Raw genomic sequence first — 115343 nt, 5'->3', positions numbered from 1 at the left:
ACGTCGACCGGCAGGCCGAGGTCGGGCTCGGGCACGTCGACCACCGCCAGGCGCACGTAGTACGTGCCGGGCAGCGGGTCGCCGGACCATGGCTCGGCCCATGGGCGGACCCGCCGCAGGGTGCAGCCGATCGCCACGGTGCGCGCCGTGGCGTCGGCGGTCGGCGTCTGCGCGCCGGCCGTGCACGCCTGCCGGCGGCGCAGCCCGTCGAAGACCTCGACCGTCCAGGTCGACCTGCCGCCTCGGTCCTGGGCGAGACTGACCGTCGAGGTGATCTCGTGGATCTCGCCCGCGGCGGCTGGAAACGACCAGTAGAGGTACTCACCGGTCGACGCGCCGACCCGGACGGGCTGGCCGGCGGCGACCGGGGTGGCGCTCAGGAACGAGGTGCCGGCCTTGGTGACGGTGGTGGCACCGGGGGAGGGGGCGGGGGTGGGCGCGGCCAGCGCCGTGGCCGGGGCCAGGGCGACGCCGGCGGCCAGCAGCGCCGCCGCGGTTGCCGAGCGGGTACGCATCCTCAGTTCTCCCTCCACGTGGCCACCCACCAGCGGGTGAGCAGGCCGGTGACGAGCCCGGTGAGCAGACCGGCCAGGGTCAGCAGGAGCAGCAGCACCCAGCCCCGGCCCAGGTCCGGCCCGTCCGGGGCGGGTGACGCGGCGACCACGTCGACAGTCAGCTCGACGGGCATGCCCGGGTCGGCCGCGGTGCCGGTCCGGGGCGAGAACATGTTGCTGACCACGAGGCAGACGGTGGTGACGGCCGGGGCCGCGCTGGCCGCCGGAGTCGGCGCGGAGCCCTCGTCGCGCTCGGCGTCGTCACCGCCCGCGGCGTCGTCGTCGCCGTCCTCGGCGGCCGACCAGCGCAGGCCGGCCGAGACCACGTCGGTACGCCCGCTGCCGGCGTCCACCCCACGGACGAGTTCTCGGCCGTCGGTCGCGGTGGCCCGCAGCAGCACGCCGAAGTCGGGGTTGACCGGCCGGTCGAGCGCCACGCTCACCGAGGCCCGCAACTCCTGCCCCGGCCGGACCGGCACCCGGTACCAGCGGTGCTCGGAGAAGGTCTCCCGATCGGTGTAGACGCCGGGGGCGAGCAGCGGTGCGCCCTGGCAGGCGTCCGTACCGTCGACCTTCGCCGGCGTGGTGGCGTGGGTGTCCCGGGCCCGGTCCACCAGTTGCTTGAGCCGGTCGGTCAGATCCTCGGCGCTCTGCGCGGCCGTGTAGGTCCCGCCGGTGGCGGTGGCGATGCAGAGCAGTTGCCGGCGTACCTTCTCGTCCGGGGCGAGGCCGAGGGTGTCCACCACCAGCGTGGTGCCCTGTGCCGCCAGCTCCCGCGCCACCTGGCACGGATCGGGCGGGGCGCAGGTGTCCTCGCCGTCGGTGATCAGCACGATCCGCCGGGCGGCGGTACCGGCGCCCAGGTCCTTGGCCGCCTCGCGCAGGGCCAGGCCCACCGGGGTGAAGCCGGTCGGACGCAGCGTGGCCACGGCCGCCTTGGCCTGCGCCCGGTCGACCGGGCCGACCGGCACGATCTGCTGGGTGTCCCGGCAGCCCTGCTGCTTGTCCTTGCCCTGGTAGGTGGCGCCGAGCACCCGGATGCCCAGCTGGGTCTCGTCGGGCAGGGCGTCCACCACCTCGCCGAACGCCTGCTGCGCGACCGAGATCCGGCTACGCCCGTCGATGTCGGTGGCCCGCATCGAGCCGCTGACGTCCAGCACCAGCTGGACCCGGGGCGGCTCGGCGGTAGGTTCTGCCCGGTCGTCGGCGAGTGCCGGCACCGGGCCGGCCAGCGTGGTCGCCGCCAGCAGCCCGAGCAGGACGGCTGACGACCATCTCTTGTTGATCACCGAGCGGAGTGTAGCGCTGTCCACTGCGGACAAAGACTCCGGTCGGGGAACGCGTGGACGCCGCCCGGGTCACGCCGTCAGAGCCGGTCGGCGACCTGGCGGGCGACGGCCTCCAGCCCCTGCCGGTTCTCGGCCGGGTCGTTGAGCCGGACCAGCCGGACCGAGACCCACTGGCCGCCTTTGTGGACGTAGACGACCCGGTCCTCGGCGTACGCCTCGTCGCCAACGCCCGGCAGCTCGCGCAGCTCGTGGCCGAGGTTGCGGTTGACGTCGAGGATCTTCTTCGCCCCGGCGCCGACGAACACCTCCACCTGTGCGGTCGGCCCGGACGGCGGCGCAGTGTAGGTGCAGGTCGCTTTGACCTTCCGTGGCTCGTTGAGGGCGGTGCCGGCCAACTGCTCGGCCTCCTGCCGCGAGACCAGGGAGCAGGGGTCGACGGCGGCCGGGACGGCCGACGCGGGTGTGCCGGCGGCCGGCTCACCGCCGTCGGTCGGTGGATCGCTCACGGCGGGCGGACCGGCCTCCGACGGCCCGGCCGAGGTCGGCCCGGTGCTGTCGCCGCCGCATCCGCTGACCGCGAACAGGGTGGCGGCGAGGCAGACCAGGGCCAGTGAACGAACCGATCGCGCGGGATCTGCCAGTGCGGTGCGAGGTCCTGCCATGGCCGGCCCCTTCCTGGGTGGGGTCTGGGCTGGCGACGACTGGCCGCGCCACCCAACTTCGGTAGACGGTAGTCCATTTCCTAGACCAATGTCTAGTGAATATGCTGCCGGTTTGATGGTTGTCCGGCGTACTCACCGGGCGGCGAGCGTGGCGGCGGTGCGTACGAGGTCGGCATCCACCGCGAAGCGGCCGGTCACCAGGGCCGGCGGGTGGGCGTCCGAGGCGGCGGCGATCCGGGCCGGCGCGATCCGGGCGGTGAACGTCCCGGCGTCGGGGTCGAGGTGTACCAGCGCATCGTGGAAGTCCAGCCAACTGCCGACGATCGGGTGCCAGACCTTGTAGACGGTCTCCTTCGCGCTGAAGATCACCGTCGGCCAGAAGATGCCCGGTGGCAGCCGCGCGCACTGCGCCTCCTCCTCCGGCAGGCAGATCAGGCGGCGTACCCCCGCACTGAGTTCCTTGTGCCCCTCGGCGTCCATGCCGACCGACCGAAGCTCGTCGCGGTGGGCGACGGCGGCGGCGCAGTAGTCGCGGGTGTGCGTGATGGTGCCCACCGTGCCCGCCGGCCAGACCGGTGAACGGTCGGCGGCGGCCGGTACGGCGACCGGTGGCAGGCCGAGCGCGGCCATGGCGCGCCGGGCACACACCCGGCCGGCGGTGAAGTCGCGCCGGCGGCTGGCCACCGCGCGCTCCCCGAGGCAGGCGGCCTCCTCGGCGAGCAACTGCCCGGACCAGTCGGCCGGCTCCGCCACGGCCACCGCGACGGCGGGCGGAAGCAGGTCACGCATCTCCGGCTGCCCGGTACTTTCGGTCAGCGGTACCGGTACCGTCGACCGGCGACGATGGATGCCCTGGGTTGATGCAATGCGTACGGCGGGTCGCGGCGGCCATGGTTGGTCAACGTACCGCAATGGCGTAACGCCGCCGTGTCCCCGGACGCGGCAGGTGTGCACGAGCATGTATCGACCGACGGCGGGTGCCCACCCGCCGTCCCGCGTGAGGCGGAAGGGAGCGCGATGACGGGTGTGGCGGATCGCTCAGGTGGCACGGTGGCCGAGGTGGGCGGGATCGCACCACTGACGCAGGCGGGCGAGCACGCCCCGGTGACGCCGGACTGGACGTGTGGCACCTGCGGCGCCGACTGGCCCTGCCAGCCGAAACGCGATCAGCTGTTGACCGAGTACGGCGCGGACCGGGCGATGCTCAGTGTCTACCTGGGCGCCTGCCTCGCCGCCGCCGCCGAGGATCTGCACGCCGGAGGATCGACGTCGTTGCAGGACCGGTTCTTCGGCTGGCTGCCCCGCCGCCGCAGACCGTCCTGATCGCCGGTCGACTTCTCCGGACAGGTCTCGATACAGCGCAGCGTCCGGGTGAAGTCACTCAGCGGTGGCCGCCGGCGAGAATTCCTGCCGAATTCGGTGTCCGTCGGAAATCTGACCCACGCCGCCCCGTTGTGCCTCTGGTCGTGGGTGGTTAAGCTGCTGGTGCGCGCCCCAATCGCCCGCTTCCCCCGTGGCAGGCGATCGGGGCGCGTCCTAATCTGTGACGAAGGGCCCGCACGCCTCGGCGTGCGGGCCCTTCGCCCGTGTCAGATCCAGCGACCGTTCAGCCACATCCGCGCCGACCAGTCCTCGTACGGCAGCGACCCGCCTACGAAGATCGGATAGAAGTACGCGAAACAGAGCACGACGAGCACCACGTACGCGCCGGCTATCACCCCGCCGACCAGCCGCCGGTCACGGCTCGCCTCCTCGTCGGCGCCACCGACCGGTCGACTGCCGCTCGGCCCGGCCGGCGAGGCGATCGCACCCAGCACGTAGACCACGGCGAGCACGAGGAACGGCAGCGCGGGCGCGGCGTAGAAGGAGAACATCGTCCGGCCGTCGAGGGCGAACCAGAACCAGGGCAGCAGCCCCGCCCCCGCGCCGAGCAGGATGGTGCCGGCCCGCCAGTCCCGCCGGGCCAGGCCGAGCCAGACCAGCGCCACCAGCGCGGGCAGGAACGACCACCACAGCAGCGGGGTGCCCAGCAACAGCACCTCTTCGGCACAGCTCGCGGCCCCGCAGGGACCGTCGCCGGTCCAGTGGAACGCCACCGGCCGGCCGAGCAGCAGCCACTGCCACGGCCACGACTGGTACTTGTGGGGATCGTCGAGCTGGCCGTGGAAGCCCAGCGCGGCCTGGTGGTACTGCACCAGGTTCCACAGGGCACCGACCACCGGCGTGTCGCTGAGCCCGGCGTCCGGGTAGCGCTCGGCGACCCGGTAGTAGCCCTCCTGGCTGAGCAGCCAGCCGGACCAGGTCGCGACGTAGGTGACCGCCATCAGCAGGCCGGCGAGCACCATCCACGGCAACCCGTCGAGCAGCGTGCCCCGCCACGGCCGGGGCACCCCCGCCGAGCGGCGGGCGCCGACGTCCCAGAGGAACATCAGCAGCGCGAAGACCGGCACGAAGAACAGCGCGCTCCACTTCACCGCGAAGGCGCAGCCGAGCAGCACCCCGGTCGCCAGTCGCCACCAGGGCCAGTTCCGCCAGCCCGCCGGCGGGCGGCCGGCGCGCCCCCGGGCGGCCGGATCCAACCCGGCCTCCAGCGCCCGGGCCCAGCGTCGGCGGGTCGCGTCCCGGTCGAGCACCAGCGCGCCGAAGGCGGCCAGCACGAAGAAGAGCAGGAAGATGTCGAGCAGCGCGGTGCGGGAGAGCACCAGGTGGAAGCCGTCGACCGCGAGCAGCAGGCCGGCGGCGCAGCCGAGCACCGTGGAGTGGAACATCCGGCGGCCGATGCGGACCAGCAGCAGCACCGACAGGGTGCCGATCAGCGCCGCCGAGAAGCGCCAGCCGAACTCCGGTGCGGTGGTGAACAGCTGCCCGGGCACCGAGATGCCGTGCTCGGCGTCGGAGTAGCCGAAGGCCCATTCGCCGAGGCCGATCAGCCACTTGCCGAGCGGCGGGTGGACCACGTACGACGGGCCGCCGTCCTTGTAGTTCCACTCCACGCCCTTGTCGATCAGGCCCCAGGCGTCCCGGGCGTAGTAGATCTCGTCAAAGATCTTGCCGGGTGGGTGGCTGAGATTGGCGAACCGGAGGACCGCCGCGATCGCCACCACCACCGCCGTGGCCAGCCACGAACGGGCGTCCAGCCCGGCCTCGACCGTGGCCAGCCGGCGGCGGACCGTCGCCGATACACCACCGGCCGCCTGCTCAGTGGAGGTGGCCGTGGTCGCCGCCTGTTCCGACGCCGGCTGATCCGGCTCCGCGCTCTGTGCTGTCGACGCACTCGTCACCCGGCGATCGTAGGCTGCGGAGGGGGTCGGTGGCGCCCATCGTCCCCCAATCCGGTACGACCGTCGATGAAGGAGCGCGTGCCCGTGGGTGAAACGTCCGAAACTGGCCGCCTGGTTCTGCTCGGCGCGCCGCTCGGCAACCCCGCCGACGCCTCCACCCGGCTCCGCGACGTGCTGGCCGCCGCCGACGTGGTCGCCGCCGAGGACACCCGGCGGCTGAGCCGGCTCGCCCGGGATCTCGACGTGACGATCCCCGGCCGGATCGTCTCCTACTTCGAGGGCAACGAGGAACGGCGCACCCCCGAACTGGTCGACGTGCTCGCGGCGGGGTACGTCGTCGCGCTGGTCACCGACGGCGGGATGCCGAGCGTCTCCGACCCCGGCTATCGCCTGGTCCGGGCGGCCCTGGACGCCGGCGTACCGGTCACCGCCGCACCCGGTCCCAGCGCCGTCACCACCGCCCTGGCGCTGTCCGGGCTGCCCTGCGACCGGTTCTGCTTCGAAGGGTTCCTGCCGCGCAGCCCCGGCGCCCGCCGGGCCCGGCTACGGTCGTTGGCCGCCGAGGACCGGACGCTGGTCCTCTTCGAGGCGCCGCACCGGGTCGCCGCCGCGCTGGCCGACCTGGCCGACGCGTTCGGCGCGGACCGGCCCGCCGCGCTCTGCCGCGAGCTGACCAAGACGTACGAAGAGGTGCTACGCCGCCCGCTCGGGGAACTGGCCCGGTGGGCCGCCGAGGGCGACCCGCGCGGTGAGATCACCCTCGTGGTGGCCGGTGCCCCCGCGACGCCCGCGACCCGCCCGGACGATGACGCGCTGCGCACCGCCGTCGCCGAGCGGGAGGCGGCGGGCCGGAGTCGACGGGACGCGATCACCGACGTCGCGACCGCCCACGGGCTGCGCCGGCGCGACGTCTACGCCCTCGTGCACCAGTCGTAGGGCGCGTCCCTGCCGAGGTGCCCGGTAGCCCGCGGCGCTCGGGGCGCCCGCGGGACTCAGTACGCGGCGATCAGGAAGCCGAGGGTGATCAGCAACGGGCTGGCCAGCGAGGCGGCGATCGCCCAACGCCGCTCGCCCTCGTCGGGCAGCCGTGCCGCGCCGGTCCACCGGACGATGCCCGCCGCGCAGCCGAGGACCCCCAGCAGCCCGAGCAGCCACCGCAGGTGGGCACCGAACCCCCGGCCGGCGTACGCGACGGTGCCGTCCGGTCCGGTCACCCGGGCGGGCAGGGCCGAACCGGGTGCGGTCCGGTCACCGGGCACCCCGCTGACCCGTACGCCGTGGGTCCGGAACGTCTCGTCGGTGGCCGTGAAGATGCCCCGGCACCGCTGGGTCAGGCCGTCGCCGGTGCACCCGGTCACGACCACGGCGCCCGTGGTGGCGTGCCCGACCGCGAGCCAGAACGGGCCGGCACTGACCCACGAGAAGAAGGCCGCCGCCAGGCTCAACCCGACCAGCGCGGAGAGCCCCGGCAGCGGATCCGGTGGGTGGATGCTCCGTTCCCGGCGACGGCGCTGCGGCCAGATCCGCCGCCACCACGGGCTGCCGGGTGCCTCCTGCCGCACCGGTGTGCCGTCCCAGTGCACCTCCTCGATCGGCGCCCAGAACGTGTCCTCGTCGGGCGTACCGTCGTCGCGGGACCGGCCCCAGCGGCCCCGGCGTCCGGGCGGCCGGACCGGTACCCGGCGCGGCAGCAGGTCCACCGGCGCGCCGGTGGTCGGCTCCACCTCGACGACGCTCCGCTCCAGCTCGACGGTGGCCGCGTCGGCGCGGTCGGGCGCGGGCGGCGCCGTGCCGTCCGGGGGCGCCGGCGCCGCGCTGTCCGGCGTCGCCGGGGGCACCGTGCGGGGCTGCGGCGCCACCGCCTGGATGCGCGACGCCGGGTCCGGCCGGGTCTCGGTGGGGAGGCCGTCGGAGTGGTCTCGGGCGGCTCGGCTGCCAGTCACGCGCTTCATTGGACACCGGTGAGGGTGGCTGGTCTGGCAGCTCAGACAGCGTGTCGGCGACAAATCGGACTAGCGGTCGACGGTAATCGGACCACCTCGCCGACCGGGGTGCCCTATTGGTTCGCGGTCACCGCGCAGGGGTCACTAGGCTTTCTGCCCATGAGTCACGTTCTCGCGGCAGTGGCCTGGCCGTACGCCAACGGCCCGCGCCACATCGGCCACGTCTCCGGTTTCGGCGTTCCCGCCGACGTCTTCGCCCGGTACATGCGAATGGCCGGCCACGACGTGCTCATGGTCTCGGGCACCGACGAGCACGGCACCCCGATCCAGGTGCAGGCCGACGCCGAGGGACTGAAACCCCGTGAGCTGGCCGACCGGTACAACCGGGTGATCGTGGAGGATCTGCACGGCCTCGGCCTCTCCTACGACCTGTTCACCCGCACCACCACCCGCAACCACTACGCGGTGGTGCAGGAGTTGTTCGAGGGGATGTACCGCAACGGTTACATCGTGCCGAAGACCACGATGGGGGCGATCTCGCCATCGACCGGTCGGACCCTGCCCGACCGGTACATCGAGGGCACCTGCCCGATCTGCGGCTACGACAGCGCCCGCGGTGACCAGTGCGACAACTGCGGCAACCAGCTCGACCCGATCGACCTGATCAACCCCAGGTCGAAGATCAACGGAGAGACGCCGAAGTTCGTCGAGACCGAGCACTTCTTCCTCGACCTGCCGGCCCTGGCCGGCGTGCTGCGGCAGTGGCTGGACACCCGGGAGGGCTGGCGCCCCAACGTGCTGCGGTTCTCGAGGAACCTGCTCGACGACCTCCAGCCCCGGGCCATCACCCGGGACCTGGAGTGGGGCGTGCCGATCCCGCTCGACGGCTGGCGCGACCGCACCGACAAGCGGATCTACGTCTGGTTCGACGCGGTCATCGGCTACCTGTCCGCCTCCATCGAGTGGGCCCGCCGCTCGGGCGACCCCGACGCCTGGCAGAAGTGGTGGTCCGCCGACGGCGCGGGGAAGGACGCCCAGGCCTACTACTTCATGGGCAAGGACAACATCGTCTTCCACTCGGTGATCTGGCCCGCCCTGCTCGCCGGCTACTCCGGCGAGGGCGGCCACGACGGCGAGCCGGGCCGGCTGGGGCGGCTCAACCTGCCCACCGAGGTGGTCTCCAGCGAGTTCCTGACCATGGAGGGACGCAAGTTCTCCTCCTCCCGCCGGGTGGTCATCTACGTCCGGGACTTCCTGGAGCGGTACGACGCGGATGCCCTGCGCTACTTCATCGCGGTGGCCGGTCCGGAGAGCAACGACACCGACTTCACCTGGGCCGAGTTCCTGCGCCGCAACAACGACGAGCTGGTCGCCGGCTGGGGGAACCTGGTCAACCGGTCCGTCTCCATGGCGGCGAAGAACTTCGGCGCGATCCCGCCGGTCGGCCCGGACGGGCTCACCGACGCCGACGAGGCGCTGCTCGCGACCGCGCGGGCGGGCTTCGCCACGGTCGGCGACCTGATCGCCCGACACCGGCAGAAGCAGGCCATCGGTGAGGCGATGAAGGTGGTCGCCGAGGCCAACAGGTACCTCTCCGACCAGGCGCCGTGGAAGCTCAAGGACGAGGCGGACAAGCCCCGGATGGGCACCATCCTGCACGTCGCCCTCCAGGTGGTCAGCGACGCCAACACGCTGCTCACCCCGTTCCTGCCGCACTCCGCCCAGAAAATCCACGAGCTACTCGGCGGCACCGGGGTGCACGCCCCGATGCCGGTCATCGAGGAGGTCGCCGACCTCGACGTCGGGCCCGGGTACCCGGTGCTGACCGGGGACTACACCCAGGGCGCGCGGTGGGAGTCCGTACCACTTCCGACGGGCCGACCGCTCGCGGCGCCCACGCCGGTCTTCCGCAAGCTCGACCCGTCGATCGTCGACGAGGAACTGGCCCGGCTCGCCGGCTGACCGTCGGTCCTCGACGGGCGCGACCCCGGGTAGCGGGGTCGCGCCCGTCGCGCGGTCGCGCCGTCGCGGACCTGCTCAGCCGCCCGCACCGGGCGCCAGCCCAGGCCCGCACCGATCCGGCTCAGGCCCGTACCGATCCGGCTCAGGCCCGCGCCATGGACGGGGAGCCGATGAACTGCATGATCGCCTGGTTGACCTCGTCGGCGTTGGTCCACGGGGTGCCGTGCGGCGCGCCCTTCAGGGTGACCAGCCGGCTGTCGGCGAGCATCGGTTGCAGCCGCTGGCCGGTCTTCGGGTACGGCAGCACATTGTCCTTGTCGCCCTGCACGATCAGCACCGGCACGTCGATCCGCGACACATCGGCCCGGAAGTCGGTGCCCCAGGCGTCCACGCATTCGTGCGTGCCCCTCGCCGAGGCCCGCGCCCCGATGTCGAAGTGCGCCCGGTACGCCTCCTCGCTGACCAGCTTCCCCTTGTTCTCGTCATAGTTGAAGAAGTTGTTGCAGAACTGGGTGAGGAAGGCGAACCGGTCCTGCGTGATCGCCTGCTTGAACCCCTCGAACTGGCTCGCCTCGACCCCCTCCGGGTTGTCCGGCGCCTGCCGCAGGTACGGCGCCAGCGGCGCCAGCAGTACCGCCCGGTCCACCCGGTCCGAGCCGTACGCGCCCAGATAGCGGGTCACCTCGCCGGTGCCCATCGAGTGCCCGACCAGGATCGCGTTACGCAGGTCCAGTTCGGTCATCAACACGTCGAGATCCGCAGCGAAGGTGTCGTAGTCGTACCCGAACGCGGGCTGGGCCGAGTTGCCGAAACCACGCCGGTCGTAGGTGATCACCCGGTATCCGGCATCGATCAGTGGCCCGGAGACCTTCTCCCAGGTCGCCCCGTTGAACGGGAATCCGTGGATCAACACGATCGGTTGACCCGCTCCATGGTCCTCGTAGTACAGGTCGATGGGCGCGGAGTTCTCCGTGCCGACGGTGATGAAGGGCATCTCGTCCTCCTGTCCAGGGTGGGAGACCGAGCCTTCCCCGGCTGGCATCCGTTATTCCTGGGCCGGCTCACCCCCGCTTCTGGGCCGGGTCAGAGGAGATACGGGTGATCCACCACCTGGTCGTCGGTGACCTCACTGCCCGGCGCCCACGCCTCGTAGACGCCCCGTTCGTGGCACTGTGCCCCGGTGATGACGACCGCGTCCGGATCCGGGTGCCGCAACCGCACGCGCAGCCAGCCCGCCTCCTCCCGCAGCACCAGGCACGGCACTCCCCGCCAGGAGGCGAGGCGCAACCGCCGGCTCACCCCGTCGACCGGGTAGCGGGCGGCCCGGGTCAACGCCAGCACCCGGAAGTCGCCGGGCAGGTCGGCCACTGCCTCGTACTCCCCGCCCGCGTACGTGCCCACCAGCCGGGTCGACCGCGGCGCCTCCCCGGTCGGCACGTACTCCTGGTCCGGCGACAGACCCGGCACCGCGGCGAGCAGGTGCCGCCACTGCGGCCCGACCATCCGCAGCCAGCCGCGTTGCTCGGCCTGGTAGGCGTAGAGCACCACCTCCAGACCCTCCGCCGGGTACGCCAGCAGGGTGGCGTTCGCCGGCATCGGCAGGTCGGCGAAGTCCCGGGTGACGAACTCGGGGATCAGGTGGTGGTTGCTCGGCGTGAAACCGGTGCCCAGCACCGCCGGCCCCAACCGGTCCCGGGCGCCCAGCGCGGCCAGCCCCCGGTACGCCGCGCCGGCCGGCACGTCGTAGTCGCCCGGGTCGGCGGCGCGCCAGCGCAGCGCGTACGTCACGTCCACCCCGTCCCGGCCACCCCCGCCGTCGGTACGCAGCACGGTGGTGGTCGCCGGGGTGCGCAGGTGCGCCACGTCGTGTTCCCGGTAGCAGAACCCGTGCGGCAGCCAGCCCCGCACGTACCCGGCGAGCTGCCGGGGGGAGAGGATCTTCATCATCCGCGTGCCACGTCGTACGCCGGCCGAGGCGCGCACCGCGGTGACCAGCGGATCGTCGGCGGCGGCCGGCTGCTGGGCCAGTCGGTGCACCTCCGACCAGCCCCGCTCACGATGCAACGGCACCAGCAACGGTGCCTCCGGATCCTCGACCGGTCCGGTCGCCCCGTGCACGGCGGTGACCTCGGTGACGTGCACGAACCGTCGCCACGGCAGCGCCGAGTTCGGCCGGGGCATCCACTCGAACCCGGCCACCTCGTCGGCGCTGAACAACTCGTACGCCGCGCCCCGGGCGATCTCCTCGGCCGGATAGACCGCGCCGCCGTACGCCACCCGCAGGCCGGTGAGTTCCGGCGCGGTGCCCTCGGCCCGGGGAGTGACGCTCACGCCGCCGGCCCTCCTCGTCCACCGACGGCGCGCGACGCCGGGCCGCTGTGCCGGACGGTCCGCTCGCTCATGTCCACCCGGCGACGGTAGGTGTGCCGGGCGTAGTCGAGGTGAACTGCGGGTGGCGGCCGGGTGGATCAGGTCGGTGTGTGATGCTGTCGACTGATGAGCGAGCCGACCGAGCACCGCAGCCAGCGCGCCCGCCGCGCCGGAGAGTTCCCACCCGCGCCCGAGCCGCTGCCCCGGCCGGTGTTGGACAGTCACACCCACCTCGACATCACGGTCAACGAGGCCGGCGCGCCGGGCGGCAGCGCCGCCGCCGACCCGGTCACGGCGGCCATCGACGTCGCCACGGCGGTGGGGGTGGACCGGCTGGTGCAGGTCGGAGTGGACGTCGAGTCCTCCCGCTGGGGCGCCGAGGTGGCCGGCCGGCACCCGGCGGTGGTGGCCACGGTGGCGCTGCACCCCAACGAGGCCCCCCGGCTGGCCGACCTCGACTCGGCGCTGCGCGACATCGAGGCGCTGGCCGGCCACGACCGGGTCCGTGGCGTCGGCGAGACCGGGATGGACTTCTACCGCACCGGGGACGCGGGCCGCGCCGCGCAGGAGGAGAGCTTCCGCGCGCACATCGCCATCGCCAAGCGGTACGGCAGGACCCTGGTCATCCACGACCGGGACGCGCACGCCGACGTGCTGCGCATCCTGGACGACGAGGGCGCACCGGAGACGGTGGTGCTGCACTGCTTCTCCGGCGACGCCGAGTTCGCCCGGGACTGCGTCCGGCGGGGCTACCTGCTCAGCTTCGCCGGCACCGTCACCTTCGCCAGTGCCGGGGCGCTGCGCGAGGCCGCCGCGCTGACCCCGCTCGACCAGATCCTGGTGGAGACCGACGCGCCGTTCCTCACCCCCGTCCCGCACCGGGGTCGCCCCAACGCCTCGTACCTGATCCCGCTGACCGTCCGGGCCCTGGCCGCCATCACCGGCGCCGACCTCGACGATCTCTGCGCCGCCATCTCCACCACCGGCGAACGCGCCTTCGGCCCCTGGCACTGAGCCAAGCCGCCCGAGCTGTTGGGAGGGGGCCTTCCTACGCACCAGGCGTTGGTAGGAGGCCCCTCCCTGCACCGTAGGGTGTGAGGTTATGGCCGCAGACCTGCTCGGCCCGGCGGAGATCCGGGACCTCGCCGCCCGGCTCGGCGTCGCACCGACCAAGAAACTCGGCCAGAACTTCGTGCACGACCCGAACACCGTCCGCCGGATCGTCACCACCGCCGGGCTGACCCCCGACGATGTGGCGCTGGAGGTCGGCCCCGGCCTCGGTTCGCTCACGCTTGCCCTGCTGCCCGTCGCCGCCCACGTGCACGCCGTCGAGGTCGACTCCACGCTCGCCGGCGCGCTCGCCGACACCGCCGCCCGGCACACCGGCCCGGCCGCCACCCGGCTCACCGTGCATCATGCCGACGCCCTCCGGATCACCGCCGCCGACCTGGCCCACCCCCCACCCACCGCACTGGTGGCGAACCTGCCCTACAACGTCGCCGTGCCCGTGGTGCTGCACCTGCTCGCCGAGCTGCCCAGCCTCCGCCACGGGCTCGTCATGGTGCAGAAGGAGGTCGCCGACCGGCTCGTCGCCGGCCCCGGCTCCAAGGTGTACGGCGTACCGTCGGTCAAGCTCGCCTGGTACGCCCGCGCCCGGGCCGCGGGGAAGGTGCCACCGAACGTGTTCTGGCCGGTACCCAACGTGGACTCGGGTCTGGTCGCCTTCACCCGCCGCGAGCCGCCCCGCACCGACGTACCCCGCGCACAGGTCTTCTCCGTGGTGGACGCCGCCTTCGCGCAGCGTCGCAAGACCCTGCGCGCCGCCCTGGCAGGCTGGGCCGGTGGCGCCGACCGGGCCGCCGCCGCGCTCACCGCCGCCGGGGTCGACCCCGGAGCGCGTGGCGAGGCACTCACCGTCGAGCAGTTCGCCGCCGTCGCCGCGTCGGCCCCGAGCCGTACGCCGGCGGCGCAGTAGGCTGACGCCGATGCCGGTACCGGTCGCCGACACCGCCGAGGAGCTGATCGTGGAGAAGCCGTTCGACATCCGGGTGCGTCCACGGGGCATCACCCCGTGACCGAGGCGTGGCGACCGGAGGAGGACGAGGAACGGCGGGGGGCCAGCGGACCGGTCCGCGTACGGGTACCGGCCAAGGTCAACCTGCATCTGGGGGTCGGCCCGCTGCGCCGGGACGGCTACCACGAGCTGAACACCGTCTACCACGCGATCTCGATCTACGACGAGCTGACCGCGCGGCGCGGTGACACGCTGACCCTCACCATGGAGGGCGAGGGCACCGGCGAACTCGCCCTCGACGACTCGAACCTGATCATGCGGGCGGCGCACGCCCTCGCCGGGTACACGGGTGTGATGCCGCACGCCCGGCTGCACCTGCGCAAGCAGATCCCGCTCGCCGGCGGCCTCGCCGGTGGCAGCGCCGACGCCGCCGCCGCGCTGGTCGCCTGCGACGCGCTCTGGGGCACCGGCCTGTCCCGCGACGAGTTGGCCGGCATCGCCGCCGACCTCGGCTCGGATGTGCCGTTCCTGATCCACGGCGGCACCGCGCTGGGCACCGGCCGGGGCGAGGCGGTCAGCCCGGTCCTGGCCCGCCCCACCTCCTGGCACTGGGTGGTGGCCATCGCCGACGGCGGCCTGTCCACCCCGCAGGCGTACCGGGAACTCGACCGGCTCCGCGACACCGGTGCCGCCGGCTCGCCGCTGGGCAGCACCGACGGGCTGCTCGCCGCGCTCAGGCAGCGCGACCCCCGGGTGCTCGCGCCCGTCCTCGGCAACGACCTCCAGGACGCCGCCCTGGCCATGCGTCCCTCGCTGGCGGCCACCCTGAAGGCCGGTGAGGCGGCCGGGGCGCTGGCCGGTATCGTCTCCGGCTCCGGCCCGACCTGCGTCTTCCTCACCGCCGACGCCGCCGACGCCGAGCGCGTCGCCGCCGACCTGGAGGCCGCCGGCGTGTGCCGCCAGGCCCGCCCCGCCCACGGCCCCGTCCCCGGCGCCCGCATCACCTAACCCACCCCCACCCACCCCCCTGCGGCCCCTGCGTTGATCATGAAGTTAGCGGGCGATTTGATCTCCAAATCACCCGCTAACTTCATGATCGACGGCTTGAGGGGTCAGCGGTGCGGGGTGAGGCGGCGGGTTTCGAGGGCGGCGGCGACGAGGTAGGCACCGCCTCCGGCGATGGCGAGGATCCAGTAGGGGCCGGGCGCGCCGAGGAAGAGCGCGGCGGTGGCGATCAGCGCGAGCCAGCTACCGAGGGTGTAGTGCAGTACGTTGCGGCGGGCGGCGCCCTCGGCGAGGTAGATCAGGCCGACGACGAACGCGGAGCCGGTGGGCCAGAGAATCGCGTGCAGTTCGGGCATGTCGAGGGTGGTCGCCAGGCCGGTGATGGCGAAGAAGAGAGCGGTGAAGCCGGTGACCCAGGCGATGCCGAGGAGCTTGCCGGCGAGAGCCTCGGCTGCGGAGGCGCCCCGTTGGGCACGGGTGGCGGCGAGGGTGGCGGCGACCGAGCCGGTCACGATGCCGGCGGCGAGGAGGGTCATCGGCAGCCAGCCGGGCAGGTTCACCAGGGCCGCGGGACCGCGGGAGACGGCGGCGGCGCCGTGTCCGAGCAGGTACGCGAGGGCGAAGCTGAGATAGGCGACGCGGTTGTCGATCTCGCGGGGGAGGCGACTGCGCGCGGTGTCGACGGCGACGGTCGGGACGATGGTTGCGGTGGACATGGTGAGCCTCCGGTAAGGGTGTGATCTTGGGCGTGCATCGACGGCATGTCGGGCCGGCCCGCGCGGTTCGGTGGCTGCGGGCCTGGCTGCGCGCCGGGTGACACCCGGGAGGTGCCACCCGGCACGGATGGGTCAGGCGGTGACCGGCTGCGTTTCGGGGGTTCCGGACGTCCTTCCCGGTACGCCGCCGAGCAGCGCGGCCGTCTCGCGCAGCGCCTCGTCGATCGGCTGCGGGTGCCGGCCGAAGGTGGCGGTGGCCGCCGTGGAGTCCATGACGAACGGCCGTGCGAACTGGTACGCCGTGGTCTGCAACTCGCGCATCATCGGGGAGAGGAGGCCGGCGGCGCGGAAGATCGGGCCGGGGATGGTGGCGAGCCTCGGCGCGGGCGCCCCGACCGCCCTGGTGAAGCGGGTGGCGAGTTCCCGGACCGTCAGCGGCGGCGCGCTGGGCACGTGCCAGGCCCGGTTCCATGCCCGCTCGTCGGTGGCGGCGGTGACCAGCATCGCCGCCATGTCGTTGATCGAGGTCCAGGTGTGCGGCACGTCGAGCGGGCCGGGGACGAAGGCGCGGCGCCCGGCGAGCAGTGGCTTTCCCATCACGAAGCTGAGGATCGACTGGGCCTGGAGGTAGTCGCTGCCGCGTACCTCGGTGACGGCGCGGATCCGGCCGGCGCGCTGTGCCGCGAGGGCCGCGCGCCACATGTCCGCGCGCATCCTCAGCTTGGGATGGGTGGCGGCGAGCGGGTTCTCCTCGGTCATCGGACCGGCGACCTCGCCGTACCCGTAGAGACAGCCAGCGATCACCAGCGGGGCGCCGGAGCGCTCGGCGGCGGTGAGCAGCGCGGCGGCCATCGGCGGCCAGTCGGTGAGCCAGCGGTGGTAGGCCGGGTTGAGGCAGTTGTAGATCGCGGCGACGCCGTCGGCGAGTTCGCCGAGCCGGGCGGCGTCGGTGGCGTCGGCGGCGACCCGCTGGACCTGCGGGTGGGCCGGACCCCGGCCGGAGCGGCTGACGATCCGGACCTGCTCGCCGCGCTCGGCGAGCTGACGCGCGGTGGTCGAGCCGACCATGCCGGCGCCGACGATCAGATGTACGGCCATGAGAGTCCCCCTTCATTTGCGAGAGCACCGCTCTCGTGTGAGACCTATGCTCACTCATGAAAGCTCCCGTCGTCAAGAGCACCGCTCTCGAATGTGTGCGACACTCTCTGGCATGCCTGCCGCCACGATCCGGGCCAGGGCCCGAGCCGAGATGATCAACGAGATCAAGGCGATCGCCCGCCGCCATCTCGCCGCGGAGGGGGCGAACCTGTCGCTGCGCGCCGTCGCCCGGGACATGGGGATGGTCTCCTCGGCGATCTACCGCTACTTCCCCAGCCGGGACGAGTTGCTCACCGCGCTGATCGTCGACGGCTACCACGCGCTCGGCGCCGCCGCCGAGGCCGGCGACGCCGAGGTCACCCACCGCGCCGACCTGCGCGGCCGGTGGCTCGCCGTCTGCCACGCGGTGCGGCGCTGGGCGCTGGCCCATCCCGCCGAGTACGCCCTGCTCTTCGGCAGCCCGGTGCCCGGCTACGCCGCCCCGCAGGAGACCACCGTGGCGGCCGCCCGGACCCCAGCCACCCTGATCGGGATCCTCGTCGACGGCTTCGCCGCCGGCACCCTGACCGACCCCGGCCCCGGTGAACTGCCCGGCCCGGTCCACGCCGACTTCACCGCCCTCCGCGACGGCCTCTTCGCCGGGCTCCCCGAGACCCTGCTGGCCCGGGGCGCCACCGGCTGGATCCACTGCTTCGGCGCCGTCAGCTTCGAACTCTTCGGCCAGCTCAACGGCGTCATCTCGGCGCGGGAGGAGTACTTCGACCACCAGATGCGCCGGATGACCGACCTGATCGGCCTACCCTCCCACCCCCACCCTTGACCCCCGGCGATCGCGGGCGGGTGGTGGCGCTCCGCGTACCCTGGGAGGCCAGGCGTCCCCAGGTGCCCGCCGGCACCGGGACGCCTTGATCATGGGAGGGTGGGTTCGTGGCCAACATCGTCAACCTGGACCGGGTGTCCAAGGGCTACGGCGCGGCCGGGCCGCTGCTCACCGATGTCTCGCTCGGTCTGGACGACGCCGACCGGATCGGCGTGGTCGGGCTCAACGGCGCCGGCAAGTCCACCCTGCTGCGGCTGCTGACCCGCACCGAGGAGCCCGACGGCGGGCGCGTCACCCACCGCCGTGACCTGCGGGTGCTCTGGCTGCCGCAGCACCTCGCCCTCAGCCCGGACGCCACCGTACGCGACGTGGTCCTCGGCACCGAGTGGCTGGCCGAGGGCATGGGCGCCGAGCACGAGTGGGCCGGCGACGCCGGCGTACGCGCCATCCTCGACGGGCTCGGCATGCCCCACCTCGGCCTCGACGCCCCGGTCGGGCCGATGTCCGGCGGCGAGCGCCGCCGCGTCGCCCTCGCCGCGCTGCTGGTCCGCGACGCCGACCTGCTCATCCTCGACGAGCCCACCAACCACCTCGACGTCGGCGGCGTCGACTGGCTGGCCCGACACCTGCTCGGCCGCAAGGGTGCCCTGGTGGTGGTCACCCACGACCGGTGGTTCCTCGACGCGGTCTGCACCACCACCTGGGAGGTCGCCGACCAGACCGTCCGCGCCTACGAGGGCGGCTACGCCGCCTGGATCCTCGCCCGCGCCGAACGCGAGCGGGTCGCCGCCGCCACCGAGGCCCGCCGGCAGAACCTGCTCCGCAAGGAGATCGCCTGGCTGCGCCGGGGCCCGCCGGCCCGCACGTCGAAGCCGAAGTTCCGCATCGACGCCGCCAACGCGCTCATCGCCGACGTGCCGCCGGCGCGCGACACCACGTCGCTGCAACGGCTGGCCACCGCCCGGCTCGGCAAGCAGGTGTACGACCTGGAGCAGGTCCGGCTGCACGCCGGCCCCAAGACCATCCTCGACGACGTCACCTGGCAGGTCGGCCCCGGCGACCGGATCGCCGTCCTCGGCGCCAACGGCGCCGGCAAGACCACGCTGCTGCGGCTGCTCGCCGGCATCACCCGACCCGACGGCGGGCGCATGGTCACCGGCAGCACCGTACGGCCCGCGTTCCTCTCCCAGGAACTCGCCGAGCTTCCCGGCGACCTGCGGGTCCTCGAGGCCGTCGAGGAGGTCGCCCGCCGGGTACGCCTCGGCGACCGGGAGATCTCCGCCGCCCAGCTCGCCGAGGTGTTCGGCTTCGACGACCGGCGCCTCTGGACCCCGGTCGGTGACCTCTCCGGAGGCGAGCGCCGCCGGTTGCAGATGCTGCGCCTGCTCGCCGGCGAGCCGAACGTGCTGCTGCTCGACGAGCCCACCAACGACCTCGACACCGACACCCTGGCCGCCCTGGAGGACCTGCTCGACTCCTGGCCCGGCACCATCGTGGTGGCCAGCCACGACCGCTACCTGATCGAGCGGGTGACCGACGCGGCGTACGGGCTGTTCGGCGACGGACGGCTCGTGCACCTGCCCGGCGGCGTGGAGGAGTACCTCGCCCGGGCCGGCGACCGCCCGGGAGCGGCCCGGAGCACCGCACCGGACGCCGCACCTGCCACCGCCCCGGCGACCGGCGCCGGGATGAGCGCCGCCGAGGCCCGGCAGGCCCGCAAGGAACTGGCCCGCCTCGAACGGCAGGTCGGCAAGCTGGAGCAGAAGGAAGCGGCACTGCTCGATCAGCTCGCCGCGAACGCCACCGACTACCCCCGGGTCGCCGAGCTGGACGCCCAGCTCACCCAGGTACGCAGCGAGCGGGAAGAGGTCGAGGAGGCCTGGCTGGCCCTGGCCGACGAGATCCCGGCCGGCTGAACCCCGCAGCTGGCGGTAACCCGAAGCCGGCCGAACCCCATGACCGGCGACGCGACGGCCCGCCGGGGGACCCCGTGTGCGGCGTCACACCACCGGATGCGGGAGAATCGCCGGCGACCCCTCACCCAACGGCGTTGGAGACAGAGCCATGGCGCACACCCCCGTCAACCACCCCGCGCGGCCGATCTACCGGGCGATCGGCGGGCTGATCGGTCTGTACCTGGTGGTCTTCGGTGCGCTCGGCTTCATCGCCAGCGCCGGCGACCCCTTCTTCGGCCGGGGCGACACCCACATCCTCGGGCAGGGCACCAACCTGGGCCTCTCGCTGTTCAGCGTCGTGGTCGGCGCGATCGTGCTGGTCGGCACCGCCATCGGCCGCAACCTTGACGTGCTGATCAACCAGTGGTCGGCGTACCTGATCATGGTGGTCAGCCTGGCCGGGCTCGCCTTCATCCGGACCGAGGCCAACGTCTTCAACCTGAGCGTCGCCACGGTCGTCGTCCTCATGCTGCTCAGCCTGGTGCTGCTGATGGCCGGCATGTACGGCAAGGTGGGCACCGACGACGATCACGAGGCGTGGCAGAAGGCTCGGCTCGTCCTCTGAGGTTTTGGGGGTTCGCCTCGACCGGGGCTCGTGGTGGCGTTTGGCCGGCGCGGGCCTCCTCGCTGAGAGACAATTGTCTGGATTGTCCTCGTTGGCGTGGAGGTACCGATGCCGCACTTTCCGGTGAACCACCCCGCGCGACCGTTCTACCGGGCGCTGTCCGCTCTGATCGGGCTCTACATCCTGGTCTTCGGCGTCTGGGGCACCGCCCTCACCTGGGGCGACCCGCTCTTCGGCCGGGGCAGCAACTGGGCTCTCGGGCTCCGCACCAACCTGGCCTTCTCGCTGGCCTCGATCATCTTCGGGGTGGTGCTCCTGATCGGCGCGTCCCGGCGCGACAACCTCGGCCACTACATGAACCTGACCGCCGGGGTCGTCTTCCTGTTCACCAGCCTGCTGATGATGTCGGTGCTCCAGACGGACGCCAACGTCCTGAACTTCTCCATGTCGACCGTGATCGTCTCGATGCTCTTCGGCCTGATCCTGCTCGGCACCGGCTTCTACGACAAGGTGGGAGCGCCCGAGGACGCCGACGCCGAGCGGAACCGCCGGAACCATCCGGTCGCCGAGGCACACCGGCGCCGCTGACCGGTCACCCGACGCGGCCGCGCCGGCTGGTCAGCGCCCGCGTACGGTGATCAGCCCCGGCTGGGCCTCCAGGTGCGACAGTCCGTTCCAGGAGAGGTTCACCAGGTGCGCGGCCACCGTCTCCTTGCGCGGCTTGCGTACCTCCAGCCACCAGCGGCCGGTCAGCGCGACCATGCCCACCAGCGCCTGCGCGTACAACTCGGCGAGCTTCGGGTCGTAACCCCGGCTGGAGAACTCCGCACCGAGGATGTGTTCCACCTGGTGCGCCACGTCGTTCATGACGCTGCTGAAGTTGCCGGTCGCCGAGAGCACCGGCGACTCCCGCACCAGCACCCGGAACCCGCTGGTCTCCTCCTCGATGTAGCCCAGCAGGGCCAACGCGGCCTGCTCCAGCAACTCCCTCGGATGACCCGCGGTCAGTGCCGTGGTGATCCGGTCCAGCAGGGCGCGGACCTCCCGGTCCACCACCACCGCGTAGAGCCCCTCCTTGCCGCCGAAGTGCTCGTAGACCACCGGCTTGGACACCTTCGCGCGGGACGCCACCTCCTCGATGGAGGTGGCGTCGAAGCCGCGCTCGGCGAAGATCTGCCGACCGATCGAGATCAGTTGCTCGCGACGCTGGGCGGCCGACATGCGTACCCGGGGCGTCGGCTTGGGTGACGCGGCGGGAACCGCCCGCCGCCGGCGCTTGCCGCCCTCGTCGCTGGGAGCCTCGGCCATCTCGTCACCTCGCTGGCGCTCGGTGACGCCCTGTCGTGGGATGCTGCCTGCGTTCTGCCCGGTCACCCGAACATACTGCCAGGTAACTTGCTGGCCGGCGGTCCGGTTATCCCTGGGCAGCCGCCCGTTCCGCCGGCTTCGCCAGCTTCGCCGCGATCCGCTCCGGCTTCGGCCAGCGGACATCCCATGCCGCGCCCATCTTCTCGAACACCCAGATCACCCGGGCCGAGATATCGATCTGACCTCGCAGAACGCCGTGCCGCGCGCTCGTCGGGTCGGCGTGGTGCAGGTTGTGCCAGCTCTCCCCGAAGGAGAGCAGCGCCAGCGGCCAGAAGTTGGCCGCCCGGTCGCCGTGGCGCATCATGAACGGCCGCTCGCCGTACACGTGGCACACCGAGTTGATCGACCAGGTGACGTGGTGCAGCAGCGAGATGCGGACCAGACCGGCCCAGAACAGCGCGGTCAGCGCGCCCTGCCAGGACCACGTCAACAGCCAGCCCATCAGCGCCGGGCCCAGCACCGAGACCACCACCAGCACCGGGAACAGCCGGTCCATCCGCCGGATGTCCCGGTCGGCCAGCAGGTCCGGGGCGAAGCGCTCCCGGTTGGACAGTTCCCGGCCGAAGAGCCAGCCGACGTGTGCGTGGAACAGCCCCTTGGTCAGGCCACGCAGGGTGGTGCCGAACCGCCACGGCGAGTGCGGGTCTCCCTCGAGGTCGGAGAAGGCGTGGTGGCGCCGGTGGTCAGCCACCCACTGGATGATCTCGCCCTGCACGGCGAGCGAGCCGGTGGCGGCCATGGCGATGCGTAGCCACCGCTTCGCCTTGAACGAGCCGTGGGTGAAGTAGCGGTGGTAGCCGACCGTGATGCCCAGACCCGACACCACGTACCAGAAGGCGGCGATGCCCACATCGGCCCAGCTGAGCCAGCCACCCCAGGCCACCGGCACGGCGGCGATCAGCGCCGCGAACGGGATCACCACGAAGGACCAGAGGGCGATCAGAATGCCGCGTGACTGGGTGCCCTGGGTGAGCGGTTTGGGGCTGGCCGGGTGAGGGTCGAGAAGGGTGGACATGGCACCTCGCAGCGGGACGGTGGATCGTGAATCTACGCCTACGTCACCGTAACTTACGAGGCTGGTAGATCACATCAGACAGCGACACACACGGATGCCGAACTGTCGCACGCCCGTCCTAACCTGCACCGCATGACCGATGTCGACGCCGCACGGGCGAAGGGCAAGGACGAGCTGCGCGTGGAGGCGGTGGCACTGCGAGCGACGGGCTGTTCAGTGCCTCAGATCGCCCAGCGGCTGGGGGTGAGCCGCTCGACGGCGTACCTATGGGTCCGACACCTTCCGCTCGAACGCGACGAGGAGGAGGAGCGGGAGCGCCGACGGGCCCACTCGAAGACGATGACCGACGCGCAGTGGGGGGAGCACCGCCGCGCCCGGGACGCCGCGCGCGCCGCCACGGTCGAGGCCACCGCAGCCTGGGTGAAGGGCCTGCGCTACCGCGAGCTGGTGTTGGTGGGAGCGGCGCTCTACTGGGCCGAGGGCACCAAGGCCAAGCCCTGGCGACCGCACGACTGCCGGGTCCGGTTCGTGAACAGCGATGCGGCGTTGATCGGCCTGTTCATACGGTTCGTCGAGGCGTTGGGTGAGCGGCGTGAGGCGCTGCGCTACCGGGTCGCGATCCACGAGTCCGCCGATGTCGAGGAGGCGGTCGGTTGGTGGGCGGCTCAGGTCGGCGTGCCTGCCGAGGCGTTCCAGCCCACGACCTTGAAGCGGCATCGCCCCACCACTGTCCGCCTGAACACCGGCGAAACCTATCGGGGCTGCCTGGCGGTGGAGGTGCCTCGATCGCGGCGGCTGTACTGGAAGATCGAGGGGATCATGAAGGGTATGAGCGATGGTGCCGCGACGGCGGGACGCTAAGGTGTAGGGGTCCGGCTAGCTACGAGCTTTGTCCGTTTTAGGCCGTCCCGGGTCGTCTAATGGCAGGACGTCAGGTTTTGGTCCTGATTATAGGGGTTCGAATCCTCTCCCGGGAGCTTCGCTGATTTGCGGCTGATGTCTGGTTAGCATGGCCGCGAGACTGTCCGCGTTCCGACGGGAGCCACCTCGTGTCCGAGCCCCACCCCCGCACCGTCGTCGTGCTTGCCGCCGGTGAGGGCAAGCGGATGAAGTCCTCGCTGCCCAAGGGGTTGCACCCGCTGCTCGGTCGGACGCTGCTCGGGCACGTGCTGGGCGCGGCCGGGCCGCTGGCGGCGGAGCGGACGTTGGTCGTGGTCGGGCACGGCGCGGATCAGGTCCGCGGCCACCTGGCCGAGATCGCTCCGGAGGCCACCGCCGTGCTCCAGGCCGAGCAGCTCGGCACCGGGCACGCCGTCCGGATCGCCCTGGAGGCCGTTCCGGAGGCCACCGGCACCGTGGTGGTGCTCAACGGCGACGTGCCGTTGCTGCGGCCGGAGACGGTCGCGGAGTTGGTGGCGGCGCACGAGAACGAGGGCTCGGCGGCGACCGTGCTCGCCGCCGGGGTGCCGGATCCGACCGGTCTGGGCCGCATCGTGCGGGACGCGGCCGGCCGCCTGGAGCAGATCGTCGAGGAGCGTGACGCCACCGCCGCCCAACTGGCCGTGCGGGAGATCAACGCGGGCATCTACGCGTTCGACGCGACCCGGCTGCGGGACGTGCTCGGCAAGCTGTCGACCGACAACGACCAGGGCGAGGAGTACCTCACCGACGTCTTCAAGATGCTGGTCTCGGCGGGCGAGCCGGTGGGCGTGCACCTGGCGACCGACCACACCGAGACGCTCGGCTGCAACGACCGGGTGGAGCTGGCGGCGCTGCGTCGACTGCTGCGCGACCGGGTCAACGAGCGGTGGATGCGCGCCGGGGTGAGCCTGCTCGACCCGGAGACGACGTGGATCGACGTGACGGTGGCCCTGGACCGGGACGCGGTGGTGGATCAGAACACCCAGCTGCGCGGCGCTTCGGTGGTCGGCGGCGGCGCGGTGATCGGGCCGGACGTGACGCTCGTCGACACGGTGGTCGGGCCCGGCGCGACGGTGCTGCGCAGCCATGCGGTCGGCGCCGAGATCGGCCCGGGCGCGAGCGTCGGGCCGTACGCGTACCTGCGGCCGGCGGCGCGACTGGCCGAGAAGGCGAAGGTCGGCACGTTCGTCGAGGTGAAGAACTCGGAGATCGGCGTCGGCTCGAAGGTGCCGCACCTGACGTACGTGGGTGACGCGACGATCGGCGAGCAGAGCAACATCGGCGCGGCGTCGGTGTTCGTGAACTACGACGGTGTGGAGAAGCACCGTACGGTGATCGGCAGCCACGCCCGGACCGGTGCGGACAACATGTTCGTCGCGCCGGTGGAGGTGGGTGACGGGGCGTACACGGCGGCCGGTTCGGTGATCATCGAGAACGTCCCGGCGGGTGCGATGGGCGTGGCCCGGGCGCGGCAGCGCAACATCGAGGGCTGGGTGCTCAAGCGGCGCGCCGGCACCGCCGCCGCCGAAGCCGCCGAGCGGGCCGGCCGGACCGCCGAGGGTGCGTCGAATTCCCGGCCGACGGCAAGTGAAGGTGAGGCAATCCACGGCACCGCCGAGTCGGTGGGCGGTGCACCCGGGGCGGGAGATACTGCAACCGACTAGTCCCCGGCCCACCACCACCTCAGGCCGGGTACCACCGACCAAAACGGGAGCAGACGGGCCCATGGGCAGCATCGTCGCCGAAAACCGCAAGAGCCTGATGCTCTTTTCCGGACGTGGATTTCCGGAGCTGGCCAAGGAGATCGGCGAGGTGCTCGGCGTCGCGCCGACGCCGGCCGACGCGTACGAGTTCGCCAACGGCGAGATCTTCGTACGGTTCAAGGACTCGGTGCGTGGATCGGACGCCTTCGTGGTGCAGTCGATCACGCACGGGGTGAACACGTGGGTCATGGAAACCCTGATCATGATCGACGCGCTGAAGCGCGGTTCGGCCAAGCGGATCACGGTCGTCCTGCCGTTCTATCCGTACTCCCGCCAGGACAAGAAGCACCGTGGCCGGGAGCCCATCTCGGCGCGGCTGGTCGCCGACCTGTTGAAGACGGCCGGGGCGAACCGGATCCTCACCGTGGACCTGCACACCGCGCAGATCCAGGGTTTCTTCGACGGCCCGGTGGACCACCTCTTCGCGATGGACATCCTGGCCGAGTACGTGGAGCGCCGGTACGCGGGCCGGCCGATGACCGTGGTCGCGCCGGACTCGGGGCGGGTGCGGGTGGCCGAGCGGTGGACCGACCGGCTGGGTGGCTGCCCGCTGGCGTTCATCCACAAGACCCGCGATCCGTTGAAGCCGAACCAGGTGGTGGCGAACCGGGTGGTCGGTGAGGTCGAGGGTCGGGTCTGCCTGATCGTCGACGACATGATCGACACGGGTGGCACGATCTGCCGGGCGGCGGACATCCTCAAGGAGTCGGGGGCGGCGGACGTGATCGTGGCGTCCACCCACGCGCTGCTCTCCGACCCGGCGACGGAGCGGTTGAAGAACAGCCCGATCAGCGAGGTGGTGGTGACCAACACGCTGCCGCTGCCGCCGGAGAAGCAGCTCGACAAGCTCACCGTGCTGTCCATCGCGCCGCTGCTGGCGCGGGCGATCCGTGAGGTGTTCGACGACGGCTCGGTGACCACCCTCTTCGGCGGGTTGAGCTAAGAGCGACCGGCAATAGGACTCTGGCGGGGCACGGGGACCGCCGGAAACGCGGGAAACCGCTCGGGTAGACTGGTGCGGTTGCCACGGCGAGGGTGCCCTGCGGGCCGCTGAGAAGCGCCGCACGGAGGCACCGTGATCGACGCGGTGCTCCGGGCAGTCTTCTGACGCATGCGCCCCTGCGAGCCCCCCGCCCAGCACCGCCAGACGACAAGCTGCCGCAGCGAAGCATCAGGAGTTTCCCCGTGTCCGAGGTAAAGATCAGCGCCGAGCCCCGCACCGAGTTCGGCAAGGGTGGTGCCCGTCGTACCCGCCGGGCCGGCAAGGTGCCCGCCGTGCTGTACGGCCATGGCGAGAAGCCCAAGCACATCGCGCTGCCGGCCCGCGAGTTCGCGGCCGCGATCCGCAAGGGCGGCGCCAACCAGCTCTTCGCCATCGAGGTCAGCGACGGCACCCAGGCGCTGGCGCTGCCGAAGGCGATTCAGCGCGACCCGATCAAGGACACCTTCGAGCACGTCGACCTGCTGCTGGTGCGTCGCGGCGAGAAGGTCACCGTCGAGGTGCCGGTCCAGCTGACCGGTGAGGCCGCGCGGGACACCCTGATCGTGCACGACCACGACACCCTGTCGGTGACCGCCGACGCGACCAAGGTGCCGGATCACCTGGAGGCGTCGATCGAGGGCGCCGAGGCGGGCGTCCAGGTCACCGCCGGTGACGTGGAGCTGCCCTCCGGCGTCGAGCTGGCCGCCGACCCGGAGCTGCCGGTCGCCACGGTCACCGCCGCGCCGACCGCCGAGCAGTTGGAGGCCACCCTGCCCGAGATCGAGGTGGCCACTGAGGAGGCCGAGGCCGAGGTCGGCGAGGTCACCGAGGGCGCCGAAGGTGCCGAGGGCGCCGAGGCACCGGCCGCCGAGGGCGAGGCCGGCACCGAGGGTCGTACCGAGGCCTGATCGCCTCGCGGGTCAGTTTGCGGCAGGCGTCCCCGGTACTACCGGGGGCGCCTGCCGGCGTATCGGAGGACCGGCAGCGCCGGGTGGTGGTCGACCGCCGGCGGAGCGGGAGGGACGGGCGGTGACGGACGAGACCGGGCCGTGGCTGGTGGTCGGCCTGGGCAACCCGGGCCGGGAGTACGCCGGCAACCGGCACAACGTCGGGTTCATGGTCGTCGACCTGCTGGCCGGACGGCTGGGGGGACGGTTCGGCCGGCACAAGCGGGCGGTGGCGGAGGTCGCCGAGGGGCGGCTCGGCCTGGGCGGGCCGAAGGTGGTGCTGGCGAAGCCGCTGACGTACATGAATCTGTCCGGTGGGCCGGTGGCCGGCCTGGCCCAGTTCTACAAGGTGCCGGCGGGCCGCGTGATCGCGGTGCACGACGAGTTGGACGTCGGCTACGGCCAGCTGCGGGCGAAGTGCGGCGGTGGCGAGGGCGGGCACAACGGCCTGCGGTCGATGTCGCGGTCGTTGGGCACGAAGGACTACGTGCGCGTACGGTTCGGCATCGGCCGGCCACCGGGGCGGCAGGACCCGGCGGACTATGTGCTGTCGGATTTCAGCGCGGTGGAGCGCAAGGAGTTGGACTTTCTGGTGGACCGGGCCGCCGACGTGGTGGAATCCGTGGTCACCCGGGGCGTGGAGCCGACGCAGAACCTCTACCACGGCAGTTGAGGGCGGGCTAGCGACAGCCGGGCCGACCGGTGGCCCGGTAGTGTGCGATTCCGGCGGCCGGGGCGGCGGCCGAGCGGCGTACGCGGATCGTGGCGAGGCGACGGGAGCGGAAGCATGGGCGGTCCACCGATGATCGACGGCGCGTTCGCGCGGTGGCTGGCGGATCGCGCGGGTCAGGCGCTGTTGGGGCTGCGGGCGGAGCTGGGTTTCGCCGATGCCGGTGCGTTGAAGTCGGCGGGCGACAAGGTCTCGCACGACCTGATCCGGACCGAGCTGGCGGCGTGGCGCCCGGGTGACGCGGTGTTCTCCGAGGAGGACGAGGGTTCCCGGCTGGCGTGGGCGGCCGAGGTGAACGCGGCCGCCGTTTCCCGGTTGACCGCCGACCGGGTCTGGATCATCGACCCGTTGGACGGTACGCGGGAGTTCAGCGAGGAGGGGCGTACGGACTGGGCGGTGCACGTGGCGCTCTGGGCTCGCGGCGGGGCCACGCCGCATGGTCTGGTCGCCGGTGCGGTGGGGTTGCCGGCCCAGCACCGGGTGCTGGGTACGGATCATCCGCCGGCCTATCCGCCGATGACGCCGGAGGCGGCGACCGTGGGCGGTGCCCGGCGGCTGCGGCTGGCGGCCAGTCGCAGTCGGCCTCCGGTGTTCCTGACCGACCTCGCTGAGGAGGTCGGGGCGCAGTTGGTGCCCATGGGCTCCGCCGGGGCGAAGATCGCCGCGGTGGTGACCGGTGAGGTGGACGCGTACATCCATGCCGGTGGTCAGTACGAGTGGGACTCGGCGGCGCCGGTGGCTGTGGCGACGGCCACCGGTCTGCACGCTTCCCGGATCGACGGTTCTGCGCTGAAATACAACGAGGCGGATCCGCGTCTGCCGGATCTGCTGGTGTGCCGCAAGGATCTCGCCAGCCGGTTACTTGCAGCGTTGCAGCGGCATTGCGGGTAACCTGGCGCTACTTTCTGACATCCCCGACCGGAAAGGTCTGGAAAGCGGATGAGTGAGCGAATCGAGCCTGTGTCATGACCGCGACGGCGGCATACCAGGTCACTCACCTCGACGCGCTGGAGGCGGAGAGCATCTTCGTGATGCGCGAGGTGGTCGCCGAGATGGAGCGGCCGGTGCTGCTCTTCTCCGGCGGCAAGGACTCGATCGTCATGCTCCGGCTGGCGCAGAAGGCGTTCGCGCCGGCGCACATTCCCTTCCCGGTGATGCACGTCGACACCGGCCACAACTTCCCCGAGGTGCTGGATTACCGCGATCGGCGGGTGGCCGAGCTGAGCCTGCAACTGGTCGTGGCCAGCGTGCCGGAGGCACTGGCCAGTGGCCTGGTCCGGGAGTCGGCCGACGGGATGCGCAACCGGATCCAGACGCCGGTGCTGCTGGAGGCGGTGGAGAAGCACCGCTTCAACGCGCTCTTCGGCGGGGCCCGGCGGGACGAGGAGAAGGCCCGGGCCAAGGAACGGGTGTTCAGCTTCCGCGACGAGTTCGGCCAGTGGGATCCGAAGAATCAGCGGCCCGAGTTGTGGGCGCTCTACAACGGCCGGCACCACCCGGGCGAGTCGATCCGGGCCTTCCCGCTCTCCAACTGGACCGAGCTGGACGTGTGGCACTACATCGCCCGGGAGCGGATCGAGTTGCCGTCGATCTACTACGCGCACGAGCGTGAGGTGATCGAGCGCGACGGGATGCTCTACGCGGTCAACGAGTTCCTGCCGGCGCGCTCCGGTGAGGAGCGGTTCAAGGCCCGGGTGCGGTACCGCACGGTGGGCGACGCCTCCTGCACCGCGGCGGTCCGGTCCGACGCGGACACGGTCGAGAAGGTCATCGAGGAGGTCGCCGCGACCCGGATCACCGAGCGCGGGGCGACCCGGGGTGACGACCGGGTCAGCGAGGCCGCGATGGAGGACCGCAAGCGGGAGGGCTACTTCTGATGACCACCGAGACGCTCGCCTCCGGGGACGCGGCGGAGGCGGTCCAGGCCGGGCCGGCGGCGCGGCGGATGGACCTGTTGCGCTTCGCCACCGCCGGGAGTGTGGACGACGGCAAGTCGACCCTGATCGGCCGGCTGCTCTACGACACGAAGTCGCTGTTCACCGACCAGTTGGCCGCGGTGGAGGCGGTCAGCGCGGCTCGGGGCGACGAGTACACCAACCTGGCGCTGCTCACCGACGGTCTGCGGGCCGAGCGGGAGCAGGGCATCACGATCGACGTGGCGTACCGCTACTTCGCCACGCCTCGGCGCAAGTTCATCATCGCCGACACCCCCGGGCACATCCAGTACACCCGGAACATGGTCACCGGCGCATCCACGGCGGACCTGGCGCTGATCCTGGTGGACGCCCGTAAGGGGCTGGTCGAGCAGTCCCGCCGGCACGCCTTCCTCTGCTCGCTACTGCGGGTGCCGCACCTCGTTCTCTGCGTCAACAAGATGGACCTGGTCGACTACTCGCAGGAGGTCTTCGACCGGATCGCCGACGAGTTCACCGCGTTCGCCGCGAAGCTGGACGCCCCGGATCTGACGGTGGTGCCGATCTCCGCGTTGAAGGGCGACAACATCGTCTCCCGTTCGGAGAACATGCCCTGGTACGAAGGGCCGGCGCTGCTGCACCACCTGGAACGGGTGCACATCGCCAGCGACCGGAACCTGGTCGACGTGCGCTTCCCGGTGCAGTACGTGATCCGTCCGCAGTCGAAGGTGGTCACCGACTACCGGGGTTACGCCGGCCAGGTCGCCTCGGGCGTGCTCAAGCCGGGTGACGAGGTGATGGTGCTGCCCTCGGGCTTCACCAGCCGGATCGCCGCGGTGGAGACCGCCGACGGCCCGATCGCGGAGGCGTTCCCGCCGATGTCGGTGACGGTACGCCTGGAAGACGAGATCGACATCTCGCGGGGCGACATGATCTGCCGGCCGAACAACGCGCCGGCGGTCACCCAGGACATCGAGGCGATGGTCTGCTGGATGGACGAGACCCGCCCGTTGCAGGTCGGCGGCAAGTACTCCATCAAGCACACGACCCGGGTGGCGCGGGCGATCGTCCGGGGCCTGCACTACCGCCTCGACATCAACTCGCTGCACCGGGACGAGGGCGTGGGCGAGTTGCGACTCAACGAGATCGGCCGGGTCCGTCTGCGGACCACGATTCCGCTGCTCGCCGACGAGTACCGCCGCAACCGCACCACCGGCGGTTTCGTCATCATCGACGAGACCACCAACCGCACCGTCGGCGCCGGCATGATCGTCGACACCGCCTGACCTCCCCGCGAGGGTGGGCGCGGGGGTCAGTCCAGGCGGGTGGCGCCGGGGGCGGGGGCGACGGTGGTGTGGGTGGGTGCGGTGAAACCGCGTTCGGCGTACGCCGCCTCCACCGCGCCGGCCACCGCGTCGGCCCGGTCCGCCTCGACCAGGGCGAGTACGCAGCCGCCGAAGCCGCCGCCGGTCATCCGCGCGCCGAGTGCACCGGCATCCAGCGCGGCCTCGACGGCGGTGTCCACCTGGGGCACGGTGATGGCGAAGTCGTCGCGCATGGAGGCGTGCGAGGCGGTGAGCAGCGCTCCGATGTGACGGGTGCGCCCGTCGCGGAGCAGCGCGACGGTGTCCAGCACCCGTTGGTCCTCGGTGACCACGTGGCGGACCCGTCGTCGGATCTCGTCGTCGGGCAGCCGGGCCAGCGCGTCGTCGAGGTCGACGGCGGGCACGTCGCGCAGCGCGGGTACGCCGAGCAGGGCCGCGGCCTTCTCGCAGCTGGCGCGGCGGGCCGCGTACTCGCCGTCGGCGTGCCGGTGCGGCGAGCGGCTGTCGATCACCAGTACCGCGAGGCCGGCGACGCCCAGGTCGAACGGGATGTGCTCGACCCGCTCGGTGCGGCAGTCGAGGAAGAGCGCGTGACCGGCGCGGCAGCGGATCGCCGCCGACTGGTCCATGATCCCGGTGGGCGCGCCGACGTAGTGGTTCTCGGCGCGCTGGGCCAGCCGGGGCCGGTGTTCGGCGGGCAGGTCCAGCCCGCCGAGGTCGACCAGTGCGGTGAGCACGGCCGCCTCCAGCGCGGCGGAGGAGGAGAGCCCGGCGCCGAGCGGCACGTCGGAGGCGACGGCCAGCCGTGCGCCGGGCACCCGGTGGCCGGCGGCGCGCAGCGCCCACACCACCCCGGCGACGTACCCGGCCCAGCCGGTGACCCGGCCGGGGGCGGCCACCTCGTCGGCGCCGAAGGCGACCGTCTCGCCGGTCAGTTCGGAGCAGACCGTCCAGGTGCCGTCCGGGTGCGGCGCGGCGGCGGCGACGGTACGCAGCGGGAGCGCGAACGGCAGCACGAACCCGTCGTTGTAGTCGGTGTGCTCGCCGATCAGGTTGACCCGACCGGGAGCCGCCCAGCGGCCGGCCGGCGTGTCGCCGTACGCCCGCTGGAAGCCGGCGGTGGCGCGGGCGGCGACGTCGGGGTGCGCGGTCATCGGCCGTCCAGCACCCGGGTGCGGTAGAAGGCCCAGGCGTCGCTGACCATGTCGTGCAGGGTCGGCTTGCGCGGCTGCCAACCCAGCTCGGCGCGGGCCAGCGCGGAGGAGGCGACCAGCTCGGCCGGGTCGCCCTCGCGGCGGGGAGCCACCTCGACCGGCACCGGACGCCCGGTGACCTCGCGGACCACCTCGACCACCTGGCGGTTGGTGAAGCCGTTGCCGTTGCCGAGGTTGTAGATGCGGTGCTGGCCGGCGGTCGCCGCGTCGAGGGCGAGCAGGTGGGCGCGGGCCAGGTCGGCGACGTGGATGTAGTCGCGGACGCAGGTGCCGTCGGCGGTGGGATAGTCGTCGCCGAAGAGTTGCAGCTTCTCCCGCCGTTCGGCGGCCACCTCCAGCGCGATCGGGATGAGGTGGGTCTCGGGGTCGTGCCGTTCGCCGAGGGCGATGTCGCCGTCGAGGTAGGCGCCGGCGACGTTGAAGTAGCGCAGTGAGACGGCGGCCAGGCCGTGCCCGATCGCCTCGGAGGTGAGCGCCATGTCGACGGCGAGCTTCGTCGCCCCGTACGTGTTGGTGGGTGCCTTGACGGCGGTCTCCGGGATGGGCAGCTCGGTGGGGTTGCCGTAGACGGCGGCGGTGGAGGAGAAGACCAGCCGGGGTACGCCGGCGGCGCGCACCGCGTCGATCAGCGCCAGCGAGCCGACGGTGTTGTTGTGCCAGTACCGCTCGGGGGCGACCATCGACTCGCCGGCGGCGATCAGCGCGGCGAAGTGCAGCACGCCGTCGAAGCCGGCTCGCGCGGTGAGCACCGTGGCCACGTCGTGGAGGCCGGCCTCGACGTGGGTCGCGTCGGGGGCCAGTGCCGCCCGGTGACCGGTGCGCAGGTCGTCCAGGACGACCACCTCGTGCCCGGCGTCGAGCAGCATCCGGGTCACCACGCTGCCGATGAAACCGGCGCCGCCGGTGACGAGCAGTTTCACGTCGATCCTCCCACCTGGCCGGCCCAGGTCGCGGCCCTCGTGGTGGTCACCCTACGGTGGCCGGTTCTGCCCACGCGCTCCGACAGGCGGGATCATTCCATCACGAACACCCACTTATGAACAGAGTCAAACACGGCGGGGCGGGATATCGCTGGCTACCATCACCTGCATGCGGGCCCCGCCTCGGCGCGTACCCCGGCGGCGTGGCCACGATGGGCCCCGCCGCCAACCCGGGCCGCTGGCCCGCGCGGTCGCCCGGATCGTGGTCCGGGCCGCCGACGGCGCCCTGCGGCTCGTCACCGACCTGCTCGGCGCCGGCCCGGCCGCCGGCCGGGAGCGGATCAGCGAGGCGGAGCTGAGGGACCTGGTCGCCGCCAACACCGTCCTCGACCCGGTGGGGCGCCGCATCATCGACGACGTGCTGGTGGCCGGCGCCAGCCTGGTCCGCGAGGTGATGGTGCCCCGTACGGAGGTGGTCTTCCTGTCCGCCGCCCTGGCCATCGCCGAGGCGGAACCGTTGGTCCGGGCCGGTCCGCACACCCGCTATCCGGTGGTCGACGGCACCCACGACGACGTGGTCGGCGTCGTGCACCTGCGCGACCTGCTGCTCGGCCCGGACCGGGCGGCGGGCACCACCGTCGGCCAGCTGGCCCGCGAGGTGAAGCGCCTGCCGGCCAGCAAGCGGGTGCTCGCCGCGCTGACCGAGATGCGGCGGGAGGGGCATCACCTGGCCGTGGTGATCGACGAGTACGGCGGCACCGCCGGCATCGTGACCTGCGAGGACCTCGTCGAGGAGCTGGTCGGGGAGATCCACGACGAGTACGCGGACACACCCGAGCCAGGGTACGGCGGGCTACCGGCCGTGGTGGACGGTCGGCTCAACCTCGCCGACTTCGCCGAACGCACCGGCGTGCCGCTGCCGGCCGGGCCGTACGAGACGGTCGGCGGGTTCGTGATGGCCGCGCTGGGACGGCTGCCCGCGCCGGGCGACGAGATACCGGTGTCCGCCGACCCGTCCGGGCTGCCGGGTGGCGGCTGGCTGCTGCGAGTGCTGACGCTGGAGGGTCGGCGGGTGGCCCGGCTCGCGGTCACCGCCGCCCGCCTGCCCGAACAACGACGCGGGGTGGTCACCGCCGCCGACCGGGCCCGACCCGCCGGCCCGTCATGACGTACGCCATGGGTTGCTGACAGAATTGCCGGCATGTCCGACGTTCCGGTCCGCCCCCGCGTCTTCTCCGGCATCCAGCCGACGGCCGACTCCTTCCACCTCGGCAACTACCTCGGCGCGGTGCGGCACTGGGTGGCGTTGCAGGAGTCGCACGACGCGTTCTACTGCGTGGTCGACCTGCACGCCATCACCGCGGGGCATGATCCGAAGGTGCTGCACCAGCGCTCCCGGGTGGCCGCGGCGCAGCTGCTCGCGGTCGGGCTGGATCCGGAACGCTGCACCCTGTTCGTGCAGTCCCAGGTGCCCGAGCACGCGCAGCTCGCCTGGGTGCTGGGCTGCCTCACCGGCTTCGGCGAGGCCAGCCGGATGACCCAGTTCAAGGACAAGTCGCAGCGGCAGGGCAACGAGCGGGCCAGCGTCGGGCTCTTCACCTACCCGATCCTGCAGGCCGCCGACATCCTGCTCTACCAGGCCAACGCCGTGCCGGTCGGCGAGGACCAGCGCCAGCACCTGGAACTCTCCCGCGATCTGGCGCAGCGGTTCAACTCGCTGTTCGGCACGACCTTCACCGTCCCCGCGCCGCACATCGTCAAGGCCACCGCGAAGATCACCGATCTGCAGGACCCGACCGCCAAGATGTCGAAGTCGTCCTCGTCGCCGGCGGGCATCGTCGATCTGCTCGAAGACCCGGCCCGCTCGGCCAAGAAGATCCGTTCGGCGGTGACCGACACCGGCCGGGAGATCGTCTTCGACGAGCAGACCAAACCCGGGATCTCCAACCTGCTCACCATCTTCTCGGCCCTGAGCGGGCGGGGCATCGACGACCTGGTCGCCGCCTACGACGGCAGGGGCTACGGCGACCTGAAGAAGGACCTCGCCGAGGTGGTCCGGGAGTTCGTCAGCCCGATCCAGCAGCGCACTCGTTCGTACCTCGACGATCCCGCCCAGCTGGACAAGCTCCTCGCCGGTGGTGCGGAGAAGGCCCGCGCGGTGGCGGCGCCGACGCTGCGTGCCGCGTACGAGCGGGTGGGTTTCTTCCCGCCGGTACGCGGCGAGTGACCGTCCGCGCGAGGGCGGCGGTGCGGGCAGGGGTCGATGGCCGGAGGGGTGGCGCGGAGCGTGGAGCAGGGGAACGGAGCGCCGACGACCGATGCCCTCCAGATCGGCATCGCGGTGGACGTCCCGGAGCCGTGGGGCGGCATGCTGACCCGACGCCGGCTGGAGGCCGGTGACCCGAACACGGTGCGGGCGCACGTCACCCTGCTGGGCCCGACCGAGATCCCGGTGGCCGCGCTGCCGGCCGTGGAGCGGCACCTCGCCCGGGTCGCCGCCGCCCACCTGCCGTTCACGCTGCACCTGCGCGGCACCGGCACGTTCCGGCCGGTGACCCAGGTCGTCTTCGTCGCGGTGGCCGCCGGGATCAGCGAGTGTGAGCTGCTGGCCGCCGCGATCAACGCTGCCCCCCAACTCCGTCGGGAACTGCGGTTCCCCTACCACCCCCACGTGACGGTGGCCCAGGACGTCGCACCGGAGGCGCTCGACAAGGCGTACGAGGATCTGGCCGACTTCTCGGCGATCTTCGAGGTGGATCACTTCACCCTCTTCTCGCACAGCGGGCAGACGCGGTGGCAGCCGCGCCGGGACTTCCGGCTGGGCGGCTGATCGCCCGGCCCGCCGGGTAGCCGGGCGCGGCCACGAGGGATCGGCCGGCCGGGTACCCGGGCGCGGCCACAAGGGATCGGCGAGGATGACGACGTGAACCTTCTGGGTCGGGTCGAGGCGGCCATCGACCGCCGGCTGGCCGCCGCGCGTCGTCGTTCCCCGGCCTTCGGTCACCTGTGGCGCGCCGGAGTGCTCTACACCGACCTGCAGGGCGGTCGGCTGGCCGCGGCGATCGCCTACTACGGGTTCTTCGCGGTCTTCGCGCTGGCCCTGGTCGGGTACGCGATCTTCGGCGCGATCCTGGAGGACAACGACGAGGTACGCGCGGGAGCGGAGGAGTTCCTCGGCGAGAACCTGCCGTTCCTCGACCCGGCGCAGGTCGCCGACAGTAGCGGCACCGCCGGTCTGATCGGCCTGCTCATCCTGGTCCTGACCGGGATCGGCTGGGTGGAGGCCATCCGCTCCTCGCAGCGGCTGATCCACGGCCTCGACCAGCACCCCGGCAACCTGCTCGTCCGCCGGCTGGTCGATCTCGGGGTGCTGGTCGTCGTCTTCGTGCTCCTCGGCGTCTCGGTGGCGGCGGTGGACGCGCTGGAGTCGCTGCTGCGGTTCCTGCTGCGCAGCACCGGCTCGTTCGCGCTGACCACGGTCAGTGCCCTGCTCAGCGTGCTGGTCAACGCGGTACTGGCCACGCTGCTGCTGGTCGCGGTGCCCCGGTTGCGGATGAGTCGGGCCCGCCTGCGTCCGGTGGTGCTGCTCGTCGCGGTCGGCATCACCCTGCTCAACACCGTCGGCCGGTTCTGGGTGGGGCGGGTCGAGCACAACCCGGCGTACACGGTGGTGGCCACCGCCGTCGGCCTGCTGGTCTACCTCTACCTGCTCAACCAACTGGTGCTCTTCGGCGCCGCCCTGGCCGCGACCAGCCGGCGGGGGCGGGTGGCGGACCTGGCGGGCGGCGATCGGCCCACCGACCTCGACGTGGAAACCGAGCCCGGCACCCCCGGCGGGGGTGGCTAGGTCGTCACCCCGAGATCCTGGTACGAAACGGCCCCGACGTACCAAGATCTGTTCGGCGGTGCCGAGCGATCGGCGGCGTGGCCACGATCGGATTGGATCGGGAGAACCGCCTCGGGGCGGCTCCGGGCAGCGACGATGATGACCCCGTGGGGGCACTCGTGACCTTGGACCTGCCGGACGACTCGCCGATGCTGGACCTGCCGTGGATCATCACGTTCGGTCCGCTCAGCGACGCCGACGAGTGGGAGCCGGTGGTCTGCGGCCCGTACGAGCGAGCGCACGCGCTGGCACTGGCCGAGGCGGTGGTCGCCGAGGAGCGGCTGATGGCGGTGGTCGAGCCGGTCGTGCCGGCGGTGTCGGTGGAGCAGATCCGTGGCGAGATCGCTGCCGCGCAACTCGCCGCGCAGGACGAGGTGGCCCGGGTGGACCAGGCCGACCTGTACGGCGACTACGAGGACACCATCGACGAGGAGGAACTGGAGGCGGCCGAGCACGACCGCGAGACCGGTCCCCTGCCCGCGCCGGACGTGGCCGAGGTGCGCGCCGGCTTCGCCCGGATCGCGGCCCGGCTGACCCGCTGACCAGCGGGCGCGCGGGGGTCAGGCCGGCGAGTACCCCGTGCGGTCGTCGTGGACACCGGCCGATTCCACGGCGCCGGTGCCCGGAGGATCGCCCCGGGCACCGGTCACCGTCGCACCCCCCACCACAAGGGGTCGCCAAAGGCCCCGGCCGCCGCGCGGAGCCGGAGCCCCAGCCGCCCGGCGGCGCGGAGCACGCCGGACGGCCAGGTTGATGACGGGCTTACCCGTTCAGCACCGCTCGAACCAGACGGCCGCGTCGACCGGGAGCAGGTGCCCGCCGTCCTGCTCGGTGAGCGCCGCGCTGGCCACGAGCGGGGTGCCGTACCCGTCGACGAGGACCGGTGCGTCGCCGGTGTTCACCACGCAGGTCAGCACGGTGTCGCCCGCCTCGCGCTGGAAGGCGAGCACCCCGGGGTCGGTCTCCCGCCAGGTGATGCCGCCGGTGCCGGCCAGCGCCGGGTGTGCGCGGCGGATCCGCAGCGCCGCGCGGTACAGCTCCAGCGTGGAGTCGGGCGCGCCGGTCTGGGCGGCCACCGAGAGGGCACGCCAGGTGGCCGGGGCCGGCAGCCAGCTCAGTTCGCTGCCGGCGGGCCCGAAGCCGTACGGGGCCAGTTCGCCGCTCCACGGGATCGGCACCCGGCAGCCGTCCCGGCTCTCGCCGGTGCGCAGGAAGGCCGGGTCCTGACGCAGCTCGTCGGGCAGGTCGAGCACCTCGGGCAGGCCCAGTTCCTCGCCCTGGTAGAGGTAGGCGCAACCGGGCAGGGCCAGCATCAGCAGTGCGGCGGCGCGGGCCCGGCGCAGCCCGAGCTCGCCGTCGCCGTAGCGGGTGACGTGCCGCTGCCGGTCATGGTTGGAGAGCACCCAGGTGGTCGGGGCGCCGACGATGGTCGACTCGGCCAGCGCGGTGTCGATCACCTTCCGGAACGAGTCCGCCGACCAGGTGGCGTCGAGGAAGTCGAAGCTGAACGCCTGGTGCAGCTCGTCCGGGCCGATGTAGCGGGCCAGCCGCTGCGGGGTCTCGGCCCAGGCCTCGGCCACCGCCATCCGGCCGCCGGGATAGCTGTCCAGGATGGGCCGCCAGGCGCGGTAGATGTCGTGCACCTCGTCCTGGTCGAAGTAGGGCAGCCGGCCCTTGCCGAGCAGCTCCGACTGGCGCCGGCCGGTGGTCATCGAGCTGAAGCCGACGTCCGGCAGCCCGTCGGCCTTGATCATGCCGTGGGCCACGTCGATGCGGAACCCGTCGACGCCACGGTCCAGCCAGAAGCGGAGGATGTCCTCGAACTCGGCGCGTACCCCGGGGTGGCGCCAGTTCAGGTCGGGCTGGGCCGGGTCGAACAGGTGCAGGTACCACTGCCCGTCGGAGACCCGGGTCCAGGCCGGCCCGCCGAAGATGCTCTCCCAGTCGTTGGGCGGCTGCTCGCCGTCCGCGCCCTTGCCGTCGGCGAAGAGGTAGCGCGCCCGCTCGGCGGAGCCGGGGACGGCGGCCAGCGCCGCGGTGAACCAGGGGTGCCGGTCGGAGGTGTGGTTCGGCACGATGTCGACGATGATCCGCAGGCCGAGCGCGTGGGCATCGGTGATCATCGTCTCGAAGTCACCGAGGGTGCCGAACATCGGGTCGACGTCCCGGTAGTCGGCGACGTCGTAGCCGCCGTCGACCATCGGCGAGGCGTAGAACGGGGTGAGCCAGAGCGCGTCGACCCCCAGATCGCGCAGGTAGGGCAGGCGCTCCCGGATACCGCGCAGGTCACCGATGCCGTCGCCGTCGGAGTCGGCGAAGCTGCGGACGTAGACCTGGTAGACGACGGCGGATCGCCACCAGTCGGCGTCGGAGGTCAGCGGCGAGGGGGTGCTGACGGTCATCGGGTGGTTCCCCGTTCTGTGGCGCGGGACGGCGGCACCCGGCGCTGGCGAGGTGGGGGACGCGCGGGTGTCTGAGAAGAATGCCGGGCTGGCGCTGCAAGAGTCAAGCACTTCTTGCGCAAGAACGGTCGGCTGGCGCTCCGGGTGCGTCCGGCGTCACGCCGGGACCGGCAGCGCGGGCGGTGCCGGCCGCTGCCGTCCCGGGCCACCCGCGGTGGGCGCGTCCTGCCGGACCGCCGTGGTCGAGCCGCGTACCACCAGCTCCGGGCGGAACAGGTACTCCGAGTGCGGGGCGCCGTGCCCGTTGATCTCGTCGACCAGGGCCCGGACCGCGGCGACCGCCATCGCGGCCACCGGCTGGCGCATGGTGGTCAGCGGCGGGTCGGTGAAGGCCATCAGGGGCGAGTCGTCGTAGCCGACCACCGAGAGATCCTCCGGGACGGACATGCCGCGCTGCCGGGCGGCCCGGATCGCGCCGAGCGCCATCAGGTCGGAGCCGCAGACGATGCCGGTGGCGCCGCGCTCGATCAGCCGGCCGGCCGCGGCCTCGCCACCCTCCACGCCGAACAGCGACAGCTCGGTCAGCTCGGCCAGTTCGTCGTCGCCGATCCCGGCGAGGCGGTGCATCGCCGACTTGTACCCGCCGACCTTGCGCTGCACCGGCACGAACCGGTCGGGGCCGGTGATCAGGCCGATCCGCCGGTGGCCCAGGGCGACCAGGTGGGCCACGGCCAGCTCCGCGGCCTCCCGGTCGTCGCAGGAGACGAAGGGCGCGGGGACGCCGGGCACGTAACCGTTGATCATGACGATCGGCAGCGGCCGGGCGATCAACGTCCGGTACCGGTCGTGGTCGGCGGCGGTGTCGGCGTGCAGGCCGGAGACGAAGACGATCCCGGAGACCTGCCGGTCCAGCAGCATCTCGACGTACTCGTCCTCGCGTACGCCGCCGGGGGTCTGGGTGCAGAGCACGGGGGTGAACCCGGTGGGGGCCAGCGCCGACTCGATGATCTGGGCGAAGGCGGGAAATATCGGGTTGTCAAGCTCCGGCACCACCAGACCGACCAGCCCGGCGCTGCGCTTGCGCAGCCGGGCGGGGCGCTCGTAACCGAGCACATCGAGGGCGGTCAGGACGGCCTGCCGAGTCTCGGGTGCCACGCCGGGGCGGTCGTTGAGCACCCGCGACACCGTGGCCTCGCTGACTTCGGCCTGCTGGGCGATGTCGGACAGGCGAGCGCGCATGTGCGGCACTGTAGCTCACCGCCAAGTTCTTGCGCATTAGGCAGCAAGAACTTGCAGAATCGAGCAGCCGGCGCCGGGGGGCGTGCCCACACGCGCCGCCCAGGTCGTGGCGGGCCGGGACGGTACGTGTGCCGGTGATGCGCGGAGGGTGACTCGAAGTGGGACTTCGGTCACCCCAGTCGGGGGCGAAATGCCCAGACGGCAACACTTGTCGGTCGGCGGTGTTGCGGATGGGGCACGGTTGTTGCAGGGGTGTTCGCAAGGGGTTTCGAGTCTCGAAAGTTCTTGCTACTGTCCCCGCCGTTACCCGGCAGGCAACTTAGGAGCGAACATGCGTCGCACAGCCAGGGGGATCGCCGTACTCGCCTCCGCCACTCTCGCCCTCTCCGTCGCCGCCTGCGGCGGGGAGGACAAGGCGGCCGAGGGGCAGCCCGCGGTCGATCCCGCATCCCTCACCGCAGAACTGACCTGGTGGGACACCTCGGACCCGAAGAACGAGGGCCCGGCGTTCCAGGAGCTGATCGCCAAGTTCAACCAGACCTACCCGAACGTCAAGATTAACTACCAGTCGGTCCCGTTCGGTGAGGCGCAGAACAAGTTCAAGACCGCCGCACAGGCCAAGACCGGCGCCCCGGACATCCTGCGGGCCGAGGTCGCCTGGGTGCCCGAGTTCGCCTCGCTGGGTTACCTCTACGCGCTGGACGGCTCCGAGCTGCTGGCCGACGAGTCGGACTTCCTGGAGACCCCGCTCGCCTCCAACAAGTACGACGGCAAGACCTACGGCGTGCCGCAGGTCACCGACAGCCTCGCGCTGATGTACAACAAGGAGCTGCTGAGCCAGGCCGGCATCAGCGAGGCCCCGAAGACCTGGGCCGAGCTGAAGACCGCCTCGCAGGCCATCAAGGACAAGACCGGCGCCGAGGGCGTGTACGTCAACCCGGCCGGCTACTTCCTGCTGCCCTTCATGTACGGCGAGGGCGGCGACCTGGTCGACACCGACAGCAAGAAGATCGTGATCAACTCGGCGCAGAACGCGGCCGGTCTGGCGATCGCCAAGGACCTGATCGACAGCGGTGCGGCCGCCAAGCCGTCCGCCAACGACGCCTACGGCACCATGATGACCCTCTTCAAGGAGAAGAAGGTCGCCATGATCATCAACGGTCCGTGGGAGGTCAACAACGTCCAGCAGGCGCCGGGCTTCGGCGGCCTGGAGAACCTGGGCATCGCGCCGGTCCCGGCCGGCTCGGCCCAGGCCGGCGGCCCGGTCGGCGGTCACAACTACGTGATCTGGTCCGGCATGCCGCAGGAGAAGGTCGACGCCGCCGTCGCGTTCGTCAAGTTCATGAGCTCCGCCGAGTCGCAGGCGTTCCTGTCGGAGAAGCTCGGCCTGCTGCCGACCCGCACCTCCGCGTACGCCCTCGACGCGGTCAAGAACAACGCCGTCGTCGCCGCGTTCCAGCCGGTCGTGGAGGCCGGTGTGGGCCGCCCGTGGATCCCCGAGGCCGGCCAGTTCTTCGGCCCGCTCGACCAGATGGCCACCGAGGTCCTGATCCAGAACAAGGACCCGAAGGCCGCGCTGGACACCGTTGCGAAGAAGTACAAGGCCGAGGTCGTTCCCTCCTACGAGAACTGACCTCACCACCGCCGGCTCCGGCCGGTGAACCCTCGGCACCCGGCAGGGTCGCGCGACCGGCACGGTCGCGGGGCCCTGCCGGACCTCTCCTCTGGAGCGCAGCCAATGACCACCGTGACAGCCGATCCGGCGCCGCCGTCGACGCCGCCACCCGGCCGATCCGCTCGTCCGTCCCGGCTGCGTCGCAGCTGGGAGAAGCACTGGTACGCCTGGGCGATGGTGCTGCCCGTCGTCATCGTCCTGGCAGTTCTGATCTTCTACCCGCTGTTCCGCGGGGTCTGGCTCTCCCTCACCAATCTCAACGAGGCCAACCAGGTCGCCGAGATCTGCGTCCGGTCGATCACCGGTAGCGAGGTCTGCACCGACAACCCGAACAGGTGGGAGTTCGTCGGCCTCGACAACTACGTGCGGGTGCTCACCGGCGAGGTCGGCGAGTTCTGGCAGTGGACCGGCACCACACTGATCTGGACGTCCGTCTGCGTGGCCTTCCACTTCGGCCTCGGTCTCGGCCTGGCCACCATGCTGAACCGCCCGATGCGGTTCCGGGGCCTGTACCGGGTGCTGCTCGTGCTGCCCTGGGCGGTGCCGGCCTTCGTCAGCGCCTTCGCCTGGAAGTTCATCTTCAACGAGCGCTTCGGCCTGGCCAACGCGCTGCTCTCCGCCGTGGGTATCGACCCGGTCTCCTGGTTCGCCGACCGCTGGACCTCGCTGCTCACCGCCATCGTCACCAACATCTGGCTCGGCGTGCCGTTCATGATGGTGGCGCTGCTCGGCGGCATGCAGACCATCCCGTCCGAGCTGTACGAGGCGGCCGAGATCGACGGTGCCTCGGCCTGGCAGCGGTTCAGGAACATCACCCTGCCCGGCCTGCGGCCGGTCAGCATGACGGTGATCCTGCTCGGCACCATCTGGACGTTCAACATGTTCCCGATCATCTTCCTGGTGACCGAGGGGCAGCCGGCCGGCCAGAGCGAGATCCTGGTGACCGGTGCCTACCGGGCGGCCTTCGAGGGCATCCGCAACTACTCGCTGGCCTCGACGTACGGCGTACTCATCCTGTCGATCCTGCTGGTGTTCTCGGTGTTCTACCGGCGGGCCCTACGCAAGCAAGGCGAGGTGTGGTGATGAGGCAGGTGAGGCGGCCCGGTCGCAGTGGGCGCAGCCCGGCGAAGTCGTTCCTGCTGCACGGCACGCTGATCCTGGCGTCGCTGATCGCGATCGGTCCGATCGTCTGGGTGCTGCTCTCCTCGCTCAAGCCCGGGTACGCGATCCAGAGCACCGAGCTGACCCTGTTCCGGGACACCACCCTGGCCAACTACAGCTACGTGCTGACCGAGACGAACTTCCCGAGGTGGTTCCTCAACTCGGTGATCGTCGCGGCCTTCACCATGAGCATCGGCATCTTCCTCGCGGCCACCACCGGCTACGCGGTCTCCCGGTTCAACTTCCCCGGGCGACGCCCGCTGATGATGGTCTTCCTGGTGACCCAGATGTTCCCGGTGGCCATCCTGATCGTGCCGATCTACACGATCATGGCCCGGCTGGGCCTGATCAACACGATGCCGGCGCTGATCATCGCGTACCTGACCATCGCGGTGCCCTTCTGCGCCTGGATGTTGAAGGGCTACTTCGACTCCATCCCGACCTCGCTGGACGAGGCGGCGGCGCTGGACGGGTGCGGGCCGTTCGCCACCTTCTGGCGGGTGGTGCTGCCGCTGGCCCGGCCGGCCGTGGCGGTGACCGCCTTCTACACCTTCCTCACCGCGTGGGGCGAGGTGGCGTACGCGTCAGCCTTCATCCAGACCGACAACAGGTTCACCCTGGCGTACGGGCTCCAGCAGTTCGTGCCGCAGTTCAACCCGCAGTGGGAGTACCTGACGGCGGCGGCGGTCCTGGTCACCCTGCCGGCCGGCCTGGTCTTCTTCTTCGCGCAGAAGCACCTGGTCTCCGGGCTGACCGCGGGCGGCACGAAGGGGTGAGCGGGCGCAGCCGCCGGATGGGCGCGCCGGCCGACCGGGGGTGCCCTCTACTACAAACCGTCGTTGGTAGGGCAGGATGGGCCGGGTGGAAGCACTCCGACTCATCCTCCGCTACGTCCACCTGATCGGGTTCGCGCTGCTGCTGGGTGGCGCGATCGCCCAATACATCACCGGCCGGATCCGGATCAACCGGGCCATGCTCTGGGGCTCGGTGATCGGTCTGCTGACCGGCATCGGCCTGAGCGCACCACTGCGGGACGGCGACGAGCCGGCACCCGCGAAGCTTGTGACGAAGCTGGTGCTCGCCCTGCTGATCTTCGTCATGGTCTTCTTCTCCCGGAAGCGGGCCGTGGTCAACCGGGGGCACTTCTTGGCGATCGTGGGATTGGCCCTGGTGAACGCGGCCGTGGCGGTCTTCTGGCGGTGACCACCAGCCCACCCGGGCCACCTCAGGAAAAGGGACTTTCCTGACACGCGTACGCCCGCCTGCCGGCACACTGAGTGATGTGCGCCACCCAAGCATTACGTACGGGTAACAGGCCTCCAACAGTCCTGCACGATTATCGGTCGGCAGGTGGGCGTGGGCGTACGCTCTGCTCCCGTAACGTGGGACGCCGGCGGCACAGCGCAGGCCGGCTCAAGGGCTGCCACCGCGTACCACGCGGTGTGCAATGGGAAGGAGACGTCTTGCGCTCGGTGCGTGGGATGCGGATCGCCTCGATCATCGCGGCGGGTGGGCTCGTACTGAGCGCCGCCGCCTGTGGCGAGGCCCCGGATGACGACAACAATGCCGGTTCCGGCGGCGAGAAGTACACCGCCTGTATGGTCACCGACGTCGGCGGCATCGACGACAAGTCGTTCAACGCCTCGGCCTGGAAGGGCCTGGAGGACGCCAAGGCCGAGAACAGCAACATTGACATCAAGTACGTCGCGTCGAAGGCCGAGGCGGACTACGAGCCGAACCTCACCCAGTACGTCAACCAGGACTGCAACTTCATCCTGGCCGTCGGCGGCCTGATGGGCGACGCGACCCAGAAGATCGCCGAGGCGAACCCGGACCAGCAGTTCGGCATCGTCGACGCGAAGCCGGCCGCGACCAACGTCTACCCGATGCAGTTCGACACCGCCCAGGCCGGCTTCCTCGCGGGTTACGTCGCCGCCGGCATGAGCGAGAGCGGCAAGGTGGGCACCTACGGCGGCCTGAAGATCCCGCCGGTGACCATCTTCATGGACGGCTTCGTCGACGGCGTCGCGTACTACAACGAGGCCAAGAGCGCGAACGTCCAGGCGCTGGGTTGGAACAAGGAGACCCAGAACGGCTCCTTCACCAACGACTTCGTCAAGCAGGACGAGGGCAAGAAGGTCAGCGACGCGCTGGTCGCCCAGGGTGCCGACATCATCATGCCGGTCGCCGGCGGCGCCGGCCTCGGCACCACCGGTGCGGCCAAGGCCTCCGGTGGCCGGTACAACACCATCTGGGTGGACGTCGACGGCTGCGAGAGCACCCCGGACTGCCCGGCGATCATCACCACCGTGGTGAAGAACATCCCGGGCGCGGTCAAGGAGGCCGTGCTCAAGGCCGCCAACGGCGAGCAGCTCGAAGCCGACCCGGGCTTCGTCGGCACGCTGGCCAACGACGGCGTCTCGCTCGCCCCGTACCACGACTTCGACAGCAAGGTTCCGGCCGAGCTGAAGGCCGAGGTCGACAAGCTGAAGGCGGACATCGCCGCCGGCACCGTCACGGTCACCTCGGCCGCCCAGCCGAAGTGACCCTTCGCCGGTCGCCGTCGGTGAGACGATCACCGAGGGCGGCCGGCGAGTCACGCCACACCTGATCCGGCCGCTCCGGCCGCGGGGGAGAGCCCGCGCCGGAGCGGCCGATCCGCGCCACCGGTCCGGCCGACGCCGTGCCCCGCTCGCCGGCAGCTACGCTGCACCATCGCTTCGCACTCCAGGAGGTTGCGCTGAGACTCGAACTGCGCGGCATCACCAAACGGTTCGGTGATCTGGTCGCCAACGACCACATCGACCTGACGGTGGAGCCTGGAGAGATCCACGCCCTGCTTGGCGAGAACGGTGCCGGCAAGTCGACCCTGATGAACGTGCTGTACGGGCTCTACCAGCCCGACGAGGGCGAGATCCTGGTCGACGGGAAGCCGCTGAAGCTGCGCGGCCCCGCCGACGCGATCGCGGCCGGCATCGGCATGGTGCACCAGCACTTCATGCTCGTGCCGGTCTTCAGCGTCACCGAAAACATCATGCTCGGCGCCGAGCAGGTGCGCGGCGGCATCGCCGGATTCCTCGACCGGCGCCGCGCCCGGCGCGAGGTCGCCGAGGTCTCCCAGCGGTACAACCTCCGGGTCGACCCGGACGCGGTGATCGAGGACCTGCCGGTCGGTGTCCAGCAGCGGGTGGAGATCGTCAAGGCGCTCACCCGCGACGTCGACCTGCTCATCCTGGACGAGCCCACCGCCGTGCTCACCCCGCAGGAGACCGAGGAACTGCTCGCCGTGATGCGGTCGCTCAAGGCCGCCGGCAAGTCGATCGTCTTCATCACCCACAAGCTGGGCGAGGTCAAGGCGATCGCCGACCGGATCACCGTGATCCGGCGCGGCAGGACCGTGGGCGCCGCATCGCCCGAGGCCAGCCGCGACGAACTGGCCGCGCTGATGGTCGGCCGCACCGTCCGGCTCACCGTGGACAAGGCGCCGGCCACGCCGAGCGAGCCCGTCCTGGAGGTCACCGACCTGGTGGTCGACGACGACCGGCAGATCCGCGCCGTGGACGGCGTCGACCTGACCGTACGCGCGGGTGAAGTGCTCGGCGTCGCGGGCGTGCAGGGCAACGGCCAGACCGAACTGATCGAGGCGATCATGGGGCTGCGCCCGGTGCTCGCCGGCACGGTCACCATCGCCGGCCAGCGGGTCGAGGGCTGGTCGACCAAGCGGGTGCTCCGGGCGGGCGTCGGCTACGTGCCGGAGGACCGCAGCGTCGACGGCCTGGTCAAGGAGTTCTCCGTCGCGGAGAACCTGGTGCTGGACATGTACGACCGGCCACCGTTCGGTCGGGGTCTGTCGCTGCGACCCGACGAGATCACCAGGTCGGCGCGGGAGCGGATCGAGCAGTTCGACGTCCGCACCTCCTCGGCGCAGGCGCCGGTCGGCACCCTCTCCGGCGGCAACCAGCAGAAGGTGATCGTGGCCCGGGAACTGTCCCGGCCGCTGAAGCTCTTCATCGCCGCCCAACCCACCCGGGGCGTGGACGTCGGCTCGATCGAGTTCATCCACAGCCGGGTCATCCGGGAGCGCGACATCGGCACCGCCGTACTGGTGGTCTCCAGCGAACTCGACGAGGTGATCGGGCTGGCCGACCGGATCGCGGTGATGTACCGGGGACGGATCATCGGCGTGGTGGGCCCGGACACCCCCCGCGAGGAGATCGGGCTGCTGATGGCGGGCATCACCCCGGACGTGATGGATGGCTCCCCGGACGGTAGCGAGGACGAGAAGGCATGACCGACAACCCCCAGCCGAGTTCCCCGGACAAGGAACCGGCGAGTGAGGAGCAGGCCGCCCGGACCGCGCTCGGCAACACCGAACGCGCCGAGCCGGCCAGCGCGTCCGGCCCGTCGGCCACGCCCGGCGGGCCGGAGCAACGTCCCACTCTGGGGCGGCTCTTCCTGGAGAACCTCTGGGCCGCCAACACGTTCACGGTGACCCTGCTCTCGCTGGTGCTGGCGATGATCGTCGGTGCCGTCCTGATGATCGTCTCCGACCCGGACGTGCTGGCCACCTACTCCTACATTACGGCCCGCCCGTCGGACGCGGTCAACGCCAGTTGGACGCTGGTCAGCGAGGCGTACGCGAACCTGTTCAAGGGTTCCGTCTTCGACCCGGCCGCGACCACCGTCAACGCGGCGCTCAGCCCGATCTCGGAGACCCTCACCTACACCGCGCCGCTGGTCTTCACCGGCCTGTCCGTGGCGCTGGCCTTCCGGGGCGGCCTGTTCAACATCGGCGCGCAGGGGCAGGCGACGATGGGCGTCATCCTGGCCGCCCTGGCCGGCTTCCTGCTGCCTCTGCCGCCCGGGCTGCACCTGCTGGTCGCGATCCTGGCCGGCGCGCTCGGCGGTGCCATCTGGGGCTTCATCCCGGGCATCCTGAAGGCGCGGACCGGCGCGCACGAGGTGATCAACACGATCATGCTCAACTATGTCGCGGTCTACTTCCTGACCTGGCTGATCGTGCAGAACGGCGTGCGGGACCCGAACCGCACCGACGCCATCAGCCGGCCGGTGGACGCCTCCGCCCAGTTGCCGCGGCTGTTCGGCGACGGGCTGCGGGCCCACGCCGGCATCATCCTGGCCGTACTGGCCACCTGGGCGGTCGCCTGGCTGCTCAACCGCTCCACGCTCGGCTTCGAGCTGCGGGCGGTGGGCGCCAACCCGGACGCCTCCCGCACCGCCGGCATCAGCGTCACCCGGACGTACGTGCTGATCATGGTCTTCGCCGGGGCGCTGGCCGGGCTCGGCGGTTCGCAGATGGTGCTCGGCACCACCGCCGCCGCACTGACCCCGTTGGTGGTGGCGCAGATCGGCTTCGACGGCATCCTCGTCGCCCTGCTGGGCCGGGTGAAACCGTGGGGCGTGGCGTCCGCCGCGCTGCTCTTCGGGGCGCTGCAGGCCGGCGGCAACCGGATGCAGTCGTACTCGGGGATCTCGCTGGAGCTGGTCACCGTGCTCCAGGCGCTGATCGTCATCTTCATCGCCGCGCCGGCCCTGGTGAAGGCGATCTTCCAGCTCCGGGCCGCGCGGGCCGCCCGGCTGCAGACGAGCCTCGCGAAGGGCTGGTGAGGCATGTCCACCATGGCTGTTCCCGACGTCGCGGTCGCGCCGGTCGACGAGGGCTTCTGGACCCGTACCCGCAAGGTCGGCCTGGTGCTGCTGGCCCTCGGCCTGCTGGCCACGGTGCTGTTCGGCGCGCTCGCCACCGGCGAGCAGGCCCGCTTCACGCTCAGCGAGGACGCCGCCGGTGCCGCGCTGGAGGTCAACGGCACGGTCGGGGCGATCGTCTTCGGTTTGGTCACGGTCGCCGCCGGCGCGGCGATGCTCGCCGGCCTGCCGAAGCGCTGGTTCATCCCGGTGCTCGCCGTCGGCCTGGTCGCCTTCGTGCTGTCCTTCCTCTGCTGGCAGGTCTCCGCCGCGCCGACCGGGCAGAACTTCATGCCGCTGGTCAACATCGTGCGGGGCACCTTCCTGCTCGCCCTGCCGCTGATCTTCGGCTCGCTGGCCGGGGTGCTCTGCGAGCGTTCCGGCGTGGTCAACGTCGCCATCGAGGGGCAGTTGCTGATGGGCGCCTTCAGCGGCGCGCTGTTCGGCAGCATCTCCGGCAGCGTCTGGGTGGGTCTGATCGCCGCCGCGATCGGCGGGTCGTTCATCTCGCTGCTGCTGGCCGTGTTCAGCATCCGCTACCTGGTCGACCAGGTGGTCATGGGCATCGTGCTCAACCTGCTGGCAGTCGGCATCACCGGCTTCCTCTACGAGCGGTTGATGCAGACCGACGCCGCGCGCTACAACAGCGCCCCGCGCTTCAGCAACTGGGAGATCCCGCTGCTGTCGGACATCCCGGTGCTCGGGCCGGCGCTGTTCCGGGGCAACATCTTCCTCTATCTCGCCCTGCTGCTGGTGCTCGTGATCCACATCGCGCTGTTCCGCACCCGCTGGGGCCTGCGGACCCGCTCGGTCGGTGAGCACCCGACGGCGGCGGACACCCTGGGCGTGAAGGTGCTCGGGCTGCGCTACCGCAACGTGATCCTGGCGGGTGCGGTCGCCGGCATCGGCGGTGCGTCGTACACGCTGGCGCTCTTCTCGTTCACCAAGAACATGATCGGTGGCAAGGGCTTCATCGCCCTGGCCGCCCTGATCTTCGGCCGGTGGAGCCCGACCGGGGCGCTGCTCGCCGCGCTCTTCTTCGGCTTCGCCGACCAGCTGGCCACCTACCTGGGCGCGATCAACAGCGTGATTCCCGGCCAGTTCCTCGCCATGCTGCCGTATCTGGCGACGATCCTGGCGGTGGCCGGGTTGGTCGGTCGGGTCCGGGCGCCGGCCGCCGACGGCAAGCCGTACATCAAGGGCTGACCGCTACGGTGACAAATCTCCCGGCCGTTGTTCATGATCCACGCAACTTCCCTGATACTGCTGCCTCGGCCGGAGTTGGCGATTTAACGCTTCGTGCGTCTGCGTCGCTTGATGATCGTTTTGTGGCGTGGGGTTGGTTGCTGGTTGCGGCTGCCTCTTGGTCGTCCTGGTCCTGGTCGGGAGGGTTTCGGCGGCTTGGCTGGTGTGGGTAGGTGTGGGTGCAGGCTGCGGAAACCTCGTCGGACCCGGTAGGGAGTCAGGGTGGTGGTGGTCAGGGGTCGTTCCCAGGGCAGGCGTTGGTCGGTGATCAGGGTTCGGGCGAGGCGGAGTTGGGTGTGTGCCGCCGCGACGATCCAGGTCCACAGGTCTGCTTGGCTGGGATGACGCACTGCTGGGGTGGTCCAGGCGAGGTGTTGTTTGATGAACCGGTTGGTGTGTTCGATGGCGAATCGGCGTAGGTAGGCCCGCCAGATCAGGTCAAGATCGATCGGGTCGGGGCCGGCGGTCCACAGCCACAGGGTTTGTGGGGTGCTGGCCTCGACGGTTCGGGGCAGGCTGATCCGTACGACGGTGCCGCGGATGATCGGGGCGGCCAGACCCTTGGTGTTCTTCGCTGCCCACCGGCGTCGGGGGCCGGGTTTGGGGTGCAGCCCGGTCCATGCTTGGACGTGGATCGGGCCGTGGGTGTCATCGACGGTGTGCATCTCGTGGGTGGGGTCCGGCCAGGTCGTGGGGTCAGCGCAGGCGAATCGATCGCCATGCTGTTTGGGTCGGCCGGGACTGCCGGGGGTCTTGGCCGGCGGGTCGGCGTAGAAGACCCGGTCCCGGCGGATGCGTCCGATGATCCGGGCAGGGGCGTGGGGATCGGACGCCACCCGAGCTGTCGCGGTGATCGGGCAGTAACCGGCGTCCAGGCAGAACACCGGCACCACACCCGGCCGCCGGCGGGCCAAGCCCCGCACCACAGCGCTCATCTGGCCACACGCCACCTCGGTGGCGTTGTCCTCAGGGTCCACCCGCACGACATCGACCGGCGCCGTCCAGGAATCCGGCGTCGCGGACACCTGACAAACCCACTGATACGCCCACCCCGGCACCACCCGCCCCCGCCGATCGCCACCCGGATCAGGCACCCGACACATCCCCCGCCGCGGCGAACACCCCGCCTCCGGACGCGGCCACGCCGTCACATCCACCGCGAACACCGGCCACCACCCCGGCAGAGCACCGATCAGCAGATCACGCACCGCCGCGACGTCCACCCGCCCCCTCGACAACGACGCGTACACACTGCCCCACCCCCGACGCAGCGCCGGCTCCAACGTCAGATACGGCAACGACGCCAACGAACCCGGCGTGGTCAACACCGCATCCGTCACCTCGAACAACGTGTCCGCCCACCGCGTCAAACACTGATACCAACCCTGACGGAACTCCACCAACCGGTGACGCTCACCCCCGGTTGCTTCCCCACCCACACCCGCATGACCCACAATGACAGCCACGGCCACCGCCCCACATCGAAGATCTTGGTCGATCCCGATGATCAGGCGGTGGCCGCCCCACGTCACGCCAACACACCGAACGAACCACACGCCACCTCCACCACCCCCAACCCACGAGTTAAATCCTCAGCCGGAGTTGAGGCAGCAACATCCCTGAAACTGTGCGGATCTTGGGCGCGGCTGCCGTGGGTGGCGCCGCGTCGAAGCTGGTCAGCGGGCATGCGGCACAATGTCGGGATGAGTGAGATCGACTGGGAGCGGCTGCGGACCGCCGCGATCGAGGTGATGCGGCACGCGTACGTGCCGTACTCGAAGTTCCCGGTGGGGGCGGCGGCGCTCGTCGACGACGGCCGGATCGTGGTCGGCTGCAACGTCGAGAACGCCGCGTACGGCGTGGTGCTCTGCGCCGAGTGCGGGGTCGTCTCCTCGCTGCACGCCACCGGCGGGGGCCGGATCGTCGCGCTGTCCTGCGTCGACGCCACCGGCGAGCCGCTGATGCCGTGCGGACGCTGCCGGCAACTGCTCTGGGAGCAGGGCGGGCCGGAATGCCTGGTCGAGTCCAAGGGCGACCCACTGCGGATGGCCGAGCTGCTGCCGCACGCCTTCGACGTGGCCGACATCGAGGCGGTCACCGGCGAGCGGCCGGTGCCGGTGGTGCCGGACCGGCTGGCCGCCTGGCGCGGCCGGGGCAGCGTCTTCGTGCACCCCGACCTGTCGGCCGGACAGCAGGTCTGGACGGCCTACTGGGAGCGGTCCGCCGGGGACGACGCCGACGCCGAGACCGGCGTGCTGGAGGAGGGGCCGAGCTGGGACGACCCGGCCGAGGCGATCACCTGGGGGTTGGCGCGTACGCCCCGGGTGGTGGTGGTCGACGCGTCCGGCACGATCTTCTGGGCGGGGGAGGGCGAGCCGCCGCAGGAGATCCCGGTTCGTTGGTCTTGATCTTTGCTTTAGTTGCGCTTGAGGTCGGGGCCGACCGTGCCCGGCTCCGGGCGGTCAGGCTTGATCCCTCCGCCGGGCACGGTCGGCCCCGACCCGTCGTGGTCATGGACCGTGCGTCCGTTACGGAAGGGCCGTCAATCAGCGACTGCGGTCGTCGGTGCGTGAGTGCGGTCGGGGTGGGTCTCGTGCAGGCGCGGATATCGATGGGAAACAGGGATGAGTGGGTTTGCTGCTGTTGACGTGATCCGGGTCAAGCGGGACGGGGGGGTGTTGTCGGACGCGCAGATCGACTGGGTGGTCGACGCGTACACCCGGGGGGTGGTGGCCGATGAGCAGATGTCGGCGCTGGCCATGGCGATCCTGCTCAACGGGATGACCGGCCCGGAGATCGCCCGCTGGACGGCCGCGATGATCGCCAGTGGCGAGCGACTCGACCTGTCGTCGGTGGCCCGGCCGACCGCCGACAAGCATTCCACCGGCGGGGTCGGTGACAAGATCACCTTGCCGCTCACCCCGCTGGTGGCGGCCTGCGGGGCGGCGGTACCGCAGCTGTCCGGGCGCGGGCTCGGGCACACCGGCGGCACGCTGGACAAGCTGGAGTCGATCCCGGGCTGGCGGGCGGCGCTGAGCAACGAGGAGTTCACCGCCCAGCTGCGCGACGTCGGCGCGGTGATCTGCGCCGCCGGGTCCGGGCTGGCCCCGGCCGACCGCAAGCTGTACGCGCTGCGCGACGTGACCGGCACCGTCGAGGCCATCCCGCTGATCGCCAGCTCGATCATGAGCAAGAAGATCGCCGAGGGGACCGGCGCGCTGGTGCTGGACGTGAAGGTCGGCTCCGGTGCGTTCATGAAGTCGGTCGACGACGCCCGGGACCTGGCCCGGACCATGGTGGAGCTGGGCCGTGCGCACGGCGTGCGGACCGTCGCCCTGCTCACCGACATGTCCACCCCGCTCGGGCGGGCCATCGGCAACGGGATCGAGGTCACCGAGTCCGTCGAGGTGCTCGCCGGCGGCGGCCCCGCCGATGTGGTGGAGCTGACCCTGGCGCTGGCCCGGGAGATGCTGGACGCGGCCGGGCTGCCCGACGCCGACCCCGCCGCCGCGCTGCACGACGGGCGCGCGATGGACGTCTGGCGGTCGATGATCCGGGCCCAGGGTGGCGACCCGGACGCGCCGATGCCCGAGGCGGTCGAGGTCGAGGTCGTCCGCGCCGACACGGACGGTTACGTCGCGGCGGTCGACGCGTACGCCATGGGGGTGGCCGCGTGGCGACTCGGCGCGGGCCGCGCCCGCAAGGAGGACCCGGTCAGCGTGCCGGCGGGGGTGCTGCTGCACAAGCGCCCCGGCGACCCGGTGCGGGCCGGGGAGCCCCTCTACGAACTACGGGCCGAGCAGGCGGAGCGGATCCCGGCGGCGCTGGCGGAGGCCGCGCGGGCGGTGACCGTGGCCGCGCGACCACCCGCACCGACGCCGCTGGTGATCGAACGCGTCGAGTGACGAAACTATGGCCCGATCCCATGGTGTCGGAGCGTAAGGGCCGCTATTCTCGCAGGCCAGGGGGGACGGTCGGCGCCTTGACGCCGTGAGCAGACAGGGATGTTGCCGTGATCGTGCCTGCCCCTGACCCCCGTGAGGTGCGTGAGGCGAGCCTGGAGGAGCTGTCCCGGCTGCGGCTGCCGCTCCCGCCGCCGCAGTTCCCGCTGGTCTGGGAGCCGGGCGACGACATCGAGCTGCGACCGACCGCGGAGATCGAGGCGCGGATCGCGGTGTTGCACCTGATCCTGGCCCGCTGTTTCGGCATGCCGCCCCAGGCCGCGATGAGCTGGCTGCTCGCCTCGCATCTGGTGGAGATGGTCACCCCTCCGGAGTTCCAGTTCGTCACCGGGGCCAAGGGCGACCACCGCTCCTTCGTCCTGCACCATGACGCGTTGTTCTCGCTGGCCTGGGTGCTCGGCCTGACCAAGCAGCTCGACCCCACCATGCCGACCGATGACCGGCTGGTGGAGCGGCTGCCGAACATCGCCGAGGGGGAGACCTTCCGGCGGTGGCGCTCCCGGATCCTCGCCGCGCCGCAGCACCCGGCCGACGCGGCCGCCCTGCTCGACCTGCACTACTGCCTGGACTGGGCGTACCTGGAGGTGAGCCGGGCCGGGCGGACGCTGCCGGGTCTGGTGGACGCCAACGCCATCGGTCAGCGGCGGTGGGCGCTGGAATGGGCGGTGATCCTGCGCGGGCCGTACCACGACGAGCCCCCCGGCTGGGAAGAGGTCGACCTCTCCACGTAGGGCCCGTGTCCGAAGCCCCTGGCCGTCAGCGTGGCCGGTGGACGCCGAGCCGGACGGCCACGGTCACCCGGACCGGCTCGCCGAGGGCGGTGATCCGCGCGGCCAACCCCGCCGGGTCGGTGTGCCAGGCGCTGGGGCCCATGCCCACCAGCGTGCTCACCTCCGGGCCGGTCAGGCTCAGCTGCCGCCGGTGCACGGCGGCCGACTCCTCGGTGAAGTGCCCGCCGAGGCTGGCCGCGACCCGTTCGGCCTTGGCCGGGTCGACCCGCAGCAGGCCGAGCGAGTCGACGAGTTCGGTGAGGTGGTCGGCGTCGGGGGTCACCACCAGCAGCCGCCCCGCCGGGTCGAGCACCCGGTGGAACTCGGCGCCGTTGCGGGGTGCGAAGACGTTCAGCAGCACCGCCGTGGCGGCGTCCGCCAGCGGCAGCCGCCGCCAGGTGTCGGCCAGCGCGGCGGTGACGCGGGGGTGTGCCCGCGCGGCCCGGCGCAGCGCCGGCTTGGACACGTCCAGGGCGAGGCCGGCCGCCTGCGGCAGCGCCGCCAGCACCGCCGCCAGGTGCCGGCCGGTGCCCGCCCCGGCGTCGACGACCAGCGGGTACGCGCCGTCGCCGGCCGGGGGAACGACGGGGCGGGCGGCCTCCGCGAGGGCGGCGGAGATGACGTCGTAGTGCCCGGCGGCCAGGAAGTCCGCCCGGGCGGCGACCATCTCGGCGGTGTCGCCGCCGTGCGGGGCGCGGCCGGCGAGCAGGTTCACGTAGCCCTGCCGGGCGATGTCGAAGCTGTGCCCGCGGGGGCAGCGCAACGCCCGGGAGGCGCCGGTGACGGCCTCGGCGAGCGGCTCACCGCAGACGGGGCAGCGCAGCCGGTCGACGACGCGAGGATCCAGCCCGCCTGCCGATCGCGTCACGCATCGAGTTTAGTGCCGGTGACCGGCCGGGTCACCGGCCGGCGGCCCACCAGCGCGGACTAGGGTCTGTGCATGAGCGAGCGCAGCGAGCGAATCATCAGGCTCAGTGCGAAGGTGCCTCATGCCGGCACGCGGCGAAGCGCAGTGCCGGCATGAGCGAGCGAACCACCGGGCTCAGTGCGAACATTCGCTACGAGGACATCGTCAGGGCGCCGAAGGCCCTGCTGCACGACCATCTGGACGGCGGCCTGCGGCCCGCGACGATCGTGGATCTGGCCGCGCAGGTCGGCCACGAACTGCCCGCCACCGACCCGGCCGAGCTGGGGCGCTGGTTCGTGGCGGCGGCGAACTCGGGCTCGTTGGAGCGCTATCTGGAGACCTTCGCGCACACCGTGGCCGTGATGCAGACCGGTCCCGCGCTGCGCCGGGTGGCGCGGGAGTGCGCCCTCGACCTGGCCGCCGACGGGGTGGTCTACGCCGAGGTGCGGTTCGCGCCGGAGCAGCACCTGGAGCGGGATCTGACCCTCGACGAGGTGGTCGAGGCGGTGCTGGCCGGCTTCGTCGAGGGCAGCGCGCTGGCCGCCGAGGCCGGTACGCCGATCCGGGTCGGCACCCTGCTCACCGCGATGCGGCACGCCGCCCGCTCGCAGGAGATCGCCGAGCTGGCCGTCCGACACCGCGACCACGGCGTGGTCGGCTTCGACATCGCCGGCGCGGAGGCGGGCTTCCCGCCCACCCGTCACCTGGACGCCTTCGAATATCTCCAGCGGGAGAACTTCCACTTCACCATCCACGCCGGTGAGGCGTTCGGGTTGCCCTCCATCTGGCAGGCGATCCAGTGGTGCGGGGCGGATCGTCTCGGCCATGGCGTCCGCATCGTCGACGACATCACTCCCGGCCCCGAGCCGAGGCTCGGCCGGCTGGCGGCGTACGTGCGGGACAAGCGGATCCCGCTGGAGCTGTGCCCGTCGTCGAACGTGCAGACCGGCGCCGCGCCGTCGATCGCGGCACACCCGATCGGGCTCCTGCGGGACCTGCGGTTCCGGGTCACCGTCAACACCGACAACCGGTTGATGAGTGGTACGTCGATGTCCCGGGAGATGGCGCTGCTGGTCGACGCGTTCGGCTACGGCTGGCGCGAACTCCAGTGGCTCACGATCAACGCGATGAAGTCCGCCTTCATCCCGTTCGACGAGCGGCTGCGGATCATCGACGAGGTGATCAAGCCGGCGTACGCGAAGCTGCTGGCCTGATCGGGCGGGCGCTCCACCGGCTCAGCGCTCCACCGGCGCGCGGTCGGCGGCGAGCAGGCCGGCCACCCGGCGCAGGACGTCCCGGCCGCGGGCGGCCTCCGCGCCGAGCCCGGTCTGCCGGCGCAGCACCGCCGGCTCGGCGCGCAGCAGCGCCACGCCCCGCAGCAGCAGCACGTGTGGGCCCTTGCGTTGCTCGGTGAGGTCCCGGGCCAGCCGGCGGAGGAAGGTGGCGCTGCGCGGCCGGCGCAGGGCGTACGCCCCGGCGAGCAGGCCGCGTCGCCGGCACTCCCCGACGATCTCGGCGGCGAATATCCCTTCGGCCACGAAAAGTGGCGAACTGGCCAGCTCGAAGCTCCGAGTGGCCACCCGCCGGTCCTCGTTGATCGCATAGACCGGAACGTCTGCCCGGCCGTGCCGGGCCAGCTCGCCGATGACCTCGACGGCCGCCTCGGCGTCCCACGAGGCGGGCGACTCCCAATCGATCTGACCGTTCCGTCGCGGTAACGTTGGGTCATCGCCGTCCTTGTAGAAATGGTCCAAACAGAGCACTGGCAGCCCTGTTTGCTGCGCTATATACGATTTTCCGGAGCCGGACGGGCCCGCCAGCAGGACGACATGGTGCGGATTCTTCATTACTTTAAGTGACTCCGGACAGACGGACCGCGATCAAATTGCATCAACATCTCATCACACCTCCGGCTGCGGCCAACCTGGGCTTTCTCTTTCCGGAGCGGCGTGATGGAATCTCGGATGGTCCGACCCGCCGGGTCGGCTGCTGGGCGTTGTCCGGGGGGCAACGCGGACGCTGCAATCACGAGGGCGGTGACGTGAGCAAACGGCCGAAGACGGCAGGTTCCCTCCTGTCGCGTCTACGCCGGCCGGCAGGTCGGCTCCGCGACATGCCGATCTGGTCCAAGCTCGGTCTCATCATGATCGTGCCGACCATCGCCACGGTCGTCGTGGGCACAAGCGGTCTGGTCGACCACTTGGGCGCCTTGAACGACGCCAACCGGGCCGGCGACCTCGCCGAGCTGATCGGCCACTCCGGCGAGCTGGTGGACGGTCTACAGGACGAGCGGACCGCCGCCGTGCTTCTGCTCAGCGTGGAGCCGCAGCAGGCGGGTCAGGCCGAGTCGGAGGCGAAGAAGAAGGCAACCGCGGTCTACAGCGACACCTCGTCGCGCGTGGACGAGGCCAAGGGCCCCTACTCGCGGCAGCGGGCCGACCTCGCCGACCTGCCCGTCAGCCTGCAGGGGCTGCTCGCCCAGATCGACGAGCGCCTCGGTGACCTGCCGGGCGCCCGCAGTCAGGTGCTCAACGGCAAGTTCCGGGTCACCGACGCCCTCCAGTCCTACGACGAGCTGATCAACCAGCTGCTCACCGTCCGGGATTCGGCCAGCCAGCTGGCCGGTGACAACGACCTGAGCGACCGGATGCGGGCCGCCGCCGCCGTGGCCCGGGAGAAGGAGTGGCTCTCCATCCGCCGGGTGGTGGTGCACCGTGCGCTGGACGCGGGCGGCATGAGCGCGACCCTGCGGACGGACTACATCTCCAGCGAGACCGGACAGCTGCAGGCGCAGCAGAGCTTCAGCGCGGTCGCCACCGAGGAGGAGGAGGAGTTCCACGCCCAGACCATCGGCGGCGGCGACCGCCGGCAGGCGACGATCTACATCAGCCAGGTCAACGCGGACAACTCCCAGAACCTCGCCGGCGTCTCCTTCACCCCGGAGCAGTGGGACGCTGCGCTGGTCGCCAACGGCAAGCTGATCCGCTCGGTCGAGCAGAAGTTCGACTCCGACGTGGTGACCCAGGCCGGCGAACTCCGCTCCGACGTGCAGCGCCAGGTGTTCCTGGAGACCGGCCTGCTGCTCACGATGCTGCTGCTGGCGATCTTCCTGGCGTTCCTGGTGGCCCGCTCGATGGCCCGTTCGCTGCGTGAGCTTCGCCAGGGCGCGCTCTCCATCGCCCAGTACGGGCTGCCCCAGGCAGTGGCCCGGCTGCGCGACCCGCAGGTCACCGGGCAGCTCTCCCCGGTGCAGCTGGCCAACCAGATCGCCGAGCCGCTGCCGGTGCGGAGCAAGGACGAGTTCGGCCAGGTGACCGAGGCGTTCAACGCGGTCCACCTGGAAGCGGTCCGTACCGCCGCCGAGCAGGCCGCGCTGCGGGCGTCCGTCGCGACGATGTTCGTCAATCTGGCCCGCCGGTCCCAGATCCTGGTCGACCGGCTGATCGGCCACCTCGACCGGCTGGAGCGCGGCGAGGAGGACCCGGACCGGCTGGCCGAGCTGTTCCAGCTGGACCACCTGGCCACCCGGATGCGCCGCAACGACGAGAACCTCCTGGTCCTCGCCGGTGCCGACTCGACCCGTGTGCAGCGGGAGCCGGCCGCGCTGATCGACGTGCTGCGCGCCGCGCAGTCCGAGGTCGAGCACTACACCCGGATCGAGTTCGGGGTGATCGACCGGGACATCGAGGTCGCCGCGCACGCCGTCAACGACCTGGTCCACCTCGTCGCCGAGCTGTTCGACAACGCCACCGCGTTCTCGCCACCGGACTCGCAGGTGCTGGTCGAGGCCCGCCGGGTCGGCGACCGTGCCTCGCTGTACGTGGAGGACCGGGGCATCGGCATCAGCGGCGAGCAGCTGGCCGACCTCAACGAGCGGCTGGCCACGCCGCCGCAGGTGGACGTGGCCGTCTCCCGGATGATGGGCCTGGTCGTGGTCGCCCGCCTGGCGTCCCGGCACGGCGTCAAGGTCGAGCTGCGTCCCGGCAGCGACCGCGGCACCGTCGCCGACTGCACGCTGCCGCCCACCGTGCTGGTGCCCCGGGCACTGTCCGGTCGAGGGCTGCCGGCCGCCGCGCTGCCCGCCGCTGCCGGTCCCCCGTCCGGGCCGAACCCGGCGTTCGGCGCGCTGCCCGCGCTCGGCAACGGTGCGTCCGCACCATCGGCCCCGGCCACGCGTCCGCCCGGTGGCTCGGGCAACCAGGTGACCCTCGGCGGCCGCCCCTTCGACCCGGCCAGCCGCAACGGCTCCGGCACGCCGGCCACCGTGGGGAGTGCGGGCAACCTGCCCGCCTGGTCGGACCTCACCGGTGCCAGCGGCACCACGGGGGGCAACAACTTCCCTCCGCGTACGTCGAACGGCCACTCGGTCGACCCGCTGCCACAGCGCCGGTCCACCGACGAGCCGGGCGTCACCGGCCAGCAGCCGACCATTCCTCGCCAGCTGCCGAGCAGCCCCGAGGCCGGGGCGTACGCTCCGCCGGCGATGCCCCCGGTCTCGTCGCCGCCCGTGTCCGGCACGCCGTACTCCGCCCCGCCGGTGTCGGCGGCGCCGGTCTCCGGTCAGCCCGTGTCGTCCGCTCCGGTCTCCAGTTCGCCGGTGTCGACGCCGCCCGGCAGCCCGCTGCCGCAGCGGCCCGTCTCGGCGGCGCCCGCCCCGGGTGGCGCCCCGATGCCGCCGGCCTGGCCGCCGGTGGCCGGGGAACCGGCCGCCCCGCCCGTGCCCGAGCGGCTGGCCGCCGCGCTGGACATGACCACCGAACTGCCCCGGGTGCAGCGTCAGGCACCGGCCGCGCGGCCGGTCTCGGCGCCCCAGCCGACCGCGCCGACGCCGCCCCAGGCGCAGAACCGGCAGCGGTACGCGGACGAGACGATGGAGCTGCCGATCTTCCGGGAGCTGGAGTCGGCGTGGTTCCGCACCCGCCGGCCGGGTCCGGAGGAGTCGGCGGGCGCTCGGCAGCCGGCCACGGCCGGTGCGGCCACCCAGCAGCTCTCCACGGTCGACGTCGCGGGCCGATCCGTCCAGCAGAACCACACCGGGACGACAGGTAACGTACCGATGGCACAGACTCCGACGGCCGCTGGCGGGAACGGCGCGGCGGCGAGCGGCGGGCCCCGTCCCGGCGCCGCCGAGAGCCGGCTCCCGCACCGCCCGGCACCGCAGGAGAACCGGCCCCCGCACCGTTCGGCGTCGCAGGAGAGCGTCTGGCAGACCGCGGCCGACGACGGCTGGCGGGCTGCCTCCGCGGCCAGCCAGGCGCCGCCCAGCGGCACCACGGAGACCGGGCTGCCGAAGCGTACGCCGATGGCGCAGCTCGTACCGGGAGCGGTGGAGAAGCCGACCACCTCGGTACAGCGTCGTAACCCGGAATCGGTGCGCGGTCTGCTCTCCGCCTACCACCGGGGGGTCCAGCGGGGGCGTAGCCACCCGTCGGACAGCAACCCGACCGGCCCGGAGGGAACCCCGGGCGGGCAGCAATCCTCGCAGTCTGGCTCAGGCCCGATGGCCGGGAGCGGGCAGAAGGAGCAAGAAGGATGACTAGTACGCAGGATCTCGGTTGGCTGCTGGCCAACTTCGCCGATCGGGTGCCCGGTGTCGCGCATGCGGTCGCCGTTTCCGCGGACGGCCTGCTCCTGGCGTCGTCACGAGACCTTCCTCGGGACCGGGCGGACCAGCTGGCGGCGATCGCCTCCGGCCTGGTCAGCCTGACCCAGGGCGCGGCCCGCTGTTTCGAGGGAGGCGCCGTGCTGCAGACCGTGGTCGAGATGGACAATGGCTTCCTGTTCCTGATGTCGATTTCCGACGGCTCGTCGTTCGCGGTGCTTGCCGCCCGCAGTTGCGACGTGGGACAGGTCGGTTACGAGATGGCTCTACTGGTGGACCGGGTGGGCGACGCCCTGACCCCGCAGCCGCGTACGGCCGTGGGGATGATGGGCTGATCGTCTCGCCGGCCGGTGGGGCAGGCGGGGCGACAACATTGCATACAACGGGTAGCACCGGTGCGAGCCGGTGCCGGGTACGAAGGAGGTGAGCGGCGACATGGCCGATCGTGACGAGCCGACCGGCGCGTTGGTCCGTCCATACGCCGTGACCCGAGGTCGTACCCGTCCCCGCCTCGACATCGCCCTGGAGGCGCTGGTCGAGACGACGGTGCGCGGTCGGGCCGCAGCCACTGGCAATGGTGGGCAAGGCCGTGAGCACCAGTACATCGCCGCGCTGTGTGACGGACGCGTGCAGTCGCTCGCCGAGATCGCGGCGCGAATGCAACTTCCGCTCGGCGTGGCCCGGGTGCTCATCGCCGATATGGCGACGGACGGCCTGGTCGCGGTCCACGAGCCGACCATCCTGGACGACTCGGACGACGCGGTGGGCACTGAACTGCTGGAGAGGGTGCTGAGTGGACTTCGCAGGCTCTGACATGTCGCACCGCCCGCCGACCCCGAGCGGGCGCGTGACGTCGGCGAAGATTGTTATCGCCGGTGGATTCGGCGTCGGTAAGACGACGCTGGTCGGCTCGGTCTCGGAGATCACGCCGCTGACCACCGAGGCCATCATGACTTCCGCCGGGGTCGGCGTCGACGACACCCGGCAGGTGCCGGGGAAGACGACGACCACGGTGGCCATGGACTTCGGTCGTATCTCGATCGATCGTGACCTGATCCTGTACCTCTTCGGTACGCCGGGTCAGACCCGTTTCTGGTTCATGTGGGATGAACTGGTGCGGGGGGCGATCGGTGCGGTCGTGCTGGTGGACACCCGTCGACTGGCCGACTGTTTCGCGGCGATCGATTTCTTCGAGCACCGGCGGCTGCCGTACCTGGTGGCCATCAACTGCTTCGACGGTATGCAGTACCACGACCCGCAGGACGTTCGGGATGCGCTTGCCATCTCCAGCGACGTGCCGGTGGTGGCCTGCGACGCCCGGAACCGGGAGTCGACGAAGCACGTACTGATCTCGCTGGTCGAGTACGTGCTCACGATGCGTCGCTCGCGCGCCGTCGCGCCCGCCTGACGATCGGTTCCAGCGCCCGGTGACGGCCCCGCCGCCACCGGGCGCTGTTGGCTGCGTCAGCTCAGCCGGTTCCAGGCGCCGTTGTCGACGCGGTACACGCCCAGGGAGTGGCGCTCCATGCCGCTGTGCCGGATGGGCGTGAACGAGTACATCCCCGCCATCCCGTCGGTGACCTGGTTCTGCAGGTACGCCCGCAGCCGGCCACGGTCCACGCTGTCGGCCAACTGCGCCGCCGTGCTGATGAGCAGCAGGGCGTCCGAGGCGTACGGAGCGAAGCCGCGGTAGGCGCCGTGCTGGCGGATGTACGCCGAGACGAGGTCGCGGTAGGCGCGTCCGGCGGCGCTGCTGTTGGCGACCGTGGAGCCGCCCAGCGACGACGGGTGGACCGCGTAGGAACCCTCGACGGCGGGCAGGTTGTGGCTCTCCAGGGTCTCCTCGGCCACCGCCCCGGCGTCGAAGAACAGCTCGCCGCGGTGTCCGGCCCCGCGTAGCGCCCTCGCGGCGGCACCGGAGCTCGGCGCGGTGGCCCACACCACCACGGCCTCGGCCCGGGCCGCCACGGCCTGTTCAGCGGCGCGGGCCACGCCCTCGTCCGAGGCCGGCAGCCGTACGGTGCGGGCCAGGTCGACCCCGGCGGTGCGCAGCGCGCCCGTCATGGCCCGCACGCCGGAGTCGCCGTGCAGCCCGTTCTCGGCCAGCAGCACCACCCGGCGCAGTCCTTCGGCGTCGATCAGCTGGGCGAGCCGGCGAGCCACGTCGCCGGCCTCCGGGGTGACCTTGTAGATGAAGGCCCGCTGGGCCAGCGGTACGGAGATGGAGTCGCCGAACGCCAGCGACACGAACGGCAGCCGTAGCTTCTGCGCCACCCCGATGACCGACATCGAGGTCTCCGCCAGCGTTGCCCCGAGCAGGGCGTGCACGTCGTCGCGGCGGCCCAGCTCGGTCGCCTGCCGGGCGGCGAGCTGGGGATCGCTGCCGTTGTCCAGCACCTCCAGGCGTACCCTCCGGCGGAGGTTGCCGACCGGCACGCCCTTGTCGTTGAGGGCCGCCGCGCTGATGGCCAGCGCCCGCTCCTGGGCGACACCCAGCGCCGCACCGGGCCCGCTCAGCTCCAACGTGGCGCCGACGACCAGCTCGTGCCCGGGGGTCGGCCGGATCACGGCCTCCTCGCGCCTGCCCTCGCGCCCGCAGGCGCCCAGCAGTAGCGTGCCCGCCGCCGCGGCCAGTACGCCGCGTCGGGTGAGCACGGATGGGCCGGTTACCGGTGTCGCCATGACTCGCCTTCCCGCCCGGCGACCTGCCGCCGGCTGTTCCGCGGGTATGCTCCCGGCCCCGCCGACCCGGCGTCAAATTATCCGGGTGTGGGCAGGAACACGCAGGTGGGAGGCCGTGTGGCAGAGGTCAGGAGCGGAAGCCGGCGGAGCGGTACTCGTACTCCCGGTCGTCGTCGCGGTCACCGGTGTCCCGGCTGAAGTCCCAGCCGCCGGCGGCCTCCCGCCCCGGTCGCCCGCCGACCGCGAACCCGCCGATCTCCTGCCCCCGGCGCCAGCCGCGGAAGTAGCCGGTGGTGTTCTCGGCAAGGCTGGCCGCGTCGCGCACGATCCGCAGCGGACGCTCCTCGCGCAGCGGCGACCCGGGCACCAGGTTGGCCTGCGGCACGCGCTTGGGCAGCCCGGCCGTGGTGTCGGCGCCCACCGCGGGGCGGGCGGCCTGCTCGGCGGCCTGCCACCCGCTGTCGGCGGTGGTCGACCAGTCCAGGTCGGCTTCCTCGCCGTGACCGACGAACCAGGCGGACCTGGCCTGGGCGAAGATCAGCAGATCGCCGTCGCCCTCGTCGGAGACCGGCGGCGGTCGGTGCTCGACCGGGGGCTCCGGTCGGCGCGCCGGTGGGAGGTCCAGGCGCTCGGCCGACCGGTTTCCGCGCTCCGGGCCGGCCCGGTCGACGAGCCGCAGCGGTGGGTTCTCCGGCTGCGCCTCGGCGCCGTTGCGCAACGCCCGGTCGGCCAGTGGCGGCGGCTCGACCAGCCGCAGCACCGGTGGCTCCGGCGGCAGGTCGTCCGCGAGCCACGGCGGGGTCACCCGGCGGTCGGCACCGGGCTCCTGGGGAGCCTCGGGGGCGCTGCGCCGGCCCCGGTCGTCGTACGAGCCGACGACGGGGTTGCGCGCGGACGTGTCGGCCGGGTTCGCCGGGTTGTTGACCAGCGGCCAGTTCGACCGGGAGCCCGGGGGAGGCGTCTCCTGCTCCGGTCGGGGCGTCGGCACCGGAACGCTGAGGTCGGTGGCGCTGAAGCCGCCGCTCGGGGCCGGGGGCGCGCCGTTGGTCTTCGGCCGGGGCGGGATCACGGTGCGCTGGCGCTCGGCCCGCGCACTGTTGATCGCCGCCGTGGTGAGGGTCGGCCGGAACGGCTCACCCGCCTCGGCGGGCGGGATCGCCCCACGCTGTGCCGGCGCGATCGGGGTGATCCCGGGCGGCGGCGGGGGCGGCGCGGAGATCGGCCGGTTGGTCGGCCCGTCGATCCGCGACGGAAGTGGCTCGGCGCGGGCCGGCGACGCCGACCGGGGCGGGCCGGCCACGGCGGCCGGTGCCATCGGCGAGGGCGCGACGGGTGGCGGGGCAACCGGGGAGGGAGCCACCGGCGGTGGCCCGAGTGGGCGCGGCGACGGCGGCGGGGCGTTGCCCGGCATCGGTTCCGGTCGGCTGCGCCGCCCGACGGATGGCTCGGTGCCGCCGGGGCGTACCGCACGCAGGCCGGCACCCGTGCCGGCGACGGCGGCCGACAGCTCGCCGACCTGCTCGCCGCGTCGTGCCGCGGCCCGCCGGCCGGACGCCTGCGTCGGCCCGGCGGTGCGGGCGCGCAGCGCGCCGACCAGGGCGTCGCAGCCGGCGTCGCAGGCCCGGACGGAGGCGACCGCCTGCCGGATGGTCTCGGCGGCGGCGGAGGTGAGGGCACGGTTGACCGTGGCCCGGCGTGGCGTCTCGGTGATGGCGACCCGCAGCGCGGTGACCGCCTCGTCGATCGCCTCCGCGTTGCCCGCACCCTCCGCGGCGAGCTGCGCGGCGACGGCGTCGGCGGTCACCGCCGCGTCACGGCCACGGCCGGCCGCGTCGGTGAGCATGCTCGGCTCGGGCAGGGCGTCCAGCACGGCCAGCGGGATCGACTCGGCGGGATCGGGGTAGGCGCGCAACGCGGCCGGGTAGAGCTCGCGCAGCACCTCACGCAGGGCGACCGCCGCGGAGTGCCGCCCGCTGGCCAGCGCGGCGTGCGCGGCGAGCACCTGCTTGTAGCCGGCGAGGTCGCGGGGGGCCGGCAGGGTCACGGCCGACAGCGCACCCGCCTGCAGGGAACGCGCCAGGCCGATGGCCCGCCGGACGGCCGGCGGTGACTGCATCTCCTCCAGCGAGTCGTCGTCGGCGAACCGCTCGGCGAAGTCGTCGACCGAGTCGTCGTCGGCGATCGCCAGCGGACGGCCGGCGGCGCTCAGCAGCGAGGTGACGGTGTGGTCGTCGCTGTCGGCGGCTATCGCCGCACCGCTCGGCCCGCCTGAGCGCTCCACGAGCAGCGTGACCAGCCGGGCGTAGCCCGCAGGGTCGTCGCCGATCTCGCAGACATGCAGCAGACGGCCTGCGTCGTCGACCACCGCGGACGTCAGCGCCGACCCGGCCGAAACCGGTCGGTCGGCCGGGTCCGCCGAGGCCAGACCGCAGTACACGCGCACGAGCGCCACGGCGTCGTCCTCCTCCCGGGACACAGGGCTTTCTCTGCCAGAGACTGATGCTCCCTGGTACGGGTCAGTCGCGCCAGTCCACGACCGCAGAGATCTTTCCGACAATGGTCCGCCAGCCCAGACTTGCGGTTTGTGCCCCAATTTTTTTCAGCCTACGCCGCCCCATGAAGCCGCCGATTCCGCCGTTGACCGAGGCGCGCAGCGCCTCGTCCAGGTCGTCGAGACTGGAGCCGCTGGAGAGCATGTCCAGCACCGCAGGCAGCTGCAACGCGTACGAGAGGTCGCGGGCGACCTCACCGGCCTCGATGAGCAGTGTCGGATCCCAGGTGTCGTGGCCGCCGCGAAGATTCTCCACGACGAGATCGAGTTCGTAGACGTCCTCGTCCCGGGGCGCGATGTCGGCGGGTTCCACCCGTTCGGACAGTTCATTCCAACTGTCCAGCTGGGACAGATCGTTGGGCGCGCCGGACCGGACGAAACTGACCAGGGATTCGGGCGTCTTGAACAGCAGCAGCCGACCCCGGTGGCTCAGGAAGACGGGCACCTCCTCGTCGCCGTCCTTGTCGTCGGCGGACTCGTCGGCGTCCTTCTCGTCGGCATCGTCGTCGCCGGCGGCGTCGCCGCGCGCGGCGCGCTTCTCCTCGTCGTCGCTCTCGGCGAACTCCCGGGCCAGGTCCTCGTCGAGGATGACGACGTCACCCTCGTCGTCCTCCTCGGTCTCCACGACCTGCCGGCGGGCGAGGAACGGATCATCGGCGTCGCGTTCGGCCACGTCGGTCGGGGTCAGTTCGCTGGCCGGCCGGTACGCCCGCAGGGTGAAGCCGGTGCCGGCCGGCAGGGCGATCTCCACCGGGTCGATCCGCAGCTCATCCCAGAGCGCGCGGTCCGCGTCGGCCGGCGCGACGGCGTCCGGCTCGTCGGCGTCCGGTGCGTCGGCATCCGGCTCGGCGAGGCCGGTCGTGTCATCGAGCTCGGGCTCGTCGGCGTCCGGCCGTTGGGGCGACTGGCGGGCCACGGTGACCTCCGGGTGCGTCGGGCTACCACCCGCCGGCGTTGATGCCGGTGAGTGACTCTGGGCACATACCCTAGTTGGCTGCGCTGGGTAACCGGTGGCCGCACCCCGGTGGCGCCACCACCCGGACAACAAGTAGCGTCTCTACGTATGAACGCCCAGGCGCTGCACGGACACCTCGACGCCCTGCTCCTGGCCGTGCTGGAACGGGGCGCCCAGCACGGCTACGCCATCATCGAGGCACTGCGGGCGCGCAGCGACGGCCGGCTCGATCTGCCCACCGGCACGGTCTACCCGGCGCTGCGGCGACTGGAGCGGGCCGGCCACGTGGCCAGCGCCTGGAGCACCGTCAACGGCCGGGAACGGCGGACGTACGAACTCACCGACGCGGGCCGGCGCGCGCTGGCCGACCAGCGGTCGGGGTGGCGTGAGTTCAGCGCGACGGTCGGGCGCTTCCTGGACCCGGGCGCCACGCCCACGACGGCCGGCTGACCCCTCAGCGGGTCGCCAGCAGCCAGACGCGGGCGGCCCGCCCCACCCAGACGTGGGCGGCGGTGGCGGCGACCATGCCGATGACCATCGGCGGCCAGGTGAGAGCCGCGTCCCAGAGCAGGAACGACCAGGTGAACAGCCCCGCGCCGGCCAGCGCGCCCAGGACGGCGGCACCGGTCAGCGCGGTGCCCACCGTGCGTGCCAGGCCGGTCAACGCGGGGCTGGCCGAGCGCGCGGTGGCCGTCACGAGCAGCAGCCCGGCCAGGCCGAGCAGGAACGCACCGGCCCAGATCCACTCCACCGACTGCGACAACAGCAGGTAGCCGTCCGGCGGTCGGGGACCGGCACTCCACGTCGATCCGCGCCAGGTCAGATCGCCGGCCACGGAGGCGGCCGCGGCGAAGGCGCCCACCCGCAGCGACAGCCCGCGCAGCGCCGCCACCGCCAACTCGGCCTGGTAAGCCGGGGCGAGCTGGTCCGGCGTACCGAACTCGGCGACCGCCTGCCGGGACGCCTCGCGGGCGGGCAGGCCGCTGTCCCGGTACGCCTCGACGGCGTCGAGCAGCCCGTGCCGTGCCTCGGTCATCAGGTCGGCGCGCAGCCGGCGCGGCCCACGGAGCCGACCGGCGAGTTGCCGCAGGTGCTCCTCGACCAACACGTCATCCCCGACCGGCATGCCCCCACCCTGCCATGCGCGGCGGTGCCCCGGCGTCGGGGACATCCCGGAGCCGCCCCCGAGGGGTCAGGGAGACAGGGCGAGGTAGCCGTGCTCGGCGGCCTGCTGCAGCACCCACTGCTCGCGGTACCAGCCCGGCGTCGAGACCAACTCCGTATGCCGGCCGCGCTGGACGACCCGGCCGGCGTCCAGCACCAGGATCTCGTCGAGCGCGGCGAGGCCGCTGAGTCGATGGGTGATCAGCAGTACCGAGTGCCAGGCGGGGGTCGCGGCCAGCGTGGCGGCGAGCACCTCGTCGGCCGCGACCGGGTCGAGACCCTCGGTCGGCTCGTCGAGCACCAGCACCCCGGGCGCGGCGAGCAGGGCGCGGGCGAGCGCGAGCCGCTGCCGCTGACCGCCGGAGAGCTGCCCGCCCTCCTCGCCGACCACCGTGTCCCAGCCGTCCGGCTGGGCCCGGACCCAGTCCGTCAGCCCGGCCGCGGTGGTCGCGGCGGCCAGCGCCCCCTCGTCCGCACCCGGGCGGCCGAGCAGCACATTCTCCCGCACCGTGGCGTGAAAGACGTACGCCTCGGCGAGCAGCCCACCGACCAGCCCGGGCAGTTCGTCGGGTGGATACGCCGACACGTCCCGCCCGCTCAGGGTGACCCGGCCATGGTCGGGGCGTACCGCGCCGGTCAGGACGGCGGCCAACGTGCTCTTGCCCGCCCCGCTCGGGCCGACGACCGCCGTCCGGCTACCCGGCGGCAGGTCGAGGTCGAACCCGTCGAGCGCGGCGGGGGCGCCGGGCCGGTAGCGGACGGTCACCCCGTCGAACCGTACGGCCGGCGCGACGGCCGCCTCGCGCGGCCCGGCGGTCGCCGCGCCCTCGGCCGGGTCGGCGGGCCGGGCGGGCGCGGCGCGGTCGGCTGCGGGCCCGGGGCCCGGGGCGGCCTCCAGGAGCTGGGCGATCCGCGCCAGGCCGGAACGCAGCCCGGTCCACTGCCGGGCGGCGCCGACCAGCGCCAGGGCGATCTCCACCGCCGCCAGCGTGCCGACCGCCAGGACGCCGACCAGCACCCCGTCCACGCCGGCGCCCAGCGCGACGAGCACCACCGCGCCGGCGGTGAGCCCGGCCACCAGCACCCCGGCGGCGTCGACGGCGAAGCCGAGCGCGGCGAGCCGCCGTTCCAGCCGGGCCAGCCGCCGGGCGCGATGCCCGGCCGCGTCCAGCGCGTCCCGGGTGGCGCCGAAGGCGGCCAGGTCGGCGGCGCCGTGGGTCAGATCGACCGCGTCGGTGGCGAGCGCGCCCCGCAGCGGCGCCACCTCGGCGGCGGCCCGTCGGGTCAGCAGGGTGGCCAGCGCCGGCAGGACCAGGCCGGCCACCAGCAGCCCGGCGGCCAGCACGAGCGCGGCGGGCGGCGACACGAGCGCGGTCAGGCCGACGGCCAGCAGGCCCACCAGACCGGCCGCGGTGGCCGGGACGAGCACCCGCAGCAGCAGATCCTGCACCGCCTCCACGTCGGAGACCAGCCGGCTCAGCGCGTCCCCGCTGCGAGGCGGGGCACCGCGCCGGGCGGCCAGGGTGCCGAAGACCCGCGCCCGGACGTCGGTGACCAGGCGCAGCACCGCGTCGTGCCCGGCGAGGCGTTCGGTGTAGCGCAGCACGCCCCGACCGACGGCCAGCGCGCGCACCGCGACGATCGCCACGGTGAGCCGGTCCAACGGGGGCTGACCGGCCGCCGTCATCAGCAGCCACGTCGCGGTGGCCATCAGGGCCAGCCCGGCGAACTCGGTGGCCGCGGCGAGCAGGCCGGCGCCGACCAGGCGCCTCAGGTACGGCCGGGCCAGCCGCAGCACGGTCAGCTCGGGTGCGAGGCCGGCGCCCGTGGCCGACGAAGGGTGTCTCATCGCGCCTCCCCGGCCGGCGCTGGGGTCAGCTCGGTGACCCGGCCGTCCTCGACCCGCAGGATGCGATCGGCGTCGGTCAGCAGCGCGGGTCGGTGGGCGACCAGCAGCGCGGTGCGGCCGGCGACCAGCCGGCGGGTGGCCGACAGCACCGCGGCCTCGGCGGCGGCGTCGAGTCGCGCGGTCGGCTCGTCGAGCAGCACCACCGGCGCGTCCCGCAGGAACGCCCGGGCCAGCGCCACCCGCTGCCGTTGCCCGCTGGACAGGCCGTGGCCCCGTTCGCCGAGCCGGGTGTCCAGCCCGTCGGGCAGGGCGTCGACCACGTCGTCGAGCGCGGCGGCATTGACGGCGGCGGCGAGGGCGACCGGAGGGGCGTCGGGGGCGCCGAGCCGGATGTTGTCGGCCAGCGACGCAGCGAACAGGTGGGCCCGCTGCGGTACCCAGGCCAGCTGCCGGCGCCAGCCGTCGAGATCGGCGTGGGCCAGGTCGACCCCACCGACGGTGACCCGCCCGGCGGTCGGGCTCACGAAGCCGAGCAGCAGGCCGAGCAGGGTGCTCTTGCCGGCACCGCTCGGCCCGATGATCGCGATCCGTTCACCGGGCCGGATGGTCAGCGAGACGTCCCGCAGCGCCGTGGTGCGCTCGTACGCGACGGTCACCGACTCGAAGCGGATCTCGTCGCGGCCGTCAAGTCGCACGGCGGCGCGGTGCGGCGCTGCCGGTGGCGCCGAGCCGGAGAGGGTGAGCGCCTCGTCGAGCGCGGTGAGCCCCTCCATGCTGGCGTGGAACCGGCTGCCGGCCGCCCGCAGGGGGAGGTACGCCTCCGGGGTGAGCAGCAGCACCAGCAGCGCGGTCTGCAGGGCCAGCCCGCCGCCGAGCAGCCGGATACCGACCGGGACCGCGACCAGCGCCACCGACAGGGTGGCCACGAGTTCCAGCACCAGCGCGGAGAGGAAGGCGATCCGCAGGGTTTTCATGGTGGCGACCCGGTGGCCGTCGGCCATCCGTCGCACCGCTTCGGTCTGTGCTCGGGCGCGGCCGAACGCGCGCAGCGTAGGCAGCCCGGCCACCATGTCCAGGAAGTGCCCGCCGAGCAGCGACAGCCGCCGCCACTGGCGTTCGGTGGCGGCCTGGGCCTGCCAACCGAGCAGCGCACCGAAGATCGGGATGAGTGGCAGCGTCAGCGCGATGATCACCGCCGAACTCCAGTCGGCGAGGAAGACCCGGCCCAGCACCGCGACGGGCACGGTGACGCTCAGCACGAGCTGCGGCAGGTAGCCGGTGAAGTAGGCGTCCAGCGCGTCCAGCCCGCGACCGGCGAGTGTGGCCAACTGCCCGGCCCGCTGCCCGGCGACCCAGCCGGGGCCGTGCCGGGCGACCGCGCCGAGCAGGTCCGCCCGCAGCGCCGCCTTGACCGTGGCGGCCACCCGCGCCGACACGGCACCCTGCGCCCAGACCACCAGCGAGCGGGCCGCGACGGCGGCCACGAAACCGGCCAACGCGGGCCGGTCCAGCTGCCCGGTGAACGCCGTGGCCAGCAGCAGGGCCAGGGCGGTGGCCTGCGCCACGACGAGCCCGGCGGCGAGCACGCCGAGGAACGCGAGCAGGGCAAGGTCGCGCCGGGCAGCAGGAACCCGGCGCAGCAGCCGCGGGTCGAAGGGGCGGCGGTTCACCAGTACACCGGTGCCCCGCCGTCGGTCCGTCCCCGGAAAATCCACCAGCACATCGCCTGGAAGCCTAGTAGGGCCGGCAGGAGTGGCACCGCCAGCCAGCCCAGCAGGCGCAGGGTTGGTGCGCTCGCCGCCGCGTCGGCGACGCTCAGCGACGCCGCCGGATCGACGGTCGACACCAGCACGTAGGGCCAGAGAGTCGCCCCGACCAGCAGCACAGGCAGGGCAAGCGCCGCCGCGGTGGCGGCGAAGGCCACGCCGGATCGCCGCCGCCCGAGCGCCGCCCGCGCGGCCAACAGGGCCACCACCACGAGCATTCCCAGCAGTACGCCGAGTGACGGGCGCTGCGCGGCGGCGCGTACCCGGTCGGAGAGCAGGCCGACGATGGTGGCCGCGCCGACCGCGGTGATCGCGGTGAGCAGCAGCCGGCGGGCCAACGGCCGGAGCCGGTCGCCCTCGGCGGCGGGCAGCCGGAGCGTGAGGAAGGTCGCACCGTGCGCCGCGACCAGGGCGACCAGGGCCAGCCCGGTGGCGGCCGCGAACGGGGTGAACAGGTGGGTCACCCCGGCGACGTGCCCGTCGGCGCGCAGCGGTACGCCCTGCAACAGCCCGGCGAGCACCACGCCCCAGCCGAGCGCGGCGAGCAGGCTGCCGACCACGATCACCCGGTCCCACCCGGCGCGGGCGCTCCGACTGCTGGGACGGCTGCGCAGCTGCACCCCGGCGGTCACCAGGATCACGCCGGTCAGCGCGGTGGCCACGGCCGGGTAGCTGCCGGCGAGCAGTTCCCCCTCCAGCACCGGGAACGCGCCGAACAGGATGCCGACGGCGGCCACCAGCCACACCTCGTTGCCGAGGAAGAACGGCCCGACCGCGTTGAGGGCGGCGCGCCGGCGGGGTGCGTCGGCGCCCCGGGCGAGCAGCAGGCCGACGCCGTAGTCGTAGCCGCCGAGCACCAGGTAACCGGCGAAGAAGAGGCCCAGCAGGGCGTACCAGGCGAGTTCCATCACGGCTCCTCAGACGAAGGCGGGCTCGGGGCGGGGGTCGTCGGCCGGCGGCTGGGCCGGCGGGCGGCCGAGGGTGGGATCGGCGGCGCCCCGGGCGGCGTGCCGGGCCAGCAGCACCCAGTTGGTGACGGCGAGCGTGCCGAGCAGCAGGGTGAAGCCGGTCAGCGAGGTCGCCATCAACCAGGGGCTGATCGGCGAGACCGCCTGCTCCACCGGCAGTAGCCCGTACGCCACCCAGGGGTGACGGCCGACCTCGCGGGCGATCCAGCCGAGGATCAGGGCCACGAACGGCAGCGGCAGGGTGAGCATCAGCAGCCAGAGCGGGAACCGGAGCCGGATGATCCAGTCCCGCCGGAGCAGCGGGACGAGCAGCCAGAGCAGGCCGAGGCCGAAACCGATGAGGATCATGAAGCCGAGCCCGACGTTGGACAGCACCGGGGGCAGGTAGTCGCCGGGACCGTAGCGGGCGGTCCAGTCGGCGACCAGGGCATCGGCCGCCGGGTTGCCGCCGAACTTGGTGGGCTGCACGGCGCCGACCGGCCCGAACTGGGCGAAGCCGAACCCCTGCACGAGGGTGATCGCCAGCGCGGCGGTGACCAGCCCGATCCGCAGCGAGGTGCGGAACAGCGCGTAGTCGGTGGTGCGGCGGTTCAGGTGCCAGGCGCTGATCGCGGCCATCAGCAGGCCGCCGGTGAGCAGGGCCGCCGACACCACGTGCCCGAACGCCATGCCCAGCGCGGGGTTGCTCAGCAGCGCCGGGAATTCGGTCAGGTGGGCGACGCCGTCGCGTACCTCGTAGCCGACCGGGTTCTGTAGCCAGGAGTTGGCCACCATGATCCAGAACGCCGAGGCGTACGCGGTCAGCGCGACGCCGTAGAGCAGCGCGAGGTGTACGCCCCGGCGCAGCCGGTGCCACCCGAAGATCCACATGCCGAGGAAGGTCGATTCGAGGAAGAAGGCGACCAGGGTCTCGATCGCCAGCGGGGCGCCGAAGACGTTGCCGACGTAGCGCGACAACCCGCTCCAGTTCAGTCCGAACTGGAACTCCATCACGATGCCGGTGGCGATCCCGAGCACGTAGTTGATCACGTAGAGCTGGCCCCAGAACCGGGTCAGCCGCTCCCAGCGCGGGTTGCCGGTGATCACCCAGGCGGTCTGCAACCCGACCAGCAGCGTGACCAGGCCGAGCGTGACGGCCACGAAGAGGAAGTGGACCGAGGCGGTGGCGGCGAACTGCAGGCGGGCGAGGAGCAGGGTGTCCATGTGTCGGCTCTCCTGGGACGGGGACCGATGATGGTAGCGAGGCTACACGTAGAGACGCTACCTATGTGCGCCCGGCCGGGCGGTCCCGCGCGATGGCGCGGATCAGCTCAGGGGTCAGCTTCCGGATCAGCTCAGGGTCAGCTCAGGAAGAGCGAGACGGGCAGGGCGGCCACGGTCGTGGTCACGGTAAGGGCGACGGCGCCGAGCAGCCGGGGCGGGCGTTCGGCGACCAGCAGCCGCTGCACCCGTACGTCCAGGTCCCGGTCGCCCAGGCCGAGCGCGCCCGCCGGGGTGATCCGGTTGCCGGCGGCGGCGAACCGGCGCAGCGCACCGGCCAGCGGGGCCTCGGCGTGCAGCTCGCGGGCCTTGTCGTCGGCGCGCATCTCGACCAGCAGGGAGACCCGCTCGTGCGCCTCGCGGACCCAGCGGAGCCAGGGCAGTGCCCGGCAGAGCGCGGTGAACGGCAGCAGCACCAGATCGTGCCGTTCCTGGGCGTGCGCCCGCTCGTGGCTCAGCACCGCCGCCAACTCGGCCCGGTCGAGCAGGCTGAGCGTGCCGGCGCTGACCACCACCCGGGGCTTCACCCCCGGCAGGCAGTACGCGGCCGCGCCCGGGTGGTCGAGCACCAGCGCGCCGGGCACGGTGGGATCCCGCCGGGCCACCAGCGTGAGCAGGTCCCGGTGCCGGCGCTGGGCGCGTACCGTGCCGTGGATGCTGCGTACCGTCGTGGTCAGCAGCACCGCACCGATGCCGAGCCCGACGCCGACCAGCCCCAGGTGCGCGGCACCGAGGCCCGCCGGCAGGGTGCTGTGCCACAGGTCGTTCGCGAGCGCGAGCAGGGCGCTTCCGGTGCCCCGCTGGTACGGCGCGAGCCCGAGCGCGATCGGCAGGCCCATCGCGGAGAGACCGACCCCGAGGCCGATCGCCTGCCAGCAGAGGATCGCCACCCGAGGGCTGCGCCACGTCCAGGTCGCGCGGGCCAGCACCTGGGCGATCAGCCAGCAGGCCAGCATCGAGGCGGCGAAGTGCAGGGGATGAGCCACGGCGTCGCCCCTACCGCTCCGTGCCCTCGTCGGTCAGGGCGGCGCGCAGCACGTCCGCTTCGGTGCCGGTGACCGAGCGGGCGAACCGGACCAGTGCCGCGTCCCGGCTGCCGCCGAGGTCGAGCGCGTCGAGCATGAGCTGGGCAATGTACGCCTCCCGGCTGGCCGCGGCGCGGTAACGCCAGGCCCGGCCCTCCCGTTCGCGCTGCACCATGTCCTTGCCGGCCAGCCGGTCCAGCACCGTCATCACCGTGGTGTACGCCAGCTCCCGCCCGTCCAGGGCGTCGGCCACCTCGCGCACCGTCACTCCGGACGACGTGGCGGGAACCGTGTCCCACAACACGTCCATCACCGCACGCTCAAGATCCCCCAACCGAGTCACCCCAAAATCCTACCCCCCGTAGTAGACCCCACCCCGCACGCCCACCCCCGCTCCCCGCCGCCCCCACCCCCGCTCCTCGCCGCGCCCGCCCCGCCCCGCCCAAGATCCGCGCAACTTCAGGGATACTGCTGCCTCATCACCCACTCGACCCAGCAACATCCCCGAAGTTGCGCGGATCTTGAACGAGACACACACGACAACCCGAGGACCCGACGCTGGGCAGCACCCCGCAAGCCGTGACCCACGGACGATCCGCGCCCACGTCAGGGTTTCCGGGGAGGCCCGCCCGCGCAGGGATCAAGCCTGACCGCCCGGAGCGGGCGGGCCTCCCCGGAAACCCCCACCGCAAGCAGTGCCGCAGGAAACGCCGGAAACCCCCACCGCAAGCAGTGCCGCAGGAAACGCCGGAAACCCCCGCCGCAAGCAGTGCCGCAGGAAACGCCGGAAACCCCCACCGCAAGCAGTGCCGCAGGAAACGCCGGAAACCCCCACCGCAAGCAGTGCCGCAGGAAACGCCGGAAACCCCCACCGCAAGCAGTGCAGGAGCGTCACACTCCCTTGGGGTGCCACACCGTCTTCGTCTCCAGCAGTGCGGTCATCCGACCAAGGCCGGGATCCGCCGACCAGTCGTGATCCGCCGGCACCGGCCGGAGCACCCGCTTGAGGTTCTCCGCCGCCCTGACCTCCAGGTCGGCCGCCAGCTCCGGGTCGGTGACGCCGGTCAGGTCGATCGCGTTGACGTCCATGTGCGCGGCGAGCGTCGGCACGGTCTCCGACAGGCGGCCGGTGAGGATGTTGACCACCCCGCCCGGCAGGTCGGAGGTGGCCAGCACCTCGGCCAGGGTCACCGCGGCCAGCGGCGCGGCGGGCGATGCGGCGACCACGACCGTGTTGCCGGTGACGATCGCCGGGGCGATCACGCTGACCAGGCCGAGCAGCGCCGGTGCCTCCGGGGCCACCACCGCCACCACGCCCGTCGGCTCGGGCGCCGACAGGTTGAAGTACGGCCCGGCCACCGGGTTCGCGCCCCCGTACACCTGGGGGAGCTTGTCGGACCAGCCCGCGTACCAGACCCAGCGGTCGGTCGCGGCGTCGACCTCGTCGCCGGGCACGCCGAGGGCGACGAACTGCTCGCGCCGGCCCTCCAGCATCTCGGCAACCCGGTAGAGGATCTGACCCCGGTTGTACGCGGTCGCCCCGGCCCAGCCCTTGACGGCGGCCCGGGCGGCCACCACGGCGTCCCGTGCGTCCTTGCGGGAGGCCAGCGACACGTTGGAGTCCTGCACGAGATACGACCGTCCCGACTCGCTACGCGGGAACTTCCCGCCGATGAAGAGCTTGTACGTCTTGCGTACCGCGACCCGCTCAGACATTGAGGTACGCCTCCAGCCCGTGCCGGCCGCCCTCGCGACCGTAGCCCGACTCCTTGTAGCCGCCGAACGGCGAGGTCGGGTCGAACTTGTTGAACGTGTTGGCCCAGACCACCCCGGCGCGCAGCCGGTCGGCCATCCACAGGATCCGGGAACCCTTGTCGGTCCAGATGCCCGCCGACAGTCCGTACGGCGTGTTGTTCGCCTTCTCCACGGCCTCGGCCGGGGTGCGGAAGGTCAACACGGACAGCACCGGGCCGAAGATCTCCTCCCGGGCGACCCGGTGCGCCTGGGTGACCCCGGTGAAGATGGTCGGCGCGAACCAGAAGCCCCGTTCCGGCAGCTCGCACGGCGGCGACCACTGCTGCGCGCCCTCGGCGGCACCGGCCTCGGTCAGCTCCCGGATCCGGGCCAGCTGCGCGGCCGAGTTGATCGCGCCGATGTCGGTGTTCTTGTCCAGCGGGTCGCCGAGCCGCAGCTGGGCCATCCGCCGCTTGAGCGACTCCAGCACCGCCTCGGCGACGGACTCCTGGACCAGCAGCCGGGAGCCGGCGCAGCAGACGTGCCCCTGGTTGAAGAAGATGCCGTTGACGATGCCCTCGACCGCCTGGTCGACCGGGGCGTCGTCGAAGACGATGTTGGCGGCCTTGCCGCCCAGTTCCAGGGTGAGCTTCTTGCGGCTGCCGGCGACCGCGCGGGCGATGGCCCGGCCGACGTCGGTGGAGCCGGTGAAGGCGACCTTGTCCACGTCCTGGTGCTCGACCAGCGCCCGGCCGGTGTCGCCGGCGCCCGTGACGATGTTGACCACGCCGGCCGGCAGGTCGGCCTGCTGGCAGATCTCGGCGAAGAGCAGCGCGGTCAGCGGGGTGGTCTCGGCCGGCTTCAGCACCACCGTGTTGCCGGCGGCGAGGGCCGGGGCGATCTTCCAGGCCAGCATCAGCAGCGGGAAGTTCCACGGGATGACCTGCGCGGCCACGCCGAGGGGCCGTGGGTTCGGCCCGAAGCCGGCGTGCGGCAGCTTGTCGGCCCAGCCGGCGTAGTAGAAGAAGTGCGCGGCGACCAGCGGCAGGTCGACGTCCCGGGACTCCTTGATCGGCTTGCCGTTGTCCAGTGACTCCAGCACCGCCAGCTCGCGCGAGCGCTCCTGGATGATCCGGGCGATCCGGAACAGGTACTTCGCCCGGTCCCGGCCCGGCATCGGACCCCAGACCTTCTCGTACGCCCGGCGGGCCGCGCGGACGGCACGGTCCACGTCCTGCGTACCGCCCTCGGCGATCTCGGCCAGAACCTCCTCCGAGGCCGGGTTGATCGACTTGAAGCTGCCGCCGTCGGCCGGGTCGACGAACTTTCCGTCGACGAAGAGCCCGTACGAGGGCCTGAGGTCCACCACCGAGCGCGACTCGGGTGCGGGTGCGTATTCGAACATCGGGTTCAGTCCAGGGTGAAGTAGTCGGGGCCGGCGTAGACACCGGTCGTCAGCTTGGTGCGCTGCATCAGCAGGTCGTTGAGGAGGCTGGAGGCGCCGAAGCGGAACCAGTCCGGGTCCAGCCAGTCCGGCCCGACGGTCTCGTTGACCATGACCAGGTACTTGATCGCGTCCTTGGTGGTCTTGATGCCGCCGGCCGGCTTGACGCCCACCTGTCGCCCGGTGGCGGCCCGGAAGTCGCGCACCGCCTCCAGCATCACCAGCGTCACCGGGAGGGTGGCGGCGACCGGGACCTTGCCGGTGGAGGTCTTGATGAAGTCGCCGCCGGCCAGCATCGCCAGCCAGGAGGCGCGGCGTACGTTGTCGTAGGTGGCCAGCTCGCCGGTCTCCAGGATCACCTTGAGGTGCGCTCGCGGTCGCCCCTGGCGACCGGCATCAGCACTGCCGCAGGCTTCCTTGATCGCTACGATCTCGTCGTAGACCTCCTGGTAACGCCCGGCCAGGAACGCGCCCCGGTTGATCACCATGTCGATCTCGTCGGCGCCGGCCTCGACGGCCGCCCGGGTGTCGGCGAGCTTGACCTCCAGCGGCGCCTGACCCGACGGGAACGCGGTGGCCACGCTGGCCAGGTGCACCACGCCGGGTCCGGCCGGCGCGACGCCGTCCGCCTGTCCCGGTCCGCCGGTTGGCCGCCCGGACCCGGCGGCGGAACCCCGGAGCACCTCGGCCACGTACGGGACCATCGCGGGGTAGACGCAGACCGCGCCGACGTGCGGGCAGGACGGGTCGGCCGGATCGGGTCGCAGCGCCTTGGCGGCGAGCGCCCGCACCTTGCCGGGCGTGTCCGCGCCCTCCAGCGTGGTCAGGTCGACCATCCGGATCGCGAGGTCGATCGCCTGCGCCTTGGCGGTGGTCTTGATGGATCGGGTGCCGAGTTGGGCTGCCCGCTGCTCCGCGCCGACCTGGTCCACGCCCGGTAGGCCGTGCAGGAAGGTCCGCAGAGCGGTCTCGGATCGTCCCAGCTCGGAGAGGTCCGACCGGGCCGACGTCGCTGTCGCCGTCATGTCCCGAAGTCTACGCAGGTTGACACCGCGTGATCTTGGCCACTGCGCCCGCCGCCGGTCGCTGCCACCGGTCGCCGGAGCGCTCGCGGGTGAGCGGCGTCGCTGGTCCGGGCCGGGGCCCGCGCGTCGACGGCCGGGACGGGTAGGTTGAGCGATCGTGGACGTACTCGTCATTGACCACCCGCTCGCCCAGTCCCGGCTGACCGCCATGCGGGACGAACGCACCGATTCCTCCTCGTTCCGGGCCGCGCTGCACGAACTCACCACCATGCTGGTGTACGAGGCCGCGCGCTCCTTCCCCGTGGAGACGTACCCGGTGCAGACCCCGGTGACCGCCACCGAGGGCACCCGGCTGGCCAACCCGCCGCTGCTGGTGCCGGTGCTGCGGGCCGGCCTCGGCATGGCGGATGCCGCACTCGGTCTGCTGCCCGAGTCCTCGATGGGCTTCGTCGGGCTGGCCCGCGACGAGGAGACGTTCGAGCCGCGCGCCTACATGGAGTCCCTGCCGCGGGAGCTGAGCGGCCTGCCGGTGCTGGTCCTCGACCCGATGCTCGCCACCGGCGGCTCGCTGGAGCACTGCTGCCGGCTGCTCGCCGAGCGTGGCTGCACCGACATCACCGTGCTCTGCGTACTCGCCGCGCCGGCGGGCATCGCGCGGCTGGAGCGTTCCGGCCTGCCGCTGCGCCTGGTGACGGCCGCCATCGACAACGGCCTCAACGACAACATGTTCATCGTGCCCGGCCTCGGCGACGCCGGTGACCGGCAGTTCGGCGGCATGCCCCGGTTCTGACGCCGGCGGCGGTTTGTCCTGCGGGTGGGGACGTCCAGCCGCTAGCGTCTCGGGCCATGACTGGTGTTCCACTCGCCGAGGAACTGCTCCTGCTCGCCTACGACGACGAGACCGGCAGGGCGACCCTGCCGCGGATCAGCCTCGACCTGGGGATGGCCGCCGCCGTCCTGATCGAGCTGGCCCTGGCCGGTCGGATCGCGTACGCCGACGGGGCGCTGACGGCGGCGGATCCGACGCCGACGGGCGAGCCGGTCACCGACGCGGTGCTGGCCAAGATCGCGGGCGACACCCCGCACAGCCCCTCGTCCTGGGTGCAGCGGCTGCGCCACGGCCTCCGCGACCGGATCCTCGGCGATCTCTGCGACCAGGGCGTCGTCCGGGACGTCGACGAGACGGAACTGGGCTTCATCCACGTGCACCGCTATCCGGTGGTGGATCGGTCGGTGGAGGCGGAGACCCGGCAGCGGCTCGCCGAGGCGCTCACCGGGGCCGCCCCGGACGAGCGGACCGCCGCGCTCGCCACCCTGGTCGCCGTACTCCGGATGGAGTCCGCGCTCGGTGTCACCGGTGAGGCCGCCGCCGACGCCCGCCGCCGGCTGGAGGAGATCGCCAGCGGCGCCGGCTTCTCCGGCGAGGTCAACCTGGAGGACTCCGTGGTCCGCCCCTCGGTCAGCCTGGTCGTCACCGCCCTGGCCCGCGCCATAGACCACGCCCTAGGCCCCCGCCCCTAGCCCACCCCTTCCCCCTCCCCGTTCCCCCCGGCCATCTACCCGGTGATCATGAAGTTGTTGTCGCCCCGCTCGGCGTGTCGTGACAACAACTTCATGATCAACGAGGCGAGGGTGGGGGTGGGGGTTAGGGGGTTGGGGGGTGGGTGCGGAGGGCGGTGATGAAGGCGGACCAGGCGGTGGGGGGGACGGTGAGGGCCGGGCCGGTCGGGTCCTTGCTGTCGCGGACGCCGACGACGCCGGGCAGGTTGTCGGCGACCTCGACACAGTCGCCACCGTTGGTGCCGCTGCGGGTGCTGGTGCGCCACCGGGCGCCGGTCAGGTCACTCATAGCACTCTCCCAGGATGGCATCGATCAGCTCCATCGATTGTCGCTCGCCGAGCGCGGCGGATTCCAGCCCCCGCCAGACCCGCTCGTAGGCGGCGATCTCGCCTGGTTGGTCGAGGTAGAGCGCGCCGGTAAGCCCTTCGACGTAGACCGTCGGCGGCTCGGTCGGGCCGCCGAGCGATGACTCCGGAAAGTCGAGCAGGACGAAGGTGCCCGCCTCGGCGGCCAGCGGTGGCCCGGCGGCCAGGGGCAGGACCCGGATCGAGATGTTGTGCCGCTGGCCGACGGCGAGCAGGTGCCGGAGTTGACCGGCCATCACCGGCCGTCCCGGCACCGGGCGGCGCAGCACCGCCTCGCTGAGCATCACGGTCAGCTCCGGGGCCGGCGGGAGGCGCCGGGCCAGCAAGCCCTGCCGCTGGATCCGGAAGTTCACCGCCTTCTTCCGTTCCTCCTCACTCAACTCCGGCCGGTTGTGCAGGAAGAGCGCGGTGGCGTATTCGGGGGTCTGCAAGAGCCCCGGCACCAGTTCGGCGTTGTAGTGACGCACGCTGCTGGCGACATTCTCCAGCCCGATATAGAGCGAGAACCAGATCGGGATGGACCGGCCGTATGCGTGCCACCACCCCTCGGCCCTGCCGACCTCGGCCAACCCGAGCAGCACGCTCGCCTGGTCGGGAGTGGCCCGGTAAAGCTCGCAGAGCACCCGCACGTCCGGACCCCGTGCCGGCGTCAGGCCCCGCTCGATTCGCCAGATCTTCTGCCGCGAGCAGTCCAACTCGTCGGCGGCCGCCTCGATGGTGACCTGGGCGTCCACCCGAAGCTGGGTGAGCAGCCTGCCGAGTTGCCGTCGCGGCACGGTCGAGCCGTTCGTTGCATGCACCGTGCAACACCCCTCAGTCCCATAATGCAACCAATACGGTTGAGGGCGGAAACGCCAAAAACCGTATTGCCCGCCAAAGGCGGAATATGACGATGGTTGATGCGGCGATGCTATTTGGCGGAACCCTGAGTGAGCAAGTGTCGACGGAATGTTGTTCCGGTGGCCGTCGCGCCCTTCCCTACACGCCCAGGGCGTGGGCAATCTCGGCGCGTAAGGTGGCGACGGCGGCCGCCGCGCGGGTACGCGCCGCCGCGACGTCGTCGTCGGTCACCGGTTCCACCACTTCGAGGTACGCCTTGAGCTTCGGTTCGGTGCCGGAGGGGCGGATCACCACCCGGGCCGAGGCGGTACGCATGATCACCACGTCGGCCTCGGGAAGCAGGTCCTGTGCCTCGGTGACCGGCTGCCCGAGCAGTGTCGTCGGGGTGGCGGCGCGGATCCGGGCCATCGCGTCGGCGATCAGGCGCAGGTCGTCGACGCGGACCGAGAGCTGGTCGGTGTGGTGCACGCCGAACTCGGCGGCCAGCTCGTCCAGCCGGTCGGTGAGCGTGCGGCCCTGCGTCTTGAGGCCGGCGGCCAACTCGGCCACGGTCAGCGCGGCGGTGATGCCGTCCTTGTCCCGCACATGGTCCGGGGCGACGCAGTAGCCCAGCGCCTCCTCGTAGCCGAACACCAGCGGCTCGGCCCCACCACCGGCCCGGACGATCCACTTGAACCCGGTCAGCGTCTCGTCGTACGGCAGGTTCCGGGCGGTGCACATCGCGCGCAGCAGCGACGACGAGACGATGGTGGTGGCGTAGAGACCGGTCACGCCGCGCCGCATCAGGTGGTCGGCGAGCAGCACGCCCACCTCGTCCCCGCGCAGCATCCGCCAGCCCGGCCCCGCCGCCGCGTCGTCCGCTGAGCCAGCTCCGTTCGTCGCGTCGGGTCCGCCTGGCCTGGCGAGCCCGCCCGCCACGTCCGATCCGGCGGGGGGCACGTCCGGTCCGTTCGTGCCCGCAGTCGTGTCCCGGACCGCGACCGCGCAGCGGTCAGCGTCGGGGTCGTTGGCGATGGCGATGTCCGCGCCGGTCGATTCGGCGAGCGCGACCAGCCGGTCCACCGCACCCGGCTCCTCCGGGTTGGGGAAGTGCACCGTGGGGAAGTCCGGGTCCGGCTCCGCCTGATCCGGCACGACGCCCGGCACGGGGAAGCCGGCACTCGCGAAGGCGGCGGTGAGCACCGCCGCACCGACGCCGTGCAGCGGGGTGTACGCCACGGCCAGGTCCCGGGGGCCGCCTGGCGGGATGACCTCGACCGCCCGCGCCACGTACGCGGCGGTCAGGTCGTCGCCGAGCACCTGGCCGGCGGGGCCGAGCGGCACCTGCGTCAGCGGGCCGACCGCGCGGATGGCCGCCTCGATGCCGGCGTCGGCCGGCGGCACGATCTGCGCCCCGGCGCCCAGCTCACCACCCAGCTCGGCACCGAGATACACCTTGTAGCCGTTGTCCTGGGGCGGGTTGTGGCTGGCGGTCACCATCACCCCGGCCACCGCTCCCAGGTGCCGCACCGCGTATGCCAGCACCGGGGTGGGCAGCGGGCGGGGGAGCAGCAACGCCGGGCGTCCCGCACCGGTGGCCACCCGGGCGGTCTGCTCGGCGAACTCGCGGGAGCCGCGCCGGGCGTCGTACCCGATCACCAGCGGGCCGGTGCCGCCCTGGGCCGCGAGCCAGGCGACCAACCCGGCGGCGGCCTGGGTGACCACCGCGAGGTTCATCCCGTTGGGGCCGGCGCGCAGCGGCCCGCGCAGCCCGGCCGTGCCGAAGGTCAGCGGCCCGGCGAACCGGTCGGCCAGCTCGGGTGCGCTCGCCGGCAGTCGGTCGAGCACCGCCCGCAGCTCCGCCCGGCCGGCCGGGTCGGGGTCGTCGGCGAGCCAGCGTTCGGCCCGCTCGCGGATGGTGTCGAGGTCAGTGGTCTCCGCCGCCATGGCCCCTTGATAGCACGGCGGCGGATCACCACGGGCGCGCCCCCGGCTCAGCCGGCGGCGGTGAGCTGGAACGACTTCAGCATCTCGTCGTAGATCGGCTTGCTCTCCTCGAAGCGGGAGTCGTTCGAGGTGAGGTAGAACGAGTAGAGCCGCCCGTCGCTGGCCACCCCGTGCCACACGCCGTGCCGCATCGTGTCGCCCTCGCCGCAGGTGTACTCGAACTCGGCCGACGCCTTGCCGGCCAGCTCCTTCTCGGTCATGGAGACTTGGGTGTACGGCTTCGCGCAGGAGGCCGACCGGGTCCTCAGGTTGTTCTCCGCGGTCTGCGCCCAGCGGGCCGAGGTGCCGCTCCACTTCTCGTTGAGGATGCGCACCCGACGGCCGCTGTCCTCCGGGTCGGTGTAGTCGATGTAGACGCCGCCGGCGGGTGCGGCCCGCTTCCAGCCCTTGGGCACCAGCACCCGTACCCCCCGTGCCGAGTGCTCCTGCATCTCGATGCCGGGGCCCTCGTCCGCCGAGTTGGACGGCTCGGCGACCGGGGCGGCGGGCGGCTCGTCGTCGCCGCCGGAGAACGCCACGATGCCGATCAGCAGGAGCACCGCGAGGCCGCCGGCCGCGGCCAGCTGCATCTTGCGTGGCCACCCCTTCACGGTGTCGACCAGGCGGGTGCCGGCGGCCTTCGCCCGATCGACCGGGCTGCCGCCGCCGTCGGGTGGCGGTGCGCCGTACGGCTGGCTGGGCGCGGCCGGCCACTGGTTGCCGCCGTAGCCGCCGAGCTGCTGGGTCGCGTCCGGCTGGCCGTAGCCGAACGCCGCAGGACCGACGCGCTGCGTCGCGTCCACCCCGATGTGCTGGGTGGCGTCCGCACCGATGCGCTGGGTCGCCTCGGCCCCACCGCCGTAGGTGCGACCCCCGGGCGGGGACATCGCGGCCCCCGGGTGCCCGGGCCGGGCCAGCATGTCGGCGCTGGTCTCGTCCATGGCGCCGGTGCGGGCGGCGGTGGCCTGACCGGGGCGCTCACCCCGGCGCAGCGCGGCGAGGCGGTCGGTCAGCGACTCGCCGGGGCCGAGCATCGCCCGGCCGCCGATCTGCCCGGACGGCGCGGGGCTCGCCGGTGCGACCGGCGCGCTGACCGGTGCGGGCTGCGGCATCTGCATTACCGAGTATTGGTCGGTCATCGAGTTGACCCCGGCGGCGGCGCTGCTCAGCGGGCCGGCCAGCAGTTCGCGCAGCAGGGCGCGCGCGGTGTGCACGTCCATCCGGCGGGCCGGGTCCTTCTCCAGCAGGCCCATCAGCACCCGGGTGAGCGGGCCGCTGCGCTGCGGCGGGGCCGGCGGATCCTCGACCACGGCGTGCATGGTCTCGATCGGGTCGCCCCGGTCGAAGGGGGGCCGACCCTCCACGGCGGTGTAGAGCGTCACGCCGAGGGAGAACAGGTCGCTGGGCGGGCCGAACTCCTGCCCCATGGCCCGCTCGGGCGAGATGAAGTGCGGTGAACCCAGCACCATGCCCGGGGTGGTGAGCTGCACGTCGGTGGGCATCCGGGCCACGCCGAAGTCGGTCAGCACGCAGCGCCCGTCCGAGCAGATCAGCACGTTGGCGGGCTTGACGTCGCGGTGCAGCACACCGATCGCGTGCGCCACCTCAAGCGCGCCGAGCAGCGCGATCCCGATCTTGGCGACGACCCGTTGGGCGATCGGCCCGTCCTCGATCACCATGTCGGCGAGGCTGCGGGCGTCGAGCAGCTCCATCACGATCCACGGCCGGCCGGCCTCGGTGACCACGTCGTACACCTGGACCACCGCCGGGTGGGCGATGGCGGCGGCGGCGCGGGCCTCGCGCAGGGTGCGTTCATACATGGCGTCGCGGTCGCTCGGGGCCAGGCCGGGCGGGAGGATGACCTCCTTGACGGCCACGTCGCGGCGCAGAAGTGTGTCTGTGGCCCGCCAGACCGTACCCATGCCACCGTTGCCCACCGCGGAACGCAGCGAGTACCGGTCACCGATGACGGTGCCGGGCGTCGCGCGTCCGTTGGTGGGGATGCTGACTGGTCCGCCGCTCCACGTCGGGATCTGAGTCACAGAAAAGCCACCGGGGGAAGTCGAGAGGGCTGGGACACAACCCCCCTATCTTGCTGGTTCAGACGCCCGATGCGAAAGCCGGCGCGGCGGACGTTTCCCATACTCGACGGTACGTGTGCGGGCGCTCACCTTTGGTCGCCGTGGGGCGACACGGTGTGCGGCACCCCTTACCGGCACCCGTCACCCGGCATCCGCACCGGGGTCCTACCATCCGGTGATGAGCGAACGGCGGTCAAGCGAGTCCGGTTTCCCGATCAGGGGTGTCTACACGGCGGCCGACCTTCCCGGCGACCTGGACGCCCGGCTGGGCGCGCCGGGTGACTTTCCGTACACCCGTGGGGTCTATCCCACCATGTACACCTCCCGCCCCTGGACCATGCGCCAGTACGCCGGCTTCGGCACCGCCACCGAGTCCAACGCGCGTTACCAGCAGTTGTTGCGGGCCGGCACGATGGGTCTGTCGGTCGCCTTTGACCTGCCCACCCAGATGGGCTACGACTCCGACGACCCGATCGCGCACGGCGAGGTGGGCAAGGTCGGCGTGGCCATCGACTCGATCGAGGACATGCGGCTGCTCTTCGACGGCATCCCGCTGGACAAGGTCTCCACCTCGATGACGATCAACGCACCCGGCTCGGTGCTGCTCCTGCTCTACCAACTCGTCGCCGAGGAGAACGGGGTGCCGGGCGCGGCGCTCAACGGCACCATCCAGAACGACATCCTCAAGGAGTACATCGCCCGGGGGACGTACATCTTCCCGCCGAAGCCCTCGCTGCGGCTGGTCGCCGACACGTTCGGCTACTGCCGGGCGGAGGTGCCGAAGTGGAACACCATCTCCATCTCCGGCTACCACATGGCCGAGGCCGGTGCCTCGCCCGTGCAGGAGATCGCCTTCACGCTGGCCAACGGCGTGGAGTACGTCCGGGCCGCGATCGCCGCCGGGCTGGCCGTCGACGACTTCGCCCCCCGACTGTCGTTCTTCTTCGTCGCGCGTACCACCCTGTTGGAGGAGGTGGCGAAGTTCCGGGCGGCCCGGCGGATCTGGGCCCGGCTGATGCGCGACGAGTTCGGGGCGAAGAACCCGAAGTCGATGATGCTGCGCTTCCACACCCAGACCGCGGGCGTGCAGCTGACCGCCCAGCAGCCCGAGGTGAACCTGGTCCGGGTGGCCGTGCAGGGGCTCGGCGCGGTGCTCGGCGGCACCCAGTCGCTGCACACCAACAGCTTCGACGAGGCGATCGCGCTGCCCACCGAGAAGGCGGCCCGGCTGGCGCTGCGGACCCAGCAGGTGCTGGCGTACGAGACGGATCTCACCGCGACGGTGGACCCCTTCGCCGGATCGTACGTGGTGGAGGCGATGACCGCCGAGATCGAGGCGGCCGCGGACGCGCTGATGTCCCGGGTCTTCGAGCACGGCTCGGCGGTGGACGCGATCGAGGCCGGCTTCCAGAAGCGGGAGATCGAGCAGTCCGCGTACCGGATCGCGCAGGAGATCGACTCGGGTGAGCGGGTGGTGGTCGGGCTCAACCGGTTCGCCATCGACGCCGAGGAGCCGTACGAGCCGCTGCGGGTCGACCCGACGATCGAGGAGGCGCAGGCCGACCGGCTGGCCAAGCTGCGGGCCGAGCGCGACGGCGCGGCCGTGGAGCGGGCCCTTGTCGAGCTGCGTACGGCCGCGTCGGGCACCGGCAACGTGCTCTACCCGATGAAGTCGGCGCTGCGCGAGCGCGCCACCGTCGGCGAGGTGTGCGGCGCGCTGCGCGAGGTCTGGGGCCGCTACCAACCCACCGACCGGTTCTGACCCGGTCGACCTCGCCCGTCGCGGGCCGACCGGTCGCGCAGCGTGTCGAGGGGGCCGTACCCGGGTACTCCGCTTCCGGTGATCACGCGAGTGATCACGCGAGGTGCAGGGTGATCACGCGACGCACAGGGTGTGCGGTCGCGTGATGTCCGAACGTGTGAACGTCCACGGGTGTCCGTCGCCCGGAGTGGTCGGGTAATTGTCGTACCGTCAGTTCATCGGCGTGACTAATGCGACAATTCGGAACGATGGCTTCGGCTTTCGACGAGATTATCGCCCTGGGGGCACGATTACGCGTTGTAGGAGGTGAGGAGTGGATGACGGCGTTCGACCGCGATCTACCTGCTGTCCCGCTCACCTACGGGCGCTCTCAGCAGGGCATACGTGACGCTGCGCGGTCCGACCATCACCGGAACGAGGTTGCGCAGAGTCACCGTCGGGGGTCTACGCTGTCTGCTGTTCCCGATGATCCATCCATTTCTAGTGATCGAGAATTTGACGTGACGAGTGCGTTGACGATGCCGAGCGGCCACCAGCTGGCGCCGTCCTGGCCGGAGGTGCCGGCCGGGGCCCGACCGCTGCCCTTCGAGCTGGACCACCTGCTCGCCCTCCGGGTACCGGGCCTGATCGCCACGCGCCGTCACATCCACTCGCATCCGGAGCTGTCCGGCGCGGAGTTCGAGACCGCCGCCCTGGTCGCCCGGGAGTTGTCCCTGGCCGGGCTCCAGCCGCGACTGCTGCCCAAGGGAAACGGCGTCATCTGCGACATCGACGGTCGCCCGGACGGGCCGGTGATCGCGTTGCGCGCCGACATCGACGCGCTGCCGCTGACCGACGTCAAGGACGTGCCGTACCGCTCCACCGTGGACGGGGTCTGTCACGCCTGCGGTCACGACGTGCACACCACGATCATGCTGGGCGTCGGCATGCTGCTCGCGCAGCTGGCCGACCTGGGTGAGCTGCCCGGCCGGGTCCGCCTGATCTTCCAGCCCGCCGAGGAGATCCTGCCCTGCGGCTCGCTGGAGGTGATCGAGGCCGGCGGCCTCGACGACGTGACGCAGATCTTCGCGCTGCACTGCGATCCCAGCCTGCCCGTCGGTCAGGTGGGCCTGCGGGTCGGGCCGATCACCGCCGCCGCCGACAACGTCACCGTCCGGCTCACCGGGCCGGGCGGCCATACCGCCCGCCCGCACCTGACCGTCGACCTGGTCGACGCGCTCGGCCGGCTGATCACCGAGGTTCCCGCCCTGGTCAGCCGCCGGGTGCCGGCGAACAGTGGGCTGCTGCTGGTCTTCGGTCACGCCTCGGCGGGCACCCGGTACAACGTCATCCCGTCCGAGGCGTCCGCCTCCGGCACGCTGCGGGTGATGGACCGCGACGCCTGGGAGCTGGCACCGAAGATCGTTTCGCAGGTGGTGCGTGACGTCATCGCGCCGACCGGGGCCACCGTCGACCTGGAGTACCTGCGCGGGCGCCCACCGGTCTGCAACGACGCGCGCGCCATCGGGGTGCTGAACGCGGCCACCACCGCCGCGCTCGGCCCGGAGGGCATCGCGGAGACCCCGCAGAGCATGGGCGGCGAGGACTTCTCCTGGTATCTGGAGTACGTCCCCGGTGCCCTCGCTCGGCTCGGGGTCGGCCGCTCCGGGCCGAACGTGGACCTGCACCGGGCGTCGTTCGACGTGGACGAACGCGCCATCCCGGCGGGCGTACGGCTCATGGTGCAGACCGCGCTCCAGGCACTGGCGGCGGTGCGCTGACACCCGGCGGCGGTGGCGTGCCCACCGGCGCGACGAGGGCCGGCACCGGGTCGGTCCGGCGGCGTCGGCGGCTCCACCACCACAGGGCCGCCACCGGTACGCCGAACACCAGCAGCCACGGCAGGATCGCCCCGAGCACGGTGAGCAGGACGACCATCGAGGCCAGGAAGACCTTCCAGCCGCCGCTGAGCCCGGCCAGGAAGCCCATCCGGTTCTCCTCCTCCACGGGCGTGACGTCCGGACCGACCAGGGTGACGGTGATCGTGGAGAGTGCGGTGAGGTCGCCCAGCCGCTGCTTCTTCGCCTCCAGCGAGGCGAGGTCCGCCTCCCGGCGGGCCAGCTCGTTCTCCAGGCTCACCAGGTCACTGATCGAGGTGGCCCGGGCGAGCAGCCGCCGGGCGCTCTCCACCCGGGCCCGCTGGCTGGTGATCCGGGCGTCGAGGTCGATGGTCTCCTCGGTGACGTCCTGCGTGGCGATCTCCCGGCGCTCCTGGCGGCCGAGGCCGGCCAACTCCTCCACCACCGCGTAGAACCGCTCCGCCGGCACCCGCAGCTGCAACTCCGCCACCGCGTCGGCGTCGGAGCTGCGGCGTTGGTCCCCGCCGACGAAGCCGCCGGCCCGGGTGGCCGTGGCGGCGGCGTCCCGCGCGGCGGCGTCCACATCGTCCACCTGCACCCGGATCGATCCGGTGTAGATGATGGCCCGCTGGTCGACCCGGGTGTCCACCGCCGTGCCGGCGTTGCCCTGGGCCTCGCCTGGCGCGCCCACGCCGGCCTGGGCCTCGTCCGGCGCACCCGCGGCCCTCTCCCGGGCCGGCGCGGGCGCGGCCGCGTCGCTGACCGTCGCGTCGTCCCCGCCGTCGCTGCCGCTTCCGCAGCCGGCGAGCACCAGCAGCGCCACCAACGCCGCCACCACCCTGGTCCCGTGCCGGCGGCCGCTGTCCATCCTCATCCCCGTTCCCCTTCCTCTGGCCCGAGCGGGCGATAGCTCGGACGGCACGCGCCACCGCACGGGTTCCGGCAGACTGCGCTGAGGACGTCACGATTCGATATGGGAGGCATCACGATGCGGCTCACCAAGTACGCCCACTCGTGCCTGCGCGCCGAGCACGACGGGGGAGTGCTGGTCATCGACCCCGGGATGTTCAGCGAGCCGGCGGTGGCGCTGGACGGGGCCGACGCGGTGCTGATCACCCATGAGCACCCGGACCACCTCGACGTCGAGGCGGTCACGCGGCAGCTGGAGCGGCGCCCGTTCGTCATCCACGGCCCGGCGTCGCTGGCCGGCCCACTCGGCGATGCCGCCGAGGCGCTGCGCCCGGTCACTCCCGGCGAGTCGTTCACCGCCGCCGGCGTCCCGGTACGCGCCTACGGCGGCCGGCACGCGGTGATCCACCCCGACATCCCCGTGCTCGACAACCTCGGCTACCTCGTCAACGACGTCGTCTACCACCCGGGTGACGCCCTGTTCGTGCCGGACGACGTGCAGGTCGACACGCTGTTCGCCCCCATACACGCGCCCTGGTCGAAGTTCTCCGAGGTGGTCGACTTCATCCGGGCGGTGGCACCGCGCCGGGTCTTCGCGCTGCACGACGCCCTGCTCAACGGCAACGGCTACGCGGTGCTGGACCGGCAGTACACGGCGCTGTCGGGCCGCGAGTACCAGCGGCTGGATCCGGGCAGCCGGATCGACGGCTGAGCCGATGCCCGACCCCCCACCCGACCTCGTGGCGCAGCTGTACCGCACGCCGCCCGACCGGTTCGTCGCCGCCCGGGACGCCGCCGCCGCGCAGGCGCGCCACGACGGTGACCCGCGCGCCGCCCGGGAGATCGCCCGGCTGCGCCGGCCCACGGTGGCCGCCTGGCTGGTCAACCTGCTCGCCCTCGAACGACCGGAGTTGGTCGCCGAACTGGCGGAGCTGGCCGGTGCCCTGCGGGAGGCCCAGCGCCAGTTGCGTGGCCCGCGACTGCGGGAGCTGTCCGCGCAGCGGCGGGCCGTGGTCGGCGCGCTCGTCGCCGAGATACGCCGGCTCGCCGCCGACGTGGAGGGGGCCCCGTCGACCGGGAAGTTGCCGCTGGCCGAGGTGGAGGCGACCCTCAACGCCGCACTCTCCGACACCGAGGTGGCCGAGCAGGTGCGCTCCGGGCGGCTGCTGCGGCCGGCCCACTACGCCGGGTTCGGCGAGGTGCCCCGGCCGCAGCTGCGCCTGGTGACCGGCGGGGAGGAGCCGCCGCCCGCCGCGCCGGCCCGCCAACGCGCACCGGACCGGGGGGCGCTCCGCGCCGAACAGGCACAGCGGGCCGCCCGCGCCGAGCGGGCCCGCCGCCGCACGGCGTTGGAGAAGGAACTGGCCCGGGCGCGTACCGACCAGGAGCGGGCCGCGGAGGACCTGGCCGGCGCGGTGACGGCCGAACACGACGGTGCGGCCGCACTGGACGCCGTCGAGACGGAACTGGCCGAGCTGGAGCGCCGCCGGGCCGTCGCCGAGCAGGAGCTGAGCCGGTCCCGGCTGGCCCGCCGGGCCGCCGAACGGGCCGCCAGCACCGCCCGGCGCCGAACCGGTGAGGTAGAGGCCGCGATGGAGGCGTTGGACGCCGAGGAGGGGGATGCCGACGCGGACGGCGGACCGGCAGACTGATCCTTCATGGACGGACCTTCGGGCGGATCCTTCGCGGACAGACCGTCGGGTGGCTCCTGCCCGGACCGGCCTCCGGGTGGGCAGGGATGACACCGGAGCAGGTCGCGGCGGCCAGCAAGCCGGCGGTGCTCGCACTCGGGGAGGCGTACACCCGGTGCCCCATCACGCTGCGCCGGGCACGGCTGCTCGGCATCTCCGGCTGGGCCTTCTACATCACCGGGCGGGCCGGCGCGCTGGGTGACGTGCGGGCGGAGACGGTGGCGGCCGCGCTCGGCTTCGTCGCCCCCGATGCCGTGGCCGACGGCTGGGACGCCGCCGCCCGCACGGTACGCCCCTCCGAGGTGGCCGCCGCCAGCCTGGCCGAGTGCTGCCGTTGGGGCGAGGACATCCTGGCCGACCTGCCCCGCGTCGACCGGCTCGCGGTGCTGGTGGAGCGGGCCGTCGCGGCGGCCGACGCCAGCGGAATGCCGCTGTTCGCGGCGTGGCGGGCCATGCCGTCGGAGGCCGGGACCTCGGGTGCCCGGGCCGCCGCCGGCCTGCGCCTGCTGCGGGAACACTTCACCGGCGCTCACCTGGTCGCCGTACGGGCCGCCGGGATGACGCCGCTGGAGGCGGTGCTGGCCGGCCCGGAGGGAGAGAGCGGCGCGATGGCCTGCGGGTGGTCGCCGCCGTACCCGCCGGTCGGACCGCTGGTGCGACGGCGGCTGTGGGCCGAGGCGGTGACCAACCGGCTCGCCGCGCCCGCCTTCACGGCGCTCGGCCCGGCCGACGGTGCCGAACTGGTCGAGCTGCTGACCGCGGCGCAGGCGCACGCACAGGGCCGGTGAACCGGCCCGTCCTGTGACGGAGCCCCCGAGGTTCGGGGTCGGCGCCCGGTGCCCCGGCGCCCGGTAGCAGACTGGGGCGGTGGGAGACGTGCTACGCCGACGCGGTGCCGGTGGGGCGGGACCGCAGTTCGATGACGTAGTCGTCCGGCGCGCCCGCCTTCTCGGCGGCGTTGGCGATCTCCGACAGGTACCACGAGGTGGGCAGGCCGCCCTCGTAGCCGTCGAAGACGTAGAGCCAGGCCGTCACGTCGCCGTCCAGCGTCGAGATGCGGACGGTCAGCTTCCGGTACGTGCCGGAGGTGACGCCCTCGATCTCGTCCAGCTGCGCCGCGTCGTACGGGTGGATGTCGTAGAGCGCCACGAAGACCCGGTCGCCGGGCGACTCGACCACCGTGCTGACCGCCCCCTCCCAGCCGATGACGTCGTCGCCGGCGAAGGTGAGCCGCCAGCCCTCCAGCCAGCCGATGCCCACCATCGGGGAGTGCGGGCAGTAGGCGCGCATCCGAGCGGGGTCCAGGTTCGAGCCGTAGGCGGCGTAATGACGCACGGCGATGACGATAGCCCGCGCGACGCGCGGGGGAGAATACGACGGTGCGTGTCGGACGCGTCGGGGAGAAGAAAGTCACCGTGAGCATGGACGAGGGGGAGTCGTGGCGAGCCGGATCGTGATCATCGGCGGAGGACCGGCCGGCTATGAGGCGGCGCTGGTCGCCGCCCAACTGGACGCCGACGTCACCGTCGTGGAGGCCGACGGCGCCGGGGGTGCCTGCGTACTGTCCGACTGCGTACCGTCGAAGACGTTCATCGCCAGCTCCGAGGTGGTGACCGGATACCGCGACACCGAGGTGTTCGGGGTGCACTCCGACGGCCTGGAGGCGGTCACCGTGGACGCCCAGGCGCTGCACGAGCGGGTCAAGCGGCTCGCCCTGGCGCAGTCCGCCGACATCCACGCCAAGCTGCTCAAGGCCGGGGTCACCTTCGTGGCCGGGCGGGCCCGGCTGGGCGAGGACACGCTCGGTCACACCCACCGCGTAATCGTCACGCCCGACGGCGAGGAGGCCGCGTACGCGATCGACGCCGCGACGGTGCTGGTCGCCACCGGCGCCACCCCCCGCCAGCTGCCCACCGCCGTGCCTGACGGCGAGCGCATCCTGACCTGGCGGCAGGTGTACGACCTGCCCGAACTGCCGGAGCACCTGATCGTGGTCGGCTCCGGCGTGACGGGCGCGGAGTTCGCCAGCGCGTACCTCGCGATGGGGGTTGAGGTGACCCTGGTCTCCAGCCGGGACCGGGTCATGCCGCACGAGGACGCCGACGCCGCGCAGGCGATCGAGCGGGTCTTCCGGACCCGGGGCATGAGCATCCTGAACAACTCCCGCGCCGAGGGCGTCCGCCGCACCGGCGGCGGCGTCGAGGTCGAGCTTTCCGACGGCCGCACGGTGTACGGCTCGCACGCGCTGATCGCGGTCGGCTCGATCCCCAACACCGCCGAGCTGGGCCTGGCCGAGTACGGCGTCGCGCTGGCCCGGGGCGGATACGTGACGGTGGACCGGGTCTCCCGGACCAACGTGCCCGGCCTCTACGCGGCCGGCGACTGCACCGGCGTGCTTCCGCTGGCCAGCGTCGCCGCCATGCAGGGGCGCATCGCCATGTGGCACGCGCTCGGTGAGGCGGTCCGGCCGCTGCGGCTGCGTACCGTCTCGGCCAACGTCTTCACCGATCCGGAGCTGGCCACCGTCGGTGTCTCGCAGGACGAGGTGGACGCCGGCCGGGTGCCGGCCCGGCAGGTGATGCTGCCGCTGGCCGGCAACGCCCGGGCCAAGATGGACGAGGTGGCGGACGGCTTCGTCAAGCTGTTCTGCCGGCCGGCGAGCGGTCAGGTGATCGGTGGTGTGGTGGTCGCGCCGAAGGCCAGTGAGCTGATCCTGCCGATCACCATGGCGGTGGAGAACAACCTCACCGTCAACGAGCTGGCCCAGACCATCACCATCTACCCGAGTCTCTCCGGCTCGGTCACCGAGGCCGCCCGCCAGCTGATGCTCCACGAGTTGGAGTGATCCCGCCGCAGGTGGAGGGTCACGGCCAGCAGGGTCAGCAGGGCGACCTCGGCGAGGATGAGGACGCGCTCGATCAGGCCGTAGAGGGCGCGGTCGCCGGGGTAGGCGGACCAGACCATGGCGGCGGCCAGCAGCAGGCTCGCCACGGTCAGGACACGCAGCCATCGGCCGGCGCGGGCACCGGTGGGCAGCCGGGCGGCGAGCAGCCAGCCGGCGACCGGCAGCGCCAGGAAGGCGACCACCGAGGCGTACCGGTGCACGTAGGCGGCGGTGCCCATCTCGGTGCCGGGCGGATTGGTCGGCACCAGCCCCGACAGCAGCAGCCCGCCCGCCCAGGCGGCCAGCAGCCACTCGGCTGCCCGACCACGGCGGACGCTACCGGCGGCCGGGTCCGCCGTGCCGGCCGGGTTGGCCGTGCGTGTGGGCACGTCGGAGGCCGGGTGGCCGAGCCGGCTCAGGGCCGGGATGAGCACGGCGGAGGCGACGGCGAGCAGCAGCATGGCCACGTGGATGGCCCCGCCGGAGTCGGAGACGGCATAGTCGCTGACGGTCAGGCTGACCGGATCCAGGTCGTTGACGCCGGCGTGACCGACGACGGCGAGCAGCGCCGCGAGGACGATTCCGCCGAGGGCCAGTACGCCGCTGTTCCGGGTTACAGGCATACCTAAGCCTGCCGTCGGTGGGCCCCCGAACGGATCCGGGACGAGCACCGAAATCCGACCCCGGGACCACCCCTACCGGTCGTCGATCATCCGGCTCGCCGGGGCCCGGTCGTGATCAGTCGGCCGGCACCTCTGCGGCCATGCGGCCCATCCGCGCGGCGAACGGAACGTGCCGAGCCTGACGGCGTGTCCGGCGTCACCATGCCCGACTCCGGCCGACCGTGACCAGCGACACCTTGCCTCCACGGGCAGCCGCAGTCGGCAGTGGCTGCCCGAACGGGCGCACATCGAAGACGGCTGCGGCGCCGATGTTCGCGTGATCCTCCCGTGGCGCGTACCGTAGTCGACGCGCGGCCCGCCGAGCGTCGGGTCACCGTCGCTTGACGCCGGGGCCGCCACCGGGCCGCTGGCAGGTCCCGTGCCAGCGGCCCACCCCAAACTCCCTCCCCACCCTTCTCCTCGCCGATCATGGACTTATGGTCGGTTGGATGCGGCTTTTGTTGGTCTATGTCCCGACGATAAGTGCAAGATCGCGGGTGGGATAACCGGGGTGTGGGGCATGGGGGGCGGGGGTAGGGTCGGTGGGGTGTGCAGTGCGAGGGTGACGACGACGCCGGGGAAGCCTGGCGTGCCGCACTGACACCTTCCGTCAACCGAGGCCCCGGGCGATCCGCCCGGGGCCTCGTGCGTCGTGGGTGAGGGGTCGCGCCGGGGCGTACCACCAAGGAGCGCGACATGATCGACCACCGCCGGCTGGGCCGGGAGCTGGACCTGTTCGCCACCGACCCGCTCGCCGGCGCGGGCCTGCCGATCTGGCTGCCGGCCGGCGCCGCCGCCCGGCACGCGATCGAGGAGTACCTGCGTGAGCTGGAGCGCCGGGCCGGCTACCAGCACGTGCACACCCCGCCGTTGGGCCGGCGCGACCTGTTCGAGGCATCCGGACATCTCGGCTACTTCGCCGCCGAGATGTTCCCACCGATGCGTCCCGCGGGCGCCGACGACGAGCTGATGCTGCGACCGGCGCTCTGCCCGCACCACGCGTTGGTCTACCGGGCGCGCGGGCGCTCCTACCGGGACCTGCCGCTGCGGGTGGCCGAGATCGGCGGCATGTACCGGGCGGAGCGCTCGGGGGTGCTCGGCGGGCTGTCCCGGGTGCGCGCCATCACCCTCAACGACGCGCACAACTTCTGCGCCCTGGAGCAGGTCGGCCAGGAGGTGTCGGAGATCCTGCGGCTGATCCGCGTCGCGCACGCGGCGCTGGGCGTGCGGCCGGCGGGCGTACGACTGTCGCGGCGCGGGCCGGGGGAGAAGTACGTCGGCGACGACGCGGACTGGGCGCGGGCCGAGGAACTGCTCCGCGCCGCACTCGACGGGGTGGCGTACGACGAGGCTCCCGGCGAGGCCGCCTTCTACGGCCCGAAGATCGACATTCAGGTGCGGGACGCCGCCGGGCGGGAGTCGACCATCTCCACCGTCCAGCTCGACTTCGACAAGCCGGCGCGGTTCGACCTGTCGTACACCGACTCGGACGGGGCGCGCCGGCGGCCGGTGATGGTGCACCGCAGCCTGGTCGGCAGCATGGAGCGGCTCTTCGCCTACCTGATCGAGGTGCACCAGGGCGCCTTCCCGCCCTGGTACGCCCCCGTGCAGCTGGTGATCCTGCCGGTCGGTGACGACCAGGCCGGCGCGGCTGCCGAGCTGGCCCGGCAGGCGACCGAGGCGGGGCTCCGGGTCGCGGTCGACCTCGGCGGCTCGCTGGGCGCCCGGGTGCGCGACGCCGCCCACCGGCGGATCCCGTACGTCGGGGTGGTCGGCCCCCGGGAGGCCGCCGACGGTCGGGTCTCGCTGCGGTTGCGCGACGGGCGGGCGCTGGACCCGCTGCCGGTGGCCGCCGCGATCGGCCTGGTCGGCGACGTGGTGGCCGCCCGTTCCGCCGAGTTGCTGCCCGCCGGCTGAGGTCCCGGTGGCCGGTCACCAGCTCGTCGGTAGCGGCATCCCCTCGGTGTACCCGGCGGTGCTCTGCACACCGACCAGCACCCGCTCGTGGAACTCGTCGAGCGTCCGCGCGCCGGCATAGGTGAACGCGCTGCGTACCCCCGAGATGATCTCGTCGATCAGGTCCTCCACCCCCGGGCGGGCCGGGTCCAGGTACATCCGGGCCGACGAGATGCCCTCCTCGAAGATCGCCTTGCGGGCGCGGTCGTACGGGCTGTCCTCGGCGGTGCGCGCGCTGACCGCCCGCGCCGAGGCCATCCCGAAGCTCTCCTTGTACCGCCGGCCGTCCTCGTCGGTGTAGAGGTCGCCGGGGGACTCGTAGGTGCCGGCGAACCAGGAGCCGACCATCACGTTCGACGCCCCGGCGGCCAGGGCCAGCGCCACGTCCCGTGGATGGCGTATCCCGCCGTCGGCCCAGACGTGGCGGCCCAGTTCCCGGGCGGCGGCCGCGCAGTCGAGCACCGCGGAGAACTGCGGCCGGCCCACGCCGGTCATCATCCGGGTGGTGCACATCGCACCCGGACCGACCCCGACCTTGATGATGTCGGCGCCCGCCTCGACCAGGTCGCGTACGCCGTCGGCGGTGACCACGTTGCCGGCGGCCACCGGGACGGCCGGGTCGAGCCCGCGTACGGTCCGCAGGGCGGAGATCATCCGTTCCTGGTGCCCGTGGGCGGTGTCCACGACCAGGGTGTCCACCCCGGCCGCCAGCAGCGCCGCCGCCTTGCCCGCCACATCGCCGTTGATGCCCACCGCCGCCGCGACCCGCAGCCGCTCCTGGGCGTCCACCGCGGGCTTGTAGAGCGTCGCCCGCAGCGCGCCGGGCCGGGTGAGGACGCCGACCAGCCGGCCCTCGCCGTCGACCACCGGCGCCAACCGTCGCCGGCCGGCGGAGAGCCGGTCGAATCCGGTACGCGGGTCCGCGTCGGCGGGCACGGTGTGCAGCTCGGCCGACATCACGTGCCGCAACTGGGCGAAGCGGTCCACGCCGACGGTGTCGGCCTCGGTCACCACGCCCATCGGGCGGCCGAGGTCGTCGACCACGATCACCGCACCGTACGCCCGCTTCGGCAGCAGGTGGATGGCGTCGCCGACGGTGTCGGTGGGCCCCAGCGCGATCGCGGTGTCGTGCACCAGGTGCCGCTGCTTCACCCAGGCGACGACGTCGGCCACCACGTCGATCGGGATGTCCTGGGGGATCACCGCGATGCCGCCGCGCCGGGCCACCGTCTCGGCCATCCGCCGGCCGGCGACCGCCGTCATGTTCGCCACCACCAGCGGGATGGTGGTGCCCGTACCGTCGCCGGTGGCCAGGTCGACGTCGAGCCGCGAACCCACCTCTGACCGGGCCGGTGCCATGAAGACGTCGTTGTAGGTCAGGTCGTACGCGGGAGTCGCGCCGTTGAGGAACCGCACCCGGCCATCATTCCTCAGCCCCACAGCAGCGCAGCGGCCACCGCCACCATCACCACCGCGATCACGCCGTCGAGGACCTGCCAGACCCGGGTGCGGGCGAGCAGCGGGGCGAGCCGGTACGCGCCCGCGCCGAGGGCGGCGAACCAGAGCACGCTGGCCGCCGCCGCCCCGACGCCGAACAGCCAGCGGTGTGGCTGCTGCTGGGCGATGCCGCCGAGCAGCAGCACGGTGTCCAGGTAGACGTGGGGGTTGAGGTAGGTGAAGGCGAGACACGCCAGCAGCGTCGGGCCGAGCCGGCCCGGCGGTCGGTCGGCCGGGGCGAGTACGGCGGGCCGCAGCGCGCGGCGGGCGGCGAGCGCCGCGTACGCGAGGAGGAACGCCGCCCCGCCCCAGCGGATCGCGGTGAGCAGGGCGGGGCGTCCGGCCACCGCCGAGCCCACCCCGGCGATGCCCACGCCGATCAGCAGCGCGTCGGACAGCGCGCAGGTCAGCACGACCGGCACCACGTGTTCCCGGCGCAGACCCTGGCGCAGCACGAAGGCGTTCTGCGCGCCGATGGCGACGATCAGGGCGATGGAGAGCGTGAAGCCGGCGAGGACCGAGGTGAGCACGTACCGACGGTAGGAGAGCCCGGCGGCATGAGTCCAACTAAAGATTCTTGCTCTGGTTAAGCTGAGCTTCATGAGCGGCCTCGACTCCACCCAGCTGCGTACGCTCGCGGCGGTGGTCGCCGAGGGCAGCTTCGAGGCGGCGGCCCGGCTGCTGCACGTGACACCGTCGGCGGTCAGCCAGCGGATCAAGGCGTTGGAGGAGACCGTCGGTCAGGTGCTCGTCCGGCGTCACCGGCCGTGTGACGCCACCGAGGCCGGCCGTCCACTGCTCCGCCTCGCCGGGCAGCTCGCGCTCCTGGAACGGGAGGCGCTGGCCGACGCGCGCGGGCCGCTCGGCGGCGACCCCGGTCGTACCCGGGTCGCCGTCGTGGTCAACGCCGACTCGCTCGCCACCTGGTTCCCGGCGGCCCTGGCCCGCCTGCCCGACCAGCCGGAACTCTCCTTCGACATCCGGCAGGACGACCAGGACCACACCGCCGAACTGCTGCGCGCCGGTGCGGTGACGGCCGCCGTCACCGCACAGCGCGAGGCGGTGCAGGGCTGCCGCGTACGGCGTCTCGGCGCGATGCGTTACCGGGCACTGGCCGCCCCGCAGCTGGTCCAGCGGTGGTTCTCCGGCGGGCTCAGCCGCCCGGCCCTGGCCGCCGCGCCGGTGGTGGTCTTCGACCGCAAGGACCGGATCCAACACCGCTTCCTGCGTACGGTGACCGGGCGCGCCCTCGACCCGCCCGTGCACTACGTGCCGTCGGTGCCGGCGTTCAACGAGGCGATCCGGCTCGGCCTGGGCTGGGGGCTGGTGGCGGAGCAGATCGCCGACGCCGACGTGGCGGCCGGCCGCTGTCAGGACATCGCGCCCGGCCGGGTCCTGGACATCCCGCTGTACTGGCAGCACTGGCGGCTCGACTCGCACGTGCTCACCGTGCTGACCGCCGCCGTCTGCGCGGTCGCCGCCGAAACCCTCCGCTGACGCGGCCCCGACCCGCCCTGACGCGCCCCGGTGTCTCAGGCGATGGTGCAGATGGCGGCACCGGCGGTGATCACCGCGCCGACCTCGGCCGAGAGGCCGCTGACGGTGCCCGCCCGGTGGGCGTGCAGCGGCTGCTCCATCTTCATCGCCTCCAGCACCACGACCAGATCGCCCTCGGCGACGGTGTCCCCGTCGGCGACCGCGATCTTCACGATGGTGCCCTGCATCGGTGAGGTGAGCGCGTCCCCGCTCGCCGCCGCGCCGGCCGTGACGCCGCGACCCCGGCGGGCGGGCCTTCTCGCGGCCGGCGCCGTGCCGGCCGTACCGCCGCCGAGACCGGCGGGGAGGCTGACCTCCAGCCGCTTGCCGCCCACCTCGACCACGACGGTCTCGCATTCGGCCGGACCTGCCGCGGCCCCTGCGGCGGCGGTGAACGGCGGCACCGTGTTGTCGAAGCCGGTCTCGATCCAGCGGGTGTGCACCTCGAACGGCTCGGCGGTGAACGCGGGATCGCGGACCACCAGCCGGTGGAACGGCAGCACGGTGGCCATCCCCTCCACCACCATCTCGTCCAGCGCCCGGCGGGCCCGTTCCAGCGCCTCCGTCCGGGTCTCGCCGGTCACGATCACCTTCGCCAGCAGGGAGTCGAAGTTGCCGCCGATCACGTCGCCGGCCGAGATGCCGGCGTCCACCCGCACCCCGGGGCCGGTGGGCAGCCGCAGCGCGGTGACCGTGCCGGGGGCGGGCAGGAAGTTGCGGCCCGGGTCCTCACCGTTGATCCGGAACTCGATGGCGTGCCCGCGCGGGGTCGGGTCCTCGGTGAACCGCAGCTTCTCGCCGTCGGCGATCCTGAACTGCTCGCGTACCAGGTCGATGCCGGCCGTCTCCTCGGTGACCGGGTGCTCCACCTGGAGCCGGGTGTTGACCTCAAGGAAGGAGATGGTGCCGTCGCGGCCGACGAGGTATTCCACCGTGCCGGCGCCGTGGTAGCCGGCCTCCCGGCAGATCGCCTTGGCACTGTCGTGGATCTGGGCCCGCTGCCCGGCGGTGAGGAACGGTGCCGGCGCCTCCTCGACCAGCTTCTGGTGCCGGCGCTGGAGGGAGCAGTCCCGGGTGCCCACCACGATCACGTTGCCGTGCTGGTCGGCGAGGACCTGCGCCTCCACGTGGCGCGGCTGGTCGAGGTACCGCTCGACGAAACACTCGCCCCGGCCGAACGCGGCGACCGCCTCGCGGGTGGCCGACTCGAACAGCTGCGGAATCTCCTCCATCGTGCGGGCCACCTTCAGCCCGCGCCCGCCGCCGCCGAAGGCCGCCTTGATCGCCACCGGCAGTCCGTGGTCGATGGCGAAGGCCATCACCTCGTCCGGGCTGCCGACCGGGTCGGCGGTGCCGGGCACCAGCGGCGCTCCGGCCCGCTGGGCGATGTGCCGGGCGGTGACCTTGTCACCGAGGTCGCGGATCGCCTGCGGCGTGGGGCCGATCCAGATCAGGCCGGCGTCGAGGACGGCCTGGGCGAAGTCGGCGTTCTCGGAGAGGAAGCCGTACCCGGGGTGCACCCCGTCGGCACCGGAACGGGCGGCGACGTCGATCAGCTTGTCGATGCGCAGGTATGTCTCGGCCGCGGTGTCGCCGCCCAGGGCGTACGCTTCGTCGGCGAGCGTGGCGTGCAGGGCATCCCGGTCGGAGTCCGCGTACACCGCGACGCTGCCCAGGCCGGCGTCCTGGCAGGCGCGGACGACGCGGACGGCGATCTCGCCCCGGTTGGCGATGAGTACCTTGCGCACCTGGTGGCTCCTCCCGGCGGGTTACTGACCGGGAGTTTATCGGTCACCCTGGTGGCCCTAACGATCGCTCAGGGTGTGATGGCGACGATGGCCGACGGAGGCCACGAGCGGGGAGTACGAGATGATCGAGACCAGAGGGCTGCGGAAGTCGTTCCGCAGCCGGGCCGGTCGGGAGACGAAGACCGTCGAGGCGGTCCGCGGCGTCGACCTGGACGTCCCGGCCGGTGAGATCTTCGGGTTCCTCGGCCCGAACGGCGCCGGCAAGACCACCACCCTCCGGATGCTGGCGACGTTGATCGAGCCGGATGGCGGGCAGGCCACCATCGCCGGCGCCGACCTGCTCAAGGACCCGGGCGAGGTGCGCCGCCGGATCGGCTACGTCGCCCAGGGCGGGAGCACGTGGGACGAGTCCACCGCCCGCGAGGAACTGGTGCTCCAGGCCCGGATGTACGGCATCGGCAAGGCCGAGGCGCTCCGGCGGGCCGCCCGCGCACTGGAGGCGTTCCAGCTCACCGAGTTCGCCGACCGTAAGTGCAAGACGTACTCCGGCGGTCAGCGGCGCCGGGTCGAGATCGCGCTCGGCATCATCCACGAGCCGAAGATCGTCTTCCTGGACGAGCCGACCACGGGGCTCGACCCGCAGAGCCGGGCGCACATGTGGGACGAGATCCGCCGGCTGCGTACCGACGGGATGACGGTCTTCATCACCACGCACTACCTGGACGAGGCCGACGCGCTCTGCGACCGGATCGCCATCATGGATCATGGCGAGCTGGTCGCCGAGGGCACGCCGGTCGCCCTCAAGCGGGAGATCTCCGGTGACGTGGTGCAGGTCGGCCTGGACGTCACCGCCACCGGCGAGGCCGGCAAGCTGCTCGACGGCGAGGAGTACGTGACCCGGCTGGAGACGCTCGACGAGGGCGGGCTGCGGCTCTTCGTCGACGACGGTGCCACCGCCATCCCCCGGATCCTGCGCCGCATCGACAGCGCCGGGCTCGACCTCAAGTCGATCGAGCTGCACCGCCCGAGCCTCGACGACGTCTTCCTCACCAAGACCGGCCGCTCGCTGCGCGAGTCCTGACCCGACCAGGAGACTTCATGAAGCTCGCCCGCGACACCTGGCTGATCTTCCAGCGGCAGCTGCACCTGCTGCTGCGCAACCCCGTGTGGGTCTTCGTCGGCGTCTTCCAGCCGGTGATGTACCTGCTCCTCTTCGCCCCGCTGCTCAAGCCCGCGCTGAACGCGCCCACCCAGGCCGAGGCGTACAAGATCTTCGTGCCCGGCCTGCTGGTGCTGCTGGCCATCTTCGGCGGCCTCTTCCAGGGCTTCGGCCTGATCGCCGAGCTGCGGGCCGGGGTGATCGAGCGGTCCCGGGTCACCCCGATCAGCCGGCTCGCCCTGCTGCTCGGCCGTTCGCTGCGCGACGTGGTCTCGCTGCTGGCGCAGGCGGTCATCATCACGCTGCTCGCGCTCCTGTTCGACCTGCGCGTCTTCATCGGCGACCTGCTGCTGGCGTACCTGATGCTCGCCCTGATCGCGTTGATGACCTCGGCCGTCTCCTACGGCGTCGCGCTGAAGGTCAAGAGCGAAGACGCCCTGGCGCCGCTGATGAACACGGTGGCCCAACCGGTGCTGCTGCTCTCCGGCATCCTGCTGCCGCTCGCCTTCGCGCCCGGCTGGTTGCAGGGCGTCGCCAAGTGGAACCCGTTCTCCTGGGCCGTCGACGGCACTCGGGCGCTGTTCAACGGCGACATCGGCGACGACCGGGTCTGGCAGGGGCTGACCATCATCACGGTGCTCGCCGCCGCCGGCGTCTACTGGGCGGCCCGCCAGTTCGCCAACAGCGTCCGCTGACCGGCGGCGACGAGTCGGGAGCCGGGTGGCCGCGTCAGTGCACGTGGGCGAGGGTCAGCCCGTCGGCGATCGGCAGCATCACCGCGTCCACCCGCACGTCGGCCAGGACGTCGTCGTTGAACGCCGCGATCGCCCGGTCGTCGGCGCTCTGCGGCGCCACCACCCGGCCGTTGCGCAGCACGTTGTCGACGGCGATCACCCCACCGGGCCGCATCCGGGGCACCAGCTCCGCCCAGTAGACCGGGTAGCCCGTCTTGTCGGCGTCGATGAAGGCGAGGTCCAGGTAGCGCTCGTTCGGCAGCTCGCGCAGCGTGTCACCGGCCGGTCCGATGCGCAGGTCGATCCGGTCGTCCACGCCGGCCCGCGCCCAGTACCGGCGGGCGATGCTCGTGTACTCCTCGGAGATGTCGAAGCAGGTCAGCCGCCCGCCCTCGGCCAGCCCGCGGGCGATCGCCAGCGAGGAGAGACCGGTGAAGGTGCCCACCTCCACCGCGTGTCGGGCACCGAGCAAGCGGGTCAGGAACGTCAGGAAGGCGGCCTGCTCCGGCGCGACCTGCATCGACGCGTGCTCGGGAAGCAGGGCCAGCGTCTCCCGGGCCAGGTCGCGCACGATCTCGTCCGGCGGCGCGCCGTGCGCGACGAGGTACGTGTGCAGGTCGTCGGTGAGCGGAATCGACTTGAGCGTCATGCTCGAAAGCTAACCGAGTGGTTCGATCGTCTGGTTACCGGGCGCGACCTTCGTCCACAGATCGGTGATCCGCAGATCCAACTCGGCGACCAGGCGCCGCAACAGGGGTAGTGACAGCCCGATCACGGTGCCCGGATCGCCCTCGATCCGCTCCACGAACGGCCCGCCCAACCCGTCGATCGTGAACGCGCCGGCCACCGCGAGCGGTTCGCCGGTCGCGACGTACGTGGCGATCTCGTGATCGCTGACGTCGGCGAAGTGCACCACCGTGGAGGCCACCGCCTCGGCGCGACGCCCCGCCACAATGTCGACGAGACAGTGGCCGGAGTGCAACACCCCGCTGCGCCCGCGCATCCGCTCCCACCGCCGGGTGGCGTCGGCCGCGTCGTCGGGCTTGCCGAGGATCTCCCCGTCGAAGGCGAGCACCGAGTCGCAGCCGAGCACGAGCGTGTGCTCGTCGTCGGTCGGCCGCAGCCGGGTCAACACGGCCTGCGCCTTCAGCCGGGCCAACTCCAGGCAGAGATCCTCCGCCCGCTCGGTCACCACGAGCGATTCGTCGACCCCGCTGACCAACACGTCCGGCTCGATGCCGGCAGACTGCAGGGACTTGCGGCGGGCAGGGCTCGCCGAGGCGAGCACGAGGCGGAGCGGCGGGGCATCAGGCACGCCGCCGACGTTACCGGCTGCCCGCGTACGCCACGCCCACGCCACCCGGAGGTTCCCTTCGCGGCCTTGCGGCGTTTGGGGGTCGAGTTGCCCCGGCCCGGTCGCTGGGACTCGGCGTGGGGCCTTGTTTGGGTGCACTTCTTGTTGCCTGAGCGACAAGAAGTGCACCCAGTACGAGGGTGGCCCCTGCGCGCCGGCCGAGTTACCCGATCGGCGCCCAGTGGCGCAAGATCCGGTGAGCGCCCGCCCCGACGGTGGTAAGCGCTTCACCTGGGCGGCCACCAGGCCCTGCCGGCAGTTAGCCTGGTCAAATAGCGTGATGCACATGGATGAACGCGGGGCGCGAGTTCGTGAGGCACGCCGCCGGCTTACGCAGGACGGTCCACCGTGGACGCGACCTCACGAGCGGGACTTCGAGACGGTCACGTTGCCGGAGCGGGACTGCGACCTGCTGCGAGATCTGTTGATCGCCGAGCAGGCCGAGACGGTCGTCGAGGTCGGTCTGGCCTACGCCAGCTCCGCCCTGGCGATCGGGGAGGCCCTGATCACGGTCGACGCGCCGGATCCCCGCCACGTCATCATCGATCCCTTTCAGGAGAGCGCGTACTCCAACGTCGGCTGGGATCTCCTGCTCGCTGCGGGACTGGACTCGATCGCCAGCCTCGTGCGGGCCTGGTCCTCCATCGCGCTCCCCGACCTTGTCACCGAAGGTCTGGTCGCCGACGTGGCGTTCGTGGACGGCAGTCACCGTTTCCACGAAGTCTTCGTGGATCTCTACTTCCTGCGCAAGATCGTCCGGCCGGGCGGAATGATCGTGATGGACGACGACTGGACGCCCTCGGTGCGCACCGCCGTGCGGTACTACGACCTGAGTTTGGTCATTTCGTTAGTGCCTGAGGTCCGCTCGGCGTGAGGGCGTTGATGATGGCTTGCTGGTCGGGGTCGATTTGGGGTGGGAACGTCTGGGTGGCGTTGTTGATCGCGAGGGTCGCGGATCGTAGTGGGCGTAGTTGACGGAGGACGTTGCGGATCGCGAGTCCGGTGCGGTTCTGGACTTCGCGGGTGACGGCCAGGGCGGTGAAGACGATGGTCAGGTGTGCCTCGATGGCGTCTTTGGTGTGGTGGAACATGGGTCGGGCGGCGAGGTCGGTTTTGGACATGCGGAAGGACTGCTCGACGTGCCACAGGTCGTGGTAGTTGGAGATCACGTTGCTGGGGCTCATCACGTGGTGGCCGATGTTGGTGACGTAGCCCTTGAGCCCGACGAGTTTGCGTGCTCTGGCCAGTGACGCTTCGTCGAGGGTGCGGGTGTTGCCGTTGATGGTGACGAACCTCGGGGTTCGGGTCGTCTTCTCTCCGGCGATGACGGCTCGTGCCTTTGCCTCTTGGGCGTTGAGGGTCTTGTTGTCCCGGACAGCGCGGGTGGCTGAGTAGGCCCACACCGCCCGCCACGAGGATGTATGGGTTCGTGGGTTCCACACCGGTTCGGCTTTGAGGGCGGGGTCGTTGTCGCGGTTGGTGCCGGTGCGGGGGGTGATCGTGTCGATGATCTGCCCGTCGGTGAAGTAGTCCCCGTGCCAGCGGTAGTGGGACTCCAGGTCGATCGGCGCTTTGGTGGTGCGGGAGCCGACGATGAAGCCGAGGCCGGCCTCGTCGAGTTCGCGTAGGTTGGTCGCCGAGAGCATGCCGGCGTCGGCGACGATGACCATGCCGGTGATCTGGTGGCGGGCCTGGAACTGGCGGATGACCGGCAGCAACGTCAGCGTCTCGGCCTTGTTGCCGGCGAAGCAGCCGATCTCCAACGGGAACCCGTGCCGGTCGACGAGCAGCCCGACGACGATCTGCGGGTCTACGCGTCGTTCCTTGGAGTATCCGACCTTGCGCAGGTCGTCCTCCTTGTCGGCCTCGAAGTACAACGTGGTCACGTCGTACAGGCACAGGCTGACATCGCCGCTGCTCATGGCGTGGGCGAAGCACAACTGCGCGATCTGGTCGCGGTATGCGCCTGTGTGGGCGCGGGTCAGGGTGCGGCGCATCGTCTTCTCGCTGGCCGGCTTACAACCCAGGTCGGTCAGCACCCGGCCGGTGTCTCGGATCGAGGTCGGCTCCACGATCCGCGCGATCACCAGGTCCCGGAAGACCCTGTCACCCACCGCGTCGAACCCCAGGGCTGTGAACACCGAGGCCAGCACGTCGTACAGCACCCGCGACGCCGTCGACACCACCCGCGGCGCGGCGACCGCCGCTGGCCCACGCTCCGGTGAACCGTCGGCGTCCAACAGCGCCGCGTCACCGGCCGGGCCGACCAACGTCGCCCTCGGCGCGACCGGCTCGATACCGAGCTCGAACTCACCCTGCCCGGGATCGGCGAGAAGCTCGCGGGCCCGCGACAACAGCAGCCCCAACTCAGCCTCGGTACGCGCCGAGCCCACATGAGCAACGATCCGCCGACGCCCGCCAACGGACTCGGCGATCTGCACCGCCGTCGCGCCCGAAGCCGTCCGCACCCGCCGAATCCACGCCACGAACCCGAGCGTAAGACACCAATTAGTGCCTCAGAAACATCCCACCAGCACCCAACACCCCAGGTCAGAGCGCTACACCCCGTCGCGCCGCGAGGCGGTGACCAAACTCAGGCGCACCGCCGTGCGGTACTACGAGCAGAACCTGGGGTGGATGGCGATCCCCGACGCCTTCGCCGGCGGAACCCGCCGCAACATCGGCGACGACCCCGCAGCCGACACCGTGCCCCGCTGCCGCGCCCTCCGGCTTCCCGCCTCCGTGGTCGAACCGCCGTTCGAGCAGTTTCACCCGTTCTGAACCGCCCCGGCACGCTATGCCGGTCTCACCGATGCCTCAGTGGGTGATCCGGGGCGGCGGATCATCGGACCGGCGCCGGCGGCGGACGAACAGCCCCCACGCACCGCCGGCCGCCAGCAGAATGCCCAGCGTGATCAGGCCGCGTACCGTCGCCGCCGCGTCCTCGTCGGCTGGTGGCCCATCCGCCGCCGTGGTCGGGCCAGCGCCGTCCGGCGTGGCCTTGGGCACCGACTCAAAACCCCTCGGCGGTACGTCTGCCGTCAGCGCCGCCACCAGGTCGATCACCCCATAGCCGTACTGGTCGTCCCGCCCAGGTGGCCCCTTGTCGACCGCCGTCGCAGTCAGCCGATGAACCACCTCGTCAGCCGGCAGGTAAGGATACTTCGCCCGAATCAGCGCCACCGCCCCCGCCACAATCGCCGCCGCCCCCGACGTGCCCGTTCCTTTTCTGTACTTGCCGCGAATACTCGTACTGTAGATATCCACTGCCGGTGCGACGAGGTCTATGCTAGATCCAGAAACGGAAATCGCGGCTAGCTTCCCTCCGTCGTCGACTCCGCCTACTGCAACCACCCCGTCAGCGGCCGCAGGATATGGAACGCTTGAATCCGCAGGGCGATTGCCTGCTGCTGCAACAACGATCACGTTTGACGATCGCGCGGCGTCAAGGGCACGTAGCAAGCGCGAACTTAGGCCGCCGCCAGCGGAAATGCTGATCACATCGGCACCTTCTCCAACTGAGTATTCGACGGCGGCGGCGAGTAGATCAAGTTCGCCCTCCGTGTCTGCATCGAAGCAGCGGACAGGCACAATTTTTGCTCTTGGTGCAATTCCCAATGCTCCAGTGTCCCCAGTTTGGCCGTGGGCGGCAATTATGCCGGCCATTCCAGTGCCATGTCCTGTGGTGTCTTGGTGCCCGGCCCTTGCGTCGCCTGCCAAGAGGTCAATGCCGGGAAGGAGATTGCTCCGAAGGTCTGGATGGGGGTCGACGCCGGTGTCGATCACGGCGACAGTGACTCCCTCGCCTTGGGTGATGCCGTGGACCTTGGTCATGTTCAAGTATGGGAGGTGCCATTGATCCTTCCGTACACGGCTGGCGTGGTCTGGTGTCGTAGTAGCTTGCGCCAGAGCCGGTGATGTCAGCGGCAGCGTGCATAGCACGAGCGCGAGAAGCGCAAGCCTTGCAGATGCCGAGATGACTCTCACCGGTTCAGACCGATGGCGGGACCAGGATCCACTGGCCCTTCCTCATCGGGAGGGCGAACTACGGGATTCACTCCCGGCTCTACTTCCCACGGATGGTCCGGATCCCATCGATGCGTATCGTCCTCGCTGCCTCGATTGTGGCGATTCGCTCGTGGCGGCGGTCCGAGACCCACACCGCTGGGTAATGTGGGCGTTGTTGGGACTCCAATCAGCCCATGGGTTGCCCCGGGTCCCCTTCCTCTGCCTGGCCGGGAACCTGCCCCGCCTGTTGGGGCAGTCCCAGCTGCCCCTCCGCCGATTATGCCGCCGATTGGGTTAATTTGGCGTGATCGCGCACTTTCCGGTCCGGAATGACCAAACCCGAGGCCAGGTGATCCCCCGATTATGCCGCCGGGGGGCATTGCCTTAGGCGGGTTGGTATTTGGAACCGTATTGGCGCCCTTACCGATCGGTCGGCTCTCCTGACCTAGCCGAGGGGAAACCGGTCGGATAATTATGCCTGAGAATGGTGGAGCGCCCTCGCTGGGTGCCGGCCGTAGGGTTGTTGGGCTCGCAGGAGGTGTGCTGGGGGCCATGGGGCTGGCTGGTTGCGCGGCCAGCTGAGGGCCTGCTTCACCGAGAACAGGCCCAACAGCCAGCGCTGTGGGCTTAGGAACCAAAGGCGGCACAGAGCCTGGTTGTTTGGCGATTGATGTGCCTGTCGACGGCAGCGGGACCGGCATAATGGGCGGAATGATCGGCGCTGCGCCACCGCCATAAGCGTCAGGTGACGCCCCATCCCGAACACTTGGCTTGGTGGGTGGGGGGTGGCGGAGGTGGAGTTGGGCTTGTTGGAGTTCGCCGCTGAGTCCGTACATGATGCCGCGCGCCTGGATGTTCAGCCGTTCCAGGTCGGAGTCCGTGACTGGCGGCTGGCTGGCTCGGCTGCCGAGGACGGCCTTCGGGTCGGCTGCCGTCTCTTCCCAGGATCGTTTCTGTTGCAGTTTGCCGGCGTACTCGTCGTAGATTTTCTTGATCTCGGTCCGGCTGCTGCTGATGGCCTGGGTCGCCGCCGACAGCGCGGTCTGGTTGGCGGCGGCGGCGTCGTGCGTACGCTGCACCTGATCGATCAGCGCGTCCAACTCGGCGATGTACGCGCGGGACGCCTCGTTCGTCTCGGGTGGCCAGACCCGGGCGAGACTCTCGCGGTAGGTCCTGAGTCGTCCGAGGTGCTGGCCGGCCAGCTCGCAGACCTTGCGCCAGCCGGCGACGTGTCGCCAGTGGTTGTCGGTGTGGTGGTCCTGCAGGCAGGCCCACATGTCGGCGACGTTCATCAGGTACCAGTCGGTCAGGCCGGCGCTGCGGCCGACGCCCGGATCTCTCATCGCAGCACCACCGGGCCGGAGGCGTCGGGGCCGGTGGGATCGGTGAGCGACGGCGATGGCGATGGCGCGGGTGGCGCGGGCACCGGGCCGGGCAGGCCGAGCGCCCGCCGGACGTCGGCGACCCGGGCTGCGGAGAAGGCGTCGACGTCGTCGTACTGCTCGGCCACGAGCCTGGCGGCCTCCGCCAGGTGGCCGGTGGCGTCGCCGACGCCCCACACGGCGTTGGTTGCCGCCTGCTGGGTCTCCCAGTGTGCGCGCATGAACTGCACCATCTCGACGAACGCGTCGGCCGGGCTGGGCACCGTGGTCAGCATGTCGTCGGCGATGTGACGCAGGTGCGGTGCGTAGCCGCTCTCCACCTCGGCGCGGAGCTTGTCGGCGAACTCCCGCATCTGGCGGATGTCTGCCTCGACGCCGCCGGAGCCGCGTAGCCAGGACGCTGGTCGATCCTCCTCAGGGATCATCGGCTCTCCCCACCTGTCACGACGTCGTTTCCCTGAGTGAGGTTAGACGGTGGATGCCGCCCCCGGCAGCCCCGGGCGGGCGCCATCCCGGGCCGGCGCACGGCAGCGGTGTCGCGTACCGGATCAGCGCGGTAGGCCGGAGGCGCGCCACGCGCCGGTGCCGGGCGCCGGTGCGGTGCCGGCCGGGCGGCCGCTGCGCGCCCACGTCGAGGCGGTCGCCGGTGCGGGCCCGGCCGCGGGACGCGAGCGTACGGCGATCGCGCCCACCAGCGCGGCCAGTTCCTCGGCCGTCGGCGTGCCGCGCACGACCCGGAACAGCGGCTCTTCGACGGACATGACCTCAGCGTACGCGCCGTGAGGTTGACCTTCGTCGCACAGTGGCGTGCCGGCGGTGTGACGGTGAGCGCTGCCGGGTACCGTCTCAGCGATGTCAGAAGCTTCCCCCCAACTCGTCGCCGACCGGTACCGGCTGATCTCGCCGCTCGGCCAGGGCGGCATGGGTCGGGTATGGAGGGCGCGCGACGAGGTGCTGCACCGCGATGTCGCGATCAAGGAGTTGGTGCCGCCGCCGGGCCTGACCAACGATGAGCGCCGCGAGATGCGCGAGCGCTCGCTGCGCGAGGCCCGCGCCATCGCCCGGCTCAACAACATCAACGTCGTACGCATCTTCGACGTGCTCCGCACCGATGGTGACCCCTGGATCGTCATGGAGTACGTGGCGTCCCGGTCCTTGCAGGACGCCATCGCGGCGGACGGTCCGGTGTCGCCGGCCCAGGCGGTGGAGATCGGGCTGGGGGTGCTGAACGCGCTGAGGGCCGCGCACAAGGCCGGCATCATGCATCGGGACGTCAAGCCCGGCAACGTGTTGCTCGGCAACGACGGCCGGGTGGTGCTGACCGACTTCGGCCTCGCGACGATTCCCGGCGACCCGAACGTCACCCGTACCGGCATGGTGCTCGGCTCGCCGGCGTACATCGCGCCGGAGCGGGCCCGCGACGGCACCGCCGGGCCGGAGGCCGACCTGTGGTCGCTGGGCGCCACGCTCTACGCGGCCGTGGAGGGCAAGTCCCCGTACGCGCGGCCCTCGGCGATCAGCACGCTGGCCGCGCTCGCCACCGAGCCGGTGCCGCCGGCACGCAACGCCGGGCCGCTCAAGCAGGTGCTCAACGGGCTGCTCCGCAAGGACCCGCAGGAGCGGCTCACCGCAGAGTCGGCCGAGCGCATGCTGCACCGTGCCGCTGGCCGGCGGTCCCGGGGCATCTCGCTGCTCGGTGGCGTACGCCGGCCCGGGCCGAACGGTCCGCGCGAGCCGCGCCCACCGCTGGTGCCGGCGCCCCGCCCGTCCGGTGAGCGGCCGACGCCACCGGTCACCCCGCCCGCGCCCCGCACGCCACCCACCGCCGGGCTGGTGGCCGGAGCCGCCGCGGCCGCCGGCTCCACCGAGAATCGTTCGACCGGCACCCCGCCCGGTTCGGATGCCGACCCGACGGCCAAGGTTCCCGCTCCCGCCAGCGGCGCGGATGCCGCACCGACGACGACGGTCTCCACCACCGGGACCAGCTCCACCGCCGGGGCCAACGTCGACGTCGGACAGGGCGGCGGGACGGGCGACGCCGAGACCGGCTCGGAGGCGGGGCACGACGACGCCGGGCAGGCCGATGCCGGGGCCATCTCGCAGACCGGGCAGGTCGACGCCGGAGAGGGCGTGCCGCCGCAGACGCGGGCCGGGTCGAGCAGCGCGACGGATGACGGGGCCGCCTCGGGCGCGTCGGGAGATCAGCCGACCCAGGGAGCCACCGCGACGGAGAACCAGGCCGCAGCGGGTGACCGCGCCGCCTCGGCCGCGACGGGGGATCAGGCCGCGACGGGTACGGCAACGGCCGGTGCGAACGCCGCTTCGGACGCCGCGCCGACGGCGAAGGTCGACCGCTCGGGGTCCGCCTCGACGGCCGAGCAGGCCCGCCGGGTGGGTTCGCCGGGGGGCGGCGACGCGCGGAGCGCGCCCCAGCCGACCGCGGTCATGCCGGCGGCGCCGGTGAGCCCGGCGCCGGCGCGCGGCTCCGTCTTCGCCGCCGGCCAGTTCCGGTCGGAGCGGACCCGCCGCGCCGTGCTCGTCGGCACCCTGGTCGTGCTGCTGCTCGTCGGTCTGGTGGTGGCGGTGCCGCTGCTCACCAGGGGCGACGGCGAGGATGGCGGGACGCCGCAGGGCGCGGCGGGCACCACGAGCGCACCCGCGCCGGCGACCTCCGAGCCGGCCGCGCCGCCACCGACCCCGGCCAGCCCGTCCGCCTCGCCCAGCCCGTCGGCCTCGCCGAGTCCTTCCGAGACGGCCGGTGGCCTGCCCGAGGGGTGGACGCTGCGGACCGACCCGGTGGGCTTCAGGGTGCCGGTGCCGAACGGTTGGCGGCGCAGCGCCGGTGGCACGTGGGTGCTGTACAAGGAGCCGAACGGCGTCCGCGAGCTACTCATCGACCGCACCGACCGGCCGCAGCGGGACGCGGCCGCCGCATGGCGAGCCATCGAACCGGCGCGGAAAAACGTCGTACGGAACTACGAGTACATCGACATCTCTCCGATCGACTGCAAGTGGCGGACCTGCGCCGACTGGGACTGGCGGGAGACCCGGGACAACACGCTGATCCGGACCCGCAACCGGGGCTTTGTCACCGCCAGCAA

The 115343-nt window shown here is 72.2% G+C and carries 101 protein-coding genes, 1 tRNA gene and 2 pseudogenes (2 of these 104 running past the window's edge); 56 read left to right on the top strand and 48 right to left on the bottom strand.

All coding sequences use genetic code 11. The features are described from left to right. From O7615_RS05990 to O7615_RS05975, 4 genes are all read right to left on the bottom strand, one after another. Nucleotides 1–515, bottom strand: the 5' portion of a protein-coding gene (locus O7615_RS05990; RefSeq protein WP_278176310.1) for a peptidase. Its footprint begins 277 nt before the window's first position; only the first 515 of its 792 coding nucleotides appear in the window; it begins with the start codon at nt 513–515; its stop codon lies beyond the left edge, outside the window. A gap of 2 nt (nt 516–517) precedes the next feature. Next, entirely contained in the window at nt 518–1843 is a 1326-nt protein-coding gene (locus O7615_RS05985) for a VWA domain-containing protein (protein WP_278176309.1), read from the bottom strand. Nucleotides 1844–1920: 77 nt separating this feature from the next. Continuing rightward, nucleotides 1921–2505, bottom strand: a complete 585-nt coding sequence (locus O7615_RS05980) for a DUF3558 family protein (protein WP_278176308.1) — start codon at nt 2503–2505, stop codon at nt 1921–1923. Between the two features lie 132 nt (nt 2506–2637). Then, nucleotides 2638–3294, bottom strand: a complete 657-nt coding sequence (locus O7615_RS05975; RefSeq protein WP_278176307.1) for a 4'-phosphopantetheinyl transferase superfamily protein — start codon at nt 3292–3294, stop codon at nt 2638–2640. Between the two features lie 228 nt (nt 3295–3522). On the opposite strand from O7615_RS05975, the gene O7615_RS05970 reads away from it, so the two are divergent. Continuing rightward, nucleotides 3523–3828: a hypothetical protein gene (locus tag O7615_RS05970; protein ID WP_278176306.1), complete on the top strand. Its 306-nt coding sequence runs from the start codon at nt 3523–3525 to the stop codon at nt 3826–3828. A 266-nt stretch (nt 3829–4094) separates the two neighbouring features. Here O7615_RS05970 and O7615_RS05965 read toward each other — a convergent pair whose 3' ends face one another. Next, complete coding sequence (locus tag O7615_RS05965) at nt 4095–5663, bottom strand: phospholipid carrier-dependent glycosyltransferase (RefSeq protein ID WP_278181987.1); 1569 nt, start codon at nt 5661–5663, stop codon at nt 4095–4097. A 207-nt stretch (nt 5664–5870) separates the two neighbouring features. On the opposite strand from O7615_RS05965, the gene rsmI reads away from it, so the two are divergent. Beyond that, nucleotides 5871–6722: a 16S rRNA (cytidine(1402)-2'-O)-methyltransferase gene (gene rsmI, locus O7615_RS05960; protein ID WP_278176305.1), complete on the top strand. Its 852-nt coding sequence runs from the start codon at nt 5871–5873 to the stop codon at nt 6720–6722. Between the two features lie 56 nt (nt 6723–6778). On the opposite strand, the gene O7615_RS05955 is transcribed toward rsmI, so the two are convergent. Continuing rightward, a complete protein-coding gene (locus O7615_RS05955; protein ID WP_278176304.1) occupies nt 6779–7738 on the bottom strand; it encodes a hypothetical protein in 960 nt (319 codons plus the stop codon). Nucleotides 7739–7888: 150 nt separating this feature from the next. Between O7615_RS05955 and metG the strand changes: the two genes are divergently transcribed. Then, on the top strand, nt 7889–9691 hold the full coding sequence (gene metG, locus O7615_RS05950; RefSeq protein ID WP_278176302.1) for a methionine--tRNA ligase: 1803 nt from the start codon (nt 7889–7891) through the stop codon (nt 9689–9691). Between the two features lie 142 nt (nt 9692–9833). Here the strand turns inward: metG and O7615_RS05945 are convergent, their stop codons facing one another. Both O7615_RS05945 and O7615_RS05940 read right to left on the bottom strand, forming a co-directional pair. Then, nucleotides 9834–10685 carry an alpha/beta hydrolase gene (locus O7615_RS05945; protein WP_278176301.1) on the bottom strand — a complete coding sequence of 284 codons (852 nt, stop codon included), beginning with the start codon at nt 10683–10685 and terminating at the stop codon, nt 9834–9836. An 89-nt stretch (nt 10686–10774) separates the two neighbouring features. Beyond that, the gene (locus O7615_RS05940; RefSeq protein WP_278176300.1) at nt 10775–12022 is read right to left on the bottom strand and encodes a hypothetical protein; all 1248 of its coding nucleotides are present in this window, start codon (nt 12020–12022) and stop codon (nt 10775–10777) included. Nucleotides 12023–12187: 165 nt separating this feature from the next. Between O7615_RS05940 and O7615_RS05935 the strand changes: the two genes are divergently transcribed. From O7615_RS05935 to O7615_RS05925, 3 genes are all read left to right on the top strand, one after another. Beyond that, complete coding sequence (locus O7615_RS05935) at nt 12188–13075, top strand: TatD family hydrolase (protein ID WP_278176298.1); 888 nt, start codon at nt 12188–12190, stop codon at nt 13073–13075. 88 nt (nt 13076–13163) lie between these two features. Further along, nucleotides 13164–14036, top strand: a complete 873-nt coding sequence (rsmA, locus tag O7615_RS05930; RefSeq protein ID WP_278176296.1) for a 16S rRNA (adenine(1518)-N(6)/adenine(1519)-N(6))-dimethyltransferase RsmA — start codon at nt 13164–13166, stop codon at nt 14034–14036. A 96-nt stretch (nt 14037–14132) separates the two neighbouring features. Next, nucleotides 14133–15083 (top strand): 4-(cytidine 5'-diphospho)-2-C-methyl-D-erythritol kinase, encoded by a 951-nt coding sequence (locus tag O7615_RS05925; protein ID WP_278176294.1) that lies wholly within the window; start codon nt 14133–14135, stop codon nt 15081–15083. A gap of 104 nt (nt 15084–15187) precedes the next feature. Here O7615_RS05925 and O7615_RS05920 read toward each other — a convergent pair whose 3' ends face one another. After that, complete coding sequence (locus O7615_RS05920; protein ID WP_278176292.1) at nt 15188–15796, bottom strand: ABC transporter permease; 609 nt, start codon at nt 15794–15796, stop codon at nt 15188–15190. A gap of 132 nt (nt 15797–15928) precedes the next feature. Continuing rightward, nucleotides 15929–16894: an NAD-dependent epimerase/dehydratase family protein gene (locus O7615_RS05915; RefSeq protein WP_278176291.1), complete on the bottom strand. Its 966-nt coding sequence runs from the start codon at nt 16892–16894 to the stop codon at nt 15929–15931. A gap of 112 nt (nt 16895–17006) precedes the next feature. On the opposite strand from O7615_RS05915, the gene O7615_RS05910 reads away from it, so the two are divergent. From O7615_RS05910 to O7615_RS05895, 4 genes are all read left to right on the top strand, one after another. After that, nucleotides 17007–17714, top strand: a complete 708-nt coding sequence (locus tag O7615_RS05910) for a TetR/AcrR family transcriptional regulator (RefSeq protein ID WP_278176290.1) — start codon at nt 17007–17009, stop codon at nt 17712–17714. 107 nt (nt 17715–17821) lie between these two features. Further along, the gene (locus tag O7615_RS05905) at nt 17822–19630 is read left to right on the top strand and encodes an ABC-F family ATP-binding cassette domain-containing protein (protein WP_278176288.1); all 1809 of its coding nucleotides are present in this window, start codon (nt 17822–17824) and stop codon (nt 19628–19630) included. Between the two features lie 148 nt (nt 19631–19778). Next, nucleotides 19779–20234 (top strand): DUF4383 domain-containing protein, encoded by a 456-nt coding sequence (locus O7615_RS05900; protein ID WP_278176287.1) that lies wholly within the window; start codon nt 19779–19781, stop codon nt 20232–20234. Nucleotides 20235–20342: 108 nt separating this feature from the next. Beyond that, entirely contained in the window at nt 20343–20822 is a 480-nt protein-coding gene (locus O7615_RS05895; RefSeq protein WP_278176286.1) for a DUF4383 domain-containing protein, read from the top strand. Between the two features lie 30 nt (nt 20823–20852). Here the strand turns inward: O7615_RS05895 and O7615_RS05890 are convergent, their stop codons facing one another. Both O7615_RS05890 and O7615_RS05885 read right to left on the bottom strand, forming a co-directional pair. Further along, nucleotides 20853–21542 carry a TetR/AcrR family transcriptional regulator gene (locus O7615_RS05890; protein WP_278181985.1) on the bottom strand — a complete coding sequence of 230 codons (690 nt, stop codon included), beginning with the start codon at nt 21540–21542 and terminating at the stop codon, nt 20853–20855. A 106-nt stretch (nt 21543–21648) separates the two neighbouring features. After that, entirely contained in the window at nt 21649–22617 is a 969-nt protein-coding gene (locus O7615_RS05885) for an acyl-CoA desaturase (RefSeq protein ID WP_278176285.1), read from the bottom strand. Nucleotides 22618–22749: 132 nt separating this feature from the next. Here O7615_RS05885 and O7615_RS05880 point away from each other — a divergent pair, with 132 nt between their 5' ends. The 9 genes from O7615_RS05880 to cysN all read left to right on the top strand — a co-directional run bounded on the left by O7615_RS05880 (nt 22750) and on the right by cysN (nt 31159). Continuing rightward, a complete protein-coding gene (locus O7615_RS05880; RefSeq protein ID WP_278176284.1) occupies nt 22750–23478 on the top strand; it encodes a helix-turn-helix domain-containing protein in 729 nt (242 codons plus the stop codon). A gap of 45 nt (nt 23479–23523) precedes the next feature. Further along, a tRNA-Gln gene (locus O7615_RS05875) sits at nt 23524–23594 on the top strand. A 72-nt stretch (nt 23595–23666) separates the two neighbouring features. After that, entirely contained in the window at nt 23667–25202 is a 1536-nt protein-coding gene (glmU, locus tag O7615_RS05870; RefSeq protein WP_347405071.1) for a bifunctional UDP-N-acetylglucosamine diphosphorylase/glucosamine-1-phosphate N-acetyltransferase GlmU, read from the top strand. 61 nt (nt 25203–25263) lie between these two features. Continuing rightward, nucleotides 25264–26244 (top strand): ribose-phosphate diphosphokinase, encoded by a 981-nt coding sequence (locus O7615_RS05865; protein WP_278176283.1) that lies wholly within the window; start codon nt 25264–25266, stop codon nt 26242–26244. 242 nt (nt 26245–26486) lie between these two features. Beyond that, nucleotides 26487–27191: a 50S ribosomal protein L25/general stress protein Ctc gene (locus O7615_RS05860; protein ID WP_278176282.1), complete on the top strand. Its 705-nt coding sequence runs from the start codon at nt 26487–26489 to the stop codon at nt 27189–27191. 121 nt (nt 27192–27312) lie between these two features. Beyond that, a complete protein-coding gene (gene pth / locus O7615_RS05855) occupies nt 27313–27903 on the top strand; it encodes an aminoacyl-tRNA hydrolase (RefSeq protein WP_278176281.1) in 591 nt (196 codons plus the stop codon). 114 nt (nt 27904–28017) lie between these two features. Beyond that, entirely contained in the window at nt 28018–28851 is an 834-nt protein-coding gene (locus O7615_RS05850; RefSeq protein WP_278176280.1) for an inositol monophosphatase family protein, read from the top strand. Between the two features lie 74 nt (nt 28852–28925). After that, nucleotides 28926–29837, top strand: coding sequence for a sulfate adenylyltransferase subunit CysD (gene cysD / locus O7615_RS05845; RefSeq protein ID WP_278176279.1), 912 nt, complete (start codon nt 28926–28928; stop codon nt 29835–29837). Next, complete coding sequence (gene cysN / locus O7615_RS05840) at nt 29837–31159, top strand: sulfate adenylyltransferase subunit CysN (RefSeq protein ID WP_278176278.1); 1323 nt, start codon at nt 29837–29839, stop codon at nt 31157–31159. The genes cysD and cysN overlap by 1 nt, the downstream gene beginning before the upstream one ends. Nucleotides 31160–31185: 26 nt before the next feature. Here the strand turns inward: cysN and galK are convergent, their stop codons facing one another. Beyond that, nucleotides 31186–32352, bottom strand: a complete 1167-nt coding sequence (galK, locus tag O7615_RS05835; RefSeq protein ID WP_278176277.1) for a galactokinase — start codon at nt 32350–32352, stop codon at nt 31186–31188. Next, a complete protein-coding gene (galE, locus tag O7615_RS05830; RefSeq protein WP_278176276.1) occupies nt 32349–33332 on the bottom strand; it encodes a UDP-glucose 4-epimerase GalE in 984 nt (327 codons plus the stop codon). The genes galK and galE overlap by 4 nt, the downstream gene beginning before the upstream one ends. Before the next feature lie 169 nt (nt 33333–33501). Between galE and O7615_RS05825 the strand changes: the two genes are divergently transcribed. From O7615_RS05825 to O7615_RS05805, 5 genes are all read left to right on the top strand, one after another. After that, on the top strand, nt 33502–34500 hold the full coding sequence (locus tag O7615_RS05825; protein ID WP_278176275.1) for a hemolysin family protein: 999 nt from the start codon (nt 33502–33504) through the stop codon (nt 34498–34500). A 33-nt stretch (nt 34501–34533) separates the two neighbouring features. Continuing rightward, nucleotides 34534–35559, top strand: coding sequence for a tryptophan--tRNA ligase (gene trpS, locus O7615_RS05820; RefSeq protein ID WP_278176274.1), 1026 nt, complete (start codon nt 34534–34536; stop codon nt 35557–35559). Between the two features lie 36 nt (nt 35560–35595). Then, nucleotides 35596–36162 (top strand): 2'-5' RNA ligase family protein, encoded by a 567-nt coding sequence (locus O7615_RS05815; RefSeq protein WP_278176273.1) that lies wholly within the window; start codon nt 35596–35598, stop codon nt 36160–36162. A 93-nt stretch (nt 36163–36255) separates the two neighbouring features. Further along, entirely contained in the window at nt 36256–37179 is a 924-nt protein-coding gene (locus O7615_RS05810; protein WP_278176272.1) for a YhjD/YihY/BrkB family envelope integrity protein, read from the top strand. A gap of 146 nt (nt 37180–37325) precedes the next feature. Then, nucleotides 37326–37760, top strand: a complete 435-nt coding sequence (locus O7615_RS05805; RefSeq protein ID WP_278176270.1) for a hypothetical protein — start codon at nt 37326–37328, stop codon at nt 37758–37760. Between the two features lie 228 nt (nt 37761–37988). On the opposite strand, the gene O7615_RS05800 is transcribed toward O7615_RS05805, so the two are convergent. Both O7615_RS05800 and O7615_RS05795 read right to left on the bottom strand, forming a co-directional pair. Continuing rightward, the gene (locus O7615_RS05800; RefSeq protein ID WP_278176269.1) at nt 37989–39620 is read right to left on the bottom strand and encodes a glycoside hydrolase family 13 protein; all 1632 of its coding nucleotides are present in this window, start codon (nt 39618–39620) and stop codon (nt 37989–37991) included. A 156-nt stretch (nt 39621–39776) separates the two neighbouring features. Further along, complete coding sequence (locus tag O7615_RS05795; protein WP_278176268.1) at nt 39777–40859, bottom strand: LacI family DNA-binding transcriptional regulator; 1083 nt, start codon at nt 40857–40859, stop codon at nt 39777–39779. A gap of 331 nt (nt 40860–41190) precedes the next feature. Between O7615_RS05795 and O7615_RS05790 the strand changes: the two genes are divergently transcribed. The 8 genes from O7615_RS05790 to O7615_RS05755 all read left to right on the top strand — a co-directional run bounded on the left by O7615_RS05790 (nt 41191) and on the right by O7615_RS05755 (nt 50607). Further along, the gene (locus O7615_RS05790; protein ID WP_278176266.1) at nt 41191–42492 is read left to right on the top strand and encodes an extracellular solute-binding protein; all 1302 of its coding nucleotides are present in this window, start codon (nt 41191–41193) and stop codon (nt 42490–42492) included. 105 nt (nt 42493–42597) lie between these two features. Further along, entirely contained in the window at nt 42598–43617 is a 1020-nt protein-coding gene (locus O7615_RS05785) for a sugar ABC transporter permease (RefSeq protein ID WP_278176264.1), read from the top strand. Further along, nucleotides 43617–44471, top strand: coding sequence for a sugar ABC transporter permease (locus O7615_RS05780; protein WP_347405070.1), 855 nt, complete (start codon nt 43617–43619; stop codon nt 44469–44471). Before O7615_RS05785 ends, O7615_RS05780 begins: the two co-directional genes overlap by 1 nt. An 85-nt stretch (nt 44472–44556) precedes the next feature. Beyond that, nucleotides 44557–44898 (top strand): hypothetical protein, encoded by a 342-nt coding sequence (locus O7615_RS05775; protein ID WP_278176263.1) that lies wholly within the window; start codon nt 44557–44559, stop codon nt 44896–44898. A 278-nt stretch (nt 44899–45176) separates the two neighbouring features. Next, the gene (locus O7615_RS05770) at nt 45177–46241 is read left to right on the top strand and encodes a BMP family ABC transporter substrate-binding protein (RefSeq protein ID WP_278181983.1); all 1065 of its coding nucleotides are present in this window, start codon (nt 45177–45179) and stop codon (nt 46239–46241) included. A gap of 137 nt (nt 46242–46378) precedes the next feature. Further along, complete coding sequence (locus O7615_RS05765) at nt 46379–47986, top strand: ABC transporter ATP-binding protein (RefSeq protein ID WP_278176261.1); 1608 nt, start codon at nt 46379–46381, stop codon at nt 47984–47986. Continuing rightward, nucleotides 47983–49323, top strand: coding sequence for an ABC transporter permease (locus O7615_RS05760; RefSeq protein ID WP_278176260.1), 1341 nt, complete (start codon nt 47983–47985; stop codon nt 49321–49323). Before O7615_RS05765 ends, O7615_RS05760 begins: the two co-directional genes overlap by 4 nt. Nucleotides 49324–49326: 3 nt before the next feature. Then, nucleotides 49327–50607 carry an ABC transporter permease gene (locus tag O7615_RS05755; RefSeq protein ID WP_278176259.1) on the top strand — a complete coding sequence of 427 codons (1281 nt, stop codon included), beginning with the start codon at nt 49327–49329 and terminating at the stop codon, nt 50605–50607. An 83-nt stretch (nt 50608–50690) separates the two neighbouring features. Here O7615_RS05755 and O7615_RS05750 read toward each other — a convergent pair whose 3' ends face one another. Beyond that, nucleotides 50691–52046, bottom strand: a complete 1356-nt coding sequence (locus O7615_RS05750; RefSeq protein WP_347405119.1) for an NF041680 family putative transposase — start codon at nt 52044–52046, stop codon at nt 50691–50693. 303 nt (nt 52047–52349) lie between these two features. On the opposite strand from O7615_RS05750, the gene O7615_RS05745 reads away from it, so the two are divergent. The 3 genes from O7615_RS05745 to O7615_RS05735 all read left to right on the top strand — a co-directional run bounded on the left by O7615_RS05745 (nt 52350) and on the right by O7615_RS05735 (nt 55339). Next, entirely contained in the window at nt 52350–53054 is a 705-nt protein-coding gene (locus tag O7615_RS05745; RefSeq protein WP_278176257.1) for a cytidine deaminase, read from the top strand. Nucleotides 53055–53270: 216 nt separating this feature from the next. Continuing rightward, entirely contained in the window at nt 53271–54551 is a 1281-nt protein-coding gene (locus tag O7615_RS05740) for a thymidine phosphorylase (protein ID WP_278176256.1), read from the top strand. A 107-nt stretch (nt 54552–54658) separates the two neighbouring features. Further along, nucleotides 54659–55339 (top strand): DUF4272 domain-containing protein, encoded by a 681-nt coding sequence (locus tag O7615_RS05735; protein WP_278176254.1) that lies wholly within the window; start codon nt 54659–54661, stop codon nt 55337–55339. A gap of 25 nt (nt 55340–55364) precedes the next feature. Here the strand turns inward: O7615_RS05735 and O7615_RS05730 are convergent, their stop codons facing one another. Next, complete coding sequence (locus O7615_RS05730) at nt 55365–56225, bottom strand: putative RNA methyltransferase (protein ID WP_278181982.1); 861 nt, start codon at nt 56223–56225, stop codon at nt 55365–55367. A gap of 173 nt (nt 56226–56398) precedes the next feature. On the opposite strand from O7615_RS05730, the gene O7615_RS05725 reads away from it, so the two are divergent. Next, the gene (locus O7615_RS05725) at nt 56399–57499 is read left to right on the top strand and encodes an adenosine deaminase (RefSeq protein ID WP_278176253.1); all 1101 of its coding nucleotides are present in this window, start codon (nt 56399–56401) and stop codon (nt 57497–57499) included. A 21-nt stretch (nt 57500–57520) separates the two neighbouring features. On the opposite strand, the gene O7615_RS05720 is transcribed toward O7615_RS05725, so the two are convergent. After that, complete coding sequence (locus tag O7615_RS05720; RefSeq protein WP_278176252.1) at nt 57521–58048, bottom strand: ATP-binding protein; 528 nt, start codon at nt 58046–58048, stop codon at nt 57521–57523. Nucleotides 58049–58326: 278 nt separating this feature from the next. Here O7615_RS05720 and O7615_RS05715 point away from each other — a divergent pair, with 278 nt between their 5' ends. From O7615_RS05715 to O7615_RS05700, 4 genes are all read left to right on the top strand, one after another. After that, nucleotides 58327–61821, top strand: a complete 3495-nt coding sequence (locus tag O7615_RS05715; RefSeq protein ID WP_278176251.1) for a nitrate- and nitrite sensing domain-containing protein — start codon at nt 58327–58329, stop codon at nt 61819–61821. Beyond that, a complete protein-coding gene (locus O7615_RS05710) occupies nt 61818–62222 on the top strand; it encodes a roadblock/LC7 domain-containing protein (RefSeq protein WP_013731521.1) in 405 nt (134 codons plus the stop codon). The genes O7615_RS05715 and O7615_RS05710 overlap by 4 nt, the downstream gene beginning before the upstream one ends. A gap of 100 nt (nt 62223–62322) precedes the next feature. Next, nucleotides 62323–62700: a DUF742 domain-containing protein gene (locus O7615_RS05705; protein WP_091634396.1), complete on the top strand. Its 378-nt coding sequence runs from the start codon at nt 62323–62325 to the stop codon at nt 62698–62700. A gap of 1 nt (nt 62701) precedes the next feature. Then, the gene (locus O7615_RS05700; RefSeq protein ID WP_089011241.1) at nt 62702–63295 is read left to right on the top strand and encodes an ATP/GTP-binding protein; all 594 of its coding nucleotides are present in this window, start codon (nt 62702–62704) and stop codon (nt 63293–63295) included. A gap of 56 nt (nt 63296–63351) precedes the next feature. Here O7615_RS05700 and O7615_RS05695 read toward each other — a convergent pair whose 3' ends face one another. The 3 genes from O7615_RS05695 to O7615_RS05685 form a co-directional block, all read right to left on the bottom strand. Beyond that, entirely contained in the window at nt 63352–64569 is a 1218-nt protein-coding gene (locus O7615_RS05695; protein WP_278176250.1) for an ABC transporter substrate-binding protein, read from the bottom strand. Between the two features lie 127 nt (nt 64570–64696). Beyond that, nucleotides 64697–67045: a transposase gene (locus O7615_RS05690; protein ID WP_278176248.1), complete on the bottom strand. Its 2349-nt coding sequence runs from the start codon at nt 67043–67045 to the stop codon at nt 64697–64699. Between the two features lie 40 nt (nt 67046–67085). After that, nucleotides 67086–68036 carry a DNA primase gene (locus O7615_RS05685; RefSeq protein WP_278176247.1) on the bottom strand — a complete coding sequence of 317 codons (951 nt, stop codon included), beginning with the start codon at nt 68034–68036 and terminating at the stop codon, nt 67086–67088. A gap of 147 nt (nt 68037–68183) precedes the next feature. Here O7615_RS05685 and O7615_RS05680 point away from each other — a divergent pair, with 147 nt between their 5' ends. Continuing rightward, entirely contained in the window at nt 68184–68525 is a 342-nt protein-coding gene (locus tag O7615_RS05680; protein WP_278176246.1) for a helix-turn-helix transcriptional regulator, read from the top strand. A gap of 4 nt (nt 68526–68529) precedes the next feature. Here the strand turns inward: O7615_RS05680 and O7615_RS05675 are convergent, their stop codons facing one another. The 10 genes and pseudogenes from O7615_RS05675 to deoC all read right to left on the bottom strand — a co-directional run bounded on the left by O7615_RS05675 (nt 68530) and on the right by deoC (nt 80310). Beyond that, a complete protein-coding gene (locus tag O7615_RS05675) occupies nt 68530–69201 on the bottom strand; it encodes a permease prefix domain 1-containing protein (protein WP_278176244.1) in 672 nt (223 codons plus the stop codon). A gap of 66 nt (nt 69202–69267) precedes the next feature. Continuing rightward, entirely contained in the window at nt 69268–71088 is a 1821-nt protein-coding gene (gene cydC, locus O7615_RS05670; RefSeq protein WP_347405069.1) for a thiol reductant ABC exporter subunit CydC, read from the bottom strand. After that, entirely contained in the window at nt 71085–72758 is a 1674-nt protein-coding gene (cydD, locus tag O7615_RS05665) for a thiol reductant ABC exporter subunit CydD (RefSeq protein ID WP_278176242.1), read from the bottom strand. The genes cydC and cydD overlap by 4 nt, the downstream gene beginning before the upstream one ends. Then, on the bottom strand, nt 72755–73762 hold the full coding sequence (locus O7615_RS05660) for a cytochrome d ubiquinol oxidase subunit II (RefSeq protein ID WP_278176241.1): 1008 nt from the start codon (nt 73760–73762) through the stop codon (nt 72755–72757). The genes cydD and O7615_RS05660 overlap by 4 nt, the downstream gene beginning before the upstream one ends. A 9-nt stretch (nt 73763–73771) precedes the next feature. After that, nucleotides 73772–75025: a cytochrome ubiquinol oxidase subunit I gene (locus O7615_RS05655; RefSeq protein ID WP_278176240.1), complete on the bottom strand. Its 1254-nt coding sequence runs from the start codon at nt 75023–75025 to the stop codon at nt 73772–73774. Nucleotides 75026–75162: 137 nt separating this feature from the next. After that, complete coding sequence (locus O7615_RS05650; protein WP_278176239.1) at nt 75163–76068, bottom strand: M56 family metallopeptidase; 906 nt, start codon at nt 76066–76068, stop codon at nt 75163–75165. A 34-nt stretch (nt 76069–76102) separates the two neighbouring features. Next, nucleotides 76103–76450: pseudogene (locus O7615_RS05645) on the bottom strand (BlaI/MecI/CopY family transcriptional regulator); the annotation flags it as partial. A 548-nt stretch (nt 76451–76998) separates the two neighbouring features. After that, the gene (locus tag O7615_RS05640) at nt 76999–77823 is read right to left on the bottom strand and encodes an aldehyde dehydrogenase family protein (RefSeq protein WP_278176238.1); all 825 of its coding nucleotides are present in this window, start codon (nt 77821–77823) and stop codon (nt 76999–77001) included. Continuing rightward, nucleotides 77816–79246, bottom strand: coding sequence for an aldehyde dehydrogenase family protein (locus tag O7615_RS05635; protein WP_278176237.1), 1431 nt, complete (start codon nt 79244–79246; stop codon nt 77816–77818). The genes O7615_RS05640 and O7615_RS05635 overlap by 8 nt, the downstream gene beginning before the upstream one ends. 5 nt (nt 79247–79251) lie before the next feature. Next, on the bottom strand, nt 79252–80310 hold the full coding sequence (deoC, locus tag O7615_RS05630) for a deoxyribose-phosphate aldolase (RefSeq protein WP_278176236.1): 1059 nt from the start codon (nt 80308–80310) through the stop codon (nt 79252–79254). 157 nt (nt 80311–80467) lie between these two features. Here deoC and upp point away from each other — a divergent pair, with 157 nt between their 5' ends. Beyond that, nucleotides 80468–81100, top strand: coding sequence for a uracil phosphoribosyltransferase (gene upp, locus O7615_RS05625; RefSeq protein WP_278176235.1), 633 nt, complete (start codon nt 80468–80470; stop codon nt 81098–81100). A 56-nt stretch (nt 81101–81156) separates the two neighbouring features. Continuing rightward, entirely contained in the window at nt 81157–81831 is a 675-nt protein-coding gene (locus O7615_RS05620) for a GPP34 family phosphoprotein (protein ID WP_278176234.1), read from the top strand. Between the two features lie 124 nt (nt 81832–81955). Here O7615_RS05620 and O7615_RS05615 read toward each other — a convergent pair whose 3' ends face one another. The 4 genes from O7615_RS05615 to O7615_RS05600 all read right to left on the bottom strand — a co-directional run bounded on the left by O7615_RS05615 (nt 81956) and on the right by O7615_RS05600 (nt 87083). Next, nucleotides 81956–82159, bottom strand: coding sequence for a DUF397 domain-containing protein (locus O7615_RS05615; RefSeq protein WP_278176233.1), 204 nt, complete (start codon nt 82157–82159; stop codon nt 81956–81958). Next, the gene (locus tag O7615_RS05610) at nt 82152–83036 is read right to left on the bottom strand and encodes a helix-turn-helix transcriptional regulator (protein ID WP_278176232.1); all 885 of its coding nucleotides are present in this window, start codon (nt 83034–83036) and stop codon (nt 82152–82154) included. Before O7615_RS05610 ends, O7615_RS05615 begins: the two co-directional genes overlap by 8 nt. A gap of 178 nt (nt 83037–83214) precedes the next feature. Next, the gene (locus O7615_RS05605) at nt 83215–85002 is read right to left on the bottom strand and encodes a phospho-sugar mutase (RefSeq protein ID WP_278176231.1); all 1788 of its coding nucleotides are present in this window, start codon (nt 85000–85002) and stop codon (nt 83215–83217) included. A 47-nt stretch (nt 85003–85049) separates the two neighbouring features. Then, on the bottom strand, nt 85050–87083 hold the full coding sequence (locus O7615_RS05600; RefSeq protein ID WP_278176229.1) for a protein kinase: 2034 nt from the start codon (nt 87081–87083) through the stop codon (nt 85050–85052). Between the two features lie 217 nt (nt 87084–87300). Here O7615_RS05600 and O7615_RS05595 point away from each other — a divergent pair, with 217 nt between their 5' ends. Together O7615_RS05595 and O7615_RS05590 are read left to right on the top strand one after the other, a co-directional pair. Then, the gene (locus O7615_RS05595; protein WP_278176227.1) at nt 87301–88884 is read left to right on the top strand and encodes a methylmalonyl-CoA mutase family protein; all 1584 of its coding nucleotides are present in this window, start codon (nt 87301–87303) and stop codon (nt 88882–88884) included. Between the two features lie 500 nt (nt 88885–89384). Beyond that, a complete protein-coding gene (locus O7615_RS05590; RefSeq protein ID WP_278176225.1) occupies nt 89385–90644 on the top strand; it encodes an amidohydrolase in 1260 nt (419 codons plus the stop codon). Here the strand turns inward: O7615_RS05590 and O7615_RS05585 are convergent. Beyond that, entirely contained in the window at nt 90601–91590 is a 990-nt protein-coding gene (locus tag O7615_RS05585; RefSeq protein WP_278181981.1) for a DUF4349 domain-containing protein, read from the bottom strand. The genes O7615_RS05590 and O7615_RS05585 overlap by 44 nt on opposite strands. Nucleotides 91591–91710: 120 nt before the next feature. Here O7615_RS05585 and O7615_RS05580 point away from each other — a divergent pair, with 120 nt between their 5' ends. From O7615_RS05580 to O7615_RS05570, 3 genes are all read left to right on the top strand, one after another. Continuing rightward, nucleotides 91711–92343, top strand: coding sequence for an MBL fold metallo-hydrolase (locus O7615_RS05580; RefSeq protein ID WP_278176223.1), 633 nt, complete (start codon nt 91711–91713; stop codon nt 92341–92343). A gap of 4 nt (nt 92344–92347) precedes the next feature. Then, on the top strand, nt 92348–93283 hold the full coding sequence (locus O7615_RS05575) for a hypothetical protein (protein WP_278176221.1): 936 nt from the start codon (nt 92348–92350) through the stop codon (nt 93281–93283). Nucleotides 93284–93369: 86 nt separating this feature from the next. Further along, nucleotides 93370–94110, top strand: a complete 741-nt coding sequence (locus O7615_RS05570) for a hypothetical protein (protein ID WP_278176220.1) — start codon at nt 93370–93372, stop codon at nt 94108–94110. Nucleotides 94111–94201: 91 nt separating this feature from the next. Here the strand turns inward: O7615_RS05570 and O7615_RS05565 are convergent, their stop codons facing one another. Continuing rightward, entirely contained in the window at nt 94202–94657 is a 456-nt protein-coding gene (locus O7615_RS05565) for a gamma-glutamylcyclotransferase (protein WP_278176218.1), read from the bottom strand. Between the two features lie 103 nt (nt 94658–94760). Between O7615_RS05565 and O7615_RS05560 the strand changes: the two genes are divergently transcribed. Beyond that, entirely contained in the window at nt 94761–96167 is a 1407-nt protein-coding gene (locus O7615_RS05560) for an NAD(P)H-quinone dehydrogenase (RefSeq protein WP_278176217.1), read from the top strand. Here the strand turns inward: O7615_RS05560 and O7615_RS05555 are convergent. Next, entirely contained in the window at nt 96101–96829 is a 729-nt protein-coding gene (locus O7615_RS05555; RefSeq protein ID WP_278176215.1) for a DUF998 domain-containing protein, read from the bottom strand. The two genes, O7615_RS05560 and O7615_RS05555, sit on opposite strands and share 67 nt — an antisense overlap. 732 nt (nt 96830–97561) lie before the next feature. Between O7615_RS05555 and thrS the strand changes: the two are divergent. After that, nucleotides 97562–98785: pseudogene (thrS, locus tag O7615_RS05550) on the top strand (threonine--tRNA ligase); the annotation flags it as partial. A 15-nt stretch (nt 98786–98800) separates the two neighbouring features. Here thrS and O7615_RS05545 read toward each other — a convergent pair. After that, nucleotides 98801–100240, bottom strand: a complete 1440-nt coding sequence (locus O7615_RS05545; RefSeq protein WP_278176212.1) for a GuaB1 family IMP dehydrogenase-related protein — start codon at nt 100238–100240, stop codon at nt 98801–98803. A gap of 14 nt (nt 100241–100254) precedes the next feature. After that, the gene (locus O7615_RS05540; protein WP_278176211.1) at nt 100255–100851 is read right to left on the bottom strand and encodes a LysE family transporter; all 597 of its coding nucleotides are present in this window, start codon (nt 100849–100851) and stop codon (nt 100255–100257) included. Nucleotides 100852–100921: 70 nt separating this feature from the next. On the opposite strand from O7615_RS05540, the gene O7615_RS05535 reads away from it, so the two are divergent. Next, the gene (locus tag O7615_RS05535) at nt 100922–101818 is read left to right on the top strand and encodes a LysR family transcriptional regulator ArgP (protein WP_278176210.1); all 897 of its coding nucleotides are present in this window, start codon (nt 100922–100924) and stop codon (nt 101816–101818) included. Between the two features lie 35 nt (nt 101819–101853). Here the strand turns inward: O7615_RS05535 and O7615_RS05530 are convergent, their stop codons facing one another. Further along, the gene (locus O7615_RS05530; RefSeq protein WP_278176209.1) at nt 101854–103605 is read right to left on the bottom strand and encodes a biotin carboxylase N-terminal domain-containing protein; all 1752 of its coding nucleotides are present in this window, start codon (nt 103603–103605) and stop codon (nt 101854–101856) included. A 121-nt stretch (nt 103606–103726) separates the two neighbouring features. Between O7615_RS05530 and O7615_RS05525 the strand changes: the two genes are divergently transcribed. Beyond that, nucleotides 103727–104686 carry an ATP-binding cassette domain-containing protein gene (locus O7615_RS05525; protein WP_278176208.1) on the top strand — a complete coding sequence of 320 codons (960 nt, stop codon included), beginning with the start codon at nt 103727–103729 and terminating at the stop codon, nt 104684–104686. A 17-nt stretch (nt 104687–104703) separates the two neighbouring features. Further along, nucleotides 104704–105459 carry an ABC transporter permease gene (locus tag O7615_RS05520; protein WP_278176207.1) on the top strand — a complete coding sequence of 252 codons (756 nt, stop codon included), beginning with the start codon at nt 104704–104706 and terminating at the stop codon, nt 105457–105459. Nucleotides 105460–105493: 34 nt separating this feature from the next. Here the strand turns inward: O7615_RS05520 and O7615_RS05515 are convergent, their stop codons facing one another. Together O7615_RS05515 and O7615_RS05510 are read right to left on the bottom strand one after the other, a co-directional pair. Continuing rightward, a complete protein-coding gene (locus O7615_RS05515) occupies nt 105494–106147 on the bottom strand; it encodes an O-methyltransferase (RefSeq protein ID WP_278176206.1) in 654 nt (217 codons plus the stop codon). Nucleotides 106148–106156: 9 nt separating this feature from the next. Then, nucleotides 106157–106813 (bottom strand): nucleoside triphosphate pyrophosphatase, encoded by a 657-nt coding sequence (locus tag O7615_RS05510; RefSeq protein WP_278176205.1) that lies wholly within the window; start codon nt 106811–106813, stop codon nt 106157–106159. A 235-nt stretch (nt 106814–107048) separates the two neighbouring features. Between O7615_RS05510 and O7615_RS05505 the strand changes: the two genes are divergently transcribed. Next, entirely contained in the window at nt 107049–107726 is a 678-nt protein-coding gene (locus O7615_RS05505; protein ID WP_278176204.1) for a class I SAM-dependent methyltransferase, read from the top strand. Here O7615_RS05505 and O7615_RS05500 read toward each other — a convergent pair. Beyond that, nucleotides 107692–109338 (bottom strand): IS1634 family transposase, encoded by a 1647-nt coding sequence (locus O7615_RS05500; protein WP_278176203.1) that lies wholly within the window; start codon nt 109336–109338, stop codon nt 107692–107694. The two genes, O7615_RS05505 and O7615_RS05500, sit on opposite strands and share 35 nt — an antisense overlap. 97 nt (nt 109339–109435) lie before the next feature. On the opposite strand from O7615_RS05500, the gene O7615_RS05495 reads away from it, so the two are divergent. Next, nucleotides 109436–109633: a hypothetical protein gene (locus tag O7615_RS05495; RefSeq protein WP_278176202.1), complete on the top strand. Its 198-nt coding sequence runs from the start codon at nt 109436–109438 to the stop codon at nt 109631–109633. 36 nt (nt 109634–109669) lie between these two features. Here the strand turns inward: O7615_RS05495 and mycP are convergent, their stop codons facing one another. From mycP to O7615_RS05475, 3 genes are all read right to left on the bottom strand, one after another. Beyond that, nucleotides 109670–110686, bottom strand: coding sequence for a type VII secretion-associated serine protease mycosin (mycP, locus tag O7615_RS05490; RefSeq protein WP_278181980.1), 1017 nt, complete (start codon nt 110684–110686; stop codon nt 109670–109672). A gap of 1513 nt (nt 110687–112199) precedes the next feature. Further along, nucleotides 112200–112667 (bottom strand): hypothetical protein, encoded by a 468-nt coding sequence (locus O7615_RS05480; RefSeq protein WP_278176200.1) that lies wholly within the window; start codon nt 112665–112667, stop codon nt 112200–112202. A 123-nt stretch (nt 112668–112790) separates the two neighbouring features. Beyond that, a complete protein-coding gene (locus tag O7615_RS05475; RefSeq protein ID WP_278176198.1) occupies nt 112791–113003 on the bottom strand; it encodes an acyl-CoA carboxylase subunit epsilon in 213 nt (70 codons plus the stop codon). A gap of 91 nt (nt 113004–113094) precedes the next feature. On the opposite strand from O7615_RS05475, the gene O7615_RS05470 reads away from it, so the two are divergent. Beyond that, nucleotides 113095–115343: the 5' portion of a serine/threonine-protein kinase gene (locus tag O7615_RS05470; RefSeq protein ID WP_278176197.1), read on the top strand. The gene runs 106 nt beyond the window's last position; only the first 2249 of its 2355 coding nucleotides appear in the window; it begins with the start codon at nt 113095–113097; the stop codon falls past the right edge of the window.

It is taken from the genome of Micromonospora sp. WMMD1082 (genome assembly GCF_029626175.1).
Classification (GTDB): domain Bacteria; phylum Actinomycetota; class Actinomycetes; order Mycobacteriales; family Micromonosporaceae; genus Micromonospora.
The sequence above is the reverse complement of the archived record's forward strand: the minus strand, read 5'-3'. Positions and strand labels throughout refer to the sequence as shown.

Excerpts from the sequence above, each read along its gene's own strand:
- O7615_RS05915 (WP_278176291.1), bottom strand. The coding sequence starts at position 16,894 with ATGGCCGTACATCTGATCGTCGGCGCCGGCATGGTCGGCTCGACCACC.
- O7615_RS05615 (WP_278176233.1), bottom strand. The coding sequence starts at position 82,159 with ATGAGTGACCTGACCGGCGCCCGGTGGCGCACCAGCACCCGCAGCGGC.
- O7615_RS05980 (WP_278176308.1), bottom strand. The coding sequence starts at position 2,505 with ATGGCAGGACCTCGCACCGCACTGGCAGATCCCGCGCGATCGGTTCGT.
- O7615_RS05535 (WP_278176210.1), top strand. The coding sequence starts at position 100,922 with ATGAGCGGCCTCGACTCCACCCAGCTGCGTACGCTCGCGGCGGTGGTC.
- O7615_RS05605 (WP_278176231.1), bottom strand. The coding sequence starts at position 85,002 with ATGGCGGCGGAGACCACTGACCTCGACACCATCCGCGAGCGGGCCGAA.
- O7615_RS05680 (WP_278176246.1), top strand. The coding sequence starts at position 68,184 with ATGAACGCCCAGGCGCTGCACGGACACCTCGACGCCCTGCTCCTGGCC.
- O7615_RS05635 (WP_278176237.1), bottom strand. The coding sequence starts at position 79,246 with ATGTTCGAATACGCACCCGCACCCGAGTCGCGCTCGGTGGTGGACCTC.
- O7615_RS05885 (WP_278176285.1), bottom strand. The coding sequence starts at position 22,617 with ATGTCCACCCTTCTCGACCCTCACCCGGCCAGCCCCAAACCGCTCACC.
- metG (WP_278176302.1), top strand. The coding sequence starts at position 7,889 with ATGAGTCACGTTCTCGCGGCAGTGGCCTGGCCGTACGCCAACGGCCCG.
- O7615_RS05640 (WP_278176238.1), bottom strand. The coding sequence starts at position 77,823 with ATGTCTGAGCGGGTCGCGGTACGCAAGACGTACAAGCTCTTCATCGGC.
- O7615_RS05620 (WP_278176234.1), top strand. The coding sequence starts at position 81,157 with ATGACTGGTGTTCCACTCGCCGAGGAACTGCTCCTGCTCGCCTACGAC.
- O7615_RS05555 (WP_278176215.1), bottom strand. The coding sequence starts at position 96,829 with ATGCCTGTAACCCGGAACAGCGGCGTACTGGCCCTCGGCGGAATCGTC.
- cysD (WP_278176279.1), top strand. The coding sequence starts at position 28,926 with ATGACCGCGACGGCGGCATACCAGGTCACTCACCTCGACGCGCTGGAG.
- O7615_RS05800 (WP_278176269.1), bottom strand. The coding sequence starts at position 39,620 with ATGACCGTCAGCACCCCCTCGCCGCTGACCTCCGACGCCGACTGGTGG.
- O7615_RS05725 (WP_278176253.1), top strand. The coding sequence starts at position 56,399 with ATGAGCGAGCGAACCACCGGGCTCAGTGCGAACATTCGCTACGAGGAC.
- O7615_RS05815 (WP_278176273.1), top strand. The coding sequence starts at position 35,596 with ATGGCCGGAGGGGTGGCGCGGAGCGTGGAGCAGGGGAACGGAGCGCCG.
- O7615_RS05865 (WP_278176283.1), top strand. The coding sequence starts at position 25,264 with ATGGGCAGCATCGTCGCCGAAAACCGCAAGAGCCTGATGCTCTTTTCC.
- O7615_RS05700 (WP_089011241.1), top strand. The coding sequence starts at position 62,702 with ATGTCGCACCGCCCGCCGACCCCGAGCGGGCGCGTGACGTCGGCGAAG.
- O7615_RS05770 (WP_278181983.1), top strand. The coding sequence starts at position 45,177 with ATGCGGATCGCCTCGATCATCGCGGCGGGTGGGCTCGTACTGAGCGCC.
- O7615_RS05585 (WP_278181981.1), bottom strand. The coding sequence starts at position 91,590 with ATGGACAGCGGCCGCCGGCACGGGACCAGGGTGGTGGCGGCGTTGGTG.
- O7615_RS05910 (WP_278176290.1), top strand. The coding sequence starts at position 17,007 with ATGCCTGCCGCCACGATCCGGGCCAGGGCCCGAGCCGAGATGATCAAC.
- O7615_RS05710 (WP_013731521.1), top strand. The coding sequence starts at position 61,818 with ATGACTAGTACGCAGGATCTCGGTTGGCTGCTGGCCAACTTCGCCGAT.
- O7615_RS05675 (WP_278176244.1), bottom strand. The coding sequence starts at position 69,201 with ATGCCGGTCGGGGATGACGTGTTGGTCGAGGAGCACCTGCGGCAACTC.
- mycP (WP_278181980.1), bottom strand. The coding sequence starts at position 110,686 with ATGACCAAGGTCCACGGCATCACCCAAGGCGAGGGAGTCACTGTCGCC.
- cysN (WP_278176278.1), top strand. The coding sequence starts at position 29,837 with ATGACCACCGAGACGCTCGCCTCCGGGGACGCGGCGGAGGCGGTCCAG.
- galK (WP_278176277.1), bottom strand. The coding sequence starts at position 32,352 with ATGACCGCGCACCCCGACGTCGCCGCCCGCGCCACCGCCGGCTTCCAG.
- O7615_RS05890 (WP_278181985.1), bottom strand. The coding sequence starts at position 21,542 with ATGGCCGAGGCTCCCAGCGACGAGGGCGGCAAGCGCCGGCGGCGGGCG.
- O7615_RS05660 (WP_278176241.1), bottom strand. The coding sequence starts at position 73,762 with ATGGAACTCGCCTGGTACGCCCTGCTGGGCCTCTTCTTCGCCGGTTAC.
- O7615_RS05705 (WP_091634396.1), top strand. The coding sequence starts at position 62,323 with ATGGCCGATCGTGACGAGCCGACCGGCGCGTTGGTCCGTCCATACGCC.
- O7615_RS05570 (WP_278176220.1), top strand. The coding sequence starts at position 93,370 with ATGACACCGGAGCAGGTCGCGGCGGCCAGCAAGCCGGCGGTGCTCGCA.
- O7615_RS05515 (WP_278176206.1), bottom strand. The coding sequence starts at position 106,147 with ATGACGCTCAAGTCGATTCCGCTCACCGACGACCTGCACACGTACCTC.
- O7615_RS05755 (WP_278176259.1), top strand. The coding sequence starts at position 49,327 with ATGTCCACCATGGCTGTTCCCGACGTCGCGGTCGCGCCGGTCGACGAG.
- O7615_RS05520 (WP_278176207.1), top strand. The coding sequence starts at position 104,704 with ATGAAGCTCGCCCGCGACACCTGGCTGATCTTCCAGCGGCAGCTGCAC.
- O7615_RS05525 (WP_278176208.1), top strand. The coding sequence starts at position 103,727 with ATGATCGAGACCAGAGGGCTGCGGAAGTCGTTCCGCAGCCGGGCCGGT.
- O7615_RS05895 (WP_278176286.1), top strand. The coding sequence starts at position 20,343 with ATGCCGCACTTTCCGGTGAACCACCCCGCGCGACCGTTCTACCGGGCG.
- O7615_RS05695 (WP_278176250.1), bottom strand. The coding sequence starts at position 64,569 with ATGGCGACACCGGTAACCGGCCCATCCGTGCTCACCCGACGCGGCGTA.
- O7615_RS05595 (WP_278176227.1), top strand. The coding sequence starts at position 87,301 with ATGAGCGAACGGCGGTCAAGCGAGTCCGGTTTCCCGATCAGGGGTGTC.
- O7615_RS05850 (WP_278176280.1), top strand. The coding sequence starts at position 28,018 with ATGGGCGGTCCACCGATGATCGACGGCGCGTTCGCGCGGTGGCTGGCG.
- O7615_RS05880 (WP_278176284.1), top strand. The coding sequence starts at position 22,750 with ATGACCGATGTCGACGCCGCACGGGCGAAGGGCAAGGACGAGCTGCGC.
- O7615_RS05780 (WP_347405070.1), top strand. The coding sequence starts at position 43,617 with ATGAGGCAGGTGAGGCGGCCCGGTCGCAGTGGGCGCAGCCCGGCGAAG.
- O7615_RS05580 (WP_278176223.1), top strand. The coding sequence starts at position 91,711 with ATGCGGCTCACCAAGTACGCCCACTCGTGCCTGCGCGCCGAGCACGAC.
- O7615_RS05955 (WP_278176304.1), bottom strand. The coding sequence starts at position 7,738 with ATGAAGCGCGTGACTGGCAGCCGAGCCGCCCGAGACCACTCCGACGGC.
- O7615_RS05795 (WP_278176268.1), bottom strand. The coding sequence starts at position 40,859 with ATGCGCGCTCGCCTGTCCGACATCGCCCAGCAGGCCGAAGTCAGCGAG.
- O7615_RS05740 (WP_278176256.1), top strand. The coding sequence starts at position 53,271 with ATGAGTGGGTTTGCTGCTGTTGACGTGATCCGGGTCAAGCGGGACGGG.
- O7615_RS05920 (WP_278176292.1), bottom strand. The coding sequence starts at position 15,796 with ATGTCCACCGCAACCATCGTCCCGACCGTCGCCGTCGACACCGCGCGC.
- O7615_RS05745 (WP_278176257.1), top strand. The coding sequence starts at position 52,350 with ATGAGTGAGATCGACTGGGAGCGGCTGCGGACCGCCGCGATCGAGGTG.
- O7615_RS05900 (WP_278176287.1), top strand. The coding sequence starts at position 19,779 with ATGGCGCACACCCCCGTCAACCACCCCGCGCGGCCGATCTACCGGGCG.
- O7615_RS05825 (WP_278176275.1), top strand. The coding sequence starts at position 33,502 with ATGCGGGCCCCGCCTCGGCGCGTACCCCGGCGGCGTGGCCACGATGGG.
- O7615_RS05935 (WP_278176298.1), top strand. The coding sequence starts at position 12,188 with ATGAGCGAGCCGACCGAGCACCGCAGCCAGCGCGCCCGCCGCGCCGGA.
- O7615_RS05975 (WP_278176307.1), bottom strand. The coding sequence starts at position 3,294 with ATGCGTGACCTGCTTCCGCCCGCCGTCGCGGTGGCCGTGGCGGAGCCG.
- O7615_RS05945 (WP_278176301.1), bottom strand. The coding sequence starts at position 10,685 with ATGCCCTTCATCACCGTCGGCACGGAGAACTCCGCGCCCATCGACCTG.
- rsmA (WP_278176296.1), top strand. The coding sequence starts at position 13,164 with ATGGCCGCAGACCTGCTCGGCCCGGCGGAGATCCGGGACCTCGCCGCC.
- trpS (WP_278176274.1), top strand. The coding sequence starts at position 34,534 with ATGTCCGACGTTCCGGTCCGCCCCCGCGTCTTCTCCGGCATCCAGCCG.
- O7615_RS05655 (WP_278176240.1), bottom strand. The coding sequence starts at position 75,025 with ATGGACACCCTGCTCCTCGCCCGCCTGCAGTTCGCCGCCACCGCCTCG.
- O7615_RS05785 (WP_278176264.1), top strand. The coding sequence starts at position 42,598 with ATGACCACCGTGACAGCCGATCCGGCGCCGCCGTCGACGCCGCCACCC.
- O7615_RS05575 (WP_278176221.1), top strand. The coding sequence starts at position 92,348 with ATGCCCGACCCCCCACCCGACCTCGTGGCGCAGCTGTACCGCACGCCG.
- cydC (WP_347405069.1), bottom strand. The coding sequence starts at position 71,088 with ATGAGACACCCTTCGTCGGCCACGGGCGCCGGCCTCGCACCCGAGCTG.
- O7615_RS05480 (WP_278176200.1), bottom strand. The coding sequence starts at position 112,667 with ATGATCCCTGAGGAGGATCGACCAGCGTCCTGGCTACGCGGCTCCGGC.
- O7615_RS05760 (WP_278176260.1), top strand. The coding sequence starts at position 47,983 with ATGACCGACAACCCCCAGCCGAGTTCCCCGGACAAGGAACCGGCGAGT.
- O7615_RS05790 (WP_278176266.1), top strand. The coding sequence starts at position 41,191 with ATGCGTCGCACAGCCAGGGGGATCGCCGTACTCGCCTCCGCCACTCTC.
- deoC (WP_278176236.1), bottom strand. The coding sequence starts at position 80,310 with ATGACGGCGACAGCGACGTCGGCCCGGTCGGACCTCTCCGAGCTGGGA.
- O7615_RS05970 (WP_278176306.1), top strand. The coding sequence starts at position 3,523 with ATGACGGGTGTGGCGGATCGCTCAGGTGGCACGGTGGCCGAGGTGGGC.
- O7615_RS05475 (WP_278176198.1), bottom strand. The coding sequence starts at position 113,003 with ATGTCCGTCGAAGAGCCGCTGTTCCGGGTCGTGCGCGGCACGCCGACG.